At 36.1% G+C, this 115,343-nt stretch carries 108 protein-coding genes, 1 other RNA gene and 1 riboswitch (2 of these 110 only partly in view); of the genes, 55 read left to right on the top strand and 54 right to left on the bottom strand.

What is annotated here, in order from left to right:
• The 6 genes from CRG87_RS02500 to galE all read left to right on the top strand — a co-directional run.
• On the top strand, positions 1-1,406 hold the 3' portion of the coding sequence (locus tag CRG87_RS02500) for a RelA/SpoT family protein (protein ID WP_074425292.1). Its footprint begins 832 nt before the window's first position; 1,406 of the gene's 2,238 nt are visible here — the last part of the coding sequence; its start codon lies off the left edge, out of view; it ends in the stop codon at positions 1,404-1,406.
• Complete coding sequence (gene dtd / locus CRG87_RS02495; protein WP_074425294.1) at positions 1,406-1,843, top strand: D-aminoacyl-tRNA deacylase; 438 nt, start codon at positions 1,406-1,408, stop codon at positions 1,841-1,843. Before CRG87_RS02500 ends, dtd begins: the two co-directional genes overlap by 1 nt.
• Positions 1,844-2,113: 270 nt before the next feature.
• The gene (gene hisS / locus CRG87_RS02490) at positions 2,114-3,400 is read left to right on the top strand and encodes a histidine--tRNA ligase (RefSeq protein ID WP_074425295.1); all 1,287 of its coding nucleotides are present in this window, start codon (positions 2,114-2,116) and stop codon (positions 3,398-3,400) included.
• An 8-nt stretch (positions 3,401-3,408) separates the two neighbouring features.
• Positions 3,409-5,253, top strand: coding sequence for an aspartate--tRNA ligase (gene aspS / locus CRG87_RS02485; protein ID WP_074425297.1), 1,845 nt, complete (start codon positions 3,409-3,411; stop codon positions 5,251-5,253).
• 65 nt (positions 5,254-5,318) lie between these two features.
• A complete protein-coding gene (locus CRG87_RS02480; protein ID WP_074425719.1) occupies positions 5,319-5,819 on the top strand; it encodes an NUDIX hydrolase in 501 nt (166 codons plus the stop codon).
• A gap of 438 nt (positions 5,820-6,257) precedes the next feature.
• Positions 6,258-7,274 carry a UDP-glucose 4-epimerase GalE gene (gene galE / locus CRG87_RS02475; protein ID WP_442570785.1) on the top strand — a complete coding sequence of 339 codons (1,017 nt, stop codon included), beginning with the start codon at positions 6,258-6,260 and terminating at the stop codon, positions 7,272-7,274.
• Between the two features lie 684 nt (positions 7,275-7,958).
• On the opposite strand, the gene tpx is transcribed toward galE, so the two are convergent.
• Positions 7,959-8,453, bottom strand: a complete 495-nt coding sequence (tpx, locus tag CRG87_RS02470; protein WP_074425299.1) for a thiol peroxidase — start codon at positions 8,451-8,453, stop codon at positions 7,959-7,961.
• 77 nt (positions 8,454-8,530) lie between these two features.
• Entirely contained in the window at positions 8,531-9,727 is a 1,197-nt protein-coding gene (locus CRG87_RS02465; protein ID WP_074425300.1) for an aminotransferase class I/II-fold pyridoxal phosphate-dependent enzyme, read from the bottom strand.
• 147 nt (positions 9,728-9,874) lie between these two features.
• On the opposite strand from CRG87_RS02465, the gene msrB reads away from it, so the two are divergent.
• Positions 9,875-10,306, top strand: coding sequence for a peptide-methionine (R)-S-oxide reductase MsrB (gene msrB, locus CRG87_RS02460; RefSeq protein WP_074425301.1), 432 nt, complete (start codon positions 9,875-9,877; stop codon positions 10,304-10,306).
• Positions 10,307-10,354: 48 nt separating this feature from the next.
• On the opposite strand, the gene CRG87_RS02455 is transcribed toward msrB, so the two are convergent.
• The 3 genes from CRG87_RS02455 to CRG87_RS02445 form a co-directional block, all read right to left on the bottom strand.
• Complete coding sequence (locus tag CRG87_RS02455; RefSeq protein WP_074425302.1) at positions 10,355-11,233, bottom strand: YitT family protein; 879 nt, start codon at positions 11,231-11,233, stop codon at positions 10,355-10,357.
• Positions 11,234-11,462: 229 nt separating this feature from the next.
• A complete protein-coding gene (gene msrA, locus CRG87_RS02450; RefSeq protein ID WP_074425303.1) occupies positions 11,463-12,008 on the bottom strand; it encodes a peptide-methionine (S)-S-oxide reductase MsrA in 546 nt (181 codons plus the stop codon).
• A 120-nt stretch (positions 12,009-12,128) separates the two neighbouring features.
• Positions 12,129-12,956, bottom strand: coding sequence for a pyruvate, water dikinase regulatory protein (locus CRG87_RS02445; protein WP_046306951.1), 828 nt, complete (start codon positions 12,954-12,956; stop codon positions 12,129-12,131).
• A 178-nt stretch (positions 12,957-13,134) separates the two neighbouring features.
• On the opposite strand from CRG87_RS02445, the gene rpsU reads away from it, so the two are divergent.
• The 10 genes from rpsU (at position 13,135) to rpoD (ending at position 23,238) form a co-directional block, all read left to right on the top strand.
• Positions 13,135-13,311: a 30S ribosomal protein S21 gene (gene rpsU, locus CRG87_RS02440; RefSeq protein WP_046306945.1), complete on the top strand. Its 177-nt coding sequence runs from the start codon at positions 13,135-13,137 to the stop codon at positions 13,309-13,311.
• Between the two features lie 133 nt (positions 13,312-13,444).
• Positions 13,445-13,888, top strand: a complete 444-nt coding sequence (locus CRG87_RS02435) for a GatB/YqeY domain-containing protein (protein WP_046306943.1) — start codon at positions 13,445-13,447, stop codon at positions 13,886-13,888.
• 17 nt (positions 13,889-13,905) lie between these two features.
• The gene (locus tag CRG87_RS02430) at positions 13,906-14,862 is read left to right on the top strand and encodes a PhoH family protein (protein ID WP_074425304.1); all 957 of its coding nucleotides are present in this window, start codon (positions 13,906-13,908) and stop codon (positions 14,860-14,862) included.
• The gene (gene ybeY, locus CRG87_RS02425; RefSeq protein ID WP_074425720.1) at positions 14,862-15,386 is read left to right on the top strand and encodes an rRNA maturation RNase YbeY; all 525 of its coding nucleotides are present in this window, start codon (positions 14,862-14,864) and stop codon (positions 15,384-15,386) included. Before CRG87_RS02430 ends, ybeY begins: the two co-directional genes overlap by 1 nt.
• Complete coding sequence (era, locus tag CRG87_RS02420; RefSeq protein WP_074425305.1) at positions 15,386-16,294, top strand: GTPase Era; 909 nt, start codon at positions 15,386-15,388, stop codon at positions 16,292-16,294. The genes ybeY and era overlap by 1 nt, the downstream gene beginning before the upstream one ends.
• A gap of 2 nt (positions 16,295-16,296) precedes the next feature.
• Positions 16,297-17,052 (top strand): DNA repair protein RecO, encoded by a 756-nt coding sequence (gene recO, locus CRG87_RS02415; protein WP_074425306.1) that lies wholly within the window; start codon positions 16,297-16,299, stop codon positions 17,050-17,052.
• A 240-nt stretch (positions 17,053-17,292) separates the two neighbouring features.
• Positions 17,293-18,210: a glycine--tRNA ligase subunit alpha gene (gene glyQ, locus CRG87_RS02410; RefSeq protein WP_074425307.1), complete on the top strand. Its 918-nt coding sequence runs from the start codon at positions 17,293-17,295 to the stop codon at positions 18,208-18,210.
• The gene (gene glyS, locus CRG87_RS02405) at positions 18,203-20,272 is read left to right on the top strand and encodes a glycine--tRNA ligase subunit beta (protein WP_074425308.1); all 2,070 of its coding nucleotides are present in this window, start codon (positions 18,203-18,205) and stop codon (positions 20,270-20,272) included. Before glyQ ends, glyS begins: the two co-directional genes overlap by 8 nt.
• A 21-nt stretch (positions 20,273-20,293) precedes the next feature.
• Positions 20,294-22,117 carry a DNA primase gene (gene dnaG / locus CRG87_RS02400; protein ID WP_074425309.1) on the top strand — a complete coding sequence of 608 codons (1,824 nt, stop codon included), beginning with the start codon at positions 20,294-20,296 and terminating at the stop codon, positions 22,115-22,117.
• Positions 22,117-23,238 carry an RNA polymerase sigma factor RpoD gene (gene rpoD / locus CRG87_RS02395; RefSeq protein ID WP_074425311.1) on the top strand — a complete coding sequence of 374 codons (1,122 nt, stop codon included), beginning with the start codon at positions 22,117-22,119 and terminating at the stop codon, positions 23,236-23,238. Before dnaG ends, rpoD begins: the two co-directional genes overlap by 1 nt.
• A 98-nt stretch (positions 23,239-23,336) precedes the next feature.
• Here the strand turns inward: rpoD and CRG87_RS02390 are convergent, their stop codons facing one another.
• Together CRG87_RS02390 and CRG87_RS02385 are read right to left on the bottom strand one after the other, a co-directional pair.
• Positions 23,337-23,777, bottom strand: coding sequence for an 8-oxo-dGTP diphosphatase (locus CRG87_RS02390; protein WP_074425312.1), 441 nt, complete (start codon positions 23,775-23,777; stop codon positions 23,337-23,339).
• A 52-nt stretch (positions 23,778-23,829) separates the two neighbouring features.
• Positions 23,830-24,144: a hypothetical protein gene (locus tag CRG87_RS02385; RefSeq protein ID WP_074425313.1), complete on the bottom strand. Its 315-nt coding sequence runs from the start codon at positions 24,142-24,144 to the stop codon at positions 23,830-23,832.
• 142 nt (positions 24,145-24,286) lie between these two features.
• Between CRG87_RS02385 and CRG87_RS02380 the strand changes: the two genes are divergently transcribed.
• The 8 genes from CRG87_RS02380 (at position 24,287) to CRG87_RS02345 (ending at position 31,097) form a co-directional block, all read left to right on the top strand.
• Positions 24,287-24,973 carry a tRNA (adenine(22)-N(1))-methyltransferase gene (locus CRG87_RS02380; protein ID WP_074425721.1) on the top strand — a complete coding sequence of 229 codons (687 nt, stop codon included), beginning with the start codon at positions 24,287-24,289 and terminating at the stop codon, positions 24,971-24,973.
• Positions 24,966-25,763, top strand: coding sequence for a Nif3-like dinuclear metal center hexameric protein (locus CRG87_RS02375; protein ID WP_074425314.1), 798 nt, complete (start codon positions 24,966-24,968; stop codon positions 25,761-25,763). The genes CRG87_RS02380 and CRG87_RS02375 overlap by 8 nt, the downstream gene beginning before the upstream one ends.
• Positions 25,764-25,777: 14 nt before the next feature.
• On the top strand, positions 25,778-27,022 hold the full coding sequence (gene pepT / locus CRG87_RS02370; protein ID WP_074425315.1) for a peptidase T: 1,245 nt from the start codon (positions 25,778-25,780) through the stop codon (positions 27,020-27,022).
• A 370-nt stretch (positions 27,023-27,392) separates the two neighbouring features.
• The gene (locus tag CRG87_RS02365) at positions 27,393-27,746 is read left to right on the top strand and encodes a GntR family transcriptional regulator (protein WP_074425316.1); all 354 of its coding nucleotides are present in this window, start codon (positions 27,393-27,395) and stop codon (positions 27,744-27,746) included.
• A gap of 11 nt (positions 27,747-27,757) precedes the next feature.
• Positions 27,758-28,462, top strand: a complete 705-nt coding sequence (locus tag CRG87_RS02360) for an ABC transporter ATP-binding protein (RefSeq protein WP_074425317.1) — start codon at positions 27,758-27,760, stop codon at positions 28,460-28,462.
• The gene (locus CRG87_RS02355; protein ID WP_074425318.1) at positions 28,462-29,283 is read left to right on the top strand and encodes a hypothetical protein; all 822 of its coding nucleotides are present in this window, start codon (positions 28,462-28,464) and stop codon (positions 29,281-29,283) included. Before CRG87_RS02360 ends, CRG87_RS02355 begins: the two co-directional genes overlap by 1 nt.
• Positions 29,284-29,511: 228 nt before the next feature.
• Positions 29,512-30,216 carry an ATP-binding cassette domain-containing protein gene (locus CRG87_RS02350; protein ID WP_074425319.1) on the top strand — a complete coding sequence of 235 codons (705 nt, stop codon included), beginning with the start codon at positions 29,512-29,514 and terminating at the stop codon, positions 30,214-30,216.
• Complete coding sequence (locus tag CRG87_RS02345) at positions 30,216-31,097, top strand: hypothetical protein (protein WP_074425320.1); 882 nt, start codon at positions 30,216-30,218, stop codon at positions 31,095-31,097. The genes CRG87_RS02350 and CRG87_RS02345 overlap by 1 nt, the downstream gene beginning before the upstream one ends.
• Positions 31,098-31,172: 75 nt before the next feature.
• Here the strand turns inward: CRG87_RS02345 and CRG87_RS02340 are convergent, their stop codons facing one another.
• The gene (locus CRG87_RS02340) at positions 31,173-31,364 is read right to left on the bottom strand and encodes an LBP_cg2779 family protein (RefSeq protein ID WP_046306912.1); all 192 of its coding nucleotides are present in this window, start codon (positions 31,362-31,364) and stop codon (positions 31,173-31,175) included.
• 62 nt (positions 31,365-31,426) lie between these two features.
• Positions 31,427-32,005: a signal peptidase I gene (gene lepB / locus CRG87_RS02335; protein ID WP_046306911.1), complete on the bottom strand. Its 579-nt coding sequence runs from the start codon at positions 32,003-32,005 to the stop codon at positions 31,427-31,429.
• 83 nt (positions 32,006-32,088) lie between these two features.
• Here lepB and CRG87_RS02330 point away from each other — a divergent pair, with 83 nt between their 5' ends.
• The 4 genes from CRG87_RS02330 to CRG87_RS02315 are packed head-to-tail and all read left to right on the top strand — an operon-like array spanning position 32,089 to position 35,967.
• Positions 32,089-32,841, top strand: coding sequence for an SAM-dependent methyltransferase (locus CRG87_RS02330; protein ID WP_074425321.1), 753 nt, complete (start codon positions 32,089-32,091; stop codon positions 32,839-32,841).
• The gene (locus CRG87_RS02325) at positions 32,831-33,796 is read left to right on the top strand and encodes a hypothetical protein (RefSeq protein ID WP_074425322.1); all 966 of its coding nucleotides are present in this window, start codon (positions 32,831-32,833) and stop codon (positions 33,794-33,796) included. Before CRG87_RS02330 ends, CRG87_RS02325 begins: the two co-directional genes overlap by 11 nt.
• Complete coding sequence (locus tag CRG87_RS02320; protein WP_074425323.1) at positions 33,789-35,159, top strand: RsmB/NOP family class I SAM-dependent RNA methyltransferase; 1,371 nt, start codon at positions 33,789-33,791, stop codon at positions 35,157-35,159. Before CRG87_RS02325 ends, CRG87_RS02320 begins: the two co-directional genes overlap by 8 nt.
• A 19-nt stretch (positions 35,160-35,178) precedes the next feature.
• Entirely contained in the window at positions 35,179-35,967 is a 789-nt protein-coding gene (locus CRG87_RS02315) for a Cof-type HAD-IIB family hydrolase (RefSeq protein ID WP_074425324.1), read from the top strand.
• A gap of 56 nt (positions 35,968-36,023) precedes the next feature.
• On the opposite strand, the gene fni is transcribed toward CRG87_RS02315, so the two are convergent.
• Genes fni through mvk form a run of 4 tightly spaced genes read right to left on the bottom strand, consistent with a single transcriptional unit; the run spans position 36,024 to position 40,033 of the window.
• Positions 36,024-37,040: a type 2 isopentenyl-diphosphate Delta-isomerase gene (fni, locus tag CRG87_RS02310; protein ID WP_074425325.1), complete on the bottom strand. Its 1,017-nt coding sequence runs from the start codon at positions 37,038-37,040 to the stop codon at positions 36,024-36,026.
• A gap of 8 nt (positions 37,041-37,048) precedes the next feature.
• Complete coding sequence (locus tag CRG87_RS02305) at positions 37,049-38,131, bottom strand: phosphomevalonate kinase (RefSeq protein WP_074425326.1); 1,083 nt, start codon at positions 38,129-38,131, stop codon at positions 37,049-37,051.
• A gap of 34 nt (positions 38,132-38,165) precedes the next feature.
• A complete protein-coding gene (gene mvaD, locus CRG87_RS02300; RefSeq protein ID WP_074425327.1) occupies positions 38,166-39,125 on the bottom strand; it encodes a diphosphomevalonate decarboxylase in 960 nt (319 codons plus the stop codon).
• Positions 39,125-40,033, bottom strand: a complete 909-nt coding sequence (gene mvk / locus CRG87_RS02295; protein WP_074425329.1) for a mevalonate kinase — start codon at positions 40,031-40,033, stop codon at positions 39,125-39,127. Before mvk ends, mvaD begins: the two co-directional genes overlap by 1 nt.
• A gap of 77 nt (positions 40,034-40,110) precedes the next feature.
• Here mvk and CRG87_RS02290 point away from each other — a divergent pair, with 77 nt between their 5' ends.
• The 7 genes from CRG87_RS02290 to nth all read left to right on the top strand — a co-directional run bounded on the left by CRG87_RS02290 (position 40,111) and on the right by nth (position 53,265).
• Entirely contained in the window at positions 40,111-43,647 is a 3,537-nt protein-coding gene (locus CRG87_RS02290; protein WP_074425331.1) for a PD-(D/E)XK nuclease family protein, read from the top strand.
• A 3-nt stretch (positions 43,648-43,650) separates the two neighbouring features.
• Positions 43,651-47,268 carry a helicase-exonuclease AddAB subunit AddA gene (addA, locus tag CRG87_RS02285; protein ID WP_074425332.1) on the top strand — a complete coding sequence of 1,206 codons (3,618 nt, stop codon included), beginning with the start codon at positions 43,651-43,653 and terminating at the stop codon, positions 47,266-47,268.
• Positions 47,269-47,287: 19 nt separating this feature from the next.
• Positions 47,288-50,098 carry a helicase C-terminal domain-containing protein gene (locus CRG87_RS02280; RefSeq protein WP_074425334.1) on the top strand — a complete coding sequence of 937 codons (2,811 nt, stop codon included), beginning with the start codon at positions 47,288-47,290 and terminating at the stop codon, positions 50,096-50,098.
• Positions 50,067-50,549: a hypothetical protein gene (locus CRG87_RS02275; RefSeq protein WP_046306890.1), complete on the top strand. Its 483-nt coding sequence runs from the start codon at positions 50,067-50,069 to the stop codon at positions 50,547-50,549. The genes CRG87_RS02280 and CRG87_RS02275 overlap by 32 nt, the downstream gene beginning before the upstream one ends.
• Positions 50,550-50,615: 66 nt before the next feature.
• Positions 50,616-51,914: an asparagine--tRNA ligase gene (gene asnS / locus CRG87_RS02270; RefSeq protein WP_074425336.1), complete on the top strand. Its 1,299-nt coding sequence runs from the start codon at positions 50,616-50,618 to the stop codon at positions 51,912-51,914.
• A 75-nt stretch (positions 51,915-51,989) separates the two neighbouring features.
• Positions 51,990-52,631, top strand: coding sequence for a DnaD domain protein (locus CRG87_RS02265; protein WP_074425337.1), 642 nt, complete (start codon positions 51,990-51,992; stop codon positions 52,629-52,631).
• A gap of 4 nt (positions 52,632-52,635) precedes the next feature.
• Complete coding sequence (gene nth, locus CRG87_RS02260; RefSeq protein WP_074425339.1) at positions 52,636-53,265, top strand: endonuclease III; 630 nt, start codon at positions 52,636-52,638, stop codon at positions 53,263-53,265.
• Between the two features lie 110 nt (positions 53,266-53,375).
• Here nth and CRG87_RS02255 read toward each other — a convergent pair whose 3' ends face one another.
• Entirely contained in the window at positions 53,376-55,715 is a 2,340-nt protein-coding gene (locus CRG87_RS02255; protein ID WP_074425340.1) for a transglycosylase domain-containing protein, read from the bottom strand.
• On the bottom strand, positions 55,696-56,337 hold the full coding sequence (gene recU, locus CRG87_RS02250; RefSeq protein ID WP_046306885.1) for a Holliday junction resolvase RecU: 642 nt from the start codon (positions 56,335-56,337) through the stop codon (positions 55,696-55,698). The genes CRG87_RS02255 and recU overlap by 20 nt, the downstream gene beginning before the upstream one ends.
• Positions 56,338-56,406: 69 nt before the next feature.
• Here recU and CRG87_RS02245 point away from each other — a divergent pair, with 69 nt between their 5' ends.
• The 11 genes from CRG87_RS02245 to CRG87_RS02195 all read left to right on the top strand — a co-directional run bounded on the left by CRG87_RS02245 (position 56,407) and on the right by CRG87_RS02195 (position 68,120).
• Positions 56,407-56,976, top strand: a complete 570-nt coding sequence (locus tag CRG87_RS02245) for a DUF1273 domain-containing protein (protein WP_074425343.1) — start codon at positions 56,407-56,409, stop codon at positions 56,974-56,976.
• 91 nt (positions 56,977-57,067) lie between these two features.
• Positions 57,068-57,499 carry a DivIVA domain-containing protein gene (locus CRG87_RS02240; protein WP_074425345.1) on the top strand — a complete coding sequence of 144 codons (432 nt, stop codon included), beginning with the start codon at positions 57,068-57,070 and terminating at the stop codon, positions 57,497-57,499.
• A 26-nt stretch (positions 57,500-57,525) separates the two neighbouring features.
• An RNA gene (rnpB, locus tag CRG87_RS02235) (RNase P RNA component class B) lies at positions 57,526-57,893 on the top strand.
• A gap of 65 nt (positions 57,894-57,958) precedes the next feature.
• Positions 57,959-59,083 carry a THUMP domain-containing class I SAM-dependent RNA methyltransferase gene (locus tag CRG87_RS02230; protein ID WP_074425347.1) on the top strand — a complete coding sequence of 375 codons (1,125 nt, stop codon included), beginning with the start codon at positions 57,959-57,961 and terminating at the stop codon, positions 59,081-59,083.
• Entirely contained in the window at positions 59,080-60,306 is a 1,227-nt protein-coding gene (locus CRG87_RS02225) for a metallophosphoesterase family protein (protein WP_074425349.1), read from the top strand. The genes CRG87_RS02230 and CRG87_RS02225 overlap by 4 nt, the downstream gene beginning before the upstream one ends.
• 11 nt (positions 60,307-60,317) lie before the next feature.
• Positions 60,318-60,656, top strand: a complete 339-nt coding sequence (locus CRG87_RS02220) for a hypothetical protein (RefSeq protein ID WP_046306880.1) — start codon at positions 60,318-60,320, stop codon at positions 60,654-60,656.
• A 172-nt stretch (positions 60,657-60,828) separates the two neighbouring features.
• On the top strand, positions 60,829-62,505 hold the full coding sequence (locus CRG87_RS02215) for a formate--tetrahydrofolate ligase (RefSeq protein WP_074425350.1): 1,677 nt from the start codon (positions 60,829-60,831) through the stop codon (positions 62,503-62,505).
• A gap of 9 nt (positions 62,506-62,514) precedes the next feature.
• Positions 62,515-62,973, top strand: a complete 459-nt coding sequence (lspA, locus tag CRG87_RS02210; protein ID WP_074425351.1) for a signal peptidase II — start codon at positions 62,515-62,517, stop codon at positions 62,971-62,973.
• Positions 62,973-63,881 carry an RluA family pseudouridine synthase gene (locus CRG87_RS02205; protein ID WP_074425353.1) on the top strand — a complete coding sequence of 303 codons (909 nt, stop codon included), beginning with the start codon at positions 62,973-62,975 and terminating at the stop codon, positions 63,879-63,881. Before lspA ends, CRG87_RS02205 begins: the two co-directional genes overlap by 1 nt.
• Positions 63,882-63,885: 4 nt before the next feature.
• Positions 63,886-64,941, top strand: coding sequence for a carbamoyl phosphate synthase small subunit (locus CRG87_RS02200; RefSeq protein WP_074425354.1), 1,056 nt, complete (start codon positions 63,886-63,888; stop codon positions 64,939-64,941).
• A gap of 2 nt (positions 64,942-64,943) precedes the next feature.
• Positions 64,944-68,120: a carbamoyl phosphate synthase large subunit gene (locus tag CRG87_RS02195; RefSeq protein WP_074425355.1), complete on the top strand. Its 3,177-nt coding sequence runs from the start codon at positions 64,944-64,946 to the stop codon at positions 68,118-68,120.
• 46 nt (positions 68,121-68,166) lie between these two features.
• Here the strand turns inward: CRG87_RS02195 and CRG87_RS02190 are convergent, their stop codons facing one another.
• Entirely contained in the window at positions 68,167-69,855 is a 1,689-nt protein-coding gene (locus CRG87_RS02190; RefSeq protein ID WP_074425357.1) for an Rqc2 family fibronectin-binding protein, read from the bottom strand.
• 351 nt (positions 69,856-70,206) lie between these two features.
• Here CRG87_RS02190 and CRG87_RS02185 point away from each other — a divergent pair, with 351 nt between their 5' ends.
• The 3 genes from CRG87_RS02185 (at position 70,207) to CRG87_RS02175 (ending at position 72,254) form a co-directional block, all read left to right on the top strand.
• Positions 70,207-70,620 (top strand): MarR family winged helix-turn-helix transcriptional regulator, encoded by a 414-nt coding sequence (locus CRG87_RS02185; RefSeq protein WP_074425359.1) that lies wholly within the window; start codon positions 70,207-70,209, stop codon positions 70,618-70,620.
• 73 nt (positions 70,621-70,693) lie between these two features.
• Positions 70,694-71,569 carry a DegV family protein gene (locus CRG87_RS02180; RefSeq protein WP_074425361.1) on the top strand — a complete coding sequence of 292 codons (876 nt, stop codon included), beginning with the start codon at positions 70,694-70,696 and terminating at the stop codon, positions 71,567-71,569.
• Positions 71,570-71,618: 49 nt separating this feature from the next.
• A complete protein-coding gene (locus CRG87_RS02175) occupies positions 71,619-72,254 on the top strand; it encodes an NUDIX hydrolase (RefSeq protein ID WP_074425363.1) in 636 nt (211 codons plus the stop codon).
• 18 nt (positions 72,255-72,272) lie between these two features.
• On the opposite strand, the gene xerS is transcribed toward CRG87_RS02175, so the two are convergent.
• Positions 72,273-73,358, bottom strand: a complete 1,086-nt coding sequence (gene xerS, locus CRG87_RS02170; RefSeq protein WP_074425365.1) for a tyrosine recombinase XerS — start codon at positions 73,356-73,358, stop codon at positions 72,273-72,275.
• 1,692 nt (positions 73,359-75,050) lie between these two features.
• Here xerS and CRG87_RS02165 point away from each other — a divergent pair.
• Positions 75,051-75,410, top strand: coding sequence for a helix-turn-helix domain-containing protein (locus CRG87_RS02165; RefSeq protein WP_046306868.1), 360 nt, complete (start codon positions 75,051-75,053; stop codon positions 75,408-75,410).
• 78 nt (positions 75,411-75,488) lie between these two features.
• Here the strand turns inward: CRG87_RS02165 and CRG87_RS02160 are convergent, their stop codons facing one another.
• The 4 genes from CRG87_RS02160 to parE all read right to left on the bottom strand — a co-directional run bounded on the left by CRG87_RS02160 (position 75,489) and on the right by parE (position 81,979).
• Entirely contained in the window at positions 75,489-76,418 is a 930-nt protein-coding gene (locus CRG87_RS02160; RefSeq protein ID WP_074425367.1) for a manganese-dependent inorganic pyrophosphatase, read from the bottom strand.
• Between the two features lie 59 nt (positions 76,419-76,477).
• On the bottom strand, positions 76,478-77,413 hold the full coding sequence (locus CRG87_RS02155) for a LysR family transcriptional regulator (protein ID WP_074425368.1): 936 nt from the start codon (positions 77,411-77,413) through the stop codon (positions 76,478-76,480).
• A 140-nt stretch (positions 77,414-77,553) separates the two neighbouring features.
• A complete protein-coding gene (gene parC / locus CRG87_RS02150) occupies positions 77,554-80,007 on the bottom strand; it encodes a DNA topoisomerase IV subunit A (RefSeq protein WP_074425370.1) in 2,454 nt (817 codons plus the stop codon).
• Between the two features lie 13 nt (positions 80,008-80,020).
• Positions 80,021-81,979, bottom strand: coding sequence for a DNA topoisomerase IV subunit B (parE, locus tag CRG87_RS02145; protein WP_074425371.1), 1,959 nt, complete (start codon positions 81,977-81,979; stop codon positions 80,021-80,023).
• Positions 81,980-82,076: 97 nt separating this feature from the next.
• Between parE and plsY the strand changes: the two genes are divergently transcribed.
• Positions 82,077-82,712, top strand: a complete 636-nt coding sequence (plsY, locus tag CRG87_RS02140; protein ID WP_046306861.1) for a glycerol-3-phosphate 1-O-acyltransferase PlsY — start codon at positions 82,077-82,079, stop codon at positions 82,710-82,712.
• Positions 82,713-82,825: 113 nt separating this feature from the next.
• Here plsY and CRG87_RS02135 read toward each other — a convergent pair whose 3' ends face one another.
• The 15 genes from CRG87_RS02135 to CRG87_RS02070 all read right to left on the bottom strand — a co-directional run bounded on the left by CRG87_RS02135 (position 82,826) and on the right by CRG87_RS02070 (position 96,997).
• Positions 82,826-84,196 carry an MFS transporter gene (locus CRG87_RS02135; RefSeq protein ID WP_074425373.1) on the bottom strand — a complete coding sequence of 457 codons (1,371 nt, stop codon included), beginning with the start codon at positions 84,194-84,196 and terminating at the stop codon, positions 82,826-82,828.
• A gap of 231 nt (positions 84,197-84,427) precedes the next feature.
• Positions 84,428-85,318 carry an aldose 1-epimerase family protein gene (locus tag CRG87_RS02130; RefSeq protein ID WP_074425374.1) on the bottom strand — a complete coding sequence of 297 codons (891 nt, stop codon included), beginning with the start codon at positions 85,316-85,318 and terminating at the stop codon, positions 84,428-84,430.
• A gap of 19 nt (positions 85,319-85,337) precedes the next feature.
• Positions 85,338-86,747, bottom strand: a complete 1,410-nt coding sequence (gene hslU, locus CRG87_RS02125; protein ID WP_074425375.1) for an ATP-dependent protease ATPase subunit HslU — start codon at positions 86,745-86,747, stop codon at positions 85,338-85,340.
• Positions 86,748-86,764: 17 nt separating this feature from the next.
• Positions 86,765-87,289: an HslVU peptidase proteolytic subunit gene (gene hslV, locus CRG87_RS02120; RefSeq protein WP_046306853.1), complete on the bottom strand. Its 525-nt coding sequence runs from the start codon at positions 87,287-87,289 to the stop codon at positions 86,765-86,767.
• Entirely contained in the window at positions 87,289-88,218 is a 930-nt protein-coding gene (xerC, locus tag CRG87_RS02115; protein WP_074425376.1) for a tyrosine recombinase XerC, read from the bottom strand. Before xerC ends, hslV begins: the two co-directional genes overlap by 1 nt.
• Before the next feature lie 2 nt (positions 88,219-88,220).
• Positions 88,221-89,537, bottom strand: coding sequence for a methylenetetrahydrofolate--tRNA-(uracil(54)-C(5))-methyltransferase (FADH(2)-oxidizing) TrmFO (gene trmFO, locus CRG87_RS02110; protein ID WP_074425377.1), 1,317 nt, complete (start codon positions 89,535-89,537; stop codon positions 88,221-88,223).
• A gap of 238 nt (positions 89,538-89,775) precedes the next feature.
• Complete coding sequence (locus tag CRG87_RS02105) at positions 89,776-90,450, bottom strand: hypothetical protein (protein WP_074425378.1); 675 nt, start codon at positions 90,448-90,450, stop codon at positions 89,776-89,778.
• A 296-nt stretch (positions 90,451-90,746) separates the two neighbouring features.
• Positions 90,747-90,881, bottom strand: coding sequence for a hypothetical protein (locus tag CRG87_RS08185; RefSeq protein ID WP_265734326.1), 135 nt, complete (start codon positions 90,879-90,881; stop codon positions 90,747-90,749).
• Between the two features lie 65 nt (positions 90,882-90,946).
• On the bottom strand, positions 90,947-91,105 hold the full coding sequence (locus tag CRG87_RS08120; RefSeq protein WP_228150041.1) for a hypothetical protein: 159 nt from the start codon (positions 91,103-91,105) through the stop codon (positions 90,947-90,949).
• Positions 91,106-91,199: 94 nt separating this feature from the next.
• On the bottom strand, positions 91,200-93,305 hold the full coding sequence (gene topA / locus CRG87_RS02095) for a type I DNA topoisomerase (RefSeq protein WP_046306847.1): 2,106 nt from the start codon (positions 93,303-93,305) through the stop codon (positions 91,200-91,202).
• 78 nt (positions 93,306-93,383) lie between these two features.
• A complete protein-coding gene (gene dprA, locus CRG87_RS02090) occupies positions 93,384-94,220 on the bottom strand; it encodes a DNA-processing protein DprA (RefSeq protein WP_074425379.1) in 837 nt (278 codons plus the stop codon).
• A gap of 45 nt (positions 94,221-94,265) precedes the next feature.
• A complete protein-coding gene (locus CRG87_RS02085; protein WP_074425380.1) occupies positions 94,266-95,021 on the bottom strand; it encodes a ribonuclease HII in 756 nt (251 codons plus the stop codon).
• Positions 95,018-95,857 carry a ribosome biogenesis GTPase YlqF gene (gene ylqF / locus CRG87_RS02080; protein ID WP_046306843.1) on the bottom strand — a complete coding sequence of 280 codons (840 nt, stop codon included), beginning with the start codon at positions 95,855-95,857 and terminating at the stop codon, positions 95,018-95,020. The genes CRG87_RS02085 and ylqF overlap by 4 nt, the downstream gene beginning before the upstream one ends.
• 44 nt (positions 95,858-95,901) lie before the next feature.
• Positions 95,902-96,132 (bottom strand): YozE family protein, encoded by a 231-nt coding sequence (locus CRG87_RS02075; protein ID WP_046306842.1) that lies wholly within the window; start codon positions 96,130-96,132, stop codon positions 95,902-95,904.
• Between the two features lie 4 nt (positions 96,133-96,136).
• Positions 96,137-96,997 carry a DegV family protein gene (locus CRG87_RS02070; protein WP_074425382.1) on the bottom strand — a complete coding sequence of 287 codons (861 nt, stop codon included), beginning with the start codon at positions 96,995-96,997 and terminating at the stop codon, positions 96,137-96,139.
• Positions 96,998-97,119: 122 nt separating this feature from the next.
• Here CRG87_RS02070 and trhA point away from each other — a divergent pair, with 122 nt between their 5' ends.
• Positions 97,120-97,785 (top strand): PAQR family membrane homeostasis protein TrhA, encoded by a 666-nt coding sequence (gene trhA / locus CRG87_RS02065; RefSeq protein ID WP_074425383.1) that lies wholly within the window; start codon positions 97,120-97,122, stop codon positions 97,783-97,785.
• On the opposite strand, the gene CRG87_RS02060 is transcribed toward trhA, so the two are convergent.
• Positions 97,782-98,984 (bottom strand): CCA tRNA nucleotidyltransferase, encoded by a 1,203-nt coding sequence (locus CRG87_RS02060; protein WP_074425384.1) that lies wholly within the window; start codon positions 98,982-98,984, stop codon positions 97,782-97,784. The genes trhA and CRG87_RS02060 overlap by 4 nt on opposite strands.
• 87 nt (positions 98,985-99,071) lie before the next feature.
• Between CRG87_RS02060 and CRG87_RS02055 the strand changes: the two genes are divergently transcribed.
• Together CRG87_RS02055 and CRG87_RS02050 are read left to right on the top strand one after the other, a co-directional pair.
• Positions 99,072-99,959, top strand: a complete 888-nt coding sequence (locus CRG87_RS02055) for a YitT family protein (protein WP_074425386.1) — start codon at positions 99,072-99,074, stop codon at positions 99,957-99,959.
• Positions 99,960-100,127: 168 nt separating this feature from the next.
• The gene (locus CRG87_RS02050; protein WP_074425388.1) at positions 100,128-100,847 is read left to right on the top strand and encodes a TatD family hydrolase; all 720 of its coding nucleotides are present in this window, start codon (positions 100,128-100,130) and stop codon (positions 100,845-100,847) included.
• Between the two features lie 42 nt (positions 100,848-100,889).
• Here CRG87_RS02050 and CRG87_RS02045 read toward each other — a convergent pair whose 3' ends face one another.
• The 17 genes from CRG87_RS02045 to pfkA all read right to left on the bottom strand — a co-directional run.
• Positions 100,890-102,149, bottom strand: coding sequence for a tetratricopeptide repeat protein (locus CRG87_RS02045; protein WP_074425389.1), 1,260 nt, complete (start codon positions 102,147-102,149; stop codon positions 100,890-100,892).
• A 115-nt stretch (positions 102,150-102,264) separates the two neighbouring features.
• On the bottom strand, positions 102,265-102,540 hold the full coding sequence (locus tag CRG87_RS02040; protein WP_046306834.1) for an HU family DNA-binding protein: 276 nt from the start codon (positions 102,538-102,540) through the stop codon (positions 102,265-102,267).
• 185 nt (positions 102,541-102,725) lie between these two features.
• Positions 102,726-104,036 (bottom strand): ribosome biogenesis GTPase Der, encoded by a 1,311-nt coding sequence (gene der, locus CRG87_RS02035; protein WP_074425390.1) that lies wholly within the window; start codon positions 104,034-104,036, stop codon positions 102,726-102,728.
• Positions 104,037-104,097: 61 nt separating this feature from the next.
• Complete coding sequence (gene rpsA, locus CRG87_RS02030) at positions 104,098-105,306, bottom strand: 30S ribosomal protein S1 (RefSeq protein ID WP_046306830.1); 1,209 nt, start codon at positions 105,304-105,306, stop codon at positions 104,098-104,100.
• A 72-nt stretch (positions 105,307-105,378) separates the two neighbouring features.
• Positions 105,379-106,053 carry a (d)CMP kinase gene (cmk, locus tag CRG87_RS02025; RefSeq protein WP_074425391.1) on the bottom strand — a complete coding sequence of 225 codons (675 nt, stop codon included), beginning with the start codon at positions 106,051-106,053 and terminating at the stop codon, positions 105,379-105,381.
• Positions 106,054-106,094: 41 nt separating this feature from the next.
• Positions 106,095-106,574, bottom strand: coding sequence for a LysM peptidoglycan-binding domain-containing protein (locus tag CRG87_RS02020; RefSeq protein ID WP_074425393.1), 480 nt, complete (start codon positions 106,572-106,574; stop codon positions 106,095-106,097).
• 105 nt (positions 106,575-106,679) lie between these two features.
• Entirely contained in the window at positions 106,680-107,108 is a 429-nt protein-coding gene (locus CRG87_RS02015; RefSeq protein WP_074425394.1) for an Rrf2 family transcriptional regulator, read from the bottom strand.
• Between the two features lie 11 nt (positions 107,109-107,119).
• On the bottom strand, positions 107,120-107,971 hold the full coding sequence (locus tag CRG87_RS02010; RefSeq protein WP_074425396.1) for an NAD(P)H-binding protein: 852 nt from the start codon (positions 107,969-107,971) through the stop codon (positions 107,120-107,122).
• Between the two features lie 132 nt (positions 107,972-108,103).
• The gene (locus CRG87_RS02005) at positions 108,104-108,778 is read right to left on the bottom strand and encodes an ECF transporter S component (RefSeq protein ID WP_371258103.1); all 675 of its coding nucleotides are present in this window, start codon (positions 108,776-108,778) and stop codon (positions 108,104-108,106) included.
• A gap of 103 nt (positions 108,779-108,881) precedes the next feature.
• Positions 108,882-108,996, bottom strand: a riboswitch (FMN riboswitch).
• A gap of 26 nt (positions 108,997-109,022) precedes the next feature.
• Positions 109,023-109,742: a pseudouridine synthase gene (locus CRG87_RS02000; RefSeq protein ID WP_074425397.1), complete on the bottom strand. Its 720-nt coding sequence runs from the start codon at positions 109,740-109,742 to the stop codon at positions 109,023-109,025.
• Positions 109,742-110,350, bottom strand: coding sequence for an SMC-Scp complex subunit ScpB (scpB, locus tag CRG87_RS01995; protein WP_074425399.1), 609 nt, complete (start codon positions 110,348-110,350; stop codon positions 109,742-109,744). The genes CRG87_RS02000 and scpB overlap by 1 nt, the downstream gene beginning before the upstream one ends.
• Entirely contained in the window at positions 110,340-111,077 is a 738-nt protein-coding gene (locus tag CRG87_RS01990) for a segregation and condensation protein A (RefSeq protein WP_074425401.1), read from the bottom strand. The genes scpB and CRG87_RS01990 overlap by 11 nt, the downstream gene beginning before the upstream one ends.
• 3 nt (positions 111,078-111,080) lie before the next feature.
• Positions 111,081-111,434, bottom strand: coding sequence for a reductase (locus tag CRG87_RS01985; RefSeq protein ID WP_074425402.1), 354 nt, complete (start codon positions 111,432-111,434; stop codon positions 111,081-111,083).
• An 8-nt stretch (positions 111,435-111,442) separates the two neighbouring features.
• Positions 111,443-112,342 carry a site-specific tyrosine recombinase XerD gene (gene xerD, locus CRG87_RS01980; RefSeq protein WP_074425404.1) on the bottom strand — a complete coding sequence of 300 codons (900 nt, stop codon included), beginning with the start codon at positions 112,340-112,342 and terminating at the stop codon, positions 111,443-111,445.
• On the bottom strand, positions 112,335-113,222 hold the full coding sequence (locus tag CRG87_RS01975; RefSeq protein ID WP_074425406.1) for a CvfB family protein: 888 nt from the start codon (positions 113,220-113,222) through the stop codon (positions 112,335-112,337). Before CRG87_RS01975 ends, xerD begins: the two co-directional genes overlap by 8 nt.
• Before the next feature lie 162 nt (positions 113,223-113,384).
• Positions 113,385-115,154 carry a pyruvate kinase gene (gene pyk / locus CRG87_RS01970; protein ID WP_074425407.1) on the bottom strand — a complete coding sequence of 590 codons (1,770 nt, stop codon included), beginning with the start codon at positions 115,152-115,154 and terminating at the stop codon, positions 113,385-113,387.
• A gap of 30 nt (positions 115,155-115,184) precedes the next feature.
• Positions 115,185-115,343, bottom strand: the 3' end of a protein-coding gene (gene pfkA / locus CRG87_RS01965; protein WP_074425409.1) for a 6-phosphofructokinase. It continues 801 nt past the right edge of the window; the window shows 159 of its 960 coding nt (coding positions 802-960); the start codon falls outside the window, past its right edge; the stop codon is at positions 115,185-115,187.

The following is a 115,343-nucleotide window of genomic DNA, read 5'->3' as shown; positions in this document are numbered from 1 at the left end:
GTTATGCTGTTCTGGGTGCAGTTCACACTAAATGGAAGCCAATGCCGGGACGCTTTAAAGACTACATTGCCGTACCTAAGGTTAACGGCTACCAGTCACTCCATACCACAATTATTGGGCCTGGTGGGCGTCCACTTGAAATTCAGATTAGAACTGAGCAAATGCATGAAGTTGCTGAATACGGTGTTGCCGCACACTGGGCATATAAACGTGGCAACTTTAACGGAGTTGAGCAAACCGATTCTAATGAAAAGCTTGACATGGTGCGTGAAATTCTTGAGCTTAAAGATGAAACTCAAGATGCCAGTGAATTCATGAAAAGCGTTAAGAGCGAGATTTTTTCTGATCGTGTTTATGTTTTCACACCAAAAGGTGAGGTATACGAATTACCAAAAGGTTCTGTAACTCTAGATTTTGCCTATGAAATCCACACTCAAGTTGGTAGTCATGCTGTTGGCGCTAAGGTTAACGGCAAACTTGTTCCACTTGATTACAAATTGAAAAACGGCGACGTCATTGACATCATGACTCAGTCCAATGCCAGCCCTTCACGTGACTGGATTGATCTTGTAAAAACATCTCGTGCACGTAATAAGATTAGACGCTACTTTAGAAACCTTGACCGTGAAAATAGCATAGAACAAGGCGAACAAATGGTATCCGACAATTTGCGTGAGCAAGGTTTTGCCCCTAAAGAATTTATGGATAAGGAACATATCGATAAATTATTGGAAGACATGAACTATCACACGGTCGATGAAATGTACGCTTCTATTGGATTTGGTGATCTTTCGGCAATCAGTGTCGTCAACCGGTTGACTGCTGATATACGGCATGAAAATGAGCGAAAACGACAAAAAGAGCTTGAGGAAGAAATTTTAAATTCCGGTCAAAAGGCAGTTTCAGAGTCAAATGCCAAAAATAGTTCTGCGACAATGAAAATCAAGCATAAAAATGGTGTGATGATTCAAGGAATCAGTGACCTAATGCTTCATTTAGCCAAATGCTGTAATCCTGTTCCGGGAGACGATATAGTTGGTTACGTTACTAAAGGGCGTGGAGTTACTATCCACCGAAGTGATTGCCGCAACATTGCAAATAATAAAGATAGTCAAGGGCGCCTAATTGAAGTTGAATGGGAAAACGTAGAAGAAAGTAGCGCACAATCATTTAACGCAAATATTGAAGTTTTTGGCTATAATCGCAGTAAATTACTTAGTGATGTGATTACGATGCTAAACTCATTGACTCCAAATATTAATAATCTTTCTGGTAAAGTGAATGAGGACAACATTGCCCATATTTATGCTACAGTTGCGGTTAATAACTCAGCTAAGTTAGATCGTATTTTAGTCAAATTACGCGACATTCCAGATGTTTATGAAACTAGAAGGGCAGATAATTAATGCGAGTTGTAATTCAAAGAGTTAATCATGCAGATGTTAAAATTGACGGAGAATCCGTTGGTAAAATTGAAAAAGGTCTTCTTTTACTCGTTGGCCTAAAAGAAGGAGATAACCTAGAAACAGTCAAAAAAGCAGCTGCTAAAATCTCTAAAATGCGTATTTTTGAAGATGAGAATGGCAAAACAAATTTAGGCATTAAAGACGTTGACGGTAAAATTTTGAGTGTTAGTCAATTTACTTTACTTGCGGATACCAAAAAAGGAAATCGTCCGAGCTTTATTGAAGCTATGCGACCGCCAAAATCCAAAGAACTTTGGGAAGCTTTTAACCAAGAACTTGAAGATAATGGTTTAGAAGTTGCAACCGGAGAATTTGGTGCAGATATGAAAGTAAGCCTTGAAAACGATGGTCCGTTTACTATTGTTTTAGATTTATAAGAAGTTCAACCTAAATCTAGTTGACATTTTTACAGCAAAAATATATTCTTAAAAAAGAATTATCAATGACAAAGACTGAAGATTAGCATTTTTATTGACAGAGACCGTGGATTGAGCTGAAAAAACGGATAAAAGCTAACTGTGACCCCTTTACCAGATAATAAATCGTTTCGCGAGCGTTATTCGCAGCAGGTAAAAGGTGGTACCGTGCTAACTCAGAGCGCCCTTGATTTTATTCAAGGGCGCTTTTTTTATTAGAAGGATGATTAAATGAAAGTACAAAAGCCGAAAGGAACAGTTGATATTCTGCCAGACCAATCTGGTTCTTGGGAAAAAGTAGAACAAATCCTGCGTGATTTTTTTAAACAGGCAAATTACCGTGAAATTCGTACACCTAGTTTTGAAAACTACGAAGTTTTTTCTCGTTCGAGTGGTGAAACTTCCGATGTAGTTGAAAAAGAAATGTATGACTTTAATGATAAAGGTGGGAGACATATTGCCTTAAGGCCAGAGGGAACTGCCGGTGTAGTTAGAGCTTACGTCGAAGATAAGCTTTATGCACCCGAGGTTGTTAAACCGCTTAATGTTTACTATATTGAGTCAACATTCCGCTATGAACGACCACAAGCAGGACGTCAGCGTGAGTTTCATCAAATTGGTATTGAAAGCTTTGGCTCCGACAATCCATTGGCAGATGTTGAAACAATTGTATTAGCTCATGATTTGCTAGCTAAATTAGGTGTGAAGAATTATGAATTGCACCTTAACACACTAGGCAATGAAGAAGTTCGTCAAAATTATCACGATGCTCTTGTTAACTATTTTGAACCATTAAGAGATCAATTATCCGATGATTCAAAAAGAAGATTGGAGAAAAACCCTCTTAGAATTCTAGATTCAAAAGATGAGCAAGATCAACAATTTTTGGATGACGCTCCTAAGATCATCGACTATCTCAACGATGAGGCAAAGGAAAACTTTGACAAAATTCTGGCAATGCTGAATCAGTTAGGCATCAAGTATGTAATTGATAATGATCTAGTACGTGGGCTTGATTATTATACTGGCGTGATTTTTGAATTCATGGTTGAGGACAAGAGTATTTGGCAATCTAAATCAACAATTTTGGGTGGCGGTCGCTATAATCACCTAGTTGAAGAATTTGATGGTCCTGATACACCAGCTGTTGGTTTTGGTATAGGTGAAGAGAGACTGATGCTTGTACTTCAAAAACAAAATCCAGCACTATTTACTGATGAGGGAATTGACTTTTTCATTACTAATATCGGTGAAGGTACTGAAATTAAAACAGTAGAAATTGCACGTGCACTACGCAAGCAAGGCTTTAAAGTGCAATACGATGTTGACCAAAAGAAGCTTAAAGCTCAGTTTAAAAAAGCTGATCGAGTTCACGCTAAATATGTAATTACCCTTGGCGAAAAGGAAGTTGAAAACGAAACTTTGAATATTAAACGCCTACAAGATGGTAAAACACTAGATTTAAAGTTTAGTGATATTGAGAACATGCAAGAAAATATAGCAAAATTAAAGGACTAATATAAATAATGGAAAAAAGAACAAATTACTGTGGCAATATTACCGCTGACTATTTAAACCAAGAAGTTAATCTTTATGGCTGGGTTCAACGCGTTCGGAACTTGGGTAACCTCGTTTTCATTGATTTACGTGATCGGGAAGGAATTGTTCAAGTTGTTGTTAACCATGATTCTGGTAAAGAATTAATGGAAGCAGCAGACTCACTTGGTAACGAATATGTTATTCAAGTTAAGGGTAAAGTGGTTAAGCGCTCCAGTGTCAACCCTGAAATGAAAACTGGTGAAGTTGAAGTTGATGCTAGTGAAATCATTGTTTTAAACAAGTCACAAAACCCACCATTTGAAATTAAGGATAATATTGAAGTAAGCGAACAAACTAGATTAAAGTATCGTTACTTAGATTTGCGTCGTCCTAACTTACAATCAGCAATTATTTTGCGGGCAAAAATCTTACAAGCTACCCATGAGTATTTCGATCAAAACGGATTTATTAATATTGAGACTCCTGTATTAGGTAAGTCTTCTCCTGAAGGTGCACGTGATTATTTAGTTCCTTCACGAATTTATCCTGGAAGTTTTTACGCTCTACCTCAATCACCACAATTATTCAAGCAACTGTTAATGGGTGCAGGTTTTGATAAGTATTACCAACTAGCAAGATGTTTCCGTGACGAAGATTTACGAGGAGATCGTCAACCTGAATTTACCCAAATTGATATGGAAACTTCATTTACTGATGAGCAACAAGTGCAGGATTATACTGAGGGCTTGCTCAAAAAGATCATGAAAGATGTTATGGGAATTGATTTGAAGACTCCAATTGACCGTATTTCATGGACTGACGCAATGAATAATTATGGTACTGATAAACCTGACATTCGCTTTGGTATGTTAATTCATGATTTAAGTCCTATTTTTAAAGATAGTGACTTTAAGGTCTTTTCAGGTGCAATCGCTGATGGCGGTTTTGTTAAGGGAATAGCTGTTAAAAATGGTGCGCAGGCATATTCGCGAAAGCAAATTGAAAAGAAACAAGATTACATCAAACGCTTCCATGCTAAAGGTCTAGCTTGGGTTAAATTTGAAGATGGCGAATTTTCTGGTCCAATTGCACGCTTCTTGAATGATGAAAATCAGAGTGCACTAATTAAGGAATTTGGCCTTGAAGGTGGAGAGCTTCTTGTCTTCGTAGCTGATAAGTGGAAGGTTTGTTGTGACTCACTTGACCACTTGCGTCGTGAGTTTGCTAAAGAAACAGATATTATTCCTAAGCATGAATTTGATTTTGTCTGGGTGGTTGACTGGCCATTATTTGAATATGATGAAGGAATTGGTAGATGGATTGCTGCTCACCATCCATTTACGATGCCTGACGATGAGGGTATTGAACTACTTGACACGGATCCACATAAGGCACATGCACGTAGTTACGATATCGTAATGAATGGTGATGAACTTGGCGGTGGTTCAATCCGTATCCATAAGCGTTCAATCCAAGAAAAAATGTTTAAAGCACTGGGCTTTACTAAGAAGCGTGCCTATGAACAATTTGGCTACTTACTTGAAGCCCTAGACATGGGATTTCCTCCACATGCTGGTTTAGCAATTGGATTGGATCGTTTTGCAATGCTACTTGCCGAAAAAGATAATATTCGTGATGTACTTGCTTTCCCTAAAAATGCAAATGCCTCTGAACCAATGATGCATGCACCGGCACCTGTAGCCGAACAGCAGTTAACTGACTTAGGTGTTAAGGTAGAAGATCAGTACCGTGAAGCTGCTGCCCAAATTGATGCCAAGTTGCAAGAACAGGCAATGAAAGACTATGCATCCCATTCAACTTGGGAAGAATAAAGATCAATGAAAAGCATGAAAATGTACTTCATGCTTTTTTATTGCTTAAAAAAGGGATTAAATTAATGACTGAAAAATATCATCGTGCTTTTGGCTGTTACGGCATTATTGGTAATAAAAAGGACTTAGTTGTAATAAAGAAATTAGGAGGACCCTATATTAATCGCTATGACTTACCCGGTGGTAGTCTTGAAGATGGAGAAGAGTTAAACCATGCCCTTGTTCGTGAAGTGAAGGAAGAAACGGGATTGAGTGTTTTAGATTTTCACCAAATTGGAGTAACTTCATTCAGATATCCATGGGATTACGAAAAATGGCATTTCAATCAACATATTTGTGTTTTTTATGAAGTAACTAATACTGATGGTAGTTTAGCAGCAGAAGTTGACCAGTTTGAAGGTCAAGATGCATTGGGTGCAGTCAGAGTAAGTCTAGATCAGCTTAACTTGGAAAACTCTTCACCATTAGTATTGAAGGCTAAAGAATATTTACTTAAAAGAAATTCGTTTAGTCTAGCAGATCAAACATTTAAAAAATGGCCAATACTTAAAAAAGCTGTTTTTTAAAGCAAAAAGCAACTTGCTAATGAGGTGATTCCCAAAATTTAGGACAAATTTAATTTGCATTTTTTATTCCTTAATAAGCATGCCTTTTTCACCTAATTTTACTTGTACTGAAATCAAGAAATCTTGTGTTTGCAACAATATATAATTATTAAACCAAAATAAACTATAAATTGCGGACTATTTAACAAAATGATAAAATTTTTTATATGAATTATTTAGAGAGAATACAGGACATACTGAGTTGTGAGTCAGCAGAAGAAGATATTTATTCATCCTGCTACAAAGATTCTAATTAGATGGTCTTTCTAAGAATATCATAGTTGATTATGTCGATAGTGGACCGGAAGTTTTTAATCTTTTTGGTAACTATAAATACTATATTGCAAGTGTTATAACAAAAATATCCGAATTAAAAATAGAGGTAAAATAACTATGAAAATAAATAAAGTTTTAGTCACAGGTGGAACAGGATATATAGGCTCCCATACAGTTTTAAGACTGTTGGAAAGTGGTTATGAAGTTACAGTTATAGATAATTTGAGCAACTCTAGTGTTGAAGTATTAGATAGTATTAAAAAACTAACGAAAAAAACTGCAAAGTTTTATAGAATTGATTTGTTAAATAAAGCAGAGCTAGAAAATGTATTTGCTGAAAATAAATTCGATGCAGTAATTCATCTTGCTGCATACAAAGCCGTTGGTGAGTCAGTAAAAAATCCTTTAATGTATTATGATAATAACTTGATTAGTACATTGAATGTATTGAGCGTAATGAAAGAATTTAATATCAATAATTTTGTATTTGCTTCATCAGCAACTGTATATGGAGACCCTAATAAAATTCCTATTACAGAAGATGAAGCGATAAAGCCTGAAAGCCCTTATGCTAATACCAAGGCTATAATTGAAAGTATTATGAAAGATTTGTCAAAAGAAAAACTAAATTCAATTAGTTTACGCTTTTTCAATCCTTTAGGTGCTCATCCGAGTGGAGAAATTGGGGAAGAGCCTAGTGGAATTCCAAAAAATTTAGCTCCTTTTATTGCTCAAGTTGCTATTGGAAAAATTGAAAAATTGAAAGTATTTGGAAATGATTATCCTACCAAAGATGGCACTTGTATTAGAGACTATTTGCATGTAATGGATTTAGCGGAAGCCTTTGTGTGTGCACTTCGAAAATTAGATGAATCTCCTAATGGTTATGAGGTTTTCAATATAGGCAGTGGGTCAGGATATAGCGTATTTGATATTGTTCATGCGTTTGAAAAGTGTACTGGTAAAAAAATAAACTATGAAATTATCGGAAGAAGACCAGGGGATGTTCCAGAGTTAAGAGCTGATTCTAAAAAAGCCAATCATTTATTAAAGTGGCAGCAAACAAAGAATTTAGATGAAATGTGTAGAGACACATGGAAATGGCAATCAAGCCATCCTAATGGCTATGAAAGTAAATAACTATGATTGAATCAAATGTAGATTTTGATGATTTAAAATGGTAAAGTAACAAAATAAAAACTGTGAATTGACACCTTATCCTTTATGAATAGCGGAAATGGACAGAATGTCTCTAGCAAATAGGGGGTATTTTGTAACATATCCAAAATTTAATACGTCTGTTAAATTTTGGATTGTTATTTCCTATAATGACTTAAAAAATGCCGCAAGAATTTGATATATTTCTAAATCTAAGACAAGCTTAATATTATAAATGAAGACTAACATCTGATATTCAGATTGTGTTAGTCTTTTTAGTTTTATCTTAAATCCCTAATTACTTTTAAAGATGACGAAGAAAACGCTTGCTAGCCCGTTATCTTGCTCAAAACGACCATTTTCCTAATTGATTAATCCTTCACTTTTGTACTTTTGTTATGAGGCGTTACATTTTTGAGTTTAACATCATGATATCCATTTTCACAGCTCAATTAGCCAACGCTTAGGGGATTTCTCTATGAATCGCTGTGTGGTTTGATTGATGTTATCATAATAAGTCGCTCCTCAAGGTCACCAGAATTAAAATTAATCAACAATCAAGCTAAAAGGACTAACTTCGATTGAATATCGTAGTTAGTCCTCAGTTAACAGCTAATATAAAATGTCCTAATTTAGGGTTCACATCAATAGCAAGTTGCTTTTTTCTTACTTCAAATTATCTAAGAAAGCTAAAGCGGCGCTGTAATTTGGCTCATTAGTCATTTCTTGAATCAGTTCTTGATAGATAACTTCTTGATTGCCATCAACAATCCAGATGCTTCTAGAATCAACACCAGCTGACTCAATGTATAATCCCATCTTCTTACCAAAGTCAAGCTGTTCATCTGATAGTAGCTCCATTTTAGCAACACCTTCAGCAGCACACCAGTCTTTTTGTTCTTCAGGAGTATTAGTAGAAACAGTATAGAAGTCAATGCCTTCATACTTATCTACTTCACCATTAAAGCGCTTGGTTGAAATACTGCAGACACTAGTGTTAATGTTTGGCACAACACTAATCAAAGTTGGCTTAGTAATTAAATCAGCCATCTTAACTACTGATCCATCAGCCTTTTTAACTTCAAAATCAGGTAACTTTTCACCAACAACAGGTGGTTGACCATTAGTAGTTAATGGCTCATTTTTTCTTGTGATTTTCATTAATAAATCTCCCTTATATAAATAACATAACACCACTTATTTTAACTCAAAAAAGAGGAGATACCCAAACAATAAGTTTATTCTTTATCTAGAACGTCGTCCACATAGTTGGTAATTCTGTCAACTGCTGTTCGCAGATGTTCTTCAGAAGAGGCATAGGAGAGACGAACATAGCCTTCGCCGCCTTCACCAAAATAGCTTCCCGGAACAACACCAACTTTTGCTTTATTTGCCAAATCAGTTGCAAACGCGACATCATCTGAACCAAAATGTTCAGGAATTTTGGCAAAAATGTAGAAAGCACCTTCAGGTGTTGCCATTGTAAAGCCATTTTTTTCAAGACCCGTTTGAATGATGTGAAGACGCTTTTCGTAAATTACGCGTGCTTCTTCATAGTCTTGCTCACCATCTTCTAATGCTTTGGCAGCTGCAATCTGTACGTTATCTGTTACAGAAGTAATTAAGAAGGAACTTACTTTAACAACTGTCTTCATAATTTCGGCTGGACCAGCAATATAGCCAATTCTCCAACCAGTCATTGCAAAGCTTTTTGATAAACCAGAGAGTATAAGAGTACGTTCTGGAATAATTTGCGAAAGTGAATAGTGCTTCTTGTCGTTATAGGTTAATTCCGCATATATTTCGTCACTAAGTGCAAACAAATTGTAGTCTGTAATAACCTTAGCCAACTGCTCAAGTTCTTCTTTATCATATACTCGACCAGTTGGATTTGAGGGATCAGTAATAACTATTGCCTTAGCACCTTTGCCCTCATTTTCCATTACTTGCTTTAAATGCTTAGCCGTCAAAATGAAATTATCTTCTGAAGTTTCAACTTCAACCGGAATACCACCAGCCATTTTAATAATTCCAAAATAAACGCCCCAAACGGGTGTTGGAACAATTACCTTGTCGCCAAGGTTAAGTACGGACATCAATGCAACATTCAGTGCTGCTGTAACTCCGACAGTAGCACAAATTTCATTATCTGGATTATAGTAAACACCTAGACTATCATCCAAATATCTACTTACAGCGTTTAAATACTCTTTCTTACCAGCCTCAGGTGCATAGTGTGAGTCATCACTTTTTATATCTTCAATCGCGGCTCGTTTTATGCGTTCGGGTGTTTGAAGATCTGGCTCACCGACAGTCAGTTTAATAATTCCTGGAATCTGTGAAATTTTATTGCTGAAGGCACGAATTTCTGATTTTGGAATTTCATTAATCTTTTTGTTAATTGTATTGGATAAACTTTTTGCTAAAGTTGGCATAAAAACGAACCTTTCTTAATTTTTTTATTCAGATACAATTATAACCTAGTATCGTTCGAGGAAAAGTATAAATTAACATTAATTTATTAAGCTTTATGACTGGTTATTAAAAGAAACTTTGTTATAGTTGATTTAGAAGGTGAAAAAATGGATCAAGAAAAGAAAAACGAAAGACTAAAAAACCTGTCAAAAGACCAATTTGAAGTTACTCAACACGCCGCAACTGATTATCCTTTTAAGGGCAAGTACGATGATTTCTATCAAAAGGGCATTTACGTTGATGTCGTTTCCGGAGAACCTCTGTTTTCTAGTGAAGATAAATATGATGCTGGCTGTGGTTGGCCAAGTTTTACAAAGCCAATAAAAAAATTAGTTTACAATCGCGATCAGTCGCTAGGTATGGAACGTACAGAAGTAAAGAGTCCAGACGCTGACTCCCATTTAGGACACGTATTCAATGATGGGCCAGTCGACCAAGGTGGTTTGAGGTACTGCATTAATTCATCGGCTTTAACTTTCATTCCATATGATGAACTTGAAGAAAATGGTTACGGTGAATACAAGAGGCTTTTTGACTAAAAAGGCAATAAAAAACTGCATTTCAATTATTGAAGTGCAGTTTTTAGTTTAAACAATTTCTTGTTCCTTAAAGCTACCATATACTTTTTCTACTTCAGTGACACTCATGAAAGCATAGGGATCACTTTTCTTAACGATTTGTAAAACGTCGTACATATCGTAACGATCAATGACTGTAATCAAAACTTTTTTCTCAATATGACTATAGGCTCCTTCAACATCATGAAAAATTGTGATCCCACGGTGCATCTTTTCCTGAATACCATCAATAATTGCCTGAGGCTGATCAGTGACAATTGTAACTTGCAATTTTTGATGTTGGGTATAAATTGCATCTATTACTCGTCCGTTGATAAAAATTGTCAAAGCAGAATATAAGGCGCGATTCCAGCCAAAAGCAAAGCCCGCCGCAGCAATAATAATCAAATTGATCATAATGCTAACCTTACCATAGCTTGCACCGGTTTTTTTCCGAATCACAATGCCAATAATATCTAATCCACCAGTTGAAATTCCGTTCTTTAGTGCAAATCCGGTTCCCATACCATTGATCATGCCACCAAAAAGTGCACAAACTAATGGGTCAACATGCATATCTATTGGATGAATTACACGCATCATAATCGAGCCCAAGATGACTGTGATTATTGTAAACAAGGTGAATTTATGACCTATTTTAAGCCATGCAATTAAAAGTAATGGCAAGTTTAACGCAAAGTACATTACAGACGTTGATAAAGTGAAAGGTAAAAAACGTGAACTCAGCGTATTAATCAACTGTGCAAAACCGGTAATTCCCGATGAATACATGTGGCCAGGCTGCCAAAAGAAATTTAAGGCAATCGCAACTGCTAATGAATAGAAAAAAGAAGCGGAGATTTTGGAAAGTAGGCTGTAACGCCTATTGAAAGTATCTAGTTTGTCCATTAAATTTTGAGTCCTCTATAGTTTATTTCATAATCTGGCAACATCAATTCAGTCATAATATCAGTTTCAGCAATTAATTTTAACAAAAAAGCAACCAGGTTTTAGACTGATTGCTTGATAAATGTAAAATTGCTTTTAGCTTAAGCTCACTGAACTTTATCTAAAACCGTTGCACTTTATACTAACACTATTATTACTTGAAATAATCTCAATTTCTAAGATTTTAAAATTAATCTTGCCAATGTTCTTTTATAAAGGCATCACGACCACCGGATTCTTCTAGTTGGTATCTAAGTGGATCTTTTTTATAAAAGTCTTGGTGATATTCTTCAGCTGGGTAAAAGGGACTAGCCGGTTCAATACTTGTGACAATCGGATCAGAAAATTTATTACTATTTTGTAAATCGGCCTTGGATTTTTCAGCTGCCTCTTTTTGCGCAGGAGAATTATAAAAAATTACCGGACGATAATTATCACCACGATCTTGAAATTGACCGGAAGCATCAGTAGGATCAGTTACTTGCCAATAGTATTGTAGTAATTGATCATATGGCATAATTTCAGGATCAAAGGTAATCTCTACCGCTTCAGTATGTCCAGTTGTTCCAGAGCAAACTTCCTCATATGTTGGATTAGCAACGTGGCCACCAGTATAGCCAGAAACAACTTTTTTGATTCCAGGTAAGGAGTCGAATGGCTTTACCATACACCAAAAGCAACCACCAGCAAATATTGCTGTATCAAAGCCATGATTATCAGATTGTTTGTTAGTCATATGTCCACACTTTCTTTTTGAAAAGCACTTAAATCGATAATTAGACTAATTGTATTTCAAGGAGCAATAGTCCGCAACCAATACGGTTTAGGTAAGAATTCAAAATAGCTTCAATATTAATTAGTCTTCGATACCCAAGTGGTCTAAAATTAAAGCAGCAGTTTCTTCTATTGAACGATGAGCAACATTGATGACAAAGCAGCCCAATTTGTCGTAGAGCTTTTGAGCAGAGTCAAGCTCAGCCTTAATCGCATCAGTATTTGAATAAGTGGTATCTGGGTTTAAGCCATAAGAAATCATTCGTTGACGTCTAATTTCGTTTAGAACAGATAAATCATTTGTGAGACCGATGATTTTCTTTGGATCCACCTGATATATTTCCTTAGGAATATGAGTGTCAGGAACTAAAGGAAGATTAGCAACTTTCAAATTTTTATTTGCTAAGAACAGGGAAAGTGGGGTTTTAGAGGTTCTTGAAACGCCTAATAGCACAACGTCAGCTTCCAAAAATCCTTTAGGATCTTTACCATCATCGTACATAACTGCAAATTCCATCGCAGAAATACGATCAAAGTATTTTTGGTTCATTTTATGTTGCGCACCAACTTTCATTTGTGGACGAAGTCCGGTAACCTTTTGGATTGCTTCGACAGCAGGAGAAAGAATATCGATGCTCTCAATATGATGTTCACGTACAAACCTAATAACTGGGATCTGCATTTCATCTTTTACTAAACTGTAGATGAGAATTAGATTTGGATACTGCTCAATTTCTTTAAATGTTTCTTCAAGCTTTTCCTTGCTAATAATAAATGGGTATCTACGATAGTTGATTTCTGCATCAGGGAATTGGGCTGCAGCAGCAACTGCATTATTAAACGCTGTATCTCCCGCAGAATCGGAAATAATTACTATGTTAACTTCTTTTTTTGGTGTATTTTCAGCCATTATTTGCTCCTTTTTTATTTTAATTATACATTTTAATAAAAATCTTTTACAGATTTAGTAGAAAAAAATAAGAAATCGCAAAAAATATTGCTCTTTTGTATTGACCGTGGAGGATGGTTTGATATAATTGATATAAATGTATGGCGGTAACGTCAAGAAATGGAAGGAGGGATCACATATGGCCAAGACAGTCGTTCACGAAAACGAGTCTATTGATGATGCTCTTCGTCGTTTCAAACGTTCCGTTTCAAGAAGTGGTACTTTGCAAGAATACCGTAAACGTGAGTTTTATGAAAAACCTAGTGTCCGCAGAAAGCTGAAATCTGAAGCAGCTCGGAAGCGTAAGCATTATTAATAACCAAAAACTTCTATCAAGTTGATAGAAGTTTTTTTGTGCCACAAATACTAGTTTTATTGCTAATTTGCTAATCATTACTTATAGAATTTGGTATAATTTAGCTATACTTTTTAGAAAGAGGGAGTTTACTTTGAGTTTATCTGAACAAATAATGTCTGACATGAAAGAAGCAATGAAATCTCGCGATAAGATTAAATTGAATACCGTAAGAATGATTAAGTCTGCTTTAATGAACGAAAAGATTAAGGTTGGTCATGATCTTACTCCAGATGAAGAACTAACAGTTCTCAACCGTGAGAAAAAACAACGTGAAGAATCAATCGAAGACTTTACAAAAGCTAAACGTGAAGATTTAGCTGAAGATACTAAGAAAGAACTTGCTGTTGTTGAAAGCTATATGCCAAAACAACTTTCAAAAGAAGAGCTTGAGGATCTTGTTACTGAATCAATTAAAGAAGCAGGTGCAACAAGTAAATCTGAATTTGGCAAAGTAATGAAAGTGCTCATGCCAAAAATTAAGGGTAAAGCTGATGGTAAAGTAGCTTCTGACGCAGTTCGCAATCACCTTAACTAAAGAAAAGGAGCAATTATTTGGCTCAAACTACTTTTATTCCTAAAAATGCTGAAAATATTCAAAAACTTGTAGGGGTTAATGATAGAAACTTAAGCATACTGGGCGAAGCATACGATGCAACAATTGTTGATACCGGAAATCAAATCGTGATTGAAGGCAATGACGATAGTATTAAAAAGACGCTGGCTGTTTTGAAAGCTCTTGACAACATCGTTAGTGCTAATATTAATATTAGTGCTCCAGATGTTGTTAGTGCAATGAAAATGGCTGAAAAAGGCACAATTGAGTATTTTCCTGATCTTTATAAACAAATTCTAATTCGTGATGCTAAAGGTAAACCGATTAGAATCAAAAATATGGGACAGAAACAATATGTTGAAGCAATTGAAAAGAATGACGTTGTTTTCGGTATCGGTCCAGCTGGTACTGGAAAGACTTTTTTGGCAGTTGTTTGCGCAGTAGCAGCTTTTAAAAAGGGTGAAGTATCTAAGATTGTTCTTACTAGACCTGCCGTTGAAGCAGGGGAATCACTTGGCTTTTTGCCTGGTGATTTGAAAGAAAAAGTTGACCCGTATTTGCGTCCAATCTATGATTCTCTCTACTCAATTTTGGGAACAAATACAACAGATCATTTAATGGAGCGTGGAGTAATAGAAGTTGCACCTTTGGCTTATATGCGTGGCCGTACACTCGATGATGCTTTTGTAATTTTAGATGAAGCACAAAACACGACTGACGCACAAATGAAAATGTTTCTAACTAGACTTGGCTTTAATTCAAAAATGATTGTTAACGGCGATATGACGCAAGTCGATTTACCAGGTCGTCAACGTAGTGGCTTAATTGATGCGCAACATATCTTAAAGAATATTAATCAAATTAAGTTTATTCATTTCTCAGCTAATGATGTCGTAAGACATCCAGTTGTTGCTAAAATTATCAGTGCGTATGAAAAGGAAGAAGAAAAACATTGATTACACCAATCGATATTACCTATAACGATGAGGTTGGCTTTTTAAAAGATAGTAATGAAAATTGGGAGGATTGGATTTCTAAGCTTTTGTTACTTGCTAAAAAGGAAATTGGCAAAGACACCAATTTAGAAATGAGTATTAATTTTGTTGACGAAAAGCGTAGCCAAGAAATTAATAAAAAATATCGTGGAAAAGATCGCCCAACAGATGTAATTTCATTTGCCATTGAAGATGGTGGCGATAATTTGGATTTGTCTATTTTCAGCGACGATCCTGAATTTCGCGAAGACATCGGTGATCTTTTTATGTGTCCTAGTGTAATCAAGCGCCATAGTGAAGAATATGGCACGGGCTGGAATCGTGAATTTGGCTATACACTTGTTCATGGTTTCCTACATCTTAATGGTTTTGACCACATCGATCCAGCGGAAGCAAAAGAAATGTTTGGCATTCAGGGCAAAGTTTTGGAAACTTATGGCTTGCCATTATACCCTGATCAATTGGATGAAGGCAGAGGTAAATAATGTCTCAAGAAACAAAAAATAAATCAGGTTTTGTGGCCCTAGTTGGGCGACCAAACGTTGGCAAATCGACTTTGATGAACTTTTTAGTTGGTCAAAAAGTGGCAATTACTTCTAATAAGCCGCAAACAACCAGAAACAAGATCTCTGGTATATATACTACAGATGATATGCAGGTTGTCTTTGTTGATACACCAGGAATTTTTAAGCCACATTTAGAACTTGACGACTATATGGATAAGGCAAGTCTTTCAAGCCTAAAAGATGTCGACTTAATCTTGTTTATGGTGGAACCAGAAAAAATGGGACGCGGTGATGAGTATATTATCGAACAGCTTAAAAAAGTAAATGTTCCGATCCTTTTACTTATCAACAAGGTTGATCAAGTTAATCCTAATGAACTTTTGCCAATAATTGATGAGTATCACAAGCTTGATGTATTCAAAGAGTTTTTACCAATATCTGCTACTCAAGGCATTGGAATTGCTGACTTAATCGAAGTATTGCGTGAATATTTGCCTGAAGGACCAGATTATTACGATCCAGAACAAATTACAGATCGCCCAGAATACTTCATGGTTGCTGAACTGATTCGGGAGCAGATCTTAAAATTGACCGCTGAAGAAGTTCCGCATGCTGCAGCTGTTTGGGTTGAACGAATGAATCAACATGAAAATAACAAGCTACAAATTGAAGCAACAATTTATGTTGAAAAAAGTGGACAAAAAGGAATCATCATTGGTAAGGGTGGTGCCATGTTAAAACAGATAGGCATTAAGTCTCGCAAACAAATTGAAGAACTCCTAGGTGAAAAAGTTAATCTTAAGCTATGGGTAAAAGTTCAGCGAAACTGGCGCTCTGATCCAAGATTTTTGAAGCAAATCGGTTATAATTCCAAGGATCTTTCGTAAAAATGAGTAAAGAGCTAAAAGAAGTACAAGGAATCATCTTTAAACGTCAAAAATTTCATGAGGCAGACCTTTTAGCTAAAATAATAACGAAAAATAGCGGGATTATTACAATGATTGCTCGTGGTGCACTTAAGCCTAAGTCTAAATTAGGTGCGAGTCTGCTTAACTTTTCTTACGGTACATATGTGATTGTTTCTTCTGGACAAGGACTAAGCAATCTCCGCACCTATAAAAATGTTAAGCAGTTTGACGGCATCTTTAATGATCTAACCAAAAATGCCTATGCCTCATTTATTTTGGATTTAGTTGACCATGCTTTTGTCGAGTACCAGGATTTAGGTAAGTACTATGAATTAACAAGTCTAGCTCTTACAAAGATCAATGATGGTGAGGATGCTGAAATGATTACTCAGACAATCCAAATGCAACTTTTAGCAGCTTATGGAGTTGAACCTGAACTGCGTCATTGTGTAATTTGTGGTAAAGAGACTGGTGACTTTGATTATTCAATTGTTAAGGGTGGAATCATTTGTAGCAATCACTTCTATACTGATGCTACCCGCTTGCATTTGCAGCCAAAAGAAACTGCAGTTCTAAGAACGATTGGCTTAATTCCATTTTCACGTTTAGGCACAATAAAAATTAATCAGGATACAAAAAAAGCTACACGAAGAGCAATTGATCGAATATATCAAGAAACTATTGATTTAAACTTAAAGACAAAAAAGTTTCTTGATGAGCTTAATTTATTTACCTAATCCTTTAGATTAAAATATGATTATGGTAAAATACTATTGTATTTTGACGAAGATGAGGATTAAAAAAAGTACCAGCAAAAGCGAATGTTAGATAGTGGAAGGACATCTGGGAAACGGCACCTCTAGTCAAACTAATTAAGAGCAGGGAAATATCCCTGAATTAGGGTGGAACCGCGATAAATCGTCCCTATGCAGTGTTGCATAGGCTTTTTTTATGGCCTGATGCAGGGAGGAAGAAAAATGGCACAGAAAAAAATAACAATTCAAGACATGATTTTTAAATTAGAAGAGTTTTGGTCTTCTAAGGGATGTATGGTAATGCCATCTTACGATGTTGAAAAAGGTGCTGGTACCATGAGTCCATATACTTTTTTAAGGGCTGTTGGACCTGAACCATGGGCCGCATGTTATGTTGAGCCTTCTAGACGTCCCGCTGATGGACGCTATGGTGACAATCCTAATCGTTTATTTCAACACCACCAATTTCAGGTAGTTATTAAACCTGCTCCTGACCAAATTCAGCAATACTACTTAGATAGTCTTAAGGTTTTGGGTATCAATCCCTTAGAGCATGATATTCGTTTTGTTGAAGATAACTGGGAAAACCCATCAATGGGTTGTGCTGGTGTTGGTTGGGAAGTCTGGCTTGACGGAATGGAAGTAAGTCAATTTACTTATTTCCAAACTGTTGGTGAACTTGATGTTAAACCAACTATGAGCGAAATTACATATGGTGTTGAACGACTTGCTTCCTATATCCAAGATGTAAACTCCGTTTTTGACTTGGAATGGGGAAATGGCGTTTTATATCGTGACATCTTTAAAGAAGCAGAATACGAAAACTCTAAATATGCTTTTGAAGAATCTAATCAAGATGACTTGTTGAAGTTCTTTGACGTATACGAAAGAACAGCGAAAGAACTAATCAAGTTAAATCTAGTTCAACCAGCTTACGACTATATTTTGAAGTGCTCACATACCTTTAATTTGCTAGACGCTCGGGGAGCAGTCTCTGTTACAGAACGTGCAGGATATTTAGCTAGAATTAGAAATATGGCCCATGAAGTGGCTGTATGCTTTGTTGAAGAACGAGAAAAAAGAGGCTTCCCTTTACTGAAAAGCGCAGAAGACAAGAAAGCGGGGCTTGAAAATGACTAAAGACTATTTATTTGAAATTGGAACAGAAGAAATGCCAGCACACGTTGTTGCAAAAAGCGTTAAACAACTTGCTGACAGAACTCAAAAGTTCTTGAAAGAAAATGGCTTAAAGTTTAAGGATATCAAAACTTTTTCTACACCACGTCGATTAACTATTTTGGTTGAGGATTTGGCTGAAAAGCAAGAAGATATTGATGAAATAAAAAAGGGACCTGCTAAGAAAATTGCTTTGGATCAAGATAAAAATTGGACCAAGGCAGCTCAAGGTTTCGTTCGTGGTCAAAATATGACTACTGATGATATTTACTTTGAAGAACTAAAAGGGACAGAATATGCATATGTCCACGTCCAAAAAGAAGGTAAGAAAGCTACTGACATTCTTTTAGGTATGAGTGACATTATTAAGGCAATGACTTTCCCAACTAAAATGCGTTGGGGCGGTTCAAATGACTTTGAATTTGTTCGACCAATTCACTGGTTGGTTTCTTTGCTTGGCAATGAGGTCGTTCCTGTTCAAATTCTTGATATCACTGCAGGTCGAAAGACTGAAGGTCACCGCTTTTTAGGTGATTCAGTTGTTTTAGCCAATGCCGATGATTATGAAGATGCTTTAAGAGATCAATTTGTCATTGCTGACGCTAAAAAGCGTAAAGAAATGATAGTTGATCAAATGAATGAGCTGGTTAAACAAAACAATTGGAAAATCAAGATGGATGCTAACTTACTTGAAGAAGTAACCAATTTGGTTGAATATCCAACTGTCTTTGCTGGCTCCTTTGATAAAAAGTATCTTGAAATGCCTCAAGAAGTATTAATTACTTCAATGAAGGATAACCAACGTTACTTTGAAGTTTATAATCAAGATAACCAATTAATTAATCATTTTATTTCTGTACGAAATGGAAATAAGGATTACTTAGAGAATGTTATTTCCGGGAACGAAAAAGTTTTAGTTGCTAGATTAGATGACGCACAATTTTTCTACGATGAAGACCGTAAATATCCTCTTAGTCATTTTGTTGACAAGCTTAAGAATGTTTCTTTCCATGACAAAATTGGTTCTATGTCTGAAAAAATGGAACGTGTACGTATAATTGGTGACTACCTCGCAAAACAATGGAATCTTGATGAACAAACTATCAAGGACTTTGATCGTGCTAGTGAATTGTATAAATTTGATCTTGTAACTCAAATGGTTGGTGAATTTGCTGAATTACAAGGTGTAATGGGTATGCACTATGCAAAACTTGCCGGTGAAAAAGATGATGTTGCGGTTGCAATCAAAGAACATTACATGCCAACCACTTCAGAAGGTGAGTTGCCACAAACTGTAGTAGGTTCATTACTTTCAGTTGCTGACAAACTTGATACAATCATCACTTTCTTTGCTGTAGATATGATTCCAACTTCATCTAATGATCCTTACGCCTTACGTCGTTACGCCTATGGAATTGTACGTATTTTAATTAATCAAAAGTGGTCATTAGCCTTCAATAAAGTTTTGCCTGAACTTGTTTCTGCATTGAATGGAAAAACACCAGCTAAATTACCTAAGTCGGATGAAAAAGAAGCAGAAATTGCATCTTTTATCCGTGACCGGATTAACCAGTATCTGACTAAAAACAATTACAAATATGACATTATCGATGCAGTGCTTGCATCAAGTCAACAGGATCCAATTCAAATTTTGGCAGCGGCCAATGTCTTGCAGCTACATCATGATGATGAACAGTTTAGACCTGTTGTTGAAAGTCTAATTAGAATCAATAATATTTTGAAAAAGGCTAAGCATAAAGGAAATAATGTCGTTAATCCAGACTTGTTTGTTAACGAGAGTGAAAAAGAACTTTACTCTGGTGTGAACAATTTGCAAGACTTAACTGATTTAACGCAGCTTTATGATGGTTTTGTTAAATTGCAACCAGTTATCAATTTCTACTTTGAAAACAATATGATTTTGGATAAGGATGAAGCAATTAAGAATAACCGATTAAATCAATTAGGTGCAGTGGCACAACTTGCTGAACATTTAGGTGACTTAAGTAAGTTAGTCATTAAATAATTTATCAAAGTAGGTGAAAAGATGGCTGGATTGATACCTGAAGAGACGATTAGCAAGGTACGTGAGAACGTCAATATTGTTAATGTCATCAGTCAATACGTTTCACTAGAAAAAAAGGGAAAAGATTATATTGGTCTTTGCCCATTCCACGAAGAAAAAACACCTTCCTTTACAGTCAATGAAGGAAAACAATTCTTCAAGTGCTTTGGTTGTGGTAAAGGCGGCAATGTTTTTACCTTCTTAATGGAAAAAGAAAATTTAACTTTTCCGGAAAGCGTGCAAAAGGTTGCTGATTTTGCACATATTGAAATTGGTGAATATGGTCAACAAAAGCCAAAATATTCCAATATTTTAATTAAAATAAATGAGGAAGCTGCTGATTTTTATCATCGGGTCTTAATTTCAACTAATGCTGGTAAACGTGGTCTTGAATATGCACGTGAAAGAGACTTGAGTGATGAGATTTTAAATCATTTTCGTATCGGGTACGCACCGAAACAGAATAATCTTCTCTTAACATATTTACGTGGTAAGGACTATCGCGATGAAGATTTATTAGCAAGTGGTTTATTTGTTCAGTCTAAAAGTGGTGAGATGTTCGATCGCTTTAGAGATCGATTAATGTTTACTCTTACAAATGAGGGCGACTATGCAGTAGGCTTTTCAGGCAGGCGGTTATCAACGGATAAAACTGAGGCAAAGTATATCAATAGTCCTGAGACAAAAGTTTTTGAGAAATCACAAGTTCTATTTCATTTCTCAGAGGCGAAAAAGGCGGCTAGATCCGAAAATCACTTAGTTTTGTATGAAGGATACATGGACGTAATTGCAGCATATAAAGCTGGTGTAAAGTCAGGTATTGCGTCAATGGGTACAAGCTTAACTGACCAACAAGTTTACATGTTGAAACGAATCACTAAGAATATCATTATTAATTATGATGGTGATGATCCAGGAGTGCATGCAGAAGAACGGGCAGTTAAACTGTTTAATAAAGCTGGAGGTTTTGACTTGGGTGTCGTTGTCCTACCAGAAAAACTTGATCCTGATGAATATGTTCAAAAATATGGCGTTGAGAAATATCAAGAACAGATCAAAGGCGCATTAACACCGACTGACTTTTTCTTAAAGCGACTTGCTAAGAAATATAACTTAGATAATGATCGCCAGAAGCTTGCATATCTTGACGAAGCTATGCAAGAAATTGCGCAGCTCTCAAATCCAGTTGAACAAGATTTATATCTGGATAGAATTGCTCAGCAGCAGAATGTTTCTAAAGATTCATTAAAAGTGAATTTGCTAAAATATCGTCGTCAATTTAATACTGCTAAGCAACATACAGGCGGACAAATTCCAAATGAAGCAGAATTTCAACAAAATGACGGTCCAGCACCAGAGTATCATCAAGATATTGCTATTAAGAATGATCCAGTCCAAACAAGGCTATTGTACTTATTCATTCATTCGGAGCATGCTCGCGATTATCTTTTGCAGAACAAGTTCTTATTTCCTGATTCCGATTATCAAAAATTAGCGGAATTATGGTTAAATTTCAGCGAAACTCATGAAAAACCGACAGTAAATAGTTTTTTAAATTTTATTCCTGAACAACTTCAAGGTATAATAGTTAATGCCGAAATGGCAGATATGCCGCAGGATTTTTCAGACCGTGAGATTTGTGAACAAATCTATGCTTTAGAAATGCGTCAAGTTGACAAACAACTGAATAAGTTGATGAATGAACTTCAAGATGCAAAGAGAACTATGGATACGGACAAAATAATGTCCATTACGCAACAAATTTTACAGTTAAAGAGAATTCAAGGGCAGAGGGGGGCTTTATAGTGACAGAAAAGAAAAGCACTAGCGAAAAAGAACAACCATCTTTAGATAAAGTAGTACAAGAGGTTGTTAAAGCGGTTAAGAAAGATAAATCAATTACTGAAACTGAATTTGTTAATCGTTTGGTTAAGCCCTATGATTTAGAGGGAAAAGCAGTCGATCAATTAGTTCAAGAGTTTGAAGACAATGGCATCAGTATAGTTGATGAAAATGGTGATCCATCCAAACTAGCTTTGAAGAAGCAAAAAGATGTTGAAAAGGCTGAACTAAAAGATATGTCAGCCCCTTCAAGCGTCAGGATGAACGATCCAGTAAGAATGTATTTGAAGGAAATTGGACGTGTTCCACTTCTTAACGCAGATCAGGAAATTGCTCTTGCAAAGAGAATTGAAAAAGGCGACGAAGAGGCTAAGCAAGAATTAGCTGAAGCTAACTTACGTTTAGTTGTCTCAATTGCAAAACGCTATGTTGGTCGTGGCATGTCGTTCCTTGACTTAATTCAAGAAGGAAACATGGGCTTAATGAAAGCCGTCGACAAGTTTGATTACAGTCTTGGCTTTAAGTTTTCAACTTACGCTACTTGGTGGATTCGTCAAGCCATCACTCGTGCAATTGCCGATCAGGCTCGTACAATTAGAATTCCAGTTCATATGGTTGAAACAATCAATAAGCTGATTAGAATTCAAAGACAATTGTTGCAAGACTTAGGTCGTGAGCCAACTCCAGAAGAAATTGGTGCTGAAATGGATATGCCAACTTCTAAAGTGCGCGACATACTGAAAATTGCTCAAGAACCTGTTTCTTTGGAAACACCAATTGGTGAAGAAGATGATTCTCATTTAGGTGACTTTATTAAAGACAAAGATGCAACTAGTCCTGAACAACATGCTTCTTATGAAATGCTCAAGGAGCAGCTAGAAGAGGTACTTGACACTTTAACAGATCGTGAAGAAAATGTTCTTCGCCTACGTTTTGGTCTTGATGATGGTCGCACAAGAACTCTTGAAGAAGTTGGTAAAGTTTTTGGTGTCACAAGAGAACGAATCAGACAGATTGAAGCAAAAGCACTGCGTAAGTTGCGTCATCCGAGTCGTTCAAATCAACTACGTGATTTCTTAGATTAATATAATAAATTAAAAGCTTAGTTTCATTTCAATGGATGGAATTAAGCTTTTTTTGTATCTAAAATAGCTAAAACAAACTTTTAGAAGCAGTCTACACTTTAAAATAATTCATCTCGGCTATCATCCAAGATATGCTCATCAATATCGTCGTTAAAGTATATAAGTAAGTCACGATCAAAATTATAGGCCAATTGATGATTTAGCAGTTCTTCTTTCGTCATCCATACTAAGTTTCCTTCATGAGAAGCTTTTACAGTGCCTGTAAACTCTGTAGCAATATAGAAAAAAACTAAATAACGATGATCGTTTTCATCGAAAAATTGCTTAATACCACTAAGACGTGGATTTTTAATGTCGAGATTGGTTTCTTCTTTAACCTCACGAACAACAGAATCATAAAAAGACTCATGTGCTTCAACATGTCCACCCGGAAAAGTTAAACCCGGCCAGGAGGGATCATTTCGATCAATGACTAAAATTTGTTCACCTTTTTTAATCATACACATATTTGTTAAAGTAACTGGTTCTGTTCGATCCAAATTTAGAATCCTCCATCTTTTTTAAAACTACTTAAATTTGCGTTCTTTAAAGCTACTTCCCAAAAGGATGAAATGGAAAGTTTTTGCCATTGATATTAATTGTTTGGCTGTTGCTGTCACTGATAATCTTTCCTTTTACAGTATTAGATGTGGGCAGGTCGGATTTTTTCAAAGGAACATTAGTCCAAATTGCCCTTAAATCTGCTCCGTTATCAGTGCTCTGCATATTATTTCTGAACAAATCAGGCTGTAGAATTTCTGGAGGTGCAGCGACGTTAACCGAAGTAGGCATTACCGGCTGAATTAGTTTTCTATTTAGCTGATCTCGAATAAAGGGCTTGAGTTTATGAGTCTCTGATTTATTCATTCAAAAAAGTCCTCTCATTACAAAATTACGATATTTTTATTATAAATCTTTTATCAGTGAAAAATACAGCGGTTTCTAACTATTTTGAACAAAGAGCGGTAAGTGTATGCTAAAATTTTATACATGGAAAGTAGGTCGAAAAGTGAATTTACGTTTAAACAAACTCGCAACCATGGTGGATCAAGACGCGCGAATTGCAGATATTGGTACAGATCACGCATATTTACCAATTGAATTGGTCAAATCAGGCAAGGTCAATTTTGCAATTGCTAGTGATATTGGAAAAGGACCGCTTGATAATGCAAAACAGGATATTAAAGAGGCTGGCTTAGAAGGAAAAATAGAAACTCGTCTAGGCGCTGGACTCGAAACCATCTCAGCCAAAGACAACATTGATACTGTAGTGATTGCTGGCATGGGCGGCAACTTGATGAGTCAGATTTTAAATGATGCCTTAGTTAACAAAAAAATGAGTTTTGACACCTTAATTCTTGAACCAAATGTTGGAGAATATGGTGTTCGTAAATGGTTGATGCAGCACAGCTATCAGATTGTCGATGAACAAATTGTGGCTGAAGCCGGTCATATATATGAACTGATTAAGGCTAAAAAAACTGAATCAAATATCCCATTAACTGAAAAAGAATTATATTTTGGTCCAATCTTAATTAAGACTAAAAATCAGACTTTTACTAATAAATGGATGGGGCAGCTAAAGTACCAACAAAATTTGTTAGTTAATTTAAATAAGGCAAAAAATAAAGATATGTCTCATATCAAACAGGTTCAAGAACAGATTGAAATGATCAAAGGAGAACTAAATGACTAAAGTTAAAGACCTAGTGAAAGTTTTAAACGATTTCTTTCCTGAAAAAATTGCAAGTGCTGGTGATCCTGTTGGCATTCAAATTGGTTCTTTAGAGCAACCAGTTACCAAGGTTATGACCACATTAGATGTTCGACCACAAGTTGTTGAAGAAGCAATAAAAGAGCATGTTGATCTAATTATCAGCCATCATCCTTTAATGTTTAGGCCTGCACCTAACTTAAACTTTGCTGATCCACAAAATGAAATGTATGGCAAAATAATTGCTAACGGCATTACTGTCTATTCAATTCATACTAATTCTGATAAAGCTCAAGATGGGTCTAGCGATTGGCAGGCAGAAGAATTAGGTTTGACTGATGTACAGCCTTTTTGTCTAGATAGTGACGGCATTGCTATTGGACGAAAAGGCAAGCTGCCTGAACCGCTCTCTGCAATTGATTTTGCATATTATGTAAAAGAGAAAATGAATATCAAAATGGTTAGATTGATTACTGCTGATAACCAGCAACAAATTTCAACTGTTTCACTTATTTGCGGAGATGGAGGTAAGTACTGGCACCAAGCAGTTACTGAAAAGATAGATGCCTTTGTAACCGGAGACGTTTATTATCATACTGGTCACGATATGATTTCTTCAGGAATAACAGTAATTGATCCTGGGCACTATACAGAAAAATTATTTAAGGATAAAATATATGAAAAGTTAATTAAATGGAATGAAGAAAATAATTGGAATATTAATGTCATTAAGTCACACGTTTCAACTAACCCGTTCCAAGATTTAGTTTAAATAAAGGAGTTTTTATGGAATACCCAAATTTATTACCCAGATTTTTAAAATATGTAAAAGTTAACTCGCGTTCGGATGAGCACTCAGATCGTTTTCCATCCACTAAGCGTCAAGAAGACTTCCAAAAAGAAGTTGTAATGAAGGATTTAGAGGATTTGGGCCTAAGTGATGTACATTACAACCAAAAATCTGGCTGTGTAATCGCTGAAATTCCTTCAAATATTGATTATGAAGTTCCAGTAATGGGTTTTCTAGCACATTGTGATACGGCAGATTTCAATGCGGAAAATGTTCGCCCACAAGTCCATGAAAACTATGATGGTAAATCAAAAATTCAATTAGGTGATTCTGATTTTTACTTGGATCCTGAGGTTTTTCCTAGCCTCAAAAAATATGCCGGTAAAACGCTTATTACTACATCAGGTGATACATTGTTAGGTGGAGATGATAAGTGTGGTGTCAGTGAAGTAGTAACTCTAGCTGAATATTTGATGAATCATCCAGAAGTCAAGCATGGAAAAATTCGTTTGGCCTTTACACCTGATGAAGAAATTGGTACTGGTGCGCCTCACTTTGACATTGATGAGTTTGGTGCAGACTTCGGGTATACACTTGATGGGGCTGCTCCAGGTAAGCTTGACTGGGGAACTTTCTCAGCAGCAACATTTACACTTAACATTCAAGGAGTAAACGTTCACCCATCAGTTGCTAAAAACCAGATGATCAGTGCAATTCAAGTAGGTATTAACTTCCAAAATCAACTTCCAGCAGACGAAGTACCAGAAAAAACTGATGGACGACAAGGCTTCTTCCATTTAACTGATTTCCAGGGAACCGTTGATAATGCATACCTTGAGTACATTGTCCGTGACTTTGAACGTGATGGTCTTGAGCGTCGTAAAAACTTGGTTAAAGACATTGTCACTAAAATGAATGATGAATTTGGTACTGAGCGAATCAAATTAACAATGAGAGATCAATATTACAACATGGCAGATGAGCTTGAAAAACACATGGATGTTGTTAACTTAGCAAGAGATGCATATCGTAAAGAAGGATTGACCGAAATCGACGAGGATCCAATTAGAGGTGGTACAGACGGTAGTCAACTGACTTATCGTGGTTTACCATGTCCAAACCTATTCTCAGGTCAGGAAAACATGCATGGTCGTTACGAATACACTGTTTTAGAATCAATGTACAAAGCAGTTGACGTTATGATCAGAATGGTCGAAATGAACGCAACAAATAATAAATAGTGAAACAAAAAAGGTTAGAAAAGCACTTTCTCTAAAATTAACTTAAATGAGATAAGTGCTTTTATATCAATGATAATTACTGTTGGGTAATACCGGCTTAATTATGCACATCTACTCTAATAATCAAAAAATGCCGATTAAAACGTTGCTATTAATGAGTTAATCGGCTTTTTTGCTTGAAATTAAGTAAAAATGCAGAGCCGTGGAACACTGAAAAAATAATAAGACTCTTATAAACGATCAATAAGAACATAAAATTGCTTTTTAGAAGTATTTATTAGGAAGAAATAAAAAAGATTGCACTAACATATAAACTGCGGTATTATTACAGTGTATTAGAAATGTGATACAGTAAAAGGATGGTGGATTTGTGGAATTCAAGGATAATATTCCCATTTATCTGCAAATCAAGCAATATCTATATCGTCAAATTGTAACCGGCGAATTAAAGCCAGGGCAGAAAATTCCTTCCGTACGTGAACTAGCAGTTCAATTAACTGTTAATGTAAACACGGTACAAAGAGCTTTGCAACAAATGAACGTAGAGGGGATTTTGTATACTAAGCGTGGAGAAGGTAATTTTGTTACCGAAGATACAGACTTGCTTGAAAAGACAAAACAGGAATTGATTGATGATGAGCTAAATAAATTTGTTCAAAGTATGAATGATTTGGGTGTGTCAAATGATCAAATTCATGATATCTTATCAGCTTATTTAAAGTAGGGGAATAGTTAATGAGCAATCTCTTAGAAATTGAAAATTTAACATATAGAAAGAACCTAAAAGTAATTCTTAAAGATATCAATTTAAACTTAAAGCATGGCAAAATTGTTGCTCTTTTAGGCGAAAATGGAGCTGGTAAAACAACATTGATGCGCATAATCGCAGGAATTAATAAGAATTTTCGCGGTATGGTTGCGATTGATGGAGTTCAATCTGTTGCGGACCGTAAAAGGGTCATTTCTTTCTCTGACAGTTTGTCAGGATTTAAGGAAAGTACTAAAGTTGCGAAAATAATTAATTTTTACGAATATCTTTATGATGATTTTGACAAAAATAAATTTAAGCAGCTACAAAAGTTCATGAGATTAAATGAAAACTTACGTCTGTCTGAAATGTCAAAGGGTATGCGTGAAAAGCTAATTATTGCTTTGACTTTTTCACGTCAAGCAGAACTCTATTTACTCGACGAACCTTTCTCTGGAATTGACGCGATGGCTCGAAAAAAAATTATTAGTTCAATTATTCTATGGAAAGCGGATGAAGCAACTATTCTAATCTCTGATCATTTCGTTAACGAAATTGCTTCTATGCTTGACGAAGTTGTTGTTGTAAAAGATAAAACAATCTACTGTCACAAATCAACTGAAGAAATACGTGAGAATAATCAAAGCATCGAAGAATTTTATGAAAACATATATGGAGAGGGTGACGAATAATGTTCGGTCGGCTTTTTGCTACTTTATTTACACGAAAAATTAAGAAGGCTAACTACGTACTGCTTGTCCAATTAATTGCAGCCATAGCAATTACTGTACTTAGTTTTACTACGAGTGGACATGTTTATTTTGGAAGGCAAGATTTAGGGGTTTTTCCATCGTTTTTCATGTTTGTCCTCTTTTTCTCCTTTATTGCAGCATTAGCTTTATACTGCATAACTTGTAATGAAAATGAGGCAATTAACGTAAACCAATCTTTGCGGTTATTGCCAATCTCTGATTCAAAGTATTATTTGGATAATATCTTTACTTCAATTGCAACATTAGCATATTTTGCATGTATAGAAGCCATTGGTATAGGTATTAGTTTTTTGTTGGCCTTTCAATTTGATGGCACATTTCATTCAGAAGTTATGACATCGTATGAAAAAAGTAGTTTTGTTTTCAATGTTGAAGATTTTATTGTTGTTATCCAGTCACTGATCTTACTTGTTTTATTTTGTCTACTCTTTTATTTAATGCTTAGTTTTTTAAACTTCTCAAGCCAAGCAATTATTAGTTTTTTACCAGGATCAATTAAAAACAAGTCTTTGTTGGGCTTCATCCGCGTTTTTCTAGTGTTCATTCTCATATGGGCATTAGTCAAAGGAATCCAAGCTCTAACGCCTATTTTTGATGCACCATTTGCAGTCTTTTTTCAATCAACGTCGTCAAATGATTTATTGGAGCCAATTTCAATATTCATTTGCTTTGACTTGCTTTTCATTGCCATTAATTTGTTCTTGTTCAATCAATATATTGAGCCAAAAGAAAAGAAATAACTATCAAACTACTCATAAGAATATTAGTGAGTAGTTTTTTGTTAAAAAGGATTGCATGGCAGATTTTTTTAGTCTATCATAATAGTGTAATAGAAATATAATACAGTATAAACAGCTGATTTGATCTCCAAATTGAATTATCTCAGGGTATGATGACTGACAAACGTACTCGTATAAAGCAAAAGATTTAGTTGTTAATAAAGCGTATTAGAACTAGGAGCGAACTTAATGGGAAATCTACTAGAAATCAAAGATTTGACGTATCGAAAAAATCAAAAAACGATCTTAAATAATGTCAATCTAACATTAGGACCAGGAAAAATTGTTGCATTATTAGGAGAAAATGGTGCAGGAAAAACTACTTTGATGCGTATTATTGATAGCATGGCTAAAAATTATCATGGCACTGTAATGGTAGCAGGAGAAGATAATGAAGTTGAAAGGAAAAAGCACATATCCTTTACTGATAATTTATCTGGATTTTCTGAAAATACAAAAGTAGAACAAATTAGCAAATTCTATGAAGTTATTTATCAAGATTTTGATGTAAATGAATTCGAACAGCTACGTGGTTTTATGAAAATTGATTCTGAGATACGCCTTTCTGAAATGTCAAAAGGTATGCGTGAAAAACTAGTTATTGCACTAACATTTTCGCGTAAAGTAGATTTATATCTATTAGATGAGCCCTTTTCCGGAATTGATGCGATGGCTCGAAAAAAGATTATTAACTCAATTATTTTATGGAAGGCTAAGGAATCTACTATTTTAGTTTCTGATCACTTTGTTAACGAAATTTCTTCCATGCTAGATGAGGTTGTGATTATTAGAGATCATACCGTATATGAACATTTATCAGCGGATGATATTAGAGCTAAAAATCAGAGCATTGAAGAATACTATGAAGGACTTTATCAGGAGGAAGAAGAATAATGTCACTTTTTAATTGCTGCTTTACTGAACTATTCAAATTAAAAACTAAGAAGCTTAACACCTTAATGCTTTTTCAGATTCTAACTTCAATGGCAATAACCTTTTTTTCTCTGTATAAATTTGAAAATAATCACTTTATCCGTAATACTTATGTAAATGATTTTAATTTCATAACCAACTGGATGACATCTTTCTTCTTTCTTGTTCTTGCTTTTGGATTTATTGCTGTTTGCTTGATAGCAATATTTGCTCAAAGGGTAAACCGCAGTCAAACCTGGCGGCTAATTCCAATGAGCAGTACCAATCTTTACCTTGATAATACGCTTAGTTCATTTGTCTCAATTGTTTATCTCGGAATCTTAGACGTAATTGGACTTTTGCTTTTATTCGGGATGTCGGTACTAACGGATAGTCGTTTCAAAAAGAACGTGATTACAGGTTTCTCCAGTCCTTCAAATGCAATGTCTCAATTATTCAATGAACGAGCTTTCAAAATTTGGGGCTCTATATTACTATTGATTTTAATTACTCTTTTTGTCTTTTTTGTAGTTGATTTTTTAAACTTTTCAAGTCGTGCAATTTTAGAATTTTTACCCACTACAAGCGGTCAAGCTTTTCTCAGAGTCATTTTTATCATAGTCATAGTTGTTGCTTGTTGGGTTGCCTTTAGTGCTAATAACTTCTTAGCGTCACTTATCGCCTTCCCAATCGACTTTGTATTCAGTAGTGTTTTGGGTATTTTTGGAGGATATCGGGAGTATAATGATAGGTATGTAAACTTTGGTATTTCACTTATTATCATGTTGGTCTTTGATATCTTTTTATTGATAGCTAATACTTTGATATTTAATTACTTTTTCGAAGCAAGGGAAAAGAAATAGTGTGCTTCTCTTCAAACAAAGAAAAATGACCCCAAGCAAAACTTGAGGCCATTTTTCTTTATGTTTATTTTTAACTTAACGCTTGGTAGCGAGAAAGTCATACAGTTGATTGATTTCTTCAGGAGTGAATTCACCTTTACCAGCCTTCATTGCATGAATTTTCTCTACCGATAGGTGACTAGCAAATGCTAAATCTGTATCTGTCGTATGATGTTCTGTCTGGTAAGTAATAATTGCATCGGATAATTCTTCTATTTGCTGATTCATAATAAAATCTCCTTTACAATTTATTTTAGCCAAAAAAACAAAGAATTCAAAGAAAAGTACTGCTAAAATCCTTGAATTTTATTAAAAGGCCAATATCTAAAGGTAACTTTGCCGACTAGATTTTCTCTTTTTACAGGTCCAAAAATGTGGGAGTCTTTTGAGATATCACGATGATCACCCATTACCCAATAATAGCCTTTAGGCACTTTATAAGTAAAATTAGTGGTGTATGTATGTCCAGCATCATTGTCCGCTTTTTTGTACTTGTTATTAAGGTATGGTTCAGCTAGTCTCTTGCCATTAATATACATTTTGTCGTTTTTAGAAACGATTTTATCACCCGGCAAACCAATAACACGCTTAATATACATTGCTCCAGGAGTGTCGTTTGCGGCCTTAGGAGCTAATAAAACTACCACATCGTTACGTTTAGGCGTAAAGTTCCGTACCGAAATCAAGCGATCTTTATCTTCAAAAGTTGGCTGCATTGATGGACCAGAAACTTCATCATTTGAAAGAACGAAGTGGAAGACAAGATAGAAAGCACCAAGAATTACCACCATCATTATGACAACGTCTAGGATGAATTTTCCAAGACTTTCTTCTTCGTTATCTTGCTTTTTTGTTACATTTTTTGCCATAAAATATTCTCCTTTATTCAGTTACCTTTTATTATAACTGAAATCTAGTCACATGAATGGTAAAATCATTGTAGGTATTAGAAATGACAGATTATTTAAAGAAAATTAATCAATTAGATGCTCAGCTTGATAACCCACTAATTCATGACCAAATTAAAGAGGTTAATCAAATTGACCGCTACATGAAAGAAAAGAAAATCTTACCGACTGCTCCTAGACGACTTGGTTTTTATCCAAATGAAGTTGAAAAGCTTGAAAGTTGTATGTCAAGGCAGCAGAAGGGCAATATAAAAGTTACTAATCAGCTTCTTAATAGCATGAGGCAGTACCTATCAATCAATTACGGTGTTTGGTCATTGCCAAATTTGGAAACTGCCAAACTAATTAAGGAGCAGTTTAAAATTAGCTCCGTTTTAGAAATTATGGCAGGAAATGCATATTGGTCTAAAGCTTTAACTGAAGTAGGTTTAAAGACAATTGCAACAGACTCATTAGAATGGTCAAAAACTTCAAGAACTGGAAGCAAGCAGGCTACAAAGGTATTGAATTTATCTGCACCTGAGGCAATTCGAGCGTTTCCTGAAGTCCAACTAGTTATTTGTGCATGGGCACCTAATTTTGATGAAAGTGATTTAAGCGCGATAGAAGCTTGGCAAAAATACAATCCATCTAGTCGTTTGCTATTTATTGGTGAAAAAAATGGTGTAACTAATTCTGCTACTTTTTGGCACCAAATCCATTTCACTCATTCGTCAGAATTACAGGCAATTAATCATTCATTTACAAGCTTTGATTTTATTGAAGAACAAATATTTGAGATAAAACATGAGATCTAAAAAAATCCTCTTACTATTAATTATTTTTTTAACATTACTCGGTACGGGTACAATGCTTTCAAACGTCCAGTCCCAAGAAGCTAACCAACTACTTGAGGCTTATGGTTTGAGCAACAACACGCGCAGCTTTGAAATCAAAAATAACCAAAGTGTTAGCGACTTTTTAAAGTATCTAGAAAAAACCTTTCCCCAAAATAAAATCCAACTTCACTTAACGAGTAAAAGAAAGGACAATCAGACATTAGTTTGGTCTAATCATGATGTTTTGACATTACCAACGGAATCTGGACGATATTTTACTTCAGATGACTTTAAGGGACGTGTTTCATTTGGAGTTTTAGGCTTAAATGCTAAGGTTCCAACATTAAAAACACAAAATAATGAGTACATTAATTTAAATAATACTTATTATTCTGTGATTGGTACCCTGAAGCACTATCGCCGGATGAAACAAAATGGCTATTATCTAACAACCGGTACCAAGCAGCCAACAGGTAAATTCAAGCTTAAAGACTATACCATCATTATTGATAGCTCTAATAAGGTAATTAGAAAAATTGCCCGTCATTATCATGTTAAAGTTAAAACACCAGTATTTGTAAGAAAGCATCAGAAGCGTCAGCTTTCCGTAATTAAAGAATTTTTATTCATCATTTTGCTAGTCTTTGTGGCCACTATTGCTAACATCATCTTGGCTTACTTGGATTGGCAAACCGTTAAGGCGACTCACTTAAAAGGTAGTTTATTACGCAATTGGCTTGCCAATCATGGCTTTAGAATAATATTAGTAGAGCTATTATTATCACTTGGAGCATATTTCTTCCTTTGCTGGCGTGCTTTTTATTCAAATCGAGAGCACCTTTTAATGCTTCTTTTGGGCAGTTGGGGCGTAGTTGCGCTTGTTTATAGCTTCTTCATCTTTTTATGTTGGCGAAAGGAAAACACACATGCTTAATTTACCAACTGAATTTATTTCTAAATATCAAAAATTACTTGGTCAAAAGCAAGCACAAGAATTATTTGATGCAATGAACCAACCCGCCAAAAAGGCATTTAGAATCAATACTTTAAAAGGGCAGCGAGAAGTCTCTTATTCTCTTGATCAACCGATTCCTGGACTTAAAAATGCATACTACGGTCAGATTAATGGTCAAGACCCGGAAGCTATCAGTGGCTTAGTCTATTCTCAAGACCCTGCAGCAATGTTTCCTGCCATGATTGCTGATATCCACCCCGGAGATATAGTACTCGATTTATGTGCTGCTCCTAGAGGGAAAAGCACATTTATCGCTGAACAGCTGAAGGGTAAAGGACTACTTGTTGCAAATGAAATTTCTAACACCCGCGTCAAAGCCCTAAGAGAAAACCTAGAGCGCTGGGGTGTAATTAATGCACTAATAACTTCTGCAAGCCCAGAAAAGTTAGTTCAGTCATTTACCCGTTTTTTCGATAAAATCATTGTCGATGCCCCGTGTAGTGGGGAAGGGATGTTTCGAAAAAGTCCTGAAGCAATTTCTTATTGGTCACAAGACTATGTTATGACTTGCCAAAAAAGACAACAGGATATTTTGACCGAAGCAGTAAAAATGCTTAAGCCTGGTGGCGAATTGGTTTACTCAACTTGTACTTTTTCGCCAGAAGAGGATGAAGAAATCGTATCCTGGTTAGTTGAGCAATTTGGCTTTAAAATTCTCCCAATCAACGTAAGTACATCTGCTGTTGAATCAGGACGTCCTGACTGGGCCAATAATGATCCTGCTATAAAGGAGACATTACGCTTTTGGCCAAACGATAATTTAGGTGAAGGGCAGTATGTTGCCAAATTACAATTAGCTGAACGAGAAAAAAGTACTAATACAAAAGTTAAAAAGCGAAAAGCTCATCAAAACAAAGCCAAATTGGCGAGGTCAGAAAATGCATTAGTTGCAGAAGTTTTAAAACCATTTAATTTACCCTTAGAACTTGCTAACTGGTCAGCATCTTGTTTAGTAAGTCAAAATCATGTTTATCTTCCTGCAATCGAGGCTGACAACATGCATTTTAAAATTATTAGTAACGGATTAGAGCTAGGAATTTTAAAGAAAAAGCGCTTTGAACCGAGTCATCAATTAGCGCTGGTATTAGGACAAAGAAAACAAAAACAGGTAGTAAATTTAACTAAAGAAGATTATGCTAAGTATATTCATGGTGAAACTATTCGCCTAGAATCAGCTTTACACGGTTTTGTGCTAGTTAGTTGCCAAAGTTGCGTGTTCAGTTTTGGTAAAATAACTAATAATGTTTTAAAGAATTTTTATCCAAAGGGATTACGAAAGTAAAAGAAAGTAACTATTAAAGATGATTAAATTAATTGCCACTGATATGGACGGTACATGGTTAACCGATGAAAAAACCTATGATGAAGAACTATTTTTGCGCGAGTTTGCTTTAATGCAGGAACAGGGAATTAAGTTTGTAATTGCCAGTGGAAATCAATATGAGAATATTTATTCTCGTTTTCCTAAAACAGCTCAGCAAATGTATTTTATTGCAGAAAATGGGGCACTGGTTGCTAAGGGAAGACAAGTTCTTCATGTTGACAGCTTATCCGATGAAGATTTTCAAACCATTTTGGAAATTGTTCAGACATACTCAGATGAAAAGGTCACTGTTTCTGGTCTTGCAAGTGCATATGTTTTAGAAAAAGATGGTCAGCGCTATGCAGAAGAGCTTAAAAAGTACTACCAAAAGCTGCGTATTGTCGAGGACTTTAACCATTTAGACGATCAGATTTTCAAGGTAACATTAGATGTTCCAGAAGACAGAATGCCAAAGTTACTAAGTAAACTTCAACGCGATTATCCGCAAATTGGCTTTGTCTCTGGTTCATCTACCTCTATTGACATGTCAACTAAAGGAATGAACAAAGCGGTTGGTCTAGAATACTTAAGCAAAAAATTCCATATTAGCTCACGTGAAATGGTTGCGTTTGGCGATAGTGGTAATGACGTTGGGATGCTAAAATATGTTGGCCGGAGCTTTGTTACCTCCACCGCTTTACCAGTTGCCAAAAGTGCAGCAGACCAAGTGATCGGATCAAGTAATGAAAGTGCCGTTCAAAAAGAAATATGGCATCTATTAAATTAAGACAAAAAAAATATGCAAAGTAAAATTTTACTTTGCATATTTTTAATTATGTAAAATTAACTCAATTGATCAATTAAGTTCTTCAAGGGCAGGTCGAAGTAATGTTTGATTTTACTTAAATTTGTTAAATCATTTTGACCGTAAATAGCTAACAAACTAGCTAATTCTTTTTGCCACGCCAAAATCATTTGTAGTAATGCATCTTCGCCTTGATCCTGATATGTCTGCAAAAAGACATTGGAAATACCGACGTATTTTCCTCCCAAGCATAAACCTTTAAAAATATCTAATGGATTACGAACACCACCGGACACGATAAAGGTAACCTTTTCTTCAGCCGCCATTAAGGCAGAAACAACAGTTGGCAATCCAATCGTTTCAAGATAAGAAAGGTCATTTTGGTTTCGTGCATTTTCAATCTTAGCAAAATTTGTTCCGCCACTGCCAGCAATATCAAATAGGTCAAAGCCTTCATTTTTTAGTAAATGAATTGTCGCTTGGTCTAAACCGCAGCCGACTTCTTTTATAATTATCGGAACGGTCACATTTTGACGTAATTCAATTAAGTTATCTAGCCACAAAAAATCGCGATCGCCTTCAGGCATAGCAATTTCCTGAACTGTATTCAAATGAATCTGTAAAGCATCAGCATTAAGTTCATGAACAACTTTTTGAGCATCCATAGCCTCAGTCTTCGCATTCACGTTTGCAATTATGACACCATCAGGATTTTTTTTACGTGCAATCAAAAAGCTGTCAAGTTGTTCAGCTTCTTTAACTAAGATACTTGCAGAGCCCAATGCAAGACCTATTTTAGCTTTCTGAGCAATTTTACCAAATGCTTGGTTAATAGAGAATGATTTTGCAGAACCACCGGTCATTGCGTTAATAAAAAAGGGCGCATTGACATTTTTGCCAAACATAGTTGTTTTAATCGAACTTAAGTCAACTTTTGCTTCTGGCAAAGCAGGTCGTAAAAGTCCCATTTGGTCAAAGCTATTTGGCTTATTCGGTTCATAAAATTGGTTTGCTAAAGAAAGGTGTTCTTCCTTACGTTTTGATCTAATTGACATTTTTCTTCTTACTGCATTAGCTTTACTTGATGAACGTGAAGGTCAAGGGGTAAAACATTGTTTTTACGCCATTGCTGTTCAAGCTCATTAACATTAGTTTGTTCATCGGTTATAACGATGCCACAATCTCCGTTACCCGCACCTGATGTTTTTGCCGCACCACCAAATGACTCAGCAATATTGATCAATTTTGACAAACGGGGAATCTCAATTGCAATTTGATTTATTTGAGCAAAGTGCTGTAAAAGTTTCCTGTTTTCCCGAATTTGCATCTTTATTAGGTCAATATTGCCTTGTTCAAAGCCATCAATCATGCGTAATACGCATTTTCGCGATTGTTGTAAAAATTGTTTATATTCGACATTTAATGCTGCTTTATTGGCATTAGTTTCATCAACTAGGCGTGAAGTTGATGCAGGTTTTTGACTCCATCCAATCAATAAGTTCATCCCTTCAGGAGGGGTCAATAATTGAATTTTTAGCCCTGGCCATGCTTCATCAACAACTTCGGAAAGTGACTTTTGTGTTAATTCGCGTTTCAGCCATTTTTTATCAAATGTTTGATAGGCAATCCAGCCACCATAAACACTCGCAGCAATATCTCCTGCAGAGCCGTTTCCTTGAACAGAGTAGTGGGAAATAGCGGACAGTTTATAAACTAGTTCGTTACTAAAAGGCACGTTATAAAAACGTAGAATCGCTTTAACCGTGGCTACTGTGACTGCCGCACTAGAACCTAGACCATATTTTTTTCCGTCAGCTGAGTCAAGATCAGAATTGACGTGCAAATCATATACTCGTAATTTGATATGTTGTTCGAGGCAAAAACGTTCAGTTAAGTTAATTGCCGACAAAATATATTCAAAAGGATTATCACGGTTGTCAATCACCATTTGGGCACCACGTCGTACCCAGTGAATTGAATCCTGCGAATATTGTTTGGAATGAATCGAACCAGTAGATGACTTAGATTTAGTAATCGAAACCCGGATAAATTGATTAACTGCGACCAAAATTGCGGGACAATCCTGTTCTAAAACTGCATATTCACCGGCGATGTATAACTTACCGGGCGCTTGTTCTGTTATCAAAGAATTTAATCTCCTAACCAATTTAAATACATTATTAATCCAAATATTTGATACCTGGACCAAAACTTGCATTTACTATCTTAACATTGTCAAATTCTGATATGAAACGCTTAGTAATTTCTTTTACATTTTTTAACCGAGTCATAACTTTTACATTTGGACCAGCGTCGATTGTATAGTAGCATTCTATTCCTTCACTTCGCAGCTGCTCAACAAGTTTGATTGCTCTAATCGTATCTGGCTCAAAATAGGTGAATCCTGGTTGAGCTGTTAAGTTAACAGCATGCATTTCATTAGCATTCAATTCGGCTAATTGACCCAAAGCCGTAAAGTCGTTTTGCTCAATTGCTTCAATCATTTTATCTACTTCGGCTTGGTTACGTTCTAGCCAAGGCTGGAAAAAGGGGGAAGTTTTGGCCAGCTGCATCCCGTTGGTCGAGGACAATTCTTTTGGGTTAGGATTAAGTTCAACCGCTAATAAATGTAAGTCCATTTCAGGTTGTTCATTTATTGCATATGCATAAGAGGTCAAATCGCTATTTCCTTTCTGCCACATCGCAAAACCACCAAACACTGAACGGCATGCCGAGCCTGACCCCATTCTTGCCAAACATGAAAGTTCTTGACGGTTAATTTGCAGATCATAGTACGAGCTAAATGCACCTGCTAAAGCAGCAAACGCTGAACTAGAAGAGGCAAGACCAGCTGCAGTTGGAACATGATTGGTAGATTCAACTTGCAAGTGTCCACTTAAACCAAATCTTTCTTGTAAAAATCTAAGATACGAAAAAACGCGCTGGGCACTTTTACCAGTTTGCTCAGTACCATTTAAAATGAAACGGTCTTTTTCACTATCAGAAATTTTGGTATCAGTATAAAATTCATCTAGTGTCATTGAAATACTCGACATAGCAGGCAAGCGCATAGCCTGGTCTTCTTTTCCCCAATATTTTATTAGAGCAATATTTGTGTGTGCACGAACTGTTTTTTCCATTAAATTTCCTCGATCCAACTATTAACAGCAACATTTTGACATTTTTTAGCAATTGACTTAGCTACTTCAATGTTGTCGCAAAGTACAATGACGATTCCACCTAAACCACTTCCGGACAGCTTAAAACCCAAGGCTCCATTTTCAAGAGCAAGTTGTTGTAACTGTTTAATTTTAATCGTGGCAAGGCCAAAAGAATCTAGTATTTCTTCAGCTTCATTAAAGATTTTGCCAACACTAACGCGGTCTTGATTAACCCAAGCTTGTTTTGTATCATCGGCCAATTGACCCAAACATTTAATCTTTTCACTAGCTACAGGAGATGACTGGACTTGCTGTTGAACTTGAGCAACAGCTTTTTTTGTACTACCTAATTCCCCTGTATCCATAATCAAAAGGGTGGCATTTAACTTGGCGCGCAAAACACTGGGACCTGACTTTTTATTAAAAAAGACAAGGTAATCAGAATTAACAGTCGCAGCATCCAACCCTGACGCTTTGCCATGATTAATTGTTTCAGCATGATTCGTAACTTCAATTATTTCATCATTTGACAAGTTTAAATTAAAGTAATCGTTCATTGCCTTGGTTGTTGCAAGGGCAACTGTTGCACTTGAGCCTAGTCCACGCTCGATTGGAATTTCTCCTGTATAAGTTATCCTTAAATTTTCGCTACTATTAGCTTTTGTAAGCATCGTTTTAACGACATACTTCAAGCCATCGTATTCATCTGGCGCCATAAAAAAAGGCCCATGATATGATGCAGTATCCATCCACATTTGTGGGCCCGGTTCTACGGTTGCTTTAATGTGTAAAGACATGATTGGCAAGGCAAGGGCATTATAACCATAAACCACTGAATGTTCACCAATCAAAATCACTTTTCCGTGCGCTAAATAACTCGATTTCATTTTATTTAAGATCCTTAATGTTTGTGAAAAAAGTTTAGCTCCTATGCTAAAATATGTAGCAAAGGAGAAGAGAACAAATGATTAAAATTCTAGTCGGTCGTCAAACCGATCCAATGCAGGAAAAAGTTTTACAAGCAGCAGTTGAAAATTATCAAAAATTTCCAAAGCAACAAACTTTTGTCATTGTTCCCAATCACATTAAGTTTACCACAGAAATCAGAGCAATAAATAGGCTTGCTATTAGTCAAGGCAATACTGAGCAATCAGTTAAGAACTTGCAAGTGTTATCTTTTTCACGACTTGCGTGGTTTTTCCTAAAGGATTCAAAGCAGGTAATGCCCACCCAGCTTGACAACACTGCGGCAGCAATGATTTTAGCTAAAGTCATTGAACAAAAACGTGATCAGCTCCACCTCTTCAAAAATGTCAATGTTAGTCCTGGCCTAGTTAAGCAGCTTTACAGTACTATTTTGCAAGTTAGAGAAGGTAATCTAGACTTAGATGACTTTGATCAAGATAAGTTAGACCTTGAAACTAAAAACAAAGTGGCTGATTTGAAAATTCTTTATGAAGCTTTCATTGACACCATTAAAGATAAGTTTTCAACTTCTAACGAAATTCAGTTACAGCTAAATGAATTTCTGGCTAGTGGGATTGATTTGAGTAAGACTGACTTTTACTTTAGCGATTTTTCACACTTTTCCTTGCAGGAATGTTTGACTGTCAAATTATTGATGAAGCATGCAAATAGTGTAACTCTGGCTTTTAAAACAAAAACCGGTGAGCTTGACGCTAAAGCAGAACCCGGTGATTATGACTATGTCATTCAAAGAACGATTAACCAATTGGTTAAATATATCGAAGTAAACGAACTAAATTATCAGGTTGAAACTACTAAACCCTCGGCAGCGCCAACTAACCGAGAGCTACTTAACTCATTTTGGACTGGTACCGTCCCTGAAGTAGGAAAATTAAATAATATCCAGCTAATTCGTGCCGACAACCGGTATGCTGAAGCATATTTTGTTGCTCGAACTATTTACCAGCAGGTGGCGCTTAATAATTATCGCTACCGCGATTTTTTAGTGCTTGCGCCTAATCTGCATGAATACGAAACCTATCTTTCGCCAATTTTACGGCAAAATGACATTCCATTTTTTAACGATTTACAACAGGAAATGAAATATCATCCCTTAGTTGTTTTAATTGAGAATATCGCTCAGCTGTTAACTAGGCCACTTCAAACACAAAATATGCTTGCGATTATGAAGACACACTTAATTATTCCGGATTGGTATAAGGATGAAACTTCATTCATTCATGACGTTGATGAGCTCGAAAATTTTGTTTTAGCCCACGGCATTAACCATAACTTGTGGAAACGCGATTTTACAGATTATATTGCTGCTGAAGTTATTCGACTAGACAGAGTTCCAGATGAAGTTGCCAAAATTGAAAAATTAAAGGACTTTTTTGTTAAGAAGATTACTTCTTTATTAAAAAAACTAACGGAAGAAACAGACACGCAAAAGGCAATCACCATTTTCTTCAACTTTTTAGTTAACAATCATGTGCCAGCAGTACTAGAAAAGTGGCGCCAAGATGCCCAAGAAGACGGTGACCTTCAACAAGCAAGGCAATCAGAACAAGTTTGGGATTTATTAATTACGCTACTTCATGACTATCTATTAATCAATCCAGATGAGTTTGAGCTTGACAGTTTCTTCAATGTACTAATCAATGGCTTCAAAGAAGCAACATTTGCCCAGATTCCTTCTACACTGGATGCTGTCAATATTTCTGAAACGGGAATTGTTCAGCTCAGTGGATACAAGCAAGTCTTTATCATGGGCGCCACCAATACAGGTTTGCCTAAGATTCAAAATGTACCAGGCTTTTTGAGCTCTGAAAATTTACAAACTTTAACTAACAGTGGTGCATTTAAGGAAGATTCTTATATTGAAGACCAGCAACAAACCAGTAACCTTGACCAAAATTATCAATTTGGTCTGCTACTGGCGCTTGGTAGTGATATGACCTATGTTTCATTCTCTGTAGTAAACGCAGAGAATGAGTCGGTTCAACCTTCTATTTATTATGAACGACTTAAACGTGTCGCAGGTGTCGATACCAGCGTGCAAGAAGCAGCTAATAAAAAAAAGGCTGAAGAAAAGGAAAGAGTTGAATTTGCTCAACATAATCTTCCAGAAAAGCTAAATGATCTCTTGTCTTTTTTAACCAATCCGCAAGCTAGTCTTGGGTATTTAACATACCTAAAGCAGGCACATCCGGAAGTTAATATTGAGCACTTATTTGAACTGACTAAGGAGCGCATCCCTAAAAAGACTAAAATGGTGCTTGACGCAAGTCAGTTTGACAATCACCCACAAGATATCGGTGCAGAGCTTGCTCAGCAATTATACGGAGAAAACCTAAACTCCTCCGTTTCGCAACTAGAAACGTTTTATGAAAATTCTTATGAGTACTTTTTAAATTATGGCCTTCGTTTACGCAAACGATTTGATAATGAATTTGATGTAATCCAAGCCGGAAATTATTTCCATGAAACCTTTGATCGTTTAGTGAAAGAGCTGAATAAGGAAAAGCTTGATTTGGCCGAAATTGATGATCTGAAGCTGAATCAATTGCTTGAAGTTGCTCGCGAAAAAATGAAGAGCGAAGCAAAATATAAACAACTTCGTAATGATCCATTTAATGTGTTCCTCTTTAAGTGTCTCGATCAAACCACTACTAATGTGGCTGTTAATTGGCATCGCGCAGTTAAAAAGACTCCATTAAGAGCAAAGTACTCTGAACTTAGCTTTGGCTTTGGTGAAAAAGTACCTGGACTAGACTTATTAGTGCCAAATCTAGATGGGAAGCATTATGTCAATTTACGAGGAAAAATGGACCGGGTCGATTTGGCAAAGGTTAGTGATCAAAACGAGTACATTGCCCAAGTTATCGACTATAAGTCTTCCGCCAAAAAGTTTAATTTAGGACTGTTTTATCAGGGAATTTCACTGCAAATGGTCTCGTATATGGATGTACTAATGCGAAATCAGCAGTTTTTTACTGGTAAAGAGCCGATGTCATTACTCGGAGCATTTTACCAAACCATTACCAGACAAACTGAACGTTTAAACGGTAAAGATCTATACGGCAATAACTTACAACTTAAGCAAGCTAATTTAGATGGAAAAACGAAGCTCAAGTATAACGGTCTTATTAACTATGATCAGGCCGTTATCTTAGACGCCGATCCTGCACTAAGTAATGGTGGTACTACTTCGGAAATCTATGCTGGGATCAATAGTAAGAAAGATGGTTCGTTAAGTTTTCGTGGCAACGCGTTTAATGATGAAGAAATTGAACTTCTTCTAAAATATGATGAAGAATTAATCAAAGATGCATCTAGTCAAATTCTCTCTGGTAAGGTTCAACTCAATCCCTATAAATATGGCCAGCAAGTCACTGCTTTGACATACTCTGACTATCGGGATATCTTCTTCTTTGATGCAATGCTAAAAGAAAACAAGTACCATCAAATTGATAATTTGAGTAAAACAGAATTAATGAACAAAATTAAAGAGAAACTGGGAAAGGAGGAATAAGTGATGCCAGATTATACGAATGAACAACAGCAGGCAATAGACGATCGTGACCTTGATATTCTGGTTTCTGCTTCTGCTGGGAGCGGAAAGACAACTGTTTTAGTAGAGAGACTTATGCAGGAAATTCTCACTGGAACGGGTGTAAATGAGTTATTAGTCGTGACCTTTACTAAAGCCGCTGCTCAAGAAATGAAAGCAAAAATTAAAAGTGCCCTTGAGCAGAGACTAAATAAGCATGAAAAACTTAAAATTGACTTACGAGAGCAGCTTAACTTAATTGACGCTGCTAATATTTCAACGATTGATGCTTTCTGTCTAGATGTTATTCATCGTTTTTACTATGTCATTGACCTTGATCCTAGTTTTAGTGTTTTAACGGATGAGACTCAAGCAGCATTAATGCGTGAGCGAGCACTGCAAGAAATTGAAAGTGAATTTTTAGAAAACGATGATCAAGCTTTTATTGCTTTTTACGAAAATTTTGCCGGCGACCGTAGTGCTGAGTCTGCACGTGACTTGTTATTAGACTTATATAATTATGCAATGGCTAAGCCTGATTACCGTGACTGGTTAAAAAACTTACCAACTCAATATGAAATTGGTGACGATGTCACTCATTCAAAGCTATGGCAAAAGAACATTAAGCCTTATCTTTTGACCACTTTTTCTGATTTAAAGGAAAAACTTGAGCAGTTGCTGGCAACAGCTGCCATGGAGACCAAAGAATTAGCAAAGGTTAAAGACAGTTTCCAACTCTTCGATAAGTGCTTGCAAAATTATCTGGCTAGTATTGAAAGAGATGAAAATTATGATAAGCAAAGAGAGCTATTAAGAAGTTGCCTCTTTACTAGTTTTCGTAAATCGAGCAAATGGGATGAAGATTTACTTGATTTTTATGAGAAATGCGTTGAGCTTAAAAAAGATGCTTCCGAGCAAGTATTTACGTCTTTTACCTCCTTTTATGCTACTGATGAAAAAGAACAAATCGCTTTACTAAACAAAGGGCATCAAATTATGACTGCAATCGTCAAAGCAGAGCTGGCCTTAATTGAACGATTTGACCAATTGAAGCGTGCAGAAAATCTGGTTGACTATAGTGATATGGAGCAATTTGCTTATCAAATACTGAGTCAAGATACTTCAAATTCGCAAATGGCGCGGTCGTTTTATCAAACTAAGTTCAAAGAAATCTTGGTTGATGAATATCAGGATATTAATCCCTTGCAAGAACGAATACTGCAATTGATTAAAAAGGATGGACAAAATAATTTATTTATGGTGGGGGATGTTAAGCAATCAATCTACGGTTTCCGTCAAGCTGAGCCTTCGCTTTTCCTCCATAAGTATCAAGAGGCAGCCAAAGATGAGAACAAGCAGGATGAACGGATTCTATTATCTGCTAATTTCCGTTCAACAAAGCCGGTAATTAAACTCGTTAACCAGGTATTTGATCATGTTTTGACTACTGACTTTGGTGGGATTGACTACCAAAAAGAAGGGCAGTTAGTTTTAGGTGCTAATTACTATCCCGAAAAACTGCCCCAAGCCAGTGAACTAATATACAGCGAAAAAGATGGCCAAGATGGTTCAACTAATGCCGAAGATGAAGACGAAATCGATTCAGCTGAAATTGCAATGGTGATTAACCGAATTAAGCAGTTTAAAAACGAGAATTTGCAAGTTTACGATACTCTGACAAAGGAAAAGCGGAACTTTAAATACAGCGATATTGCGATTTTAACTAGAAGCCGTAGCGATAACTTAGCAATTATGCAGGAGTTTGCCAAAAATGACATTCCATTACTGGTGACGGATGCCAAAAATTACTTCCAAACGCTTGAATTAACAATTGTGCTAAACTACTTGCGCATCATTGATAACCCAGATCAGGATATTCCGCTAGTTGCAGTATTGCGGTCACCACTATTTAATTTCACTGAAACTGATTTAGCCAAAATCAGAGTACATAGTAAAAATACCGGTTTTTATGATGCCTTAACTTCTTATGTTGCGGTCAATGATGAGCTGAGTCAAAAAACAAAGATTTTTCTAAATCAGTTAGAAGAGTTACGTCACTTTGCAGCTAATCATCGTATTTCTGAGTTAATTTGGAGCATTTACGAACGAACTAATTTACTTGAAGTAATGACTGCTTTACCAAACGGAAAGCAAAGACGCGTCAACCTTGAAGCACTTTATGAGCGTGCCAGTTCATATGAAAGTGCTGGCTTTAAAGGACTATATCAGTTTATTAACTTTATTGAGCGAATGAGGCGCAGTCAAAAAGACTTAGCACAACCTCTAGTTACTAAAGAAGCGGGGGACTCTGTTAGACTGATGACTGTCCATGGTTCTAAAGGGCTTGAATTCCCAATTGTTTTTTATATTGGTTTACAGCACCGCTATCAAATGCGTGATTTAAGCGGTAATTATATTATCAATGCAAATAATTTGGGTCTAACAATCAGGCAAGAACATTATCGCGCCGATACACTGCTCAAATCTTATGATAATATTGCTCAAAAACAGCAATTGTTGGAAGAAGAGGCACGTATTCTTTATGTAGGGATGACACGTGCACGCCAAAAACTAATTCTTATTACAGAAGTCAAAAATTACGAAAAGACGCGCCAAAAATGGCAAAATCAGCTTAATGGTCGACAGAAATTGCCTTTAAGCAGTAAATTAAACGCTATTAGCTCAATGAGTTTTATTGGTCCAGCAATTAATTTTGACAAATATCCCGAAATCAAGATTAGTGATATCACGAATTCATTAGATGAAGAGACACCATTTTTGTTAGTCCATTATGAAAATGAAAAAATTTCTTCTGAAATAGCTAAAACAGAAGAAGTGGCCTCTGACCAAGATCATGCTTTATTAACAAGAATAGCTCCTAAGTTGTACGATTACGACTATCCTTTTAGAGATGCCAGTTCGACTACGGCTTATCAATCTGTTTCTGAAATAAAGAAAGCATTCAATGATCCATTGGAAACTGAGTTGGAAAATGCACACTTATTGGCTTCAACCAATCGTTATCTCCAGCCAATTGAAACTAAACCTGACTTTTTGTTTGAAACTAAATTTACTGGAGCAGAGATTGGTACTGCGACACACTTGCTTCTCCAGTACTACGATTACAATCAAAAAGGTGAGCCGGAACAACTTGAACTTGAAATAAAAGATTTAATTAAACAAGACAAGTTAAATCCAGAAATTGTCCCTAGCATTAATCAGCAACAAATCAATTGGTTCGTTCACAGTGATTTTGCTAAACCGTTCTGGCAAAATCCTGCTCAACTTAAGCGAGAGGTTGAATTTTCCAGCCTGCTTTCTGCTAGTACCTTGTTTAACGATTTTAGTGATCCAAATGCTAAAATATTAATTCATGGTACAATTGATGGTTATTTCGTTGAAGATGATGGCATAATATTATTTGATTACAAAACTGACCACATTGATCAGCATAATTTAGATTTAGCAATTGCTAATATTAAGCAAAAGTATACTGGTCAACTGCGTTTATACGAGCGAGCACTTAACTCATTTGCTGAAAAGCCAGTTAAACATAAGTACCTAATCTTACTTGACGCAGAAAAAATAGTAGAAATAAATTAATTGAAATGAAGGTGAACTGATGACTGCTTTTGCTAAGGATACCTTTGCAGTCGTTGATCTTGAAACAACAGGTACCCAGCGCGAAGACGATAATCATATAATTCAATTCGGTTGCGCGATTATTAAAAACATGGAAGTCGTCAAGACCTATTCTTTTATGATTAACCCTCATCGCGAAATTCCTTTAACGGTTCAAAATTTGACCCACATTCATGATAGTGATGTTGCCAACCAAAAGGACTTTTCTTATTACGCACCAAAAATTATTAAAATTTTGAAGGACACTGTGTTCGTAGCACACAATGTCAATTTTGATTTACCTTTTTTGAATTATGAACTTGTGCAACATGGTTATGAAGCTCTAACTAACCGAGCAATTGACACGGTTGAATTAGCTAAAATCGCTTTCCCCACATTACCGTCCTATAAACTAACAGATTTGACCAATCAGCTTCAAATAAAGCATCTTAATCCGCATAAGGCAGATTCTGACGCATATGGAACCGCCGTTTTACTAATCAAAATCATCAAAAAGCTTGAATCGCTACCTCAAGCAACTTTAAATACACTGAGCTCACTAGCTCACGGTTTAATTCGTGATACGTCATGGGTTTTCTCGACAATCGCAGATGAAGCTCGCAAGCAAAAGCGCCCACTAAATAAAAGTCAGATGCAAGTGCGTAACGTCGTTTTGCAAAAACAGGAAGTACATTCAACGGTTAAAAACGGTGACGCCGAAGCTGTTTTTCCAACTAATAATAAGGCGAAGTATAGTTTATTTAAAAACAAAATTAATTATCGCCAGCCGCAAGTTGACTTGATTAACCGAATTAATCTTTTTCTTGAAAGTCCCGATCAACGGGCTTTATTGGTAGAAGCTCCAAATGGGACAGGGAAAACTTTCTCTTACTTGTTTGCATATTCATACCGGCTCTACACTAATCGCAAATTAGTAATTGCTACACCAACCAAGGTACTACAAGATCAAATTATTAGTCAGGAAGTGCCACAGCTACTAAATGTAACTAACCTTGATTTAGCGGCAGAAGTTGTTAAATCAAGTAGTCATTATTTGGATCTTGATGGGTTTTATCAAACCCTTTATCAGGGCACGCCTAATAAAATGACTTTAGTCTTGCAGATGCGGATTTTGGTCTGGCTAACAGAAACTAAGACTGGTGACCTAGATGAACTGCAATTAACCAATTATAAGGCACCGTTATTTGTTAAAATATCACATCCTGGTGACGCACGTGTTGGAAGTAGTTTTGCAGACGTTGACTTTTGGAATTTAGCACGCCAAAGGCAGGAAGAAGCAGACATTCTTGTTACTAATCACGCATATTTAGCTAATCACTACAATGATTCAATTTGGGGACAAAATCCTTACTTAGTAATTGACGAAGCACACCGCTTCGTTGATAACGTTATTACTTCACGTAATGATTCGTTCCAGTTTGAATCTTTTTGGGGCACTTTGACACATTTACGCAATTTGCTCTTTTATGCAGATGATAGTGTTCTAAACCAGTATGGTGATGATGTGCAGTTTAATTTTTTACTGGCAAAATTAGACCCGGCAATCCTTAAACTAATCAATATCATCAACCAGCTGCAGCAAGAACTTTATCAAAAACGTAGCCGAGCAATTAGCAAAAACATGTTGCCGAATAGTAATTTGTTACTGAGTTTTCAAGCAAGCGACTTATTCGGCGAAGACAGCAAGTTTTTAGCTACTTTAGCCAAACTGCAAAAGAAACTTGAAGAAGTCCGCCAGCAAACAAACGAGATTTTATTTAAGCTTTATAATGAAACAGACACTTCAGGCACTGATCGAGACGCTATTTTAAGTGAAATCACAGAGCAAATTGATCACCTTGATTTTTACATTACCAAAAGCTACCAGCTATCTGATTTATTACAAACAGATACCAGTATGAGCCAAGAAGGCTTTATTGTTACCTTAACTAATCCAGCTGATCCACTAAGTGCAAATTTAAGTTGGTTAATGCTTGACGCTTCAGATGAACTAAAACAAATCTACGATCGTTTTGATCATCTTTCTTTTGTCAGTGCTACCTTAACAAGTGAAGGCAACTTTGATTATCTTGTTAAACAACTTGCCTTAACAGATATGCATCCCCAGGAATATGTTGGTAAAAGCACCTTCAAATTGGAAAGTCATTTGCAAGTACTTGCCGTTAGTGATCTACCTGATGTCGCCACTAACCAATTTGATCAATCACTGGCAGAAATACTAGAACATGATTTAAACCATAAAAATCACGTGCTTGTGCTGATGACTAATTTGAATAAAATCAAAGATGTCTACAGTATAATTTCGAATTCTCCAGCTCTACGTGATTTTGAGATTTTGGCTCAGGGAGTTTCAGGCTCTAACAACCGCATTACTAAACGTTTTGCAATTGCTCAAAAGGCAATTATTTTAGGAGCTGATAGTTTTTGGGAAGGAATCGATTTCCATGATTGTAATATCGACCTCGTAATTGCTGCAAAATTACCCTTTGAATCTCCGGACTTGCCTGAAGTAAAATTACGTCAGCAACAATTGCAGAAACAAGGAATTGATATTTTTAAGACAGATACAATTCCGCGTGCAATCATTCGTTTTAAGCAAGGGATGGGAAGACTAATCCGTGGTGAAAACGATCGTGGACAATTTTTAATTTTAGATTCACGCCTTTGGACAAAAGATTATGGTAAAGTATTTTTAAATGCTATCCCTGTTAAAACAAACAAAATTAGTTTAAAAGAATTACGGAATAAGTTAGATAACTATGATAGAAGACGACACAAGACAAACGATTAAATTTGTAGCATGGCTTATTGGAATAATTATATTTCTCTATGCCGCTTCAGTTCTCATTTTTTATAAGGCAAGTACCCCTGAACGAAACGAAACAAAGCAGTTAAATCAAATTGCATTAGCTAAGTCCCCAATTACTAAAATTGAAAAAAATTATCATTTAGATCGGGGAGTTAACAGCTATTCATTAAAAGGTTCAAGTAAAAATCGCCAACAATACTATTTTATATACTTGCCTGGTTCGAAAAAGGGTTATTTGCTCTCAGCTAAAAAGGGCGTTAGTGAAGCTAAAGTGCGCAGCAGCTATCAGGCTCAAAATCCTAATAACAAAATTACCAAAGTTAATCTAGGTTGGTACAATAATAGAGCAGTTTGGGAAGTGACAGCAAAAGATCCAGCTGATCACTATCAATACCAATTATATGAATTTAAAAATGGAAATTTGCTAGGTTAAGTCGCTAAATAGCAAAATCTTTGGTATGATTAAATTGATTTGATAAGGAAAGTGGAACAAGAATTTATGACAAAATTAATTTCAATTGCTGATTGTTCTAAACATGTAGACGAAGAAGTTCAAATGCATGTTTGGCTAACAGATAAGCGCTCAAGCGGAAAAATTGTTTTCTTGCAGTTACGTGATGGTACTGCATTCTTTCAAGGTGTAATCAGAAAAAATGATGTTTCTGATGAAGTTTTTGAAGCTGCTAAGTCTTTACACCAAGAAGCCAGCTTCTACATTACCGGTACAGTTCATCAAGATGAACGCTCACACTTTGGTTACGAAATTCAAATTTCTGATTTAAAAGTTATTACTAATAGCAAAGGCTATCCAATTGGTAACAAGGAACACGGAATTGACTTTTTACTCGATCATCGTCATTTATGGCTACGTAGTAGAAGGCCATTCGCAATTATGCGTATTAGAAACATGATTTTTAAAGCCACAGTCGACTTTTTTGAAAACGAAGGCTTTGTAAAATTTGATGCCCCAATTTTTATGCATTCTGCACCAGAAGGCACTACCGAATTATTCCATACTGAGTATTTCGGTGGGGATGCTTATCTTTCTCAATCTGGACAATTATATGGTGAAGTAGGGGCCGAGGCTTTCGGTAAAATCTTTACTTTCGGACCAACCTTTAGAGCTGAAGCATCTAAGACTCGTCGTCACCTAACCGAATTCTGGATGATGGAGCCGGAAATGGCTTGGATGCATCAAGATGAATCGCTTGATATTCAAGAACGTTTTCTTTCATACGTTGTTAAGCAAGTACTAGATAATTGCCAATATGAATTAAGTTTACTTGGTCGTGATCCAAAGAAATTGGAACCAGCTGCTGAAGGAAACTACACCCGCTTATCATACGATGATGCTGTAAAAATGCTTCAAGAAGACGGTCGTGACTTTAAATGGGGCGATGATTTTGGTGCTCCAGATGAAGCTTTCATTTCCGAAAAATTTGATCGTCCATTCTTTATTGTTAACTATCCTACTTCAATTAAACCATTCTACATGAAGAAGAACCCGGAAAATCCAAAAGAATATCTTTGTGCAGATGTTTTAGCCCCAGAAGGATATGGCGAAATTATGGGTGGCTCTGAGCGTGAAAGCGATTATGACACCTTAAGAGAGCAAATTAAGGAAGCCGGTTTGAACGAAGATAATTACAGCTGGTACCTTGACTTACGTAAGTATGGTAGCGTGCCACACTCTGGCTTTGGAATGGGCTTTGAACGTGTAATTGCTTGGATTTGTAAGCTAGACCACGTACGTGAAGCAATTCCGTTCCCAAGAATGATTAACAGAGTTGAACCTTAAATTTGATTAATTAAATAAGTTAAAAAGTTGGGCTAAGTTACTTTAGTTCAACTTTTTTAAAAGGGAGAAATTGTCATGCAATATAATGACTACCGCTTTTTAGGATTTACCTTACTCTCAAACGGATTACTTGCGTATTATCCTCAACTTAAAATTACTAATTCTGAACTGATTTTAATTATCCAATTAGAGTTATTTGCACAAAAAGGAAACAAGTTTCCATCGAATGAACAGATGGCAGCCAATACTAATTTTTCAGCAACAGAAATTGCTAGTATCATTCAACAGCTAATAGATAAAAACGATTTAACGATAGATCAAGTGACAGATGAAAAAGGACGCATTGGCAACTATTATAATCTTGATCGGCTTTATTCAAAATTAGATGATTTGCTAGAAAAAAATGTCGCAACACCGAAGTCTGGAGAAGAAACTACAAACACTACTTCCGAAATTGACAATAGTCCTTTGAACCAATTAATGAGACAATTTGAGATTGAGTTTGGTCGTTACTTAAGTCCAATTGAACGTGAAGAAATTTCTGCTTGGTTAAACGTTGATCACTATGATCCAGAAATAATAAAACTTGCCTTGCGAGAAGCAGTTTTATCGCAGGCATATAGCCTTAAGTATGTTGATCGGGTTCTACTTAATTGGCAAAGACATAACTTAAAAACACCAAGCGAAGTTCAGAAGTTTTTACAAAGGAATCGATAAAGAAATGCCTAAAGAAAAATTATTGAGTACAGAGGAAGCTCGTAAAGTACTGCGAACTATTAATCAAATGTATCCCGATGCTAAAAGTGAGTTGGTTTGGGACAATAAATTTCATTTATTATGTGCTGTTTTAATGAGTGCACAAACAACCGACAAAATGGTAAATCGAGTAATGCCAAAGTTCATTGAAGATTACCCAAATCCGGATGCATTAGCAAAGGCTTCAATGAAAGACATTGAAAACCATATATCAAAAATTGGTCTTTTTCACTCTAAGGCTAAGCACTTAAAAGAAACTGCTAAAATTTTAGTTGATAAATATCATAGTCAGATTCCTAAAAACAAAAAAGATTTAGTTTCTTTACCTGGAGTAGGAGAGAAAACAGCTAATGTTGTTCTAGCAGATGGCTTTGGCGTACCTGCAATTGCAGTGGATACGCACGTATCTCGCATCTCAAAAAGATTCCATATCGTTCCGCAAAATGCCAAACCTTTGGAAATTGAACAGAGATTAGAGGAGGTTTTGCCCAAAGATGAATGGATTCATACTCATCACGCAGTGATTCTGTTTGGTCGTTATTCGATGACTGCACGTGACAAAGATGATCCGTATACATATTTGAAGACAAAGTGAAAATGCTCTTTGTTAAGTCATGTGAATAAAGAGTAGGGATTTACTACTAGTACTCAATGCAATTAAAAACTTCAGCTCATAGATTGAGTTGAAGTTTTTTTCTCTAATACTTAATGATGTTCATGCTCTTCAGAAGACTGATTTTGTGAGCCAGAATCATTACCTTGATTGTTTTCAGTTGTATCAGAATTATTATTTTGATTTGGCTTTTCTTTGTTTTTATCCTTATCAGGCTTACCAGAATTATTATTTGCAGTGCCCTGATCACGATCATGTCCTGTATCATTTTTGTTATCATCCGAATGATTATCAGAAGACTTCTTTCTTGGGGCGACTGTACGCTTTTGCTCATTATAATTGGTTGAACTTGAGTCATCGTCTTTATCGTCACTAGTGTCATCAACAATTCCAGCAGGAGCATGGCCACGAACAAATAGTTGCCATTCACCAGTTGAAGACACCATTGGCGGATTAGAGTTTTTGACAATTTTGGCTCTAATTACCGAATTCGGTTTTTGCCAATCAACATTTTGCTTGTTTCTCATCATATAAGTCATCATGTTCTTATAGAAGAGTTGTGCAGATTGTTGGCCAATTCCTGAAATAGTACCATCTTTAAGATTATCGTAACCAGTCCATACCCCGATAGAGTAGCTTTGCGTATAGCCCACAAACCAAGAGTCTTTTGGCGTAGAACCGTAACTAGGGTAGCGAGCAAGTTCCTCATTGGAATACTTGACTGATCCGGTTTTTCCTGCTTGATATAAATCTTTAATCTGAGCATTAGTTCCTGACCCACGCTTAATAACGCCTTTAAGCATATCTGTAATCATATAAGCTGTGGACTTGCTCATCACTCTAATACCTTCAGAGTCATAATTTCTAGTCAAGCCATCAGGAGTCTCAATCTTCGAAACAAATTGTGGCTTATGATAGATTCCGTTCGCTGCAAAAGCACCATAGGCACCAGCCATTTGCAAACTTGACGCATCAGCTCCAATTGCTACAGAAAGACCAGAATTTTTAGGAACATGGATATCCATTTGACCAGCAAATTTTGCAGCTCGCTTAACACCAACTTGTTTCAAAGTCTTAACAGCAGGAACATTTCGTGATTGTTCTAGCGCATGACGCATTGTCATTAGTCCATCATACTTGTTATCCCAGTCATAGAGTTGAATATCAGTGTTAGGGTAATAGTATTTGCTATCATCTAACATTTTAGCCGTTGACCAGTTTAAATATTCAATTGCAGGACCATAATCAAGAACTGGCTTAATTGAAGAACCGGTGGACCGACTTGTTTGAACAGCACGATCAAGTCCTAATTGAACCGTGGAAGGTAGGTGGCGACCACCAATTATAGCTACCACATGACCGTTACTTGGATCTACAACAGATGCACCAATCTGCATTTTGTCATTGGTAAAAGGCACCTGATTGCTATTAGCTAACTCGTATAATTTATTTTGGGCTTTTTGATCAATATTAACTGTAATCTTTAGGTTATCACGATAAGGGTCAAAGCCCTTAGCTTTTACTTCTTGGATAGTTTCTTTAATATACGGATCATCAATTTTGCGTAAATCAGATTGTGCACGTTGGCGATGTGGCTTTATTCCCTTAGTGATACTCTCATTTTTTGCCGTTTGATATTGTTCGTTAGTAATCTTCTTGTTATCGAGCATTGCTTTTAATACAAGATCTCGGCGATACTTAGCATATTTAGGGTAGACATATGGATTATATACTGTTGGTCGATTAGGCATTCCAGCAAGTAGTGCCGTTTGTGCCAAGTCAAGTTCACCGATTTTCTTACCATAATAAAAGTTTGCTGCAGTACCAATCCCATAATTGCCGTAGTTCATATATACCTTATTGATATAAAACTCAAGAATTTCATCATGCGTATATTCTCGTTGCACACGCATTGCTAACCATGCTTCTTGCGCTTTACGGCGAAGTGTTCTTTGGGAAGGATCAGTTGAAAAGACGGTTAACTTAACTAACTGCTGTGTAATCGTTGAACCACCCGCTGAGACACTTTGGTTTTTAGCATTTGTCAACATTGAGCCAACAATTCTGATTGGATCAATGCCAAGTTTATCCTTATAAAAGCGTTTGTCCTCAACAGATACAATTGCATCCTTTAATAACTGCATGTCTGAATTATCTTTAGCGTAAATTCTCTTTTCAGAACCCAATGAAAGTAGAAACTTGCCATCAGTATTATAAAGAGCAGTTGAACCACCACTTTGTAGTTGAGCTCTACTTATGTTGGGAGCATCCTTGGCATAATATGCAAAAAGTCCAACTCCTGAAAGCAGTAGTAGAAAAATAGCCAAAAATAGCCAGCTGATTATTCGTCGCCACAATGGTTTTGGCAGACTTTTACGGTAACTTTCTCGTGATTCGCGTCCATTATCTGAATTATAATTTCTGTTTGCCATTATTTAATTTCCTATCTGCAATGAATTGATCAACTGCCTCTAAATAGGGTAAAGTGGGTTGAAAACCACAATTAATTTCAATTGACCATTCTTCAACTTCTTCTATGGTTACTGAACTTTTGTCCTTTTCCCACCAAGCTTTAATAATTGCACTTGCAGGGGTAACAAAGTATCTATTAAGTGCAGTGAAACCTATAATCGTAAAACAAATCCCTTGCTGCTTTAAGCATTGCTCCAAATGAATAATTTGGTGTTCATGAAAGTTCTTTAAAGGAAAGTTCGTTTTATTTTTGGTTTCTTTAGCCTCAAAGTCGAGGTAATAACCCTTATATACACCATTATAGTCCGTTGTGGATTCTTGGCGAAAATAAGCTTCTTTTATAACAGCTCTTGAACGTTTAGGATAATCTACTTTAACAATTTGAATTGGGGTTGGCTTTTTATGAACAACCGCAATTTCTTTTGTTAGATAATATTTGTTTGATTCATTAATCATTTGTTCAAGAGTCATCCCGCGATCAGAAAAATTAATGTCATCTTTATGGACATACTTTTTTCTTTTTTTAGGTTTATCGCTGGATTTACGAAAAGCGGCAGAGCTGCCGCTCGGATATTTGACCATCAATCTCACTCCTGCTAGCATTATAGCAATAAAGGTAAACTTTTTGAATAAGGAGCCATCTCTTTCACTATGCAACGTCTTTGGATAACAGGATACCGAAATTATGAGCTAAATACTTTCGGTGATAAGGACCCTAAAATAAAGTTAATTAAATTACTAATAGAAAAGCGCTTAATCGATTTGCTAGAAAACGATCAGCTTGACTGGCTAATTACTGGGGCTAATCTTGGAATCGAGCAGTGGGCTTGCGAAGTCGCAATCAGCTTAAGAGAGAAATACCCTTTGCATGTTTCAATTATTATTCCATATGAAGAATTTGCTAATCGCTGGAATGAGGCAAACCAAAACAAATTTTTAACTCTTAAGAGTCAAGTTGACTTTTTTGCAGCTACTTCTAATCAGCCATATCAAAGCCCAGTTCAGTTGCGAAACTATCAAAATTTCATGTTATTGCATACTGATGGAGCAATGATGATTTACGATCCTGAAACCCCAGGCAAACCTAAGTTCGATTATACCGCAATTAAAAACTTTCAGGAAGAAAACGATTATCCTTTAGAATTAATTGACTTTTATGATTTGCAAGATTTTGCTGAAGAATATCAATCGGACCATGATGAAAGCAATTTTATCAACTAAATATAAAACTTTTTCTAAGCTTAGCTTTTTAGTTTTAAGAAAGGGGGCTTTTTGCTAGAATAAAAGAGGAATATTAAAGGAGCTTTTATTCATGGCAGATTTAAATGATATCAAACTATCCACTCAGGATATTTTAAAAAAACAATTTAGAACAAAAGTTAAGGGAATTGATCCGGATGAAGTCGATGCTTTTTTGGATCAAGTGATTGCTGATTACGACACATTTGAACAAATCATTGAAGACTTGTACGGCCAGATTGGTAAACTGCAAGGTGAATTAATGAATAATCAGCCAAAGGAGACTCCCGCTGATTTGCAGAAAACAAGACGAATTACGCCAATTCATTCTGATGATACGGTTAGAACATATAACCCAAGTCAAAGCAGTGATGCGTTTAATTCACTTAGCGACGACTCACAAACAGAGAATTCAACAAATATGGCAATAATTCAACGAATTTCAGCCCTAGAACGTAAAGTTTACAACCTTGAGCAACGAGTTTATGGGTTACAAAAAGAGTAAGCTCTGTTATAATTTTTAATAGTGCAAATTTTGAGCAGTCGCGGTTTGACTTTTTAAGTCAGGCTGAGGAAAGTCCACGCACACACAAGCTGCGATGCTTGTAGTGATCGTATTTAGCCCAATAAGCTAAAGGATTTTAAACAATTACGGCGAAAAAAATGCTAAGTTAGTAATAATATGCATGAATATTCTGAAAAGTGCCACAGTGACGAAGCTTGAGTGGAAACACTCTTGGTGGAACGAGGTAAACCCTGCGAGTGTGCAACCCAAATTTGGTGGGGGCGTCTCAACCAAAAGGAAATGAACTAAATGGTTGGATTGCTTTTTAGCAAAGATAGATGGCTGCTGAAGGTAATTATGCCAAAATTACTGGAACAGAACGTGGCTTATAGAAATTTGCATGGCAGCGCTGAGCTTTTCAAAGGGCTCAGCGCTTTTTTTAAACGAAAGAGTTAATAAATGAAAAAATATCAACTATATACAACAATGGGTGCTGGCTTTGAAAGCGTAGTAGCAAAAGAATTGCAATCACTTGGCTATGAAACAAGTACTGAAAATGGTCGTGTCTTTTTTGAGGGTGACCAATCTGACATAGTTAAGACTAACTTATGGCTAAGAACTGCAGATCGGGTTAAAATTCTACTTAAAGAGTTCAAAGCAACTGATTTTGATACCCTTTATAATCAAGTTTATGACATTGACTGGGCAGAATTACTGCCTGTTGATGCAAAGTTCCCTGTTCAAGGTCGTTCAGTTCGTTCTAAACTACATTCGGAGCCAGGTATCCAATCAATTGTTAAAAAAGCGATTGTTAATAAAATGTCTGATCAGTACCATCGCCGTGGCTTTTTACCTGAAACAGGTAGTGAATATCCTTTGGACATTCATATCTATAAAGATCTTGCCCGAATTTCTCTTGATACCACTGGCGCAAGTTTATTCAAGCGTGGCTATCGTATTGAGCACGGTGGAGCTCCTTTAAAAGAAAATTTTGCAGCTTCTTTAATTAAGTTAACTCCTTATGATGGAACGCATCCCTTGATTGATCCAATGACTGGATCTGGTACCTTAGCAATTGAAGCAGCCTTAATTGGCCGAAACATTGCTCCTGGAACTTGGCGGAAATTTGCTTTTGATGATTTTGATTGGTTTGATCCTGATTTACATGATGATTTTTTAGAACAAGCAAGGTCAGAGGTTAGAACCCTTGACCAACCAATTTGGGCTTGTGATATAGACCAATCAATTTTAGAAATCGCCAAATTGAACGCTAATAATGCAGGGGTTTTACAGGATATTTATTTCAAGCAAGTAGCTGTTAAAGATTTTGCAACTGATTTAGAAAATGGTGTAATTATTGCTAATCCGCCATACGGTAAGCGTCTTAAAGAGAAAAAGACTGCCGAAGAGCTTTATGTTCAAATGGGAGAAGCACTTTCTAAGTACGATGACTTTAGCCAATACTATTTAGTGGGTGATCCAGAGTTTGAACAATTTTTCGGAAAAACTGCTACAAAGAAACGTAAGTTATTCAACGGAAATTTACGTGTTGACTTTTATCAATATTGGGCTAAGAAAAAATGATTACTGACAGATTAAATGATGAATTTTGGATTATAACCGACACTCACTTAATCGCAGATTCTTTGCATGATGGTGGGGAAGCTTTTAGAAACATCCAGAAAACAAGTCAAGGTAAGGACTTAGATTACCAGGAAATTGCCTTACGTGCTTTTTGTAAGATGGCAAACGAAAAAAAGCCAGCAGCAATTATTGTTACCGGTGATGTTACTTTCAACGGTGAACTAATTTCTGCACAAAAGTTTCAAGAGATATTTAGCTCCTTAACTGACACTAAGCTCCTAGTTGTACCCGGAAACCATGATATTTATGATGGCTGGGCGCGAGAATTTAAAAAAGATCAACAACTGTACACTGAACAAATTAGTCCTGTAAACTGGCGCAAAGTTTTTAATAGTTCTTATGAATGTGCATTAAAAAGAGATCATCATTCTCTAGCTTATTGTGTCCAGTTTAATCCTGACTATTTGTTTTTCATGTTAGATTCTAATATCTATGGTCAACATGAGGCAATCGGTGCACCATCTACAGCTGGTCAAATTAACGAAGAACAATTAGTCTGGTTTGGAAAGCAGTTAGATTTTGCAAAAGTTCATCATTTAAAACCTGTTTTATTTATGCATCATAATCTGTACGCTCATAATCCTGCAGTAAATCAAGGCTTTGTTTTAAATAATGCTCCGTTTATTCGGCAATTATGTAAGGAATATGATGTTAAAGCGGCTTTTTCTGGTCATATTCATGCTCAAAACATCGTTGATCCACAGTTTCCAACGCCAACTACTGAAATTGTAACTTCAAGCTTCTGCTCTTATGACCAAGCTTACGGTGTTGTCAAAATCACACCAAATTCACTTCAATATGAACGGCGTATTTTTAATATGACACCATATTTAACTACTGAAGAACAAAAAAATCCTACTTTAATGAATTTTCATCATTATTTAAAGGAAATTCAACTTCATAATTTAACGAATAATTCTAGTCAAAAGGATGACACCACAAACAATTCCGCGCTACTTCAAAAAGTGGATCACTTATTCATTGAAATGAATTATAACTACTTTACAGGGCATAACCACATTAGCCAAAGTGACTTGGCCAAACTTTATTCGTCATCAGAATTTAAGCTTTTGGTTACCCAGCGCCCACGTTTTTCCAAGTATTTAAAGACGCTGTATGATACTACTGATCATAGTAATTTACAGGTGCAAATAGATTATTAAGAGAGATATTAATGAAAAAACACCATTTTATTATTTTAGGAAGAGTCGGCATTATTTACTATAGCTGGCTGCTAATTGTTCTTTTCACAACCTTAACGCTAGCTTATGAAAGCACGAAAGCAGTAAATTGGCCTGCAATTTGTTTTGGAATTATTTTTTTACTACTAGTAATCTATACTTACTTAGCTTCATATTGGACTAAAATGATTTTAAAACTTCCATTTAAAAAGAAAATCAACTGTCAGGTTGCCCCAAAGTTACGCTACACTTGGCAGTTCTTCAATGTCTATGAAATTAAGATTTCTACTTTGCAAACATACTATCTGTTAGGAATTAGTAAGTTTAATTAACAGGAATATTAAGTTTTACTATCGTTACCAATAAGCGAATAATATTAAGCAAAATTTGTTATAATTAGTATTAAGTTATTAAAAGGGTGGGACCTAAATTCTAATATGAAAAGACTGAAAGCATTTTAAACATTAACAATTAAATTTTTATATATAGAAAGGGGCATGCGCAATGAAATCAGACATTCAAATTGCTCAAGATGCTCAAGCATTACCTATCAAAGAAATCGCTGCAAAAATCGGCTTAAATGAAAACGATATTGAACCATATGGCAATGATAAAGCCAAAATCAATTGGAAAGCTATCAATAAAATAATGGCAAACGATCATTTAGGTAAATTGGTCCTAGTGACATCTATTTCACCAACACCTGCTGGCGAAGGTAAGTCAACTATGACAATCGGCTTAGGTGATGCTATCAATAATCAATTACACAAGAAAACTGTAATTGCCTTACGTGAACCCTCAATGGGACCAGTTTTTGGTTTAAAAGGTGGAGCTACTGGTGGTGGCCAAGCTCAAGTCATTCCAATGGAAGACATTAACCTTCACTTTACTGGTGATATGCATGCCTTGACGTCTGCAATTGATACTTTAGCTTCCCTAGTTGACAACTATATTTATCAAGGAAATGAACTAAACCTTGATCCGGATCGTATTTTGCTTAAGCGTGGAATTGACGTAAACGATCGTAGCTTGCGTAATATTACAATTGGCCAAGGCTCAAAATTTAACGGTGTTGAACATAAATCAAGTTTTGCAATCACCGTTGCAAATGAATTAATGGCCATTTTGTGTTTAGCAACTGACATCAACGACTTGAAGAAACGTATCGGTTTAATGCTAGTTGGTTACACTAAAGATGATCAGCCAGTTTACGTAAAAGATCTTCATTTCGAAGGCGCAATTGCTGCACTGCTATCTAATGCTCTTAAGCCTAACTTAGTTCAAACAATCGAGCACACACCTGCACTTGTTCATGGTGGTCCTTTTGCCAACATTGCTCATGGAGCTAATACCGTGATGGCAACAAACTTGGCTCTTCACTTAAGTGATTACACATTAACTGAAGCAGGCTTTGGTAGTGATTTGGGCGGACAAAAGTTTATGGACTTTGTTTCAAAACACTTAGAAAAGATGCCTGACGCTAGCGTTGTTGTTGCAACTGTTCGTGCTCTTAAATATCAAGCAGAAGGTTCAACAGACAATCTAGACAAAGAAAATCTTGATGCTTTACGCGAAGGCTTTAAAAATCTAGAACGTCATATGAACAACATGCGAAACTACAATGTACCTGTAATTGTCTTGATTAATCGATTCGCTACGGATACAGAAAAAGAGCTTGAATTGTTGCAAGACTTGGTTAAAGAACAAGGAATCGATGCAATAGTAGTTGACTATCATGAAGAAGGCTCTAAAGGCGGTGTAGAAGCAGCTCAAGCAGTTATTGACTTAGCAAACTCAAACCAAGCCAACCTGCAATCAACATACAACGATGATGATCCAGTGAAAACTAAGATTGAAAAAGTAGCACAAAAGATCTACCACGCAAGTAACGTTGAATACACCGAAAAAGCTGAACGTGATATTCACGAATTAGAAAAAATGGGGAAGGACAAATTACCCGTTATCATTGCTAAAACACAATATTCGTTTACTGATAATCAAAAATTGTTGGGCGCTCCGACTGATTTCACTTTGCATGTCAAAGGTGCAAGTTTGAAGAATGGTGCAGGTTTTATCGTGATTACTACTGGACATGTTTTAGATATGCCAGGATTACCAAAACATCCAGCAGCACTTGATATTGACGTTGACAATAACGGTAAAATTAGCGGGTTATTCTAAGTTTAAAGTATGAGTTTTTTATACCTTATTATTACTGCGGTTGTCGTTAGCGGCGATCAAGTTCTTAAGCATTTTATCGCCACTAATTATGAAGTCGGTGAAGTCCATCAGATTATTCCTGGCATTCTATCTTTTAATTATCTTCAAAATAGTGGAGCAGCTTGGAATATTCTGACTGGTCAAATGTGGCTCTTTTACATTATCAGTGCCATTGCGATTTTCGTATGCCTTTACTATCTATTTAAAGCCAATGTTCATAGCAAATTATTTAAGTTTGGTATTGCTTTGGTTTTAGGTGGTATTATTGGCAACTTGATTGACCGTATTCATTTGAAATATGTTATAGACATGATTCAAGTCGATTTCATTCACTTTAATATTTTTAATCTTGCGGATTCTGCAATTACTGTTGGTATTGTTCTGGTATTTATTTACCTACTCTTTTTTGATGAAAGTGATAAAAACTAATGCCTGAAAGATATGAATTAGAAGTCGCAAACGAAAATGAACGTTTAGATAAGTTTATTGCTGAAAAAATAAGCACTTTATCACGCACACGAATCAAGGAACTGGTTAAAGAAAACCATATTCTTGTAAACGGCGTTAACGAAAAAGTTTCGTATAAAGTTCAACAAGGCGATCATATCGTTGTCGATGTTCCTGCACTGAAACCATTATCAATTGATCCGGAAAATATCCCATTGGACATTGTTTATGAAGATGAAGACGTTATAGTGGTTAATAAGCCGCAAGGCATTGTCGTTCATCCTTCAGCGGGACATCCCGATCATACATTAGTCAATGCATTGTTGTTCCATACCAAAGATTTAGCAGCTAGTCCTGAAGGTTTTAGACCTGGGATAGTTCATCGAATTGATAAGGATACTTCAGGCTTATTAATGATTGCTAAAAATGCTCAGGCACGTGAGTGTTTAGAAGAACAATTAGCGCACAAAACAAATAAACGTTTATATCTTGCAATTGTTCATGGTAATTTTGGTGAAAATTCAGGCTTAGTTGATGCTCCAATTGGTAGAGATCATTTTAATCGAAAGAAAATGGCTGTAACTGAAACTGGTAAAAATGCTGTTACTCATTTTACGGTTTTAGAACAATTTCAAAATTATAGTTTGATTCAATGTCAACTTGAAACTGGAAGGACACACCAAATTAGGGTTCATTTAGCGTATATTGGGCACCCAGTAGCAGGCGATCCGTTGTATGGACCGCATCATACCTTAAAAGGGCATGGTCAATTTTTACATGCTGCAGTCTTAGGTTTTAATCATCCTAAAACAAATCAGTGGCTAGAATTCAAAGTTGATCCTCCAAAAATTTTTACTCAGAAACTAACCGAACTAAGAGAAACTAAGTGATTAAATGAAGCGATTTTTAATTCTTGAAGATGGTAGTTCATTTGCTGGAGAAGGCTTTGGCGCCTCAATTATTTCAACTGGTGAATTAGCAATTCAAACGAGCAACTTTGGATATCAAGAAGCGTTAACAGATCCGACCAATGCCGGTAAGATTCTGGTTTTTACTACCCCTATGATTGGTAGTAACGGAATTAATGCTATTGACTATGAGAGTATTAATCCCACAGTAAAAGGCATTATTGTCAACGATGTGGCTAAAAATATTTCTGATAGTGAGAATTTTCAAGATCTTGATTCTTTTTTAAAGGAAAAGAATATTCCTGCAATTTCGAATATTGATACCAGGGCTCTTGTCCATCGCTTAGTTAAAGAAAAAACAATTAAAGCTTCAATTATGGATACTGACGATGAACATGCTTTTGATCAAATCAAAGCCTTAGTTCTACCAAAGAATAAGTCTGCAAGTGTTTCTACTAAAAATCCGTATGCTGTACCAAATGTTGGTAAGACTGTAGCAATCATTGATTTGGGTTTGAAGCATTCAATGCTGCGCGAATTATCTTTGAGAAAAATAAACGCAACCGTTTTACCATATGACGTTTCTGTACCTGATATTAAAAATTTGCGGCCAGATGGTATCATTGTTTCAGGTGGTCCCGGTAAAGTTGAAGAAGTTAGTCCTACTCTCAGCCCTATTTTTGAAGCCTTTTATGGTAAATCTCCATTATGGGGAATTGGCTTAGGCTTTTTGGCGTTGAGTGATTATTTGAATTTTGAACTTGTCAATTTATCCAGGACTTACAATGGAACTAATTTTCCAGTGATTGAGCAACATTCAAACAAAATTTGGCAAACTGCAATGAATATTGACCAGTTAGTCGCACCTGCTAGTATTCAACTAGAACTTGACCAATCATATCTTGATTTACATAGTAATCTAATAGCTGGTTTTAGTAGTAAAAAAGAAAAGGTAATTGCTACTGCTTTTAATGCAGAAGGGGCTCCTGGTAGTCTAGATGCACTGGAAATTTTTGACAGTTTTATAAAGATGATGGTGTAATTATGCCTTTAGATAATGATTTAAATAAAGTACTCATCATTGGATCAGGACCCACCTTAATTGGTAGTGTTTCTGAAACCGACATTTTAATTAGTGACGCAATCAAAGCACTAGTTGAAGATGATATTCAGGTTGTTCTGGTAAATCCAAACCCTGCAACAGTTTCAACTGACAAAAAGCCTAAAGTGACAACCTACTTGGAACCTATGACACTGGATTTCTTAAAACGAATTATCCGGATGGAAGAGCCGAGTGCCATTATCTCAGCTTATGGCTCCACGATGGGAATAAAAGTCACACGTGAATTGGTAAGCGATGGCATTCTGAGTCAAATGGGTATTCGGTTACTTACGATTAATGAACAGACTCTTCAAGTTAATACAGAAGAGAAGATGACCGCTTTTTTAACTAAAAACGGAATTTCAGCCAGCAGATACTTAAAATTATCTGGGCTTACAGCAGATGAAATTGAAAAGCAACTAACAGAACAAGTTAGTTATCCTGTTCTGTTAATTAAGGAAAAGCCATACTTAGACGATAAAAAAATGCTTTTTGATAATGCGCAAGATATTGCAGACTATCTTAAAGAAGAGCGTCAAAATGAAGATTTTCCTGAAAATCGCTACTATTTAACTGAAGATCTTTCTAATTGGGAAGAAATCATTCTCAATATTATCCGAGATAGTAATGGCAATGTTTTATTTACTAGTTTGGCGGACAATATTGAACCAGTTTCCATTGACTCTGGCGATTCAGCAGCAGTAATGCCTGCTTTAACGCTTAATAATGACCAAGTCCAAACTTTGAGAAAAATCGCCAAAAAAATTGTTGCTAATCTGAACATTGTTGGGATTTTAAACATTCATTTTGCGGTCAAACATGATGGTACCAATTTTGCGGTGCGCGTCCTGTCCATTAAACCACGACTAACTCGTAGCGCAATTTGGTCACAAAGAATTGGCTTATATAGTTTAGGTTATGTTGTTTGCAAAGTAGCTATTGGCTACCATCTAAATGAAATCACAGATCCAATGTCTGGACTCAACGCAGCGATTGAGCCAGCACAGGATAAAATAGCAATCAGATTGCCATTTTGGTCGTTAACTCAGTCTGGCACTAACCATTATCAACTTGGTAGTCAAATGCAGGCGAGTGGGGAAGCAATCGGAATTGGCCAAAATTTTGAATCAGCTTTTCTAAAGGGTTTAGCATCAACCGTTAATGTCAAAATTGCAATTAATGAGTTCCGTAAAGAAATAGCAAAAAATGACGCGGACATAATTGAAGATTTACTTCATCCTGATGAGCTTCACTTAATTAAGTTATTAGCTGCAATCTCTAAAGGCTTTACATACCAGGATTTGCAAAAAATCATCAGCATCCATCCCGTCTATTATCAAAAATTTGAACATCTTGCGCATCTTGGTCGTCAATTAGCCGAAGAAGAAGTTACTGACGACTTGTTAATCGAAGCAAAAAAGAGAGGTTTCCGTAACCTGTTGATTTCAGATTTAACTGGAATCAGCTTAAAAGAAGTAGAGAAGCGAATCAAACGGCTCCAATTAAAGCCAGCTTATTTGCAAATAGACGGTTCAGCTGGTGTTTATGAACCAAAGGTGCACGCTTTTTATAGTGCTTTCGGCGTACAAGATGAATCAATCCAGTTAGATTCAAAAAAGAAAATACTAATCGTTGGAATGTTGCCTTCACAGGTATCAGTTACTAGTGAATTTGATTACATGGTAAGTCATGCAATAGATACTTTACATAATAATAAATATGACACTGTAATTATTTCCAATAATGACGAATCTGTTGCTACCAGCTATCAAAAAGCTGATAAAGTCTATTTTGAACCTATCACAGTTGAAAATATTGTTCATATTGCCGAGAAAGAAGGGATTAAAGAAGTTCTCCTTCAATTTTCAGGCAAAGAAATTAGTGGCTTAGCAAAAAGATTGATGAACAATGGCTTGAGTATTCTAGGAACGGGAGACGTTAATCCCAAAGATCGAATTGAGCAAGTCTTAAATTCTTCATTAGACTCACTAAGGCAAACCCAAATGATAACCACTTTAGATCAAAAAGCTGGAGAAAAATTTATCGAAGAAAATAATTTTCCACTTTTAATTGGTGGTTTCAATAGCCAAGGTGTAAAGCAAAAATCTGCAGTTGTTTATGATAAACCGGCTTTGGAAAAGTATTTGAATGAAAATCAGTTATCCAAAATTTCATTGTCACATTTTATTGAAGGCAATAAGTATGAAATTACTGCCATATCAGATGGTGAAAACGTTGCTATACCAGGTATTATCGAGCACCTAGAACAAAGTGGTTCTCATGCTTCTGATTCAATTGCTGTGTTTAAGCCACAAAATCTGTCTACACGAGACCAAAAACGTTTGACTGAATATACCACTAACTTAATAAAACAAATTAAACTACGGGGAATTTTTACACTCCATTTCTTAATTGTTAAAGACAATGTTTATTTGTTACAGATAAAGCCATATGCCGGCCACAATGTTGCTTTTTTAACCCAGGCTTTGGGCAAGGACATTACAGCATGTGCTACTGAAGTTTTAACTGGTAAAAACTTAAATGAGCTAGATTATGAACGAGGCTTATGGCACTCCAATAACTTCATTTATGTTAAAATGCCAGTGTTCTCATACATCGACTATCATAGTGAGAACACCTTTGACTCCAAAATGAAATCTTCTGGATCCGTTATGGGACGTGATACTGCACTGTCTAAGGCACTCTATAAAGGATACGAAGCAAGTGGTATTCATATTCCTAGTTTTGGTACAATTTTCATGTCAGTGCGTGATGCCGATAAAAAGAAAATGACTGAGCTTGCTAAACGCTTTTATCAGCTTGGTTTTAAGATAATTGCCACAGAAGGAACTGCTAATTGCTTGGCTGAAGCAGGGATTACTACTGGAGTGGTAAGTAAAATTCATTCAGACTCAAATAGTCTGTTAGACAAAATACGACAGCGAAAAATTGTCATGGTAGTCAATATTACCGATTTATCTGATTCAGCTAGCGGAGATGCAACAAGAATTCGCGATGAAGCTTTAAATATTCATATTCCGGTACTTTCAAGTATTGAAACAACAGAATTAATCTTAAGGGTTCTTGAATCATTGTCACTAACCACTCAACCAATTTAAAAACTTAACTTTAAGCAAAAAAGAGGATAAATGATTATCCTCTTTTTTAGTCTATTCTTTTACTTAAAACACGTTCTTCTTCTGGGGTTACCTCAATTGAGTTTTGCCCAGTATAAATTACAAAACCTGGCTTTGCCCCATTTGGCTTCTTTACACGCTTATCTTGAACATAATCAACTTGCACGTGGGCTGAGTTTTTAGCTTTTGAAAAGTAAGCCGCAATTTCAGCTGCTTCCACGATATCTTTATCAGTTGGATCGTCGTCCTGCAAAATGACATGTGAGCCTGGAATATTCTTAACGTGAAACCAGATGTCAGTCTTATTTGCCTTCTTTAAAGTTAGCCAATCGTTTTGATAATTGTTTTTACCAACTAAGACTGTTTTTCCAGAGGACAATTTAAACTTATTCAAATTTCGTTCTGATATTTTCTTCTTCCGCTTTTGTTTTTGTGGCTTTTTCAAATAGCCTTGAGCTGTTAGCTCATCTGTAATCTGGTCAATATCTTGCGGTTCAGCATTATCAATTGCAGTTTGTACCGAATCAAAATAGGCTAAATTATCCTGAGCAATTTTAATTTGTTCCTTGACGTGTTTGATTGAATCACGAAGCTTCTTATAACGTGTAAAATACTTTTGGCCGTTTCGAGCAGGAGAAAGAGCAGCATCAAGCTTTATCTCAATCGGCTGATTATTTTCGTAATAGTTAGGTAATTCGATTTTCGTCATACCTGGTTTAACCTGATTTAAGTTGGCATTAAGAATTTCTCCTCGAATTCGGTAACCTTCAGAATTTTTAGCTAAATCCAATTGCTTATTTAGTTTACCAATTTTTTTGGTCAACTTTTTTTGCTCATTCTTTACTAGACGCTCTATTTGACCGGATTTTTGCTTAACCCAATCCTGGTTGGCTTGATCAAGATAAAAGTCCTCTAGAGCTTCATTAATGTCCGAATATGAGCGTTCCTTAGTTAAGTCAAGATGGTAGGGGAGGTACGAGAATATTTTTTGTTTATGCTCCGGAGTTTGTAAGATGAATGCTCCGCTTTTATCAAATTGACCGATAAAAGTTGAAAAAGATGAGTAAGAGTAATCATCTTCTAAATAACCGGTTAGTTCATTCCTATCATCACGATCAAGCCCACCAATTTGGCGAGCAAAAGCTAGCGGTTCTTGCTCTGACTTTTGCTTATTAAATTCATCTTCAGTTAACTCAAAGCCATTAACACCAGGATTCAATGGTGGTAGTTCATATTTAGCTTTGGGTAACAACATTCTAGCCCGATTTTCATCAGGGTTAATTCGTTTTAGCAAATCAATAATGTGACCATCATATTCATTATAGAGAATAACATTACTGTGTCGTCCCATTAACTCAATCGATAAGACTAGTTTAACTTGGTCGCCAAGCTCGTTCCGATTGCTAAAATGCAAGTTTACAATTCGATCTACGCCAACTTGATCAATTCCTTGAAGCACTGATCCTTCAAGATACTTCCTTAACACCATAACAAAAGTAGGTGCCTTATCAGGATTACTTATTGATTGCTTAGTTAAATAGAAGCGTGGATACTGCGCGTTTGCAGAAATAAGTAATTGGTAGTTTTTTCGTTCTTTTCGAAAAGTTAAAACCAGATCCTGATCAAAAGGCTGGTAAATTTTTGAGAGCCTGCCACCAGTTAAAACTGGTTCAATACTCTTTAAAAGACTATGAATAAACAATCCGTCAAATGCCATAATATCACCTCAAAATACGCTTTCTATTATACCAATTATTTACAAATAAGTATCTAAAGAAAGTAGCCTCTACCTGAAAATAAGATACTAATATTACTATATTAACTAATCGATCTTACGAAATTATTTATTGCAAAAAGCAGATATACTGGTAATATAGATTTATGGTTATCGTTGCTACATAACTATAAGCTAAAAATAATATAACAGCTTTTGTAGCAATTTGATTGCTACATATGATTTATTTGTTTCACAACTTGGCATATATCATTCATGCTGATGGTCGTTTTAACAAATTGAATTAACAGGAAATTGTTTTTATTTGTTGCTTTATAAGAAAAAGGTAGTTAGATGGATATTTTATCTTTTAGTACAATTGCAGAAAGTATTAAAAAAACTATTAGTAAAAAATGTGGCTTAAATCTTTCACAAACGCGTATTCTGCTATATTTTGGCAAGAATAATAATACTGCCCTCAAAATGGGTGACCTAGCTGACAAGCTTAAAATCTCTCTTTCCACATTGAGCAGACAGCTACAACAGAAAAAAACGCTTGAATTAGTAATTATTACTCGCTCAGAAAATGATTCTAGTAAAACTGTTGTTCTTAATGAAAAAGGGATTGCCAAAATCAAAGAACTCAAAAGTTCTTTGAAAGAGATCGAAGCAAACTTATTTGCTGGTTTTTCTGATAAAGATATCTCAGTTTTTAATGGTATGTTTAATAAACTAGTCAAAAAAGCAGAGAAGAATTCACTTAAATAGAAAGTCGAACCACTTGTTTTTTTATGCTATAATTCATCTATGTTGTACAGATTAGAATCGAAAGGTTATTTAGATGAAAATTGCATTGGTTACTGATAGTACTAGCGTTATTACTAAAAAAGAAGCTGAAGAAAACAATATAGTTGTTGTTCCTATTCCAATTATCATAGGTGGAAAAGAGTACTTGGAAAATATCAATATCACACCTGATCAATTGTTTGAAATGCAAAGACAAGGGGCTGATTTTCCCAAGACTTCTCAACCAAGCATTGGCGATATGATTAAGCTTTTCGATGAATTACATGATGAAGGCTATGAAGCAATCATTGCGATTACTTTATCCAGTGGTATTTCTGGGTTTTATCATACTTTATGCAATATTGCGGAGAATCATCCAAAATATAATCTACATCCAATTGATACAAGAATGACTGTTCGTTTACAAGGTGATTTGGTTTTGGCCACTTCAAGAATGATTAAAAATGGGTTAGATCTCGATACCATCCTTGAACGAGTTGAAAAAATTCGTTCCACAATTGACGAAATTTTTGTTCCTAATGACTTGAATAACCTTAGTAGAGGTGGTCGTTTAAGTAATGCTGGTGCATTTATCGGCTCAATGCTTAATATCAAACCACTGTTAACTTTTAAGGACGGTAATATCGTTGCATTTGAGAAAATTCGCTCAATGAAGCGTGCTTTTTCAAGAATTAAAAAGCTGACTACTCAAAAAATTGATGAATTACCTTATAAAGATAAAATCAAGCTTTTCATTATTGACTCAAATGATAGTGAGCAGGTCAATGAAGCTAAAGAGTGGATAGAGAAAGAGTTCCCTAACCAGAATTATTCTGTCACTACTTTTAGTCCGGTAATTGCTACGCACTTGGGTGAAAAATCGTTTGCAATTGGCTGGATGATCGATATTGATAAGATTGATTTGGGTTAAGTAGAAGCAGCTTATAGGCTGCTTTTTTTGTAACTTGAGGTAAATAAACATGGAAAAAAGAGATCAATTTACTAATTGGGCAATTGAACTTCAAAGTCTTGCTCAAGACGGATTAGCATACGGTCACGACCGGTTTGACCTAGAGCGATATACCAGAATTAGGGAAATTGCTACAGAAATGATGTCTGCTAAGACTGGTTTACCAATAAAACAGGTAAAAGAACTCTTTAGTAGCGATGATGGTTACCAGACTCCAAAATTAGCAGTTCGCGCCGCGATTTTTAACGACGAGAAGATCTTGCTTGTTAAAGAAACGACTGATGAACATTGGTCAATGCCAGGTGGGTGGTGTGATCCTAATTTAACAACGACTGAAAATTGCATCAAAGAAGTTAAGGAAGAAGCTGGACGCGAAGTTGAAATTGAAAAAGTAATTGCGCTAATTGATAAATCCGTTAATGTTCATAATCAAAAAAGAGTAGAGCGTGCAATTAATTGTTGCAGTGTCTTTTTCCTTTGCAAAGAACTTGGCGGTAAATTCGTTGTAAACACTGAAACGACCGAATATGATTATTTTGACGTTGATCATCTTCCACCATTATCAGTAAATCGTACTACTGCAGATGAAGTAAAAATGTGCTTAAAGGCTGCACATGATCCGCATTGGCAAGTTATTTGTGACTAACATAAAAAAGCTGGATAGTTAATCCAGCTTTTTTTCTCCTTGATTTTTAATATTTGCAATTTCATTTAAAGCATCACGCTGTTTCTTTTGGTCAACATGCGTATATAAGTCTGTTGCCGATGTGCCTTTTTGGCCCAATTGCTGTGCAACGAGGACTTGATCTTTAGTTACACCATAAAGTTCGGAGGCAAGCGTATGACGCAATTTATGCGGTGTTAACGGATGGCCAAACGCTGCCGAATATTTATTAACCATTTTTTCAATTGCATTAGTTGTAATTCTCTTAGTTTGACCATGCCATCTGGTAAGGAAAAAGGCATTCTGCTTTTTATCAGCAAAATAACGCTTCTTACGTATTTCTCGATAACTGTTCAAATACTTAATCGTCCACTTTGCAATTGGTACACTGTCGCGTTGACCACCTTTACGGGTTACATCAAGTGTGGCTTTCTTTAAATTGATGTCAGCTAAGTCAATTCCTGCACACTCAGAAACTCTTATTCCAGTTCCTAAAATAAGGGCAATAATTGCCATATCGCGTTCTTTATTGATTTTAAAAGATGGCAGGGCATGCTTGTTGCACTGCTTTTCAAAATTTTTATCAATAAAATCCAAAAACTGATATTTTAAATCACCAGTATACATGTGGGATTCCAAAATATGTGCGCGGTAGTTTAACGTTTTTGTATTGTTAAGTGAGTCAATCTTCAACATAACATTTCTTTCGAAATAAGGCTCACCATTGTTATTGTCGGCTGTGATGGTTAAAAACTTAAATAAAGAGCGCAATGCATTGATTGAACGGTTAATTGTAGTAGGGGAATTTAAATTACCCTGTTGGTTTTTAACATGCCCCAAGTAATTGATATAAAGCATTATGTCGTTACGCTGAAGATTAGCCAAAGTATCAGTAGTAATATGCTGGTTGTCTTCAGCGTCAGATATTCCTTCTTGCCTTAACCAATCAAAAAAACGCCTGATTTCCGTCAAATATTGGTAAGAAGTTGCTAATGAGTGATTGGTACCAAAATTATACTCTTTAACAAAATCAGGCATTCTCTTCAATTCTTCTTCAATAAGGTCTAAGTACTTTTTAGTTTCCACGTAGTTCTCCTAACTATGCTTTTTTATCATTATAAAGCAAAAACGGAATGTATGTTTGTCTTTTTGCTAAAAAGAGTGATTTAATCCTATTTTGTAACTAGGGGAGCAGAAGGATGGGGGAGTGAGTAATAGTCAGACTACTTTACATAGCATTTATTTTATAAAGTACATCCTAACAAATTAATTCATCTCAACCATCATATAGCTTGACGCGTAAGGAATATTTACTTTAGGTTATCAAAACACTAGAGAAGAGGGGTGGTTTTTATCTATTTCATGAGGTAAAGTCTATTTTATTGGTGGTTTCCTATGATTTATTAGGCATTTGCTCACGTCTCTAACTTGTCCGCAAATCTATCTAAATCGAACTGACATTTTGTATTTTTACCGCAGAACCAGTTTGAATTGCTACGAAGAATTTAAAAAGCTGATCTTTAAACCTAAGATTAGCTTTTTAAATACGCCATAAAATTTTTGATAAAAAAGTTAAACTTGTTTTGACAACTTTAAACAAATTAAACTCAAGTAAATTTGACTAAGTAGCTAATAGTGTACGTTTATACCTATCATTAAAATTATAGTTTTAATGATAGCAACTCAAAAAATAGTTGAGCCACTTCATTTTTTGACCATATGGATCCTTTAAGGAATAAACGCCCTAATTTCTCTACAAATATAATTAACTGAACAGTGAATTTCGACAATTTTCTACTTTTGTTCGAAAATCGTTTTTCTACCTTAATTGAGTGAAAATTCTGCCGAGTTAGCTAATCTTTTGATCAGTTTCGAGCAAAAATGATTTTGACGCGCTTAAAATCACTCTAACAGCACAGCAGAAGATAGTATCCGTAAACAAAAGTATTTTGGTCCTATTAAACTGATCTTTTTAGACAATTGAACTCAAACATTTGCTTAACAAAAAAGTTTGATGCTAGTACTAGTAATTTAAATACACGAGTAATGCTCTCACTGATAAATAATATTCTCTTCAGTTTTTTATATTTAACTTTACATAATATATATTATACGAAGTTATACATATGAAAAAATCATAAGTCCTACTTTTCAAATGAATTTTCTTTTTATTTCTTTTTTCCTACTAATCATTTTAAAAAACTAAAATGATGGCCTGTTAATGCTTAAAAAAGCTAAAACAGACAAAAATCGAATTAGTTGGTTGATTTATATTTTAGCGACAATTCCTAACCGGTATATATTAGTGAATTAGCACATTGCTTTTTTGAATGTTATTTATTTAAGTGCATCAATGATGCTACTTCATTACTATTTTTATTTTTGGTTTTGAAACTAAATAAATGGTTATAAAAAGCGCTTTCTGTATTTACTATTTATAGTTTATATATTATTATTAATTGTCCAAAAACTGGTCTTAAAGAAATTTTGAATAGCATTGACAGCACCTCTTTTGGTGGCTTAAACTATTATTTGCAAGCTTTTATCTCTTCACTTTAGGTTTATTTTTTTAGCCCTTTTTATTTGCTTTTTTTTGTTTTTGTCCTACAATACTATCTGGGGTATAGTTAAAAAACAATTTTGCTAATCTGTGGCTTTAACTACATTATTAGTTAAGTTGTTTTGTTCATTATTTTTATTGTTTTAATTTTTAATTCTATAATTGTTCTGTTATTATGGAAGATGGAATTATATTTTTGAAAGGGTTGAATTTATTCCATGAGTATAAATTTAGGAAAAGAAATATGCCGTCGTAGACGTGAACAGAAACTGACGCAGGAGGATCTCGCTGAGTTAAGCGATTTGTCAGTTAACTTCATTTCACGTCTTGAACGTACTAAGAATCAGAATATTAGTATTCAGAAACTCGACTCAATTGCTAGAGCCCTGAACACTACTACTCCAGACATCATTATGAATGCTTATCGCTTTAAAGAAGTTAAAGTCGAAAATCATCATGATAATACACCTGTATTTATCAAAAAAGTTCTTAATGAATTAAGAAAGATGTCTCCAGAAAAAGCTGAACGAGTATGTAAATCTTTTATTGTTTTAGCTAAAGAAATAAACAAAGAATAATTGTTTCAAATTAAATATCAAACAAAAAAACGAGCTAGTTTTTACTTAGCTCGTTTTTTGTTTTACTAATTTAAATTTTTATTCAAAAGCTTCTGTTAATTGAGGTACTACCTGCTTCTTACGAGAAACAACACCTGGTAAGTCAATTTCAGAGTCAACAACTTTGCCAAAGGCCTTTTCAAAAGCAGCTTTAGCATTATCATTTCCCACTACAAGTGCTTTTGAATCTGAATCAAGTACATTAGTAATTAGCAACATGAATAAATCATAGTTCTCAGCTTCTGACGCATCTTCCATTGCCTTCAAGAAGCTGTCCTTGCGTTCCATTGCCTCAGGAAGATCAACAACGTTAATTTGAGCCACACGAGCTGTTTGACCGTTAAGCTCAAAGCTCTTAGCATCAAGGTCAATTAACTCTTCTTCAGACTTATCAGCAATGTTTGTACCAGCCTTTAGTTCTTCTAAACCGTATGATTGGTAATCTACACCTGCTATTTCAGCCAAAGCTTCAACAGCCTTTTTATCTTTATCAGTAGTGGTTGGTGACTTTAATAGCAAAGTATCGGAAATAATTGCTGATAGCATAATTCCGGCAATATTCTTGGGAATTTCGACATCATTATATCTATATAAGTCATACATGATTGTACTTGTACAACCAACTGGTTCATCAAGATAGAATAATGGTGAAGTTGTGTTGAAGTTCATGATTCTATGGTGGTCAACAACGTGTGTAACTGTCACTTTGTCAATATCAGAAACACTTTGTTGTGGCTCATTATGATCAACCAACATTACCTTATCTACTTCATTAGCAGCAGTTTTAATTACTCTAGGTGCTTCAAAACCAAATTTCTTTAATGCAAATGCAGTTTCATCATTAGCTTCACCAAGTGCTACTGGTTCAGTATTATAGCCTAATTTATTTTGTAGGTATGAATATGCAATTGCAGTACCAATTGCATCTGTATCAGGATTTTGGTGACCAAAAATTAGCTCTTTTTCCATTAATCTTCCTCTTTTTCTTTTATATTTATCTCTTTACTTAGTAGTTTACCTAATAATAGTTATTCGTCCAAGAACTTTTTCAGTTCCGTTAAAATGCTCTTAATACGTGGCACGTCAATCTTACCCTTACGATAAATAATTGAAACAGAATATTCTGGAGTACCTTCTATATATACAGGAGTTAAATTAATTTCACTCTTATGCAGTTGATAATATGAAGAACTGACAAATGTGTCATAACTTGTTTCTTCCGCAGTCTCTACTAATTGCTCAGTTGAAGAAAAACTCAATGGAACTTTCATACCATTCTTAGCATTAATTTTGCTACCAAATTTTTCCTTCATCAACTGTGTTAAGTAAAAGTTGTCTGGATATGCCACCCACTTTTTGTCCATAAATTTTGAAGAAGGGTAAGCCTTCCCTGCTTCTAATTCGTGATCATGAGTTAATACTGTAATCCGGTCTTCACAAATCTGCATGTACTCATATTGATTATGCAGATTAACCTGACTTTTCTTTATATTTGCAGGTACATAGAACAACCCAAAGTCTATTAAATTATTATCGAGGTTATACCACAAATCTTTGCGATTAAAGTAACAAACGTTAATTGTGATATCTGGACTTTGCTGATTGAAACGAATTAAAAATTTTCTTAATAGCTCAGAACTAACACTGTCTAAAACTCCAATTGAAATATTACCTTTATCAGCTTGAGTAAACTCCTGGATATCATTAACAACAGAATTGATTGTTCCTAAAAGCTTAATTGCTCCCGTTTGTAATTGCTTGCCGGCTTCAGTTAGATAGAGTTTCTTGCCCATTTGCCCAAATAAAGGTGTCCCAATTGCATGTTCGATCTTTTTAATTTGTTGAGTTAAGGCTGGCTGCGTAATTCCTAAAATTTGCGCCGCCTGAGTGTAATTCATGGTATCGATTAATTGCAAAAAATAATGTAACGACTTTGTTGATAGTATTGTATCTGTTTTAGGCATATAAATTAATCCTTCTATCTTAACAATAATATAACTCTATTTATATGCTATTATCGTTCAAAAACCCCTTCATGTCAAAGAGTAGTTCAAAATATACTGCCGCAAGCTCTATTAAATAACAGTGTATGTATAAATATTATTTACCGTGAACTAAGTGGGTTACCGATTCTTAAACTAACAGGTAAACCTTCACTTGTAGTATCTATCACAAATGAACCATTTGAATAGCGATCTCCAAGTGGAAATTCGTTCGTATTCACTTTAATGTGTCGCTTACTTGAAGTCGTAATCATTAAAGTATGATCTTGACCATATGAGGCAACAGCAACAACGCGGTGTGGATTATTCTTCAGCTCACGTAGAACGAGAACTCCTCTTTTGGCCCGAGATACTTTATTAATCAGATTGGCTTTAAACTGCTTAAATGCTCCTCTCTGGGTAATTAATCCTACACGCATTAGATCAAGGTAGTCAGGTTGAATTAAGACATAAGATACAACAAAGTCGTCATCTTTCAGATTAACTGATTTAACTCCAACGGCCTTTGCACCCGATTCCGGTATTTCACTAATGTCATAGCGAACTGCATAAGCATTATGAGTAAATAAAATTATTTCTTGCTTAGAATCCGGTTGAACCAAGTCAACTCGTACAACCTTACTATCATTATTTTTCATTTTAATCGCAGTAATTGCTCGCGATTTATATGTTCTGGTTGGCTGTAAGTTTGCTAATTGTAGCTGCTTAATATAGCCATCATCTGTTGCAATTAAGAAGTTAACCTTTTGATCTAGTTGCTCAAAATCAAAGACACGAATTATTTGTTCATCATTATTTAAACCTATTTCTTGTGATAGGTGCTGTCCAGTATCTTTCCATTTCGTCTCAATTAGTTCGTTAACGGGACGAAAAATCACATTACCATGATTGGTAAAGAGATATAGACAAGTAAGCGTAGACAAAGTCTTCTCAAATACGACTTCATCCCCATCAGGAAGACCGTTTTCTTCATCATCACTTGACTGCCATGATCTTAATGAAGAGCGCTTTAAATAGCCGTCTTTACTAATCAATACACGAACTTGTTCATCCGCTACTAACGCCTTTTCATCAATTTTAATTTGTGCTGTTTCTGATGAAATTTCTGTTCTTCGTGGATTTCCAAATTCTTTCTTAACAGCTGACAGTTCTTTAATAATTTCCTTGTCTAAAACCTTTGAATCGGACAGAAGTGTACGATACTGCTCAATTTTTTTATCAAGTTCTGCTTGCTCAGCTACCAAGGCATCAACATCGGTATTGGTTAAGCGATACAGTTGCAGAGAAACGATTGCTTCTGCTTGACGCTCAGTAAAATCAAATTGCTCCGAAATATTTTTCTTAGCTTCAGTCTTGTTCTTAGATGCACGGATAACCTTAATTACTTGATCTAAGATATCCATCGCATGAATCAGACCTTGAATAATTTCAAGCCGTGCTTCTGCTTTATTCAAGTCATACTTTGTCCGTTTAATGACAACATCTTTTTCATGCTCCAAGTACGAAGAAAGAATATGCTTCAATCCAACTTGCATTGGCGTCATATGATCAATGGCAACCATATTGAAGTTATAAGAAACTTGTAATTCGGTGTTCTTGAACAAGTAGTTTAAAATGTTTTGCGCATCTGCACCCTTTTTTAATTCAATCGCAATGGATAAACCATGACGATCAGTCTCATCACGTACTTCCGCAATACCATCAATTTCTTTGTTAAGACGGATTTCATCCATCTTTTTGACAAGTAAAGCTTTATTTACTGCGTAAGGAATCTCTGTAATGATAATTTCTTCGCGATGCCCGCGGATTTCTTGAATTGTTGACTTAGCACGAACCTGAATACGACCACGGCCAGTTTGATATGCTTCTCTTAAACCTTTTTTACCAAGAACAATCGCCCCAGTTGGAAAATCTGGTCCCTTAACAAATTTCATCAATTCATCAAGTGTTGCATCAGGATTCTTCAAGAGATAGATAGTCGCATCAATTACTTCAGATAAGTTATGTGGAGGTATTTCTGTAGCATAACCAGCAGAAATACCTGTTGAACCATTAACAAGTAAATTGGGATAGCGTACAGGTAAAACTGTCGGCTCATATTCAGTATCATCAAAGTTAAGCACCATATTGACAGTATCTTTATCAATATCTTCCAAAAGCATATTGGAAATTTTGCTTAGACGAGACTCCGTATAACGCATGGCTGCAGGACCATCACCGTCCATTGAGCCATTATTACCGTGCATTTCAATTAGCGGCTCACGCATTTTCCAATCTTGAGAAAGGTGGACTAATGCGCCATAGATAGAGCTGTCACCGTGAGGGTGAAAGTTACCCATGATATTACCAACCGCCTTAGCAGCTTTTTTAAATGGCTTATCATAAGTATTATTATCTTGGTACATTGCGTACAAAATTCTTCTTTGTACGGGCTTCAAGCCATCACGAATATCAGGTAAGGCTCTTTCTTGAATAATATATTTAGAATACCTTCCAAAACGTTCACCCATGACTTGCTCAAGTGGCATTTCACGAATTCGTTCTTTTGTAGCCATTAATTAAACCCCTCTATTCATTTTCTTCTTCAAGAATTGAAGCATTTTCGCCTAATCTAAATTTGACGTTTTCCTCAATCCAATTTCTTCTAGCTTCTGCTTGGTCACCCATTAAAGTAGTTACTCGGCGCTCAGCTAGTGCAGCATCATCAATCTTAACGCGAATCAGCATTCTTGTCTCTGGATCCATTGTAGTGTTCCATAGTTGTTCAGCATTCATTTCACCAAGACCTTTGAAACGCTGCAAGGAATAACCACGGCCCATTTCCTTTTCATCATTTACAAGTTCTTCATCAGTCCAGGAATATTTAACTTGAGCTTTCTTCCCGCGACCTTTTTGTAAACGATATAGTGGGGGCAGTGCAATATAAATTTTACCGTGCTCTATCATCGGTCTCATGTAGCGGTAAAAGAAGGTTAATAGCAAAATTTGAATATGAGCTCCATCGTCGTCGGCATCCGTCATAATGATTACTTTGTCGTAATTAGAATCTTCGACTTTAAATTCGGCACCAACACCGGCTCCTATGGTATAAATCATAGTATTAATTTCTTCGTTTTTAAAAATATCTTGTAATTTAGCCTTTTGGGTGTTTAAAACCTTACCACGTAAAGGCAAAATTGCTTGGAAACGACGATCTCGGCCTTGCTTAGCAGAACCACCGGCTGAGTCTCCCTCCACTAGAAAAAGTTCATTTTTCTTAGGATTGCGAGATTGCGCTGGTGTTAGCTTCCCAGATAGAACTTCTTTTTTACGACGTTTCTTGCCATTACGACTTTCGTTTCTAGCTTTCTTGGCTGCTTCACGTGCATCCCTTGCTCGCTGTGCCTTTTTGACCAGCTCCTGAGCTAGTTCACCATTTTCCATCAAATAGTACGACATTTTTTCGTAAACAATCGCATCTACAACGGATCTTGCCTGAGGTGTACCTAGTTTACCTTTGGTCTGCCCTTCAAACTCTAGCTGCTCTTCAGGTATCTTGACAGACAAAACAGCACTTAAACCTTCACGATAGTCAGAGCCATCAATGTTCTTATCTTTTTTGGTTAGTAAGCCTTGCTTTTTAGCATAGTCATTAAACGCACGAGTAAATCCGCTTCTAGCACCCACTTCATGGCTACCACCGTCAGCAGTCCGCACATTATTGACAAACGAAACCAAGTTTTCTGAATAACTATCACTGTATTGGCCACTAAATTCAACTTCAATTTCATCTTGCTTACCATCAAAGTAGAAGACATCATTAAGGGTTTCTTTACCTTCATTTAAGTAGGATACAAAGGACTCAATCCCATTATCATACTTAAAATCATCATGATGCTGTGGTTCGCGCTCATCAGTTAAAACAAAGCGCACACCCTTTAATAGAAAAGCAGATTCACGAATTCGTTCTTGAATTGTTTCGTACTTATATTTAATAGTAGAAAAAATTGTTTCGTCTGGCTTAAAGGTAATGCAGGTTCCTGTTTTTTCTTTAGTTTTACCTAAACGTTTTAAAGTACCTACTGGATGCCCACCGTCTTTAAATTCTTCTTCATACGCAACGCCATCACGAACAACCTTTACATCCATATAACTGGATAAAGCATTAACTACCGAAGAACCAACACCATGCAAACCACCTGATGTCTTGTAGTTCTGTTCAGTGAATTTTCCTCCAGCATGAAGAACCGTCAGAATAACTTCAATTGTTGGGCGACCAGATTTGTGCATTCCAGTAGGCATGCCTCGCCCAAAATCGCGCACGGTGACACTGTTATCTTGATGAATTGTGACATCAATTTCCTGACCGTATCCGGCCATTGCTTCATCAACTGAATTATCGACAATTTCGTAAACTAGTTGGTTCAGGCCATGAATATCAGTTGATCCAATATACATTCCTGGACGCTTACGAACAGCCTCTAAACCATGAAGAATCTGAATCGATGAATCATCGTAAGAATTTGCGTTTTTATTTGTTTTAGCCAAATAAATTCCTCCAGTTTTCAATCATTTATATATTTTAATCCTCAAGCCAAGTAATCTTTGATAAAATAGCCTTAGACTTTAAGAGAGCAGGATATAAATGATAAATCTAAAATTAATACTGGTATTTATTCTAGCATACTTAATAGGTTCCTTCCCCACTGGGGTAATTATCGGAAAAATATTTTTTGCTGAAGACATTCGTGACTATGGTTCAGGCAACATTGGTACCACAAACTCTTTTCGAGTTTTAGGTCCTTTTGCCGGGAGCTTTGTTTTAGTAGTTGACGTTCTAAAAGGAACTTTAGCTACTAACTTGCCACGTCTATTTCATATTGCTGGTCCTAAATACTTACTATTAATTTCCGGTGGCCTAGCAATTCTAGGTCACACTTTTTCAATTTTTCTAAAATTTAAGGGTGGTAAAGCAGTTGCAACAAGTGCCGGTCTCTTTTTAGGCTACAACCTAAAGTTTTTCGGCGTTTGTGCCCTAATCTTTCTTCCACTTGTTTTCATTACTTCATATGTGAGTTTAGCCAGTCTAATTGCGGTTGTCCTAATTTTTATTAGCACTTTCTTTTTTCATGACCTTTTCCTTGAAATTATCGTTGGCTGCATTATGGTTATACTTTTTATCCGGCACCGCAGCAATATTAAGCGACTAATTAACCATCAAGAAAACATTATTCCGTTCGGATTATGGTATTGGTACAAGAAAAAACACAACAAGTTATAAACATTAAGTGAATAAATACAGCTAGCAACTATTTGCTAGCTATTTTATTATAGTTATAAGAACAAAAGTTCGCAACGGAATATTTTGGCATCTTTTTGCAGGAAAAAGATATCCTACTTTCGCTTAACCTCAATTAAGCTAACTATACAAAGCACAGCCACAATAACCGAGATTAACAAAAGCACCTCAAAACTTAATTTTAGACTGGCAAGTGTTCCGTACACAATATCCTTACTTTGAGTTTGACCCCAAGTCAAAAGTGACGCCGCCAGAGCTGTTCCCATTGCACCAGAATAAGATTGGGCCGTCATAAAAATCACATTGCCGTCATTAGACTCCTCATTTTCAAGCTTTGCTAAGCTAAACGTCATAATATTACTGTAGCTCAACCCCAAGCCGACCATAAAAACTACATAACTAATCACTATGATAGAAACCGATGCCACATTAAAATTTGCAGTCACAAAGCTAAAGCAAATAATAATTACACCCAAAATTATTGGCAGACGCGGATTAGTTTTATCGTAAATAATGCCAGCTAACGCTGCAACAATAGCATCTGTAATTGCGGCGGGAAGGATAAGTAGGCTAGTATTTGCAGTTGTCTGCGCAAATGCTGTTTGCAAAACGTTGGGAAGTAAAAAAGATAGGCATAGCGAAATCAATTGCAATAAGAAAAAGGCAATTAGTAAGCCATCAAAACGCACACTTTTAAAAAGAGCTAGTTTGATTACAGCATGATCACTCTTTTGTTCGCAATAAACAAAGACTAAGCAACTAATTAGCGCAACAAGCAGTAAAACAATCTGTCTTAAGCCAAATTGCTGGTCAGTTAAATCAAGTAGCAACCATAAAGTCGACACCAAAAATACACTTAAAAAAGCCCCACCTTGGAAATCAAATGGTACTCGAACTGGTTTTTTGACCTGAACAATACTTCGTTCTCCTAATAACCAGGTAATAATGATTATTGGAATAATTAAAATAAATAAGGCTTGCCATGGTAAATAGTTCAAAATAAGACCACCATATGCAGGACCAACAGCAGGTGCAAAGGCAATAACTAGTGTTCCAATACCCATTAAAGTTCCAACCTTCTCTTTTGGCGCCTGCTCTAATATCAGGGAGAACATTAATGGTAGACCAATTCCATCTGCGATTCCTTGTAGGAGACGACCACCCAAGAGCATCGCAAAACTACTTGTAAATCCTGCCATGATTGTTCCAATCAAAAAAGAAATAACCGCAACCCTAAATAAGGCGATTGCTCGATACCTTTTACGCAAAAATGACCCAAAGGGGATGATAATCGTTGAAACAAGCATATATCCTGTAGTTAGCCATTGAACTGTTTTTGCTGAAACTGCAAATTGTTTCATTAACTGCGGGAAAGCGATGTTTAGCGCAGTTTCAATTACTATTCCCAAAAAGCTCAGCACCCCAACAGCAATAATTGCTCCTACGAGTTTCTTATTGTTTGTCATTAATTTTTCCTTCCTTAACACTAAACTTTAACACTAAACTTTGACTCTTCTAGAATGTTATCACAATATATAGTGGTGCTAAATAGTAGGTCAATTAGCAACAAGTGATTTGAATTATACAAAAAATTGCTAGTTATAACTAAAATTAGTAGGAAAAATATTTTTATCATTCATTTTTGATTGCACAAAAAAAGTATGACTGGTCGCCATACTTTTTTGCTTAATTATAAGTTATTCATCTTTATCATGGAACGCCATACTGAAGCCAGCCGTGAAAGTTTCACCGGCAGGCAAATGGTTCATCCCATATTTTTCTTCTAGCTTTTGGTTGGTATCACTTCGATCAGCTATTCCCCACCAAGGTTCAATACAAACATAGTCAGCTGTTTTTGGATATTGCGACCAAACACCAACAAATGGAGCATCCCGTAACCAAACGTTTACGTGGAAATTGTTTGCATCTGTTCTGAGAGAAACCTGATTTTCATGACCACGTAATTGGAAAATTAATGCATCGTCTTTAAACAAATGATCACTTAGCGCAATCAGACTATTGGTTGAAGCTAAAGAACGATTTTGCCAATCCAAATAAGCTCCCTTTAAAGGAATCCGTACCCGTGCACGGGATGGTTTAGTACTAAAGTAGAAATCTTCCTTTGTTAGCTCAGAAGTAGTTGGAATATTAAAGCCAGGGTGACCACCGATACCAAAAATCATTTCACCATCAGACTTATTGACCACACTAAAATTCTCTTCCAATAAATTATTGAGTAAATTATAGTTTACGCGCAATTCAAACTTAAATGGGTAGACTTTTCTTGTCTCTTCATTATCAGTCAATAGAAGCGTAATACTTTCATCAGTCTGTTGCTCAACTTTAAATTCTTGATCACGTGCAAAACCATGTTGATTTAAATGATAGGTTTTGCCTTGATAAGTATATTCATCATTTTTTAGTCTACCAACAATTGGAAATAGAATCGGTGCATGTCGATTCCAGACCTCTGGATCGGCTTGCCAAATATATTCATACCCACTATGTAAACTTTTAACACTCTGGACTTCAGCACCTTTACTTGCAATTGTGACTTGCAAAATGCTGTTTTTAATTGTGTAATCCATGTTAAATCATCGCCTTTTGTTAAAGAATGAACTTAGTTAAATCCTTATTTGTTATTATATCACTAAGTTTTTCATCAACATATGCTTCAGTTATTGTAATTTCACCCATTGCCATGTCAGGACCTTCATACAAAACATCTTCAAGCAACTTTTCCAAAATAGTTGATAGTCTTCTAGCACCAATATTATCCGTTCCCTGGTTAACATCAAACGCTATTTGAGCTATTTTATCAACTGCTTCTTTTGTGAAGACTAATTTGATGCCATCAGCTTTCATCAATGCAACATATTGCTCAAGCAGAGAATCTGCTGGATCCTTCAAAATCTTCACAAAATCTTCCTTGGTTAAAGCATTTAGCTCAACTCGAATTGGAAAACGTCCTTGAAGTTCTGGAATTAAATCACTTGGTTTAGATTCTGAAAAAGCACCGGCAGCAATAAAGAGAATATGATCCGTTGATACAGGACCATACTTGGTTTGAACGGTTGATCCTTCAACAATTGGTAAGATATCGCGTTGAACACCTTCACGGGACACTTCTCCCGAAGTCTTCTTGTTTCCAGCAGCTATTTTGTCAATTTCATCGATAAAAATAATACCATTGTTTGATGTACGCTCAATTGCCTTTTGATAGATTGAGTCATAATCAACTAACTTCTTTGATTCTTCTTGAATTAGAACTTCACGGGCATCCCTAACAGACATGGTCCGTTTAACACGTTTCTTTGGCATCATTTCATTAAGCATTGAGCCCATATCCACGCCCATTTGGTTCATCATGTTACCCATTGGGTTGATTTTTGGAGCTTGTTCTACTTCAATCGTCACATCACGGTCTTCTAGCAAGCCTTTGTCAAGTTGTTCAGCAACTGACAAACGCTCATTTCTGATTTCGTCCGTTACTTCTTCTTGGTCAGCTTCAGGAACGTTATTAGCGTTTTGATCATTTGGCATGAGCATTGACATCATGTCCTGCAATTCCTGCATTTGATTTCTTCTTTTTTCTTTTTTAATGCCAGGAACAAGCAAACGTACAATTGTTTTATTTGCTTCTTTTGCTGCTTGAGCACGAACATGGTCAAACTGATCCTTTTCTTCCATTCGAACAGCTTCACTAACTAAGTCACGCACCATTGATTCGACGTCACGGCCAACATAACCAACTTCAGTAAATTTGGTTGCTTCAACTTTTACAAAAGGTGCATCAACAATAATTGCCAGTCTTCTAGCAATTTCTGTTTTTCCGACCCCAGTTGGTCCTGCCATTAACATGTTTTTAGGAGTAATATCTTCCTGCATCTTTTTAGGCAGTTGCATGCGTCGATAACGGTTATAAAGAGCCACTGCAACAGCTTTTTTAGCTTCATCTTGACCAATAATATATTCGTCTAATAAGCTAACAATTTGTTTGGGTGTTTTGATATCCATTACTTATTCACTCACCTTTAAAGTTCATCCGTATGAATTTGATCATCGGTAAAAATATCGATTCCAGAAGCAATTTCAACAGCTTCATGAGCAATCTCACTGGCTGACATATCAGAAGAATGTCTAATCATAGCAATTGCTGCAGCCTGAGCAAAATTACCACCAGAACCAATTGCAACTACGTTTTCATCTGGCTCAAGAACTTCTCCGTTTCCTGAAATTAGTAACAAGTCCTTATCATCGAATGCAATCAACATTGCGTCTAGCTTTTGCAAAGTTGCATCTTTTCGCCAGGACTGCGCCATTTCAACTGCAGCACGACGCAAATCGCCACCAAACGCTTCAAGTTTACCTTCTAGCATATCTTGTAAACTAACTGCATCGGCAACACCACCGGCAAAGCCAATAACCACGCGATCATGGTAAATACGGCGAATCTTTTTTGCTGTTGCTTTTGCGATTACCTTTTCACCTAAAGTAACCTGACCGTCACCCGCAATTGCAGTTTTTCCGTTATATCTTACTGAACATATAGTTGTCATTATTTTGCCTCATCTTTCTTATCATTACGTGTAAAGAACTGATCATAATTTGCCTGTAAATGACTCATTGTTACGTGAGTATAAATTTGTGTTGTCGACAAATTAATGTGTCCTAATAACTCTTGAACACTACGCAAATCGGCACCATTATTAAGCATAGCTGTCGCAAATGAATGGCGTAATTCATGGGGATGAACTTTTCCTTTTATCCCCGCATTATTAAATACTTTTTGCATAATATATTCAATTCCGCGCGTAGTTAGCGGCTTCCCTAAATTATTTAAAAAAACAGTTTTATTATCATCTGCATTTTTTAAGAGCTTGGGTCGTCCTTCATTCAGATAGTTCGACAGTGCCTCTTCAGTTTGCTCGTCAAAAGCCACGTAACGATCTTTATTTCCTTTTCCATGAACTAAAATAATCTTTAACTCCAAGTCAATTTGCTCAATTTTTAATTCACTTACTTCACTTACCCGCATGCCAGTTGTATAAAACAATTCAAGCATTGCTAGATTGCGCATTGTTAATGGCTCATTGGACTTAAGTGAATCAAAAACCTGCTTGATTTCAGGAGCATAAAAGAACTGCGGTAGTTTATGATCTTTAGCGCGCAAAACAACCGTTTGCGTTGGGTCTATTTTAACAATTTTCCGCTTAGTTAGAAAGCGGTAAAATGACCGCAAACTCGACATTTTTCGTGATTGTGTGGACCTTGCTACTTTGCGTTCTGCGAGATTTTGTATAAAAAGCTCAACATCCCTTCTAGTAACCTTTTTCCAGCCATCAAAACCACCATTATCCTGCCAAAATGCTTTTGCCTCAAGCAAATCATTTTGATAAGAAATAACCGTATTTTTACTGTAATGCCGTTCGTTTTGAAGATAAGAAATAAAAAGCGTTAGTTCATCACTTTCATTAGCACCTGTCATTTTTACATCAATTCTTCCTGCTTAAAAGTTGCAAGATCTGCTAAACTACGTTCACTAATTTTTTCATGCCGTTCACGCTTATTGCGAATTTTCTTTCCTTCTAAACCAGGAATCAAGGCAAAACTGGCATTCATTGGCTGAAAATGTTTAACACTAGTGGTTGTAACATAGTTGGCCATTGAACCAAGTGCAGTATCCTTCGGAAAGACAACGGGAGCTTGATCACAGGCAGTCTTTGCTGCATTGATACCAGCAACTAAGCCACTGCCGGCACTTTCGACGTAACCTTCAACTCCTGTCATTTGGCCGGCGAAAAATAGTCCTGGCTGCTTTTTAGCTTCGTAAGTAGCTGCTAAAACTTCTGGGGAAGCCATATAAGTATTGCGGTGCATTTTACCATAGCGAATGAAACGTGCATCAGCCAAACCCGGAATCATCGAAAAGACTCTCTTCTGCTCGCCATACTTAAGATGAGTTTGGAAACCAACAATGTTATACATTGAAGCAGCTGCATTATCCTGACGCAGTTGAACAACCGCATAAGGAGTTTTTCCAGTATGTGGATCCTCTAAACCAACTGGCTTAAGTGGACCAAAGAGCATTGTTTTTTCTCCACGGCCGGCCATTACTTCAATTGGCATGCAGCCTTCAAAAACATCTTCCTTTTCAAAACTATGCATTTCGGCAGTTTCCGCATTGACCAATTCGTGAGCAAACTTTTCATATTCTTCTTGTGTCATTGGACAGTTAAGATATGCTGCATCACCACGGTCATAACGTGATTTTTTATACACAATATCCATATTAATTGAATCTGCCGCAATAATTGGGGCAGCTGCATCAAAGAAATGTAAACTATCTATACCAGAAAATTGTTTAATCTGGTCTGCTAGTGCATCACTAGTCAAGGGGCCAGTTGCAACTACCGTAATACCATCTTTAGGCAATTCAGTAATTTCTTCTCCATGAAAAGTGATATTTGGCAATGCATGAAGCTTTTGCGTGATATATTCACTAAACTCATCACGATCGACTGCTAAAGCTCCTCCAGCTGGAACCTGCGTTTTATCGGCAGCTTCAATAATTAACGAATCTAGTTGACGCATTTCTTCTTTTAATAATCCAACAGCATTAGATAGTTGATTGGATCTCATTGAATTTGTGCACACTAACTCGGCCAATTCACCCGTTTTATGTGCAGGCGTCATCTTCTTAGGACGCATCTCATAAAGATCAACTGGAATCCCGCGTTTTGCTAATTGCCAGGCAGCTTCACTTCCAGCTAAGCCACCACCAATAACAGTTACACTTTTTGGCATGTTTATATCTTCCTTTACTAAAAAATCAGTTAAATTAAGCTTAAATAAAAGAATATCATCAAATCAAAATGTTTCTGAACGCTATATATAGGAGGAAACACAATTAAACAATCCTATTAATACGGTGCTCAATACAACTAGCTCTAACTGTTTTAAAAAGTTATTCGAACTTTTTTCGAATTATTCCAACGTTTTTATTCTCCCGTTTTTCCAGCTTAAATTGTTGAAAAGACAAAAATTAGTTAGCTGATTTATACCACTTATACTTGTGAGAATCTAGCATTTTGGAGTGGCCAACTGCAATCTTTCCATAATAAAAGCTCAAGTGATGTCCTTGCTGGTCATCTTTAGGTTCGTAGTCGCTGTCAACCATTGAAATTCCAGCACCGACTACACCTTGTACTCTTTCAGCAACAATATCTTTTTCATCATTTGAAAGATTGAAGAAGTCGTTGGTAACTTGAACCTCTATGCCGTCATTGCTATACTTTATTTTTTTAAGATATAGAGCATAGGCAAATTTTTCATTACCATTTGAAGCATCTTTCTGGTCATCCTTTAATAGCATAGTAATATTAGCGTTTGCTTCCTTAGCGTCAACTTCACTATTGTCGTCTTCGGAATCGTTATCATCAGCAGCTTGAGTAGCTTTTTTATATGCAGCTATTTGCTTTTTCTTTTTTCTTTTTAATTTTGCTACATCACTGCTATTTTCATTTTGTGCAGTATTATCAAAAGAAACTACCACACCCATTACACAAAATAGCGCAAATATACTTACCCAATATTGCCACTTCTTTTTGAGTGGCTTTTCCGTTGATCCTGACTTTTTAAGCTTATAATCATGATACAACATATAAATAATAGAACCTGTTAAACAAAAATCTAGCACTACTGCGATAAAAGTAATCATTGTCTCCTGCCTATATCCTATCCTTTTAAAAATCTATTGTCGTTATATTTTATTCTACATTATTTATAAGTTAAATGTATGACCTTTTTAAATTAAATAGTAGTGATATAATTATCCGCAGTTAAGATAATAACTGTGCTACATCATACGTGCAATTTTAGAGGCAGCCTAATAACTCAAGGCTGCCACTTTTGTTCTCCAATAGATTTGATTTTAAAATATTAGCATTTTAATCGAGTTTATCCGCCAAAGTGCTTAGAACAAAAAAGAGTAGTTATCAAGAAAACTACTCTTTTTTATTTTATCTCCACATGATTAATGTCCTCTAACTCAATCCATTCACCTGAAATAACTACATGGTCAACTTGATAGCCATCTACGGTGCCAACTATATCAGGCAGGAATTTATCATCGATATCAACCTGCTTCAACTGTACTGATACTGATCTATGATTAGAATAAGCTATCATTAGTAATTCACTAATCTCTTTCTCGTTCATCGGCTTCTTTTTTCATAGACTTTCGCGCGTTCCTTATCAATTTTATCAGCTTTAGAAGTAAAATCGCTTAGCATAAATCCTTGCCACTTCTTCATACCACGGTCTTGATATGTCCTGAAAAAATCATCTACTCGTTTGTCAAATTCTTTACTCACTGCACATCACCCAAACATTAGTTTGGTATAATTGTAAAACCTAAGTGATAAAAAAGCGATTTTATGATTTGATGATATTTACATAAATTTAATTTTATTTTGTTATTTTTTCATCCTTAGGTTCTTCTTTGTAGTCACCGTTTGGACATGAAATTACTAAGCCCTTTTTAGTTTTCTTTTCAACTAAGAAATGTCCATCATTTGGACAATTACGGCTAATCGGCATATCCCACGAAACAAAGTCACATTCAGGGTAACGCGAACAACCATAGAATTTACGATTACGCTTAGATTTTTTCTCAACAACGTCTCCTTTGCCACATTTTGGACAAGTAACGCCAACTTTTTTGACAATCGCCTTAGTGTTACGGCAATCAGGGAAACGTGAACAAGCATAGAACTTACCATAGCGTCCCATTTTGATGACCATAGGGGCACCACAGATATCACAGTTAAATCCAGCAGGCTCATCCTTAATCTGAACTTTTTGAATCCCTGCTTCAGCTTTATCTAATTCTTTCTTGAATGGGTGGTAATATTCATCAACCACTTTTACCCAGTTCTTTTTACCGGCCTCAATACTGTCGAGGTCATTTTCTAATTGAGCAGTAAAGTCGATATTAACAATATCTGGGAAAAACTTTTCGATTAAATTATCAACGATTTCACCCAACTCAGTTGGTACAATCGACTTAGCCTCAAGCTTAACATAGTAACGTCTTTGAATCGTGTCAATAGTCGGTGCATATGTTGACGGACGACCAACACCATTTTCTTCCAGCGTGTGTACTAAACTTGCTTCAGTATATCTAGCAGGTGGTAAAGTGAAATGCTGCTTATTATCGGATTTTGCAAGTTTAACTTCGTCTCCATCATTTAAATCTGGAAGCTCAATATTCTTTTCTTGCAAGTTATCATAAACTTTTGTAAAACCAGCAAATTTCATTTTTGAACCAGTAGTCCTAAATGTAACACCATTTTGTTCAATATCTGCTCTAACAGTATCATAAACTGCTGGTGTCATTTCACTTGCAACAAACCGTGCCCAAATCAGTTTATACAAACGATATTGCTCAGTTGTTAATACGGATTTGAGGGACTCGGGTGTGCGGTAAACACTAGTTGGTCTAATTGCTTCATGGGCATCCTGAGCATCTTCCTGGTTTTTGAAGTGCCTTGCACCTTTGGCCGCATATTCTTTGCCATACTTCTCATTTAAGAACTTAGAAGCTTCTGCTTGAGCAACTGGTGATGTTCTCTTAGAGTCGGTTCTCATATAGGTAATCAAACCTACTGTCCCCTGTTTACCCAAACTAATTCCTTCATAAAGCTGCTGGGCTATACTCATCGTTCTTCTTGTACGGTAGTTCAACCGCTTATTGGCTTCTTGTTGAAGCGTTGAAGTCGTAAAAGGAGCTGCAGGTTGCCGACGACGTTCACGCTTTAAAACATTGTTAATTTCAAACGGCTTCTTTTTATCGATTTTTGCCAAAACCTTTTGAACTGCTTCATTATTAGGTAGTTCTTGCTTTTTACCATCAACACCCCAAAAAGATGCTTTAAATGACTTAGTTTTCTTTTTAAACTCAGCGTCAATTGTCCAATATTCTTCAGGCTTGAAGTTTTTAATTTCTTTTTCGCGGTCAATTACCAGCTTGAGTGCAACAGATTGAACACGTCCTGCACTTAAACCTTTTTTAACTTTGTCCCATAATATTGGCGAAAGTGAATAACCAACAATTCGATCAAGAATTCTTCTTGCTTGTTGCGCATTAACCGTGTCCATGTCAATTGCACGCGGATTTTTAAAACTGTTTTTGACTGCATCCTTAGTAACCTCATTAAAGGTTACACGGTTTTTGGCAGTATCATCCAAATTTAGCGTATGCGCAACGTGCCAAGCAATTGCTTCTCCTTCACGATCCGGGTCGGAGGCCAAATATACTTCTTTAGCCTTTTTGGCTTCCGACTTCAATTCTTTAATCGTATCGCCCTTACCACGAATAGAAATATATTTTGGTTTGTAATCATTATCAAAATCAATTCCCATCTGTGATTTAGGCAAATCACGAATATGACCTTTAGAAGCAATAACTCGGTAATTACGACCAAGATATTTTTCAATTGTCTTAGCCTTTGCGGGTGACTCAACGATCACCAATGTCTTTTTTCGTTTACTTGGCTTTGATTTCGTAGGCATCAAAAGCCTCCTCATTAAAAATCTATTTAAAAATACTAGTCTGAGAATAGAATATTTGCCTACCAATTGTCAACTTATTCAAGCTAAAGAAGAAAAATCAGTTATTGGTGTTGCCCCTGCTTTAATTAACTTATTCGGACCAGTGGAAAGTTGGCTATTAATCGGACCGGGAACTGCATAAATATTACGATTCTCTTGAAGCGCAATATTGGCCGTTATTAACGAACCCGACTTTTCTTTAGCTTCGGTAACAATTACGCTGTTAGCAATTCCAGCCAAAATTCGATTTCTTTCTGGAAAGCGAAAGGGCCTTGGTGGTGTATCAGGCAAATATTCACTAAGAACTAAACCTTCATTAATAATCTGCCTTTGAATTTGACTATTGCGTTCTGGATAAAAGTGATTTAAACCATTTCCAATAACGGCAATGGTTTTTCCTCCATTATTCAATGTAGCGCTGTGTGCCATTACATCAACACCCATTGCCAATCCACTAGCAATAACAAAGTTGCTTTTAACTAATTGCGGCACTATTTTATTCAAAACCAATTGACTATAATCAGTTGCCTGACGCGAACCCACAATAGTGATGACATTTTCCTGCAACAATTTCAAATTACCTTGCGCAAACAAAATTAACGGCGGTCGATATATTTCCCGTAATTTTTGGGGATACACTTGATCAAAAAAACTAATTATCTGACACTGCTTTTTTATTCGCGTAATCTTTGCTTCAGCCTGTTGATCATAAAATGCTGTTAACGCTGACTTGATCAACTTACTTGGCAAATCCATTTGCTTAATTATTTCAGGATTAACTTCGCTAGTAGGCAATTGACTAGCAATTTGCAACATCTTAACATAACCGATTCCGTTTTGTAATTTTAAGCGCAAAAGAAAATTTGTTATCTTCATAAAAAGCCTCCTAATTAGAATTACGTAAAAAGGAGACAAAATTTCTTATTTATAAAAATCACTAACTGGTGCAAAAGTTTTTCGGTGAATTGGGGTCGGCCCATATTTTCTAATTGCAGCAATATGATCTTTAGTTCCATAGCCAACATTCAAATCAAAATGATACTCGGGATAAATTTCCGCATAATCTTCCATCAATTTATCTCTGAAAACTTTGGCTACAATTGACGCAGCAGCAATTGAATTTGACTTACTATCACCTTTGATTAATTCTATTTGTGGTAAATCAACTGGAACGTTCATTGCATCTACTAATAAGGCATCTGGACGAACATCAAGATCATTAACTGCTTGAGCCATGGCCAAACGGTCAGCTTCATAAATATTAACCTGATCAATTACTTCAGCGTCTTTAACACCAATTGCTACACTGACAGCTTCTTCCAAAATTTTAGGATAAAGTTCCAGTCTTTTTTGTGCACTTAACTTTTTGGAATCATTAACATCGATTAGGTCAAAATTCTCATCAATGATTACTGCTGCCGTAACAACTGGACCTGCTAAGGGGCCCCGTCCTACTTCATCGACACCAGCAACCATTTGATTCTTAGCCCAAAAAGTTTTTTCATATGTAAATCTCTTTTCAAAGGATTCCCTTTTTTGAGCCAGTTTTTCTTTACGACGTCGATAGCTGTCCAAGAGCTTTTTGACACCTGAACGTGAATCATTTTCAAGTTCGGCAAGTTCAGTTTCATTTAATCGGTCATTGGTCAATAGTTCTTTTATCTCATTAATTGTCATGGGCGGTCTAAAGTTATCCTTCCTACTTTACCTTTGCGCAAGCGCTGTAACAGATAAAGTGAAAAGCGGTCATAATCATCCCTCATCCCATATTGTTCCGTTAATGCAAGCAATAAATCAGTGTCATTAATTTTGCTAACTTCTTCTTTAGTCGAGCGAGCAAATTTAACGACATCGTTTAAGTAGTACTTACGCAATTTCGAAAGCAAGTATAGGGCAACATCATCAGCACTAAAAATACTATCTTTAATTGAACCAAGTGCTGCCAACTTATAGCCAACTTCCTGATCTTCAAATTTAGGCCAAAGAATACCCGGAGTATCCAAAATTTGAATGTTATACGGCGTTTTTAGCCAAGTTTGTCCCTTAGTAACTCCAGGCTTGTTACCAACGGCAGCAACATTACGTCCAACCAATCGATTAATAATAGTTGACTTACCGCAATTAGGAACACCAGCTAAGGCAATTCTAATTACTGGATTGGAAGCACCCTTTGATTCAAGTTTAGCTACCTTTGAACTTGCAGCTTTTTTAATCATTCGGATTAAGACCTGCATATTAGTGCTATGCAATGAATCAAGGGCCATAACAACTTTGCCCTTGCCACTGAGCTTTTTCTGCCACATCTTAGTCATCACAGGATCAGCTAAATCAGCTTTATTTAGGATAATTAAATGTGGTTTGTCACCCACTAGCTCACTAATCATTGGATTTCGGGATGATTCAGGGATGCGAGCATCCAAAACTTCAACTAAGACGTCGATTAACCCCATCTTATCTTCCAGTTGGTTACGCGCCTTGTTCATGTGACCAGGATACCATTGAATATTAGCCATTATTTCGCCTTCTTTTAACACTAAAAGGCCCAAAAGGGCCTTTGTTAATACATCATTTTATCTCGATACATTTGATAAGCTTGATCAAAAATACTCATGCTAGACAAATATCCTGCATTTAATTCAAGATAGTCAGACAATTTGTCGTAATCTTGTTCCTGTTTAGGAAAAGTTTGATCATTTTGAGCATTATTTGCGAATTGCGCAACTTCATCGTTTGAATCAGCGTCACGTAATGTCATTAAATATCGGTAAAAACTCTCTCGATAGGCCAATTATTTACTCCGTGTAATACAAAATTGCATATGCATCCATACCAGCATGTGTTGCAATAATTGGACTAGTCTCACGAACCAAGACATCAATTTTTGAATTAATATCTTTAATTTTTTGGGCAAAATCGAGCAATTTTTGCGGAACACCATCTAGTGAAACATAAGAAATTCCAACTTCTTTGATTTTTTCTTTATTTGCTTCAATATCATCAAGCACGCGTTGGTCAAAAGCCATCATGAATTTCTTACCACGACCTTTTTTGGCCACCTTCAATTCGCCGTTAGGCATTTGTAACTCAATTCTAATATTAAGCATATTAGCGATTTTACCTGAAATAGGACCCAAACGGCCACCCTTGATAACATTTTCCAAGTTGACAATCATCAGCCGTAAACGCTGAGTCTTCTTGATTTTTTCAAGATGATCAATTATTTCGGAAATTGATTTACCTTTTTCGGCATCACGAGCTGCTTCTAAAACTTGCAGACCTTCGGCCCGATCCGTCAGCTCTGAATCAACAATGTGAACTTGGTCAGATTTACCGGTAAGCTTCACTGCTTGACGAGCAGCATCAATTGTACCGCTTAGAACTTTCGCTAAGAAAATCCCAATAACTTCACTACCATCACTAGTTAAATCGTTAATTGTATCAACTAAGCGACCAATTGATGGTTGGCTTGTCTTAGGTAGTTCAGCTGACTCACTCATTTTTTTAACAAACTCTTGTCTGGAAATTTCAATACCATCAAGATAAGTATTTCCGCCAACTGTTACCGATAAGGGCACAACTGTAATATCATATTTTTCAATTTCTTCTGGTGTTAATTGTGCAGAAGAATCGGTCAAAATTTTTATTCTTGACAACTTACTCGACCTCAATTCTGAATTGCTTTACACATTCTATGATAGAATGTGAACTGAATCAATTATAAATTATTATATCAAAAAAACCAGTAAAAAAAAGAAAGCGGATAGATTGTTGCATTATGAAATTTAAAGAATTTTGGCAAGAACCGAAAAACAGAAGTAAGAATTATCAAATTTGGGATAATACACTAAGTGCAGTAACACATGGAATCGGTTTCTTCTTAGCTGTGATCGGTTTAATTCTATTAATCATTAAAGCTGTTTCTCTTCGCAGTCCACTCAGGCTAATTACATTCACTATCTATGGTGTCTGTTTGATTTTGCTATATCTTTTTTCAACTCTTTTTCATAGCTTGATTTTTACCAGAGCAAGAAATGTCTTTCAAATCTTCGATCATTCCTCTATTTACCTTTTAATTGCTGGATCTTATACTCCATTTTCGTTAGTAGCCATAGGCGGAAAATGGGGTTGGCTATTATTCACTTTAATCTGGCTAATTGCGATTTTTGGAATTGTTTATTACATCTTTAACCGTGGCAAGCACGTGATTTTAGATACAGTCCTCTATGTCGGAATGGGCTGGCTAGTCATTTTGGCAGGCAACTATTTGTATGCTAGTCTTAGTCCAACCGGTTTTTGGCTACTAGTCGGAGGCGGGGTAGCTTACACAGTAGGTGCAGTTTTATATACGATGAAAAATGTACCATTTATCCATGTTATTTGGCACCTATTTGTTATCTTAGGTTCTGCATTAATGTACTTTTCAGTTTTGTTTTACGTTTAGGCACTGAGTCCGTTTAAATAAACCGTAATTGCTTCTTCACTATTTTCAAGCTCACCTGTAATGACTTTTTGCTTAATTTCGGTTAAAAGTTCACCCAAGCCAGGTCCAGGATGAATTCCTGCATTAATCAAAAAGCGTCCATCAATTGCTAAATCAGCTGAAGACTTAATTGGTAAAGCAGTATAGCGGTCTACTAAAGCTTCTGAATTAACAGGCTGTCCAAGTATTTTAGCCACATCGATTGTGTTTAGCAAAACATCCTTACCCGCCTTAAATAACTCATAATCCGATGGACTATGTTCAGAAAGCAAGTCAAATAGTTCAACGATTCGTTCTACATTAGTTGTCATTGCATTTGAATTTTTCCAATCACGCATAAAACTGGTAATTTGCTCATTAGGCAATTTTAACAAAATGATAATAATTGCCCACAAGCTAGACTCCATGCTTGGACCAAATTTCAAACTAGGAAAAATACTTAATAGTTCTTTTTTACCTGCAAAATCAGGAACTCCTTCACTTAATTCTGTATCTAGGAAAACCTGAAATGCTTGACGTGAATTAGGACCGGTTCCCATTTTAATGAACTCATCGCGGATCCGTTCAACAGAGATTTTAGGCAAAAGATCATGTAAATTCTTAATTGCCTCTTTTGTCTCATCCTCAAGATCAAACTTTAGTTGGCTCATAAATCTAACTGCTCGCATCATTCGAAGCGCATCCTCGTGGAAACGTTCCATAGGATCACCCACAGCTTTAATCAGGTGATTATTCAAGTCCCCTAAGCCATTGAATAAATCAACAATTTCGCCTTCTGTATTCATTGCCAGCGCATTAATTGTAAAGTCACGTCGTTTAAGATCTTCTTTTAAGCTACGGACAAAAGTAACATGGTCAGGTCGTCTAAAATCTTGATAACCTGATTCAGTTCTAAACGTAGTAATTTCATAACTTTCCCCTTCAAAAAGTACTGTTACCGTACCGTGCTTGATACCGGTATCAATTGTTTTATGAAAAAGGGATTTTACTTCTTCAGGATATGCACTAGTGGCAATATCAATATCATGGATATGCCTTCCTAATAGCAAATCTCTGATTGAACCTCCAACAAAATATGCTTCATAACCAGCTTCTTCTAATCGCTTTAAGACAGGAATTGCTGATAAAAAAATTGGTGGTAATTCATTTATTTTTTTCATTAATAATCAACTCATTTGTTTCGTGTTTTTTAGATCAAAATATGTTACGTTTAAGGTGATGAAAATAAAAAGAAAGATGACAACTTTATGCATAAACTTACAAAAAGAAACATACTTGAATTATTCATGATAATGCTTGGTTGCGCCATATACGGCCTAAGCTTAGATATGATTTCTGCACCTAATCAACTAACCGATGGCGGTATTAGTGGAATCACCCTTTTGCTCAGACACTTCTGGGGCATTAACATGGGACTTTCTTCACTTCTATTAAACATCCCTCTTATAATTCTTGGTTACCGTTTTATGGGTAAACGACTTTTAGCCTACACAATTTGGGGAACACTTTGGCTCTCTTTTTTCTTGTGGTTCTGGCGCTTAGTTCCTATTATATATCAATTAAACTTGGAACACGACCTCTTCCTGTCCGCAATTTTGACCGGAACTCTTTCCGGAATAGGATTAGGTTTAGTTTTTCGCTATAATGGTACTTCAGGTGGTACTGATATTATTGCTAGAATTTGCCAGATAAAATATGGCCTATCTTCTGGGAAAGTTTTATTATTCTGCGATGCAATTATTTTGTTTGCTTCCCTTTCATACTTAGACTTAAAACATATTATGTATACGCTAGTTGCATCATTCATTCTGTCTCGCGTAATGGATACGGTACAACAAGGGGCATATTCTGCAAGGGGTCTACTCATCATTTCGGATAACTATGAAAAGATTGCTGAAATGATTGATTTAAAACTAGATCGCGGTTTTACTTATCTTGAAGCCCGCGGCGGTTACAAAAAGACAAAGCGTCCTGTAATCTACCTCGTAGTTTCACCGCGTGAAATTCCTGCAGTTAAGGAACTAATCGCAGCAGAAGACCCTAAAGCATTTGTGAGCGTAATTGAAGTGCACGAGGCCTTAGGTGAAGGATTTACGTATAAGCAAAAACGACAACATTTACTGATTCGTAAGTAACAAAACTAAAATTCAACATGTCAATAGGCCCCCTATTCTCGCTAATCTGCGAAAATCAGGGGTTTTATTTTGCGAATTTGTTCCTATTTAAAAATATTAGACAATAATTTAAAAGGCATTTACGATAGAATTAGTTGATAATTTTTATTGTAGAAGGAACAAAAGTAAATGTTAATTGACGCACACTGCCATCTAGCAAACAATCAAGAGCTCGCACCATTGCAAATTAAACAACAAATAAAAGCCATTATAAACTGTCAAACTCCAGAAGAATGGCAAATCAATTCTAAGTTAACCCTGCATAGACAGCCACTTAGTTTTGGTATTCACCCATGGGATGTTAACAAATTAAAGTTTGAGGAAATTGTTCCTTATTTAGAACAAGCCGACGCAGTTGGTGAAATTGGGCTTGATTCGGTTTGGACAAAAAATGATATAAAACTTCAAACAAAAACTTTTAGAAAACAACTTGCTTGGGCAGCTAAAAAGCAAAAACCGGTTATTCTTCACACCAAAGGCTGCGAAAAAGAAATTCTCGCAATAATTCGGCAATATCCCAATAATTACTTTGTGCATTGGTATGATTGCCTAAAATATCAAAAAGACTACATTGACCTTGGCTGCTATTTTAGCATTTGTCTTGATGTTTTAGACAATCCTGCAACTATTAAATTAGCCCAAAGCGTTCCATTAGATCATTTGTTAATCGAAACTGACGGTTTGAATTCAGTAGAATGGCTACTAAATAAACCGGTTAGCGTAACCGACTATCCTGGTATCTTGAAACAAACGCTCACTGCCTTAGCTGACTTGCGCCATATTAATTCAAATAGGCTAGCTACAATATTAGGAAAAAATTTAACACATTTTCTTAAACAAACCAAATAACCAAAAACTTCTTAACTGGATTTTCTCAGTTAAGAAGTTTTTTTAATTATCTAAAAAATCATTATTAAGTTCTTGCATTTCAGTATCTTCAGGTTCAAGTTTGAGATAGCGCGTAAGCAATTCCTTAACTACTTGTTGTGAATTTGCCTCAGTATTAAAGAAGCGAATCATTTGTTTCAAGAAATCTGCATTATTTTGAAATTCAGGATAGGCAAGCAGGAATTCACTTTTTGCTTGCTCATTTTGATCCAAAGCCTGATATGACAATGCTAAGTTCCAGTGTGCCTGCGGATTAAGATCATCTTCATCTACATCTTTAAACAGCTGCAAATTTTCTTCATACTTGCCTTCTTGCAAATAGACATTTGATAACTGTAATAGTAAATCAATATCTTCTGGCAGGAATTTTAACCCCTTTTGAAGCAAATTCTCAGCAGTGGCAAAATCATTGAGTCGTACAGCAGCACTAGCACCCTTATAATACAGCACTGGGTCGAGCTCATTATAAGCAATCCCAGCTTGTGCTGAACGTAAGGTTTGACCATCATCATTTTTATTTTCATACGCTGTGGCTAATAAACGATATGCATTAACATAATCAGGACTTTGGTCGATTACTTCATCAAGGTATTTAATCGCTTGATCATTTTTGCCAACAGCAAGCATAATTAGAGCAGCCTGATATTTACTGTCAATATCTAAGATATCGCTACCATGCTGATCGATTACTTCACTAGCTTCTTCATAGCGGCCCAATTTTGCAAGAGTCTGAAACAGGCGATCATTCAAGTTGATCTCACTAAAAGTGCTTTGCCGTTTCAACAAGTCACGATATAAATCAAGTGCTTGCTCATAGCGGCCACTTAGGTAGTCTAATTCAGCCAAACCAAATTTAACAACATCTTCATCAGGGGCAATTTTAGCTGCTTTTTCCAGCTTGCTATATGCCGTTTCGAGCAAACCATTGGTTTGATAGTAATCAGCCTGTACCAAAAGACTATCTAGATATGAAGGTGAATCCTCTGGGATATCGTAAAGTAAGGACAAGCCATCATCATCTTTACCATCATTTAATAAAATCTCTGCTAAATAAATTTTAAACAGATCTTCTTTAGGAAACCTGGCAATTAGACTTCGGTATATATCCTTAGCCAAGTCAGTAAAACCAAGTCCCATTAAATTCTCAGCTAGCGACGCCAAAACTTCTGGTTCATCCTCGTCTAAAGCTTTTTTCAGTAAAACCTTTTCTTGCGAAAAATCTTGCTTCTCTATTGAATCAAGAAGTTGTTCGGAATAGCTCATCATTATCACCTTTTTAATTATGGAAATAGTTATCATCTAATGTTCTTTAAAAGAATAACAATCAAAAAAGATGATAGCAAGTACGCCATCATCTTTTTTGATAGAACCATTAGTTTTATTTAACAGCGTCTTTAAGCGCTTTACCAGGTCTAAATGCAGGAACAACACTAGCTGGAATTTCAATTTCATCACCAGTTTGTGGGTTACGTCCCTTGCGAGCTGCACGTTGACGTACTTCAAAAGTACCAAAACCAATCAATTGTACCTTTTCACCTTTAGCAAGGTCTTCTTGAATTGAGTTAAAAATTGCATCAACAGCTGTTGCAGCATCTTTTTTGGTCAATTTAGTTTTTGAAGCGACTTCAGTAACTAATTCTGCTTTATTTGCCATTCGGAAATTCACCTCCCAAAATTGAATTTCATAATAGAAATTCATACTTATTTCTCAATAGAGAAACAAGGAATAATGATTCTTTCCTAATCATTCTTTCCTTGTTTCAAAATAGCACAAAACCTATAGTACAACAAGTGATTTAGGCAAAAAATGCCATTTTTCTTTATTTGGTAGATACAAAGTTATTTTCTTTTACGCCCGATAACTTTAATTGGTGTACCGGTAAAGTCAAAGTTATCTCGCAATTGATTAATCAAAAATCTTTCGTAAGAAAAATGCATTAATTCCGGCTCGTTTACGAAAACGACAAAAGTAGGTGGATTAACTGCTACTTGCGTCATGTAATATACTCTAAGTCGCTTTCCTTTAATCATTGGTGTTGGAACTAACTTACTTGCTTCAAGCAATAGATCATTTAGCACACTAGACCTAATTCTCTGAACTTGGTTTTCGTGTACACGTTTAACCATTTTGGGAATCTGGTCAAGATTTTGTCCTGTTTTAGCAGAAACAAAAATAATAGGTGCATAATCTAAGTACTGAAATTCTTCTCTTATTGTTTGTTCAAATTCCTTGCCACTATTACTATTCTTCTTTGGCAAATCCCATTTATTGACAACAATAATAATTCCACGCCCAGCATCATGTGCATATCCGGCCACATGCTTATCCTGTTCTCTGATACCAGTACTTGCATCTAAAACTAAACAAACTACGTTTGAATGTTCAATTGCACTCATTGCTCTCATTACAGAGTACTTTTCAGTTTTTTCGTATACTTTCCCACGGCGTCTGATTCCTGCAGTATCAACTATACGATACTTAGTTCCATCCTCACCTTCAAATGGTGTGTCAACTGCATCTCTAGTTGTTCCTTCCTCATTGTTCACGATTACTCGTTTTTCACCGAGTAACCGGTTGACAATTGATGATTTTCCAACATTAGGACGCCCAATAACACTGAAAGAAATCTGATCATTGTCATTATTGTCCAAGTCTTTTGGTAATTCACTGACGATTCGATCTAGCAAATCACCTATACCAGTACCATGAACACTTGAAATTGGAATTGGCTCGCCAAGACCTAAACTGTAGAAATCATAAATATCCATTCTTTGTTCAGGATTATCGGCCTTATTAACTGCCAAAATTACAGGTTTTTTAGTCTGGTAAAGCATTTGTGCGATACGTTCGTCCAAATTGGTTACTTGATTTGTTGCACTAGTCAAAGCAACAATGACATCTGCTTCGTCAATTGCTATTTCAGCCTGTGCCCTGATCTCATCCTCTATCCGGCCGTCTTCCCAAGTAATACCACCGGTATCGATCAAATCAAATTTGTGCCCTAGCCATTCAGCTTGTGCGTAGTTTCGGTCTCGGGTTACCCCTGGCTTGTCTTCGACGATTGCCAAACGCTCATTAATAATCCGGTTGAAAAGCGTTGATTTACCAACATTTGGTTGTCCAACAATAGCAACTACGGGTAAAACCATATTTCCAGCCTCCTAACAATAAAAGAGCCGACTTAACAAAGTCGGCTCTTTTAATTAAAAACTAACGACGATCTTTCAATTGGTCACCAATTATGTCACCTAATGCAAAACCGCTGTCATCATTGCTCATATACTTCTTGTTAACTGCGTTTTTGTTGTATGAACTGTGTGAATGTGATTCTTCGCTATTTTCAGAACCTTTAGAATCTGCAGCCTTCATTGAAAGAGAAATTCTACGTTCACTAGGGTCAATGTTTAAAACCTTAACCTTAACCTTTTGTCCAACTTCCAAAACATCACTTGGCTTATCTACATGCTTAAATGAAATTTCAGAAACATGTACTAAGCCTTGAATGCCGTCAGCAACTTCAACAAAAGCACCGAAGTTAGTTAAAGACTTAACTTCGCCTTCAAAGATATCGCCTTCGTTTAATTCAGCAGTAGCTTGCTCAAATGGGGAAGGCTCAGTTTGTTTAATTGAAAGGGAGATACGATGTCTGTCATCGTCTATACCGATTACTTTAACTTTAACATCTTGACCAACCTTCAAAGCATCACTAGGTTTGTCCACGTGCTTGTATGAAATTTCAGATATGTGAACTAAACCGTCCACACCACCAACATCAACAAAGGCACCAAAATTAGTTAAACGAGATACTTTACCTTCAACTACATCACCAACAACTAGTTGTGATGCAACTTTATCAAAGGCTTCTTCACGTTCTTCTTCGATTAAGTCTTTGTGAGAAAGAATCAGACGGTTCTTACTTGGGTCAATTTCTGTAATCTTAAGCTTCATTGTTTTACCAATGTAAGGTTTAAGATCAGAAACATAACGGTTAGAAATAAGTGAAGCTGGTAAGAAACCTCTAGTACCAACATCAACTAATAAACCACCACGTACTGATGAAGTAACAGTACCCTCGATTGTTTTACCTTCTTCGAAGTCTTTTTGTAATTCGTCATAAGCTTCTCTTTCCTTAAGACGAGTTACTGAGAAGAAGAACTCACCGTTCTCCTTGTCACCACCAGCTTTTCTCAAAACTAAAGCTTTGAATTTATCGCCTGGTTTAACTGCTTCGCGTAAGTCTAAGTTGCGATCTGAAGTGAATTCACGACGAGGAACAACACCTTCGACACCAGCATTTTCTACACCAACATCGATTTGACCATCTTCAACGTCTAAAACTTCAACGTCTACAATATCGCCAACCTCAACTCCTTGCATTTGCTTTAATGCATCTAAAAATTGATTACTGTTTTCTGACATTATTTACCTCCCAATATCATAATCTAATTCTAAATGAAAGTAAGATATTTTTCTACTCTTTTAGCCCGTTTTTTAAATATTTTTTTGAGATTTTTTGATTCGCGCCAAAATTGCTTCAACTACTTGGTCAATATTCATCTCAGTTGTGTCAATTTCAACAGCATCAGCTGCCTTTTTTAAAGGAGAAATTTGACGATGAGAATCTTTATAGTCTCTTTCCTGAATACTCTGCTCTATCTCCTGTAAGGTTTGGTCACTTTTAATTCCTTGTTGCTTCAAGTCAAGCATTCTTCTTTGAGCTCGAGAATGAGCTGTTGCAACCAAAAATATTTTTACTTCTGCATTTGGTAGAACTGTAGTTCCAATGTCTCTTCCGTCCATTACCACATTCATTTTGCCTGCCATTTTTCTTTGAAGGCTGACCATTTTCTCTCTAATTTTTGGAAGAGCTGAAACTTGAGAAACATTGGCTGAAATTTCAGGTAAGCGGACATCACGAGTGATGTCCTCGTCTCCAGCGTATACTTTTTGCTTACCGTCAACCGCTTTAAGTTGGATTTCATTGCGGTCGATTACAGCTAAGATACCTTGCTCATCACCATAATCTAGGTTATTTTCTTTTGCGATAACCGTACAAGCACGATACATTGCTCCTGTATCAATATATGTAAAATTCAATTTTTGCGCAATAATCTTTGCTACTGTACTTTTCCCAGCTGAAGCTGGTCCATCAATTGCTACTTGCATGCCAATAAAAAAGGGACTGTATGTCCCAACCTTTCTACAATTTATTTTAATTTAAGAACTTGTCCAGCATTAACTTGACCGGTTGAATCAAGTTGATTAATCTGAATCAACTCATCAACTGTTAAATGGAATTTATCCGCTATACTGGTCAGAGAATCCCCTGTTTGTACAGTATACTCTGTTGGCTGTGAAATTTTCTTCTTAGTTTTAATCTCACCTTGGGAGTTAACCTGCGGCTTTTTCCTAGTCTGTTTCTGGACAGTAGATTTAGTTTTTTTCTTGCGCATCTTTTTAAGCTTAGAATGCACCTTTTTCTTAGTTGACTTTTGCAATTCAACAACCCGTTCATTCGTCTTTTCAGCCGAAGACAAGTGATGAACTATTGGAACAAGTGCTACTAAGATAACAACCAAAAAAATAACTGTCACTTGCCATGCTCGAGAGCCAGTTTTATTTATTATCGCTCTTTTGCTGCTAGGACGTTCATAGTGTTTATATGGTCCTTCATGGTTTTGCTGCATTTAAAAAACTCCTTCAACCTAGCTGGCTTAATTTTAGCATATTTACTAATTAAAATGGACAAAAAATAATCTAGAAAAATTCCTTTTTCTAGATTATTTGTCAATTTACTTATCTTTATTTTTTTGCAAAATTTGATTTACAACTTCTTGTAGAGAAATCTCTTTCATTTTTTGTTGTGCACTTTGTTCAATTTGAGAATAGACTTCCCCTAATACTTCCTGAATATTGCCACCAACAATACATTTGGGATTAGTCTCAGGATCAACATGCAAAAAATGATGATTGATATTAATTGCTTGGTAAATATCAAAAATACTAATTTCTGCGGGATTTCTGGTTAGGGTTGGTTTAGCTAAGCCTTGACGCCCAGTAATGATGTTGGACTTTTTCAAATCACTCATCAAACTTCTAATTACACTCGGATTTGCTTCAATACTGGCAGCGATTGCTTTGCTAGATTGGTCACAGTCCGAACATATTACTAGATAAGCTAGCAAATGAATCGCGTCACTTAATTTATATGAGTATTTGATTTGTCCTCACCTTACTTCGAAAGTATCTCTTTGATACCATCACTTAGAGTAGTCAATTCTCTTCCAAGTACGTTTTGCAGATCACTGCTGTTTTCATTTAACGAACCATTGTCAATTGGATCCTGGAAGGAAGCATATAATGCAGCTGTTTGATTGTCTAAGCCCTGATTTTCTAAATCAAGAGTATACTCCTCTTTAGAAACCTGTGCAACATCACATGGCTGAACAAGTGCCTTATTCAAAGCTTCTCCTAGCACTTCATATGTAACTGCTTTGCCTGAAAATTCATAAATTGCTTGTGGCTTTTCAGAAGTAAGAACTTTTGCTGCAGCTTCCGCATATTCACGCTCAAGCGCCCAACCTGCTTTATTACCTGCCCAGTAAATAGCCTTTTGGCGCGACTTTCCACTTTCAAAAAAGCCAGCCTCATTTTCTAAATACCAATTGTTTCGTAAAAATGAATGTGGGATGTCTGCTTCTTCAATTAGGTTTTCTGTCAGATTATGGTCAGCTGCCAATGCAGTTTTTGAAGATTGCGCATTAGCAAAACTAGTATAAGCCACAAAGCTCACATGATTTTTTTGAAGTGCAGAAACAACATTCTGATGTTGAAAACTACGCTCTACCGAACCACCAGGCTGTGATGAAATAAAGAGTACGCGATCAATTCCTTTAAGTGCGTCAGTCATTTCTTCTACACTATCATAATTGCCTTTTCTAATTTCAAAATCTGGGAAAAGTTGTTGAGCTTTTTGCTTATTTCTAGCGATAACAATAATATCTTTTTGATCAACTAACTTTGATAAATAATTGACTGCTAACAAACCAAAGTTGCCTGTAGCAGCAGTAACAGCATATTTCATTAATAAACGCCTTTCTTTCATGTTGGTTTATAATTAACAAGTTATATTATACTAGATGTTGAAATAAAAACAACATGTTTAAGTAAAATAAAAGCGCTAGGAAAATCCTAACGCTTCGTATACTTATTTATTTTACTTGAAATATTTACGCACGAATGGTTTTAAGCTTCTTAGAACAGTTTCAAATAGTAAAAATACAACTACACCATTAATTGCGCCCTTTAATAAATTAAATGGCACAATGATTCCGAAAATGTAGGCACTCATTGATGGAATATGAAGTAATTGCCCTAAATAAACCTTTTCTGTGAAGTTAAGTAAACCAGAATAACCGTGAATAGCAGGTAGATTTGGTACTGTTGATACAGCATAAATTGGTGTTAGAACAAGTGCATTCAATGTTGCCAAAACAATTGTCATTGCGACAATCCCAATTAATATTCCCAAAAGTGGCTTCAGGTGTCTTTTTGTTGCGTTTTTTTCGTCAACAGAAAGATCTTTGGTAACAAAGTAAAACGGTAATGCAAATGACATGGATGCAAGTAAAGCTGCTAATTGACCAATAATACTTGGCAACGCAAAACCATTATATATCAAATTAATTAGCATTCTGATAAAAGCGATAAACAAGCCAGGCAAAGGTCCAAATAGAAATGTTCCAATCGTCACGATAACATCCGAAAAATCAAACTTCAAAAAGCTGGCAACAGGCAATGGAAAAGCAATTTCCATTAAAATGAATGCAATTGTACCGATTAGAGCGTATGCAATAATATTGGCTAAATTACTAGTATTTTTCCTTTTCAATATGTTTTCCTCCAAAAAACAACAGGTCTGTTGCTCCCAGCAACAGACCCGCTTAAATGGAATGAACCCATATCTCATATACATCATTCACAGCTTAAGTTTAGTCTGTCTTCTTTCATCTAGACTTTAACTATCGGTATCATAACTGATTCCACCACTTGCGTGGGTCGTGGACTCTCACCACCGGTCGGGATTTTCACCCTGCCATGAAGACAACAAACTTATATTTAATTACAAACATATACTAGTCCACATGCTTTAGCCTGTCAACTTCAGCATGAGATAATTCACGATACTTCCCTGAAACAAGAGATTCTAAAGTTAAAAATGAATAGCGTTCACGTGACAGTTTAATAACCTGATGCCCAACTGCTTTAAACATTCGTTTAACTTGATGGTAATGTCCTTCGTGGATAGTAAGCTGCACAATTTGGAATTTTTTCTTTTTATCAGTGCGAACAACTTTAACCTTGGCACGTGAGCTTTTACGATGATCGATTTCTACACCAGAGGATAATTTTTTAATTTCTTCCGGTGTTAATTGACCTTCAATTTTAGCCACATAAACTTTGGCTACCTTGTTACGTGGATGCATCATCAAGTTAGCTAATTCACCATCGTTTGTCATTAATAACAAGCCTGAGGTATCATAGTCCAAACGACCAATTGGATATAACCGATAAGGTACATCTTTAAAGAAGTCAACCACAGTCTTACGCCCCTTATCATCCTTAACGGTTGAAACAACGCCTCGCGGTTTGTAGAAAAGATATGTGTGCAGACTCTCACGCTCAATTGGCTCACCATCGACGGTAATATTACTGAAAGTATCAACTTTTGTGCCAAGCTTAGTAACGACATTACCATCAACCGTTACCCTACCTTCTTGAATTATTTTTTCAGCGCCGCGACGTGAAGCAATGCCTGCTTCCGCAATAACTTTTTGTAATCGTTGTAAGACCATTATTTTTCTCCCTTTTGTGCCTTGGCAATATTTTCATCAGCTTTTCCTCTTGCAGAGAATAAATCAATTTCTCCCTCAGAGTTAATGCTCTCATCTTCAAAATCTTCTATTAAAGGTAAATCAGCCAAACTTTGATAGCCAAAATATTGTAAAAAGTATGTTGTAGTTACATATAAATTTGGATGTCCCGGAACATCTTTTTTCCCCTCGGTTTTAATCAAACCGCGCCAAACCAAGGTTTGCAAAGCACCTGAGGAATTAACTCCCCTAATTTCATCTATTTCAACTCTAGTAATTGGCTGTTTATAAGCAACTATCGACAGAATTTCAAGTGCCGATTGACTGAGTGTTTTTGTAACATCTTTTTGGAAAAAGTTCGAGACTAACTCACTTACTTCAGGCCTTGTAGTTAATTTATAGCTGTGATTTATATACAATACCTGGAGGCCAGAATCAGGATTTTTACTTAGTTTGTCAGCTAACTGCTTGGCTAGTTCTCGCAATGCAGCATGCTCCACTTGCATCAGATCACACAAGTTACTGGTTGGTATGCCGCTATCCCCTGCCACATATAGTAGAGCCTCTAATTGAGCTATTTTACTTATCATTTTGGTCTATTCTTTCTAGTTCTAAGTCACCGAAGGTATGTGCCTGCTGCACTCTGATTTCCTGCTTTTTACAAAGCTCAAGTAATGCTAAGAACAAGCCGATTACATCAGATAAATTCTTCATTTTATCCGTACAAGAAAAAAAGCTGATTTTTCGTTGTGTAGCCAATTTTTGGTGTAAGTAATCAATCATTTCGGTAATTGGCGTTTCCTTCACGTCAACCGAGACAGCGTCAGGCTGTCTAATTTTTAACCGCTGCAGAACTACAATAAATGTATTTGCCAATTCTGAGGAGGTAATTTGTCCTAATGGTAGCGGCTGAACTTTTTTAGTTTGCGGAACACTTTCTTCTTTAGCAGCAGTAATCGGAACCTCCTCATTTCGTTCTTTAAAATAAGCAGAAATCTTTTTAAAAACTGAGTACTGCACTAATTGTTGAACAAGTTCATCCCTTGGGTCTTCTTCAGGCCCCTCATCTTCCGTAAAATCGTTTTTGGGTAATAAAGACTGTGACTTAATTCGTAACAACATTGAGGACATCACAAAATACTCACCAGCAATTTTTAAATTTAATCTTTGCATTTCATGCAAATAGGATAAATATTGACTGGTGATTTGTGCAATCGGAATATCATAAATATCAATTTTTTGCGATTTGATTAAATGAAGGAGCAAATCTAATGGTCCCTCAAAGTTTGGTAATTCTAAAGTTAAATTACTGTTCATCTTTTAATTATCTTTAGTTAAATATTTTACTAAATAAATGTATTCTGGTACGGCGGTAATCTTTTTGGTCGGATTACTGCTTGCCAATTCTTGCATTATTTTACTCTCTGTTTTGGCTTGACGATAATCTGGCGCCAGTGAGAGATAACGTACAACAATAAACTCATTATCCCATTGAGTTCCCATTACACCAACAAAGTTAGGATCATCATCCCGATACAAAAACAGCCGAAATTCTTCACTATTTTTATTGAGTTCAATTTCGTCTCTTAAATTATCCAAATTTTTAAAATCTGGCAAGTAGGACAATAAGCCCATTGCCACTTTTTCTTTATCTTTTTTGCATTGAATCAGCATTCAATCACCTAGGTCCGTGGATGTGTTTTAGCATACACTTGCAAAATATGCTGCTGCGATAAATTAGTATAAATCTGCGTCGTACTGATATCTGAGTGCCCCAATATTTCTTGCACCACTCTTAAATCAGCACCATTTTCAAGCAAGTGAGTTGCAAAAGTGTGGCGCAATGTATGTGGAGTGACATTTTTTTTGATTCCAGCCATTTGACAATAGCGCTTAATAATTTGCCAAACAGCCTGTCTAGTCAATGTACCACCACGATTATTCAAGAAAATGGTGTCAGTGTACTTGCCAGATTTTAAAAGAAGCGGATCTCTTACTTTCTCCTGATAACTCTTAATCCAAGAAATTGCCACATCACTAATTGGTATCAGACGTTCCTTTGATCCTTTTCCCAATACTTTCAGCAGCTTTAGTTCTTCGTGCAGGTCACTAAATTTCAAATTAATTAGTTCACTCACCCTAATTCCTGTTGCATATAAAGTTTCTAACAGGGCTCGATCTCGTATGCCCAATTTTTTAGTTACATCGGGTTGATCAAGCAACTTTGTTACCTCATCAACACTTAATGCTACAGGTAAACGGTGTTCTTTTTTGGGTGAATCAATTTCAAGCATGGGATTTATTTTTTGAATGTTTTGCCTAACCAGCCATTGATAAAATTTTCTTAGACTTGAAATCATCCTACTAATCGAACTTGTTGCTTTATTTAAATCACGCTGTTCGGCTAAAAAAGCATCTATATCCACCGCTTTTGTTGGCCAAGAATCGAGTCCTTCTTTTTTCAAAAAGGCCAAGAAATCCATTAGATCTTGTCGATAAGCAAAAATTGTATTATCACTTAATCCACGCTCAATTTGACTATAGCGCAGATAATCTTCAACATCTTCTTGCAGCTTATTCATTTTCTTCGGCTTCAGGATCATTAATTAAAGTAATTGATCCTGCTTCCTTATCTTCTGAAATGTATCTGTTTTTAAGTAAATGGCCCAAAGCACGTTTAAAAGCTGACTTAGAAATGCCAAAGTAGTTTTTAATTTCCTGAGCATCTGACTTGTCATAAAAAGGCAAGGTCTTATCTCTTTTACGACGTAAGCTCATCAGAATCATTTGAGCGTCATCATCAATTTCTTCAAATGCGCGCGGCAAACTACTTAAGTTTAAGCGTCCATATTGACTAATGCCCACTACACGACCTTTAAATTGTTCACCAACACGTAATGGCTGTGCCATTTGTGAAGCATGAACGAAAGCCAAATAATAGTCACTAGTAATGACAAAAGCACCTACATCGCGACTAGAATACACTGTTCCAAAGACATCTTTATTTTTCATATCAGTTGGAAAGTGAGCTGAAAGTTGTTCAAAAATATCTTCATCTGCCAGCTTGGCCCAGATACGGTCTTTATCATCAGTTTCAAGATGAACTAAAAGCTGATCATCTTTTCTTGGCCACACATCTTTGTTAAAAGGTAAATCATCGACTGATAAAACAACATCTTTATCAGGCAACCCAATATCAACAAAGACCCCTAAGTCAAACCTTACGTCTGTCACTTTACTCCAGCCATACTGATCCGCTTGAGCAAAAGGTAAAAACTGGGTCATTTGGCGATTATGCTGCTTATCGTCATACAGAAAGCCTTTTACTTCATCACCAAGCTTAGGTGGTTCTTCTTGGGTTATTTCTTTACGTTTCAGCTCATAAGTAACACCCTCAATTTGAACGTAATAGGCATCATCATTTTGATCGATGACCTTTCCTTTTGCAATTGTGCCAAGCATAAAATTCTCCCTTTAATTTTACATATTCTATTCACTAAGTATAACATTTTACCACGTAATATTTTTCTTAAGAAGCAATTTAATTTATTTACAAGGTGATAAGAAAAAAGCAAAACAAAAAAGCCAGCTAACTAAGCTGACTTTTTCGTTTAAAGTTATCAATTAAAGGTTTGAAACTTCACCTTGGTAAATTGCACCACGACGAGCATCAACAGTAACAGTAGTACCACCAGCAATCTTTTCAGTTGCATCAGTTACACCTACAACTACTGGAATACCAAGTGATAAACCAACAACTGCAGCATGTGAAGTTAAGCCTGAAGCTTCAACAACTAAACCTGAAGCCTTCTTGATAGCAGGCATGTAATCAGGATCAGTGTTCTTAGCAACAAGGATGTCACCTTCATTAGTCTTGCTAATTGCTTCTTCAGCACTGTTTACAACAACTGTTTTACCAACAACTGAACCGTTACCAACGCCTAAACCTTGAGCTAATTTGCTACCAATGATTTGAAGCTTCATTAAGTTAGTTGTACCTGAATCACCAACTGGAACACCAGCTACGATGATTACTAAGTCGCCATCCTTAACGTAACCTTGTTCTTTAGCAACTTTAGCAGCTACATCAAACATGTCGTCAGTTGAAGCAGGTTTTTCAGTAAGTAATGGTTGAACACCCCAGCAAATGCCAAGTGAGTGTTGAATCTTTTCGTCAAAAGTCAAAGCTAAGATGTTAGCATTTGGACGGTATTTAGAAATCATTCTTGCAGTGTAACCAGAGTTGGTTGCAGTAATGATAGTCTTAACACCTAATTCTTGAGCAGTACGGACAACTGATTCACCAATAGCTTCAGTAACGTTTGAACCCTTGTATTCTTCAAATCTTTGAAGAGCTAAAGTGTTACGCTTAAGAAGTTCTTGTTCAGTTCTTTCGTCAATTTCAGCCATTGCTGAAACAGCTTTAACTGGGTAAAGACCATTTGCTGATTCACCTGAAAGCATAGTTGCGTCAGTACCGTCAAGTACTGCATTAGCTACGTCAGAAACTTCAGCACGGGTTGGACGAGGATTTTCTTGCATTGAGTCAAGCATTTGGGTTGCAGTGATAACTGGCTTCCCAAGTGCATTAGCTCTCTTGATTAAGTCCTTTTGAACAAATGGTACATCGATAAATGGAATTTCAACACCCATGTCACCACGAGCAACCATCAAACCATCTGAAACTTGTAAAATTTCGTCTGCGTTATCGATACCTTCTTGTGATTCAATCTTAGGATAGATCTTAACGTAATCACAACCAGCATCTTCACAAAGCTTACGAATATCAAGAATATCTTGAGCTTTACGTGCAAATGAGGCAAAGATAAAGTTAATACCGTGCTCTAAACCAAACTTGATGTCATCAGCGTCTTTATCAGTAATTCCTGGGAGGCGGATTTCCACACCAGGTGCGTTAACACCCTTCTTAGAACCAATGACTCCAGTATTTTGAGCTTCACAAACTAATTCTTTCTTAGCGTCGTCTTTTTCTTTAATTAATAAATCAACTAAACCATCATCAATTAAAACGTGACCACCAACGTGAGTATCACCATATAGACCTTCATAAGTAACATGAATCATGTCCTTATTACCAGGTTTTGAAGCATCCATTGAAACGCGGATTTCGTCACCGGTATTAATAGTGAACTTGCCACCTTCTTGATCAGTGGTTCTAATTTCAGCACCTTTAGTATCCAAAGCAATACCAAGAAGTATTCCAGTTTCTTTTTCAACTTGGCGAACCATCTTCATACGAGATAAATGCTCAGCATGATCACCGTGTGAAAAGTTGAAACGAAATACGTTTACGCCTGACTTAGCCAAAGCTGTAATAGTTTCAATATCGTTTGAAGCTGGCCCTAAAGTACTAACAATTTTAGTTTTCTTCATTATGTAAAATTCTCCCCAAAATCGACTAAATTATTTAGTCATTTCATCATTTATATCTAATAACGTCTCATCACTGCGATGAGTATCATCAAACAGGTCTAAGATATCGTGCGTTTCAAGTTGACCGTTCTCCATACCGACAGCCAAACCGCCTTTACCATCGAGAAGCAACTTAACGGCATAATTACC

The organism is Lactobacillus apis, assembly GCF_002837055.1.
GTDB lineage: Bacteria > Bacillota > Bacilli > Lactobacillales > Lactobacillaceae > Lactobacillus > Lactobacillus apis.
This window is presented reverse-complemented; position numbering and strand designations above follow the sequence as displayed.

What these genes read in the sequence shown, in the direction of transcription:
- dtd (WP_074425294.1), top strand. Translation starts at nt 1,406, where the DNA reads ATGCGAGTTGTAATTCAAAGAGTTAATCATGCAGATGTTAAAATTGAC.
- hisS (WP_074425295.1), top strand. Translation starts at nt 2,114, where the DNA reads ATGAAAGTACAAAAGCCGAAAGGAACAGTTGATATTCTGCCAGACCAA.
- aspS (WP_074425297.1), top strand. Translation starts at nt 3,409, where the DNA reads ATGGAAAAAAGAACAAATTACTGTGGCAATATTACCGCTGACTATTTA.
- CRG87_RS02480 (WP_074425719.1), top strand. Translation starts at nt 5,319, where the DNA reads ATGACTGAAAAATATCATCGTGCTTTTGGCTGTTACGGCATTATTGGT.
- tpx (WP_074425299.1), bottom strand. Translation starts at nt 8,453, where the DNA reads ATGAAAATCACAAGAAAAAATGAGCCATTAACTACTAATGGTCAACCA.
- CRG87_RS02465 (WP_074425300.1), bottom strand. Translation starts at nt 9,727, where the DNA reads ATGCCAACTTTAGCAAAAAGTTTATCCAATACAATTAACAAAAAGATT.
- msrB (WP_074425301.1), top strand. Translation starts at nt 9,875, where the DNA reads ATGGATCAAGAAAAGAAAAACGAAAGACTAAAAAACCTGTCAAAAGAC.
- CRG87_RS02455 (WP_074425302.1), bottom strand. Translation starts at nt 11,233, where the DNA reads ATGGACAAACTAGATACTTTCAATAGGCGTTACAGCCTACTTTCCAAA.
- msrA (WP_074425303.1), bottom strand. Translation starts at nt 12,008, where the DNA reads ATGACTAACAAACAATCTGATAATCATGGCTTTGATACAGCAATATTT.
- CRG87_RS02445 (WP_046306951.1), bottom strand. Translation starts at nt 12,956, where the DNA reads ATGGCTGAAAATACACCAAAAAAAGAAGTTAACATAGTAATTATTTCC.
- rpsU (WP_046306945.1), top strand. Translation starts at nt 13,135, where the DNA reads ATGGCCAAGACAGTCGTTCACGAAAACGAGTCTATTGATGATGCTCTT.
- era (WP_074425305.1), top strand. Translation starts at nt 15,386, where the DNA reads ATGTCTCAAGAAACAAAAAATAAATCAGGTTTTGTGGCCCTAGTTGGG.
- recO (WP_074425306.1), top strand. Translation starts at nt 16,297, where the DNA reads ATGAGTAAAGAGCTAAAAGAAGTACAAGGAATCATCTTTAAACGTCAA.
- glyQ (WP_074425307.1), top strand. Translation starts at nt 17,293, where the DNA reads ATGGCACAGAAAAAAATAACAATTCAAGACATGATTTTTAAATTAGAA.
- glyS (WP_074425308.1), top strand. Translation starts at nt 18,203, where the DNA reads ATGACTAAAGACTATTTATTTGAAATTGGAACAGAAGAAATGCCAGCA.
- dnaG (WP_074425309.1), top strand. Translation starts at nt 20,294, where the DNA reads ATGGCTGGATTGATACCTGAAGAGACGATTAGCAAGGTACGTGAGAAC.
- CRG87_RS02385 (WP_074425313.1), bottom strand. Translation starts at nt 24,144, where the DNA reads ATGAATAAATCAGAGACTCATAAACTCAAGCCCTTTATTCGAGATCAG.
- CRG87_RS02375 (WP_074425314.1), top strand. Translation starts at nt 24,966, where the DNA reads ATGACTAAAGTTAAAGACCTAGTGAAAGTTTTAAACGATTTCTTTCCT.
- pepT (WP_074425315.1), top strand. Translation starts at nt 25,778, where the DNA reads ATGGAATACCCAAATTTATTACCCAGATTTTTAAAATATGTAAAAGTT.
- CRG87_RS02360 (WP_074425317.1), top strand. Translation starts at nt 27,758, where the DNA reads ATGAGCAATCTCTTAGAAATTGAAAATTTAACATATAGAAAGAACCTA.
- CRG87_RS02355 (WP_074425318.1), top strand. Translation starts at nt 28,462, where the DNA reads ATGTTCGGTCGGCTTTTTGCTACTTTATTTACACGAAAAATTAAGAAG.
- CRG87_RS02350 (WP_074425319.1), top strand. Translation starts at nt 29,512, where the DNA reads ATGGGAAATCTACTAGAAATCAAAGATTTGACGTATCGAAAAAATCAA.
- CRG87_RS02345 (WP_074425320.1), top strand. Translation starts at nt 30,216, where the DNA reads ATGTCACTTTTTAATTGCTGCTTTACTGAACTATTCAAATTAAAAACT.
- CRG87_RS02340 (WP_046306912.1), bottom strand. Translation starts at nt 31,364, where the DNA reads ATGAATCAGCAAATAGAAGAATTATCCGATGCAATTATTACTTACCAG.
- lepB (WP_046306911.1), bottom strand. Translation starts at nt 32,005, where the DNA reads ATGGCAAAAAATGTAACAAAAAAGCAAGATAACGAAGAAGAAAGTCTT.
- CRG87_RS02330 (WP_074425321.1), top strand. Translation starts at nt 32,089, where the DNA reads ATGACAGATTATTTAAAGAAAATTAATCAATTAGATGCTCAGCTTGAT.
- CRG87_RS02325 (WP_074425322.1), top strand. Translation starts at nt 32,831, where the DNA reads ATGAGATCTAAAAAAATCCTCTTACTATTAATTATTTTTTTAACATTA.
- CRG87_RS02320 (WP_074425323.1), top strand. Translation starts at nt 33,789, where the DNA reads ATGCTTAATTTACCAACTGAATTTATTTCTAAATATCAAAAATTACTT.
- CRG87_RS02315 (WP_074425324.1), top strand. Translation starts at nt 35,179, where the DNA reads ATGATTAAATTAATTGCCACTGATATGGACGGTACATGGTTAACCGAT.
- fni (WP_074425325.1), bottom strand. Translation starts at nt 37,040, where the DNA reads ATGTCAATTAGATCAAAACGTAAGGAAGAACACCTTTCTTTAGCAAAC.
- mvaD (WP_074425327.1), bottom strand. Translation starts at nt 39,125, where the DNA reads ATGGAAAAAACAGTTCGTGCACACACAAATATTGCTCTAATAAAATAT.
- mvk (WP_074425329.1), bottom strand. Translation starts at nt 40,033, where the DNA reads ATGAAATCGAGTTATTTAGCGCACGGAAAAGTGATTTTGATTGGTGAA.
- CRG87_RS02290 (WP_074425331.1), top strand. Translation starts at nt 40,111, where the DNA reads ATGATTAAAATTCTAGTCGGTCGTCAAACCGATCCAATGCAGGAAAAA.
- addA (WP_074425332.1), top strand. Translation starts at nt 43,651, where the DNA reads ATGCCAGATTATACGAATGAACAACAGCAGGCAATAGACGATCGTGAC.
- CRG87_RS02280 (WP_074425334.1), top strand. Translation starts at nt 47,288, where the DNA reads ATGACTGCTTTTGCTAAGGATACCTTTGCAGTCGTTGATCTTGAAACA.
- CRG87_RS02275 (WP_046306890.1), top strand. Translation starts at nt 50,067, where the DNA reads ATGATAGAAGACGACACAAGACAAACGATTAAATTTGTAGCATGGCTT.
- asnS (WP_074425336.1), top strand. Translation starts at nt 50,616, where the DNA reads ATGACAAAATTAATTTCAATTGCTGATTGTTCTAAACATGTAGACGAA.
- CRG87_RS02265 (WP_074425337.1), top strand. Translation starts at nt 51,990, where the DNA reads ATGCAATATAATGACTACCGCTTTTTAGGATTTACCTTACTCTCAAAC.
- nth (WP_074425339.1), top strand. Translation starts at nt 52,636, where the DNA reads ATGCCTAAAGAAAAATTATTGAGTACAGAGGAAGCTCGTAAAGTACTG.
- CRG87_RS02255 (WP_074425340.1), bottom strand. Translation starts at nt 55,715, where the DNA reads ATGGCAAACAGAAATTATAATTCAGATAATGGACGCGAATCACGAGAA.
- recU (WP_046306885.1), bottom strand. Translation starts at nt 56,337, where the DNA reads ATGGTCAAATATCCGAGCGGCAGCTCTGCCGCTTTTCGTAAATCCAGC.
- CRG87_RS02245 (WP_074425343.1), top strand. Translation starts at nt 56,407, where the DNA reads ATGCAACGTCTTTGGATAACAGGATACCGAAATTATGAGCTAAATACT.
- CRG87_RS02240 (WP_074425345.1), top strand. Translation starts at nt 57,068, where the DNA reads ATGGCAGATTTAAATGATATCAAACTATCCACTCAGGATATTTTAAAA.
- CRG87_RS02230 (WP_074425347.1), top strand. Translation starts at nt 57,959, where the DNA reads ATGAAAAAATATCAACTATATACAACAATGGGTGCTGGCTTTGAAAGC.
- CRG87_RS02225 (WP_074425349.1), top strand. Translation starts at nt 59,080, where the DNA reads ATGATTACTGACAGATTAAATGATGAATTTTGGATTATAACCGACACT.
- CRG87_RS02220 (WP_046306880.1), top strand. Translation starts at nt 60,318, where the DNA reads ATGAAAAAACACCATTTTATTATTTTAGGAAGAGTCGGCATTATTTAC.
- CRG87_RS02215 (WP_074425350.1), top strand. Translation starts at nt 60,829, where the DNA reads ATGAAATCAGACATTCAAATTGCTCAAGATGCTCAAGCATTACCTATC.
- lspA (WP_074425351.1), top strand. Translation starts at nt 62,515, where the DNA reads ATGAGTTTTTTATACCTTATTATTACTGCGGTTGTCGTTAGCGGCGAT.
- CRG87_RS02205 (WP_074425353.1), top strand. Translation starts at nt 62,973, where the DNA reads ATGCCTGAAAGATATGAATTAGAAGTCGCAAACGAAAATGAACGTTTA.
- CRG87_RS02200 (WP_074425354.1), top strand. Translation starts at nt 63,886, where the DNA reads ATGAAGCGATTTTTAATTCTTGAAGATGGTAGTTCATTTGCTGGAGAA.
- CRG87_RS02195 (WP_074425355.1), top strand. Translation starts at nt 64,944, where the DNA reads ATGCCTTTAGATAATGATTTAAATAAAGTACTCATCATTGGATCAGGA.
- CRG87_RS02190 (WP_074425357.1), bottom strand. Translation starts at nt 69,855, where the DNA reads ATGGCATTTGACGGATTGTTTATTCATAGTCTTTTAAAGAGTATTGAA.
- CRG87_RS02185 (WP_074425359.1), top strand. Translation starts at nt 70,207, where the DNA reads ATGGATATTTTATCTTTTAGTACAATTGCAGAAAGTATTAAAAAAACT.
- CRG87_RS02180 (WP_074425361.1), top strand. Translation starts at nt 70,694, where the DNA reads ATGAAAATTGCATTGGTTACTGATAGTACTAGCGTTATTACTAAAAAA.
- CRG87_RS02175 (WP_074425363.1), top strand. Translation starts at nt 71,619, where the DNA reads ATGGAAAAAAGAGATCAATTTACTAATTGGGCAATTGAACTTCAAAGT.
- CRG87_RS02165 (WP_046306868.1), top strand. Translation starts at nt 75,051, where the DNA reads ATGAGTATAAATTTAGGAAAAGAAATATGCCGTCGTAGACGTGAACAG.
- CRG87_RS02160 (WP_074425367.1), bottom strand. Translation starts at nt 76,418, where the DNA reads ATGGAAAAAGAGCTAATTTTTGGTCACCAAAATCCTGATACAGATGCA.
- CRG87_RS02155 (WP_074425368.1), bottom strand. Translation starts at nt 77,413, where the DNA reads ATGCCTAAAACAGATACAATACTATCAACAAAGTCGTTACATTATTTT.
- parC (WP_074425370.1), bottom strand. Translation starts at nt 80,007, where the DNA reads ATGGCTACAAAAGAACGAATTCGTGAAATGCCACTTGAGCAAGTCATG.
- plsY (WP_046306861.1), top strand. Translation starts at nt 82,077, where the DNA reads ATGATAAATCTAAAATTAATACTGGTATTTATTCTAGCATACTTAATA.
- CRG87_RS02135 (WP_074425373.1), bottom strand. Translation starts at nt 84,196, where the DNA reads ATGACAAACAATAAGAAACTCGTAGGAGCAATTATTGCTGTTGGGGTG.
- CRG87_RS02130 (WP_074425374.1), bottom strand. Translation starts at nt 85,318, where the DNA reads ATGGATTACACAATTAAAAACAGCATTTTGCAAGTCACAATTGCAAGT.
- hslU (WP_074425375.1), bottom strand. Translation starts at nt 86,747, where the DNA reads ATGGATATCAAAACACCCAAACAAATTGTTAGCTTATTAGACGAATAT.
- hslV (WP_046306853.1), bottom strand. Translation starts at nt 87,289, where the DNA reads ATGACAACTATATGTTCAGTAAGATATAACGGAAAAACTGCAATTGCG.
- xerC (WP_074425376.1), bottom strand. Translation starts at nt 88,218, where the DNA reads ATGACAGGTGCTAATGAAAGTGATGAACTAACGCTTTTTATTTCTTAT.
- trmFO (WP_074425377.1), bottom strand. Translation starts at nt 89,537, where the DNA reads ATGCCAAAAAGTGTAACTGTTATTGGTGGTGGCTTAGCTGGAAGTGAA.
- CRG87_RS02105 (WP_074425378.1), bottom strand. Translation starts at nt 90,450, where the DNA reads ATGATTACTTTTATCGCAGTAGTGCTAGATTTTTGTTTAACAGGTTCT.
- topA (WP_046306847.1), bottom strand. Translation starts at nt 93,305, where the DNA reads ATGCCTACGAAATCAAAGCCAAGTAAACGAAAAAAGACATTGGTGATC.
- dprA (WP_074425379.1), bottom strand. Translation starts at nt 94,220, where the DNA reads ATGAAGATAACAAATTTTCTTTTGCGCTTAAAATTACAAAACGGAATC.
- CRG87_RS02085 (WP_074425380.1), bottom strand. Translation starts at nt 95,021, where the DNA reads ATGACAATTAATGAGATAAAAGAACTATTGACCAATGACCGATTAAAT.
- ylqF (WP_046306843.1), bottom strand. Translation starts at nt 95,857, where the DNA reads ATGGCTAATATTCAATGGTATCCTGGTCACATGAACAAGGCGCGTAAC.
- trhA (WP_074425383.1), top strand. Translation starts at nt 97,120, where the DNA reads ATGAAATTTAAAGAATTTTGGCAAGAACCGAAAAACAGAAGTAAGAAT.
- CRG87_RS02060 (WP_074425384.1), bottom strand. Translation starts at nt 98,984, where the DNA reads ATGAAAAAAATAAATGAATTACCACCAATTTTTTTATCAGCAATTCCT.
- CRG87_RS02055 (WP_074425386.1), top strand. Translation starts at nt 99,072, where the DNA reads ATGCATAAACTTACAAAAAGAAACATACTTGAATTATTCATGATAATG.
- CRG87_RS02050 (WP_074425388.1), top strand. Translation starts at nt 100,128, where the DNA reads ATGTTAATTGACGCACACTGCCATCTAGCAAACAATCAAGAGCTCGCA.
- CRG87_RS02045 (WP_074425389.1), bottom strand. Translation starts at nt 102,149, where the DNA reads ATGAGCTATTCCGAACAACTTCTTGATTCAATAGAGAAGCAAGATTTT.
- CRG87_RS02040 (WP_046306834.1), bottom strand. Translation starts at nt 102,540, where the DNA reads ATGGCAAATAAAGCAGAATTAGTTACTGAAGTCGCTTCAAAAACTAAA.
- der (WP_074425390.1), bottom strand. Translation starts at nt 104,036, where the DNA reads ATGGTTTTACCCGTAGTTGCTATTGTTGGACAACCAAATGTTGGTAAA.
- rpsA (WP_046306830.1), bottom strand. Translation starts at nt 105,306, where the DNA reads ATGTCAGAAAACAGTAATCAATTTTTAGATGCATTAAAGCAAATGCAA.
- cmk (WP_074425391.1), bottom strand. Translation starts at nt 106,053, where the DNA reads ATGCAAGTAGCAATTGATGGACCAGCTTCAGCTGGGAAAAGTACAGTA.
- CRG87_RS02020 (WP_074425393.1), bottom strand. Translation starts at nt 106,574, where the DNA reads ATGCAGCAAAACCATGAAGGACCATATAAACACTATGAACGTCCTAGC.
- CRG87_RS02010 (WP_074425396.1), bottom strand. Translation starts at nt 107,971, where the DNA reads ATGAAATATGCTGTTACTGCTGCTACAGGCAACTTTGGTTTGTTAGCA.
- CRG87_RS02000 (WP_074425397.1), bottom strand. Translation starts at nt 109,742, where the DNA reads ATGGTCTTACAACGATTACAAAAAGTTATTGCGGAAGCAGGCATTGCT.
- scpB (WP_074425399.1), bottom strand. Translation starts at nt 110,350, where the DNA reads ATGATAAGTAAAATAGCTCAATTAGAGGCTCTACTATATGTGGCAGGG.
- CRG87_RS01990 (WP_074425401.1), bottom strand. Translation starts at nt 111,077, where the DNA reads ATGAACAGTAATTTAACTTTAGAATTACCAAACTTTGAGGGACCATTA.
- CRG87_RS01985 (WP_074425402.1), bottom strand. Translation starts at nt 111,434, where the DNA reads ATGCTGATTCAATGCAAAAAAGATAAAGAAAAAGTGGCAATGGGCTTA.
- xerD (WP_074425404.1), bottom strand. Translation starts at nt 112,342, where the DNA reads ATGAATAAGCTGCAAGAAGATGTTGAAGATTATCTGCGCTATAGTCAA.
- CRG87_RS01975 (WP_074425406.1), bottom strand. Translation starts at nt 113,222, where the DNA reads ATGCTTGGCACAATTGCAAAAGGAAAGGTCATCGATCAAAATGATGAT.
- pyk (WP_074425407.1), bottom strand. Translation starts at nt 115,154, where the DNA reads ATGAAGAAAACTAAAATTGTTAGTACTTTAGGGCCAGCTTCAAACGAT.